The sequence below is a fragment of the Corynebacterium sp. ACRPZ genome (assembly GCF_022346205.1).
Lineage (GTDB): Bacteria > Actinomycetota > Actinomycetes > Mycobacteriales > Mycobacteriaceae > Corynebacterium > Corynebacterium lehmanniae.
Genome location: NZ_JAKRMR010000008.1, coordinates 1 through 113,626 on the forward strand (window position 1 = coordinate 1; position 113,626 = coordinate 113,626).

General features: G+C 65.3%; 110 protein-coding genes (1 of these 110 cut by a window edge). 36 read left to right on the forward strand and 74 right to left on the reverse strand.

Annotated features, from left to right (window positions below; genetic code table 11):
* Positions 1–93 precede the first annotated feature (93 nt).
* Positions 94–306: a hypothetical protein gene (locus tag MHX64_RS06680; protein WP_239357358.1), complete on the reverse strand. Its 213-nt coding sequence runs from the start codon at positions 304–306 to the stop codon at positions 94–96.
* A gap of 275 nt (positions 307–581) precedes the next feature.
* Here MHX64_RS06680 and MHX64_RS06685 point away from each other — a divergent pair, with 275 nt between their 5' ends.
* Positions 582–1,076: a hypothetical protein gene (locus MHX64_RS06685; RefSeq protein ID WP_063936823.1), complete on the forward strand. Its 495-nt coding sequence runs from the start codon at positions 582–584 to the stop codon at positions 1,074–1,076.
* A 935-nt stretch (positions 1,077–2,011) separates the two neighbouring features.
* Here MHX64_RS06685 and MHX64_RS06690 read toward each other — a convergent pair.
* A complete protein-coding gene (locus MHX64_RS06690; protein WP_239357359.1) occupies positions 2,012–2,533 on the reverse strand; it encodes a hypothetical protein in 522 nt (173 codons plus the stop codon).
* 171 nt (positions 2,534–2,704) lie between these two features.
* On the opposite strand from MHX64_RS06690, the gene MHX64_RS06695 reads away from it, so the two are divergent.
* Together MHX64_RS06695 and MHX64_RS06700 are read left to right on the forward strand one after the other, a co-directional pair.
* Positions 2,705–3,952 carry an NAD(P)/FAD-dependent oxidoreductase gene (locus MHX64_RS06695; RefSeq protein WP_370642130.1) on the forward strand — a complete coding sequence of 416 codons (1,248 nt, stop codon included), beginning with the start codon at positions 2,705–2,707 and terminating at the stop codon, positions 3,950–3,952.
* A gap of 146 nt (positions 3,953–4,098) precedes the next feature.
* Positions 4,099–7,530: a proline dehydrogenase family protein gene (locus tag MHX64_RS06700; protein ID WP_239357360.1), complete on the forward strand. Its 3,432-nt coding sequence runs from the start codon at positions 4,099–4,101 to the stop codon at positions 7,528–7,530.
* Positions 7,531–7,753: 223 nt separating this feature from the next.
* On the opposite strand, the gene MHX64_RS06705 is transcribed toward MHX64_RS06700, so the two are convergent.
* Both MHX64_RS06705 and MHX64_RS06710 read right to left on the reverse strand, forming a co-directional pair.
* The gene (locus tag MHX64_RS06705; protein WP_181888572.1) at positions 7,754–8,278 is read right to left on the reverse strand and encodes a carboxymuconolactone decarboxylase family protein; all 525 of its coding nucleotides are present in this window, start codon (positions 8,276–8,278) and stop codon (positions 7,754–7,756) included.
* A 40-nt stretch (positions 8,279–8,318) separates the two neighbouring features.
* Positions 8,319–8,915 carry a peroxiredoxin gene (locus tag MHX64_RS06710; protein WP_194559401.1) on the reverse strand — a complete coding sequence of 199 codons (597 nt, stop codon included), beginning with the start codon at positions 8,913–8,915 and terminating at the stop codon, positions 8,319–8,321.
* A 117-nt stretch (positions 8,916–9,032) separates the two neighbouring features.
* Here MHX64_RS06710 and MHX64_RS06715 point away from each other — a divergent pair, with 117 nt between their 5' ends.
* Together MHX64_RS06715 and hrpA are read left to right on the forward strand one after the other, a co-directional pair.
* Entirely contained in the window at positions 9,033–9,989 is a 957-nt protein-coding gene (locus MHX64_RS06715) for a hydrogen peroxide-inducible genes activator (protein WP_239357361.1), read from the forward strand.
* A 15-nt stretch (positions 9,990–10,004) separates the two neighbouring features.
* Positions 10,005–13,970 carry an ATP-dependent RNA helicase HrpA gene (gene hrpA, locus MHX64_RS06720; RefSeq protein WP_239357362.1) on the forward strand — a complete coding sequence of 1,322 codons (3,966 nt, stop codon included), beginning with the start codon at positions 10,005–10,007 and terminating at the stop codon, positions 13,968–13,970.
* Positions 13,971–13,985: 15 nt separating this feature from the next.
* Here the strand turns inward: hrpA and nrdR are convergent, their stop codons facing one another.
* Positions 13,986–14,444, reverse strand: coding sequence for a transcriptional regulator NrdR (nrdR, locus tag MHX64_RS06725; protein ID WP_034998765.1), 459 nt, complete (start codon positions 14,442–14,444; stop codon positions 13,986–13,988).
* Between the two features lie 56 nt (positions 14,445–14,500).
* Positions 14,501–14,881: a hypothetical protein gene (locus MHX64_RS06730; RefSeq protein WP_181888576.1), complete on the reverse strand. Its 381-nt coding sequence runs from the start codon at positions 14,879–14,881 to the stop codon at positions 14,501–14,503.
* 210 nt (positions 14,882–15,091) lie between these two features.
* Between MHX64_RS06730 and lexA the strand changes: the two genes are divergently transcribed.
* From lexA to MHX64_RS06745, 3 genes are all read left to right on the forward strand, one after another.
* Complete coding sequence (gene lexA, locus MHX64_RS06735) at positions 15,092–15,772, forward strand: transcriptional repressor LexA (RefSeq protein WP_181888577.1); 681 nt, start codon at positions 15,092–15,094, stop codon at positions 15,770–15,772.
* A 71-nt stretch (positions 15,773–15,843) separates the two neighbouring features.
* Complete coding sequence (locus MHX64_RS06740; protein WP_181888578.1) at positions 15,844–16,632, forward strand: DeoR/GlpR family DNA-binding transcription regulator; 789 nt, start codon at positions 15,844–15,846, stop codon at positions 16,630–16,632.
* 133 nt (positions 16,633–16,765) lie between these two features.
* Entirely contained in the window at positions 16,766–17,035 is a 270-nt protein-coding gene (locus MHX64_RS06745; protein ID WP_181888579.1) for an HPr family phosphocarrier protein, read from the forward strand.
* 75 nt (positions 17,036–17,110) lie between these two features.
* Here MHX64_RS06745 and MHX64_RS06750 read toward each other — a convergent pair whose 3' ends face one another.
* Positions 17,111–18,421 carry a solute carrier family 23 protein gene (locus tag MHX64_RS06750; RefSeq protein ID WP_239357364.1) on the reverse strand — a complete coding sequence of 437 codons (1,311 nt, stop codon included), beginning with the start codon at positions 18,419–18,421 and terminating at the stop codon, positions 17,111–17,113.
* Between the two features lie 99 nt (positions 18,422–18,520).
* Between MHX64_RS06750 and nagB the strand changes: the two genes are divergently transcribed.
* On the forward strand, positions 18,521–19,246 hold the full coding sequence (gene nagB / locus MHX64_RS06755; RefSeq protein WP_239357365.1) for a glucosamine-6-phosphate deaminase: 726 nt from the start codon (positions 18,521–18,523) through the stop codon (positions 19,244–19,246).
* Here nagB and hflX read toward each other — a convergent pair.
* The gene (gene hflX / locus MHX64_RS06760; RefSeq protein ID WP_194559410.1) at positions 19,243–20,778 is read right to left on the reverse strand and encodes a GTPase HflX; all 1,536 of its coding nucleotides are present in this window, start codon (positions 20,776–20,778) and stop codon (positions 19,243–19,245) included. The two genes, nagB and hflX, sit on opposite strands and share 4 nt — an antisense overlap.
* A 70-nt stretch (positions 20,779–20,848) precedes the next feature.
* Between hflX and MHX64_RS06765 the strand changes: the two genes are divergently transcribed.
* Both MHX64_RS06765 and MHX64_RS06770 read left to right on the forward strand, forming a co-directional pair.
* Positions 20,849–21,601, forward strand: coding sequence for a hypothetical protein (locus tag MHX64_RS06765; RefSeq protein WP_239357366.1), 753 nt, complete (start codon positions 20,849–20,851; stop codon positions 21,599–21,601).
* A gap of 19 nt (positions 21,602–21,620) precedes the next feature.
* Positions 21,621–22,136 carry a hypothetical protein gene (locus MHX64_RS06770; protein WP_194559412.1) on the forward strand — a complete coding sequence of 172 codons (516 nt, stop codon included), beginning with the start codon at positions 21,621–21,623 and terminating at the stop codon, positions 22,134–22,136.
* A 9-nt stretch (positions 22,137–22,145) separates the two neighbouring features.
* Here the strand turns inward: MHX64_RS06770 and dapF are convergent, their stop codons facing one another.
* Genes dapF through MHX64_RS06785 form a run of 3 tightly spaced genes read right to left on the reverse strand, consistent with a single transcriptional unit; the run spans position 22,146 to position 24,414 of the window.
* Entirely contained in the window at positions 22,146–22,955 is an 810-nt protein-coding gene (gene dapF / locus MHX64_RS06775) for a diaminopimelate epimerase (RefSeq protein ID WP_239357367.1), read from the reverse strand.
* On the reverse strand, positions 22,952–23,851 hold the full coding sequence (miaA, locus tag MHX64_RS06780; protein WP_239357368.1) for a tRNA (adenosine(37)-N6)-dimethylallyltransferase MiaA: 900 nt from the start codon (positions 23,849–23,851) through the stop codon (positions 22,952–22,954). The genes dapF and miaA overlap by 4 nt, the downstream gene beginning before the upstream one ends.
* On the reverse strand, positions 23,848–24,414 hold the full coding sequence (locus tag MHX64_RS06785) for a hypothetical protein (RefSeq protein ID WP_239357369.1): 567 nt from the start codon (positions 24,412–24,414) through the stop codon (positions 23,848–23,850). Before MHX64_RS06785 ends, miaA begins: the two co-directional genes overlap by 4 nt.
* Before the next feature lie 127 nt (positions 24,415–24,541).
* Between MHX64_RS06785 and MHX64_RS06790 the strand changes: the two genes are divergently transcribed.
* Positions 24,542–25,903: a DUF349 domain-containing protein gene (locus tag MHX64_RS06790; protein WP_239357370.1), complete on the forward strand. Its 1,362-nt coding sequence runs from the start codon at positions 24,542–24,544 to the stop codon at positions 25,901–25,903.
* Positions 25,904–25,916: 13 nt separating this feature from the next.
* Positions 25,917–26,996, forward strand: a complete 1,080-nt coding sequence (locus MHX64_RS12085; protein ID WP_239357371.1) for a GNAT family N-acetyltransferase — start codon at positions 25,917–25,919, stop codon at positions 26,994–26,996.
* Between the two features lie 140 nt (positions 26,997–27,136).
* Here the strand turns inward: MHX64_RS12085 and MHX64_RS06800 are convergent, their stop codons facing one another.
* From MHX64_RS06800 to MHX64_RS06830, 7 genes are all read right to left on the reverse strand, one after another.
* Positions 27,137–27,751, reverse strand: a complete 615-nt coding sequence (locus MHX64_RS06800) for a hypothetical protein (RefSeq protein WP_239357372.1) — start codon at positions 27,749–27,751, stop codon at positions 27,137–27,139.
* A 17-nt stretch (positions 27,752–27,768) separates the two neighbouring features.
* Positions 27,769–29,295 (reverse strand): tRNA (N6-isopentenyl adenosine(37)-C2)-methylthiotransferase MiaB, encoded by a 1,527-nt coding sequence (gene miaB, locus MHX64_RS06805; RefSeq protein WP_370642131.1) that lies wholly within the window; start codon positions 29,293–29,295, stop codon positions 27,769–27,771.
* A gap of 24 nt (positions 29,296–29,319) precedes the next feature.
* Positions 29,320–30,468, reverse strand: a complete 1,149-nt coding sequence (locus MHX64_RS06810; RefSeq protein WP_239357373.1) for an 8-amino-7-oxononanoate synthase — start codon at positions 30,466–30,468, stop codon at positions 29,320–29,322.
* On the reverse strand, positions 30,465–31,181 hold the full coding sequence (locus MHX64_RS06815) for a 6-carboxyhexanoate--CoA ligase (RefSeq protein WP_239357374.1): 717 nt from the start codon (positions 31,179–31,181) through the stop codon (positions 30,465–30,467). The genes MHX64_RS06810 and MHX64_RS06815 overlap by 4 nt, the downstream gene beginning before the upstream one ends.
* Positions 31,182–31,228: 47 nt before the next feature.
* Positions 31,229–31,810 (reverse strand): recombination regulator RecX, encoded by a 582-nt coding sequence (recX, locus tag MHX64_RS06820; protein WP_239357375.1) that lies wholly within the window; start codon positions 31,808–31,810, stop codon positions 31,229–31,231.
* On the reverse strand, positions 31,811–32,938 hold the full coding sequence (gene recA, locus MHX64_RS06825) for a recombinase RecA (protein WP_239357377.1): 1,128 nt from the start codon (positions 32,936–32,938) through the stop codon (positions 31,811–31,813).
* Positions 32,939–33,170: 232 nt separating this feature from the next.
* The gene (locus MHX64_RS06830; protein WP_239357380.1) at positions 33,171–33,386 is read right to left on the reverse strand and encodes a DUF3046 domain-containing protein; all 216 of its coding nucleotides are present in this window, start codon (positions 33,384–33,386) and stop codon (positions 33,171–33,173) included.
* A gap of 43 nt (positions 33,387–33,429) precedes the next feature.
* Here MHX64_RS06830 and MHX64_RS06835 point away from each other — a divergent pair, with 43 nt between their 5' ends.
* From MHX64_RS06835 to MHX64_RS06845, 3 genes are read left to right on the forward strand one after another with little or no spacing between them, the layout of a single operon-like run.
* Positions 33,430–33,996, forward strand: coding sequence for a biotin transporter BioY (locus MHX64_RS06835; protein WP_239357382.1), 567 nt, complete (start codon positions 33,430–33,432; stop codon positions 33,994–33,996).
* 5 nt (positions 33,997–34,001) lie between these two features.
* Complete coding sequence (locus tag MHX64_RS06840) at positions 34,002–34,691, forward strand: energy-coupling factor ABC transporter ATP-binding protein (RefSeq protein WP_239357383.1); 690 nt, start codon at positions 34,002–34,004, stop codon at positions 34,689–34,691.
* Positions 34,688–35,293, forward strand: a complete 606-nt coding sequence (locus tag MHX64_RS06845; RefSeq protein ID WP_181888598.1) for an energy-coupling factor transporter transmembrane protein EcfT — start codon at positions 34,688–34,690, stop codon at positions 35,291–35,293. Before MHX64_RS06840 ends, MHX64_RS06845 begins: the two co-directional genes overlap by 4 nt.
* Before the next feature lie 76 nt (positions 35,294–35,369).
* Here the strand turns inward: MHX64_RS06845 and MHX64_RS06850 are convergent, their stop codons facing one another.
* The 5 genes from MHX64_RS06850 to pgsA all read right to left on the reverse strand — a co-directional run bounded on the left by MHX64_RS06850 (position 35,370) and on the right by pgsA (position 42,054).
* Entirely contained in the window at positions 35,370–39,428 is a 4,059-nt protein-coding gene (locus MHX64_RS06850; protein WP_239406324.1) for a lamin tail domain-containing protein, read from the reverse strand.
* A 211-nt stretch (positions 39,429–39,639) separates the two neighbouring features.
* On the reverse strand, positions 39,640–40,521 hold the full coding sequence (locus MHX64_RS06855) for a PspA/IM30 family protein (RefSeq protein WP_239356861.1): 882 nt from the start codon (positions 40,519–40,521) through the stop codon (positions 39,640–39,642).
* A gap of 71 nt (positions 40,522–40,592) precedes the next feature.
* Entirely contained in the window at positions 40,593–40,958 is a 366-nt protein-coding gene (locus MHX64_RS06860) for a helix-turn-helix domain-containing protein (RefSeq protein WP_370642108.1), read from the reverse strand.
* A 20-nt stretch (positions 40,959–40,978) separates the two neighbouring features.
* A complete protein-coding gene (locus MHX64_RS06865) occupies positions 40,979–41,518 on the reverse strand; it encodes a CinA family protein (RefSeq protein ID WP_239356863.1) in 540 nt (179 codons plus the stop codon).
* Positions 41,515–42,054, reverse strand: a complete 540-nt coding sequence (gene pgsA / locus MHX64_RS06870) for a CDP-diacylglycerol--glycerol-3-phosphate 3-phosphatidyltransferase (protein ID WP_081634444.1) — start codon at positions 42,052–42,054, stop codon at positions 41,515–41,517. Before pgsA ends, MHX64_RS06865 begins: the two co-directional genes overlap by 4 nt.
* A 49-nt stretch (positions 42,055–42,103) precedes the next feature.
* Between pgsA and MHX64_RS06875 the strand changes: the two genes are divergently transcribed.
* Positions 42,104–42,388: a YciI family protein gene (locus tag MHX64_RS06875; protein WP_239356864.1), complete on the forward strand. Its 285-nt coding sequence runs from the start codon at positions 42,104–42,106 to the stop codon at positions 42,386–42,388.
* Here MHX64_RS06875 and MHX64_RS06880 read toward each other — a convergent pair.
* From MHX64_RS06880 to dapB, 9 genes are all read right to left on the reverse strand, one after another.
* Entirely contained in the window at positions 42,385–43,560 is a 1,176-nt protein-coding gene (locus MHX64_RS06880) for a TerC family protein (protein ID WP_239356865.1), read from the reverse strand. The genes MHX64_RS06875 and MHX64_RS06880 overlap by 4 nt on opposite strands.
* A gap of 316 nt (positions 43,561–43,876) precedes the next feature.
* Positions 43,877–46,984: a DNA translocase FtsK gene (locus MHX64_RS06885; protein WP_239406325.1), complete on the reverse strand. Its 3,108-nt coding sequence runs from the start codon at positions 46,982–46,984 to the stop codon at positions 43,877–43,879.
* A 67-nt stretch (positions 46,985–47,051) separates the two neighbouring features.
* The gene (locus MHX64_RS06890) at positions 47,052–47,678 is read right to left on the reverse strand and encodes a TIGR03085 family metal-binding protein (protein ID WP_239356867.1); all 627 of its coding nucleotides are present in this window, start codon (positions 47,676–47,678) and stop codon (positions 47,052–47,054) included.
* A 9-nt stretch (positions 47,679–47,687) separates the two neighbouring features.
* Positions 47,688–48,137: a hypothetical protein gene (locus MHX64_RS06895; protein ID WP_181888607.1), complete on the reverse strand. Its 450-nt coding sequence runs from the start codon at positions 48,135–48,137 to the stop codon at positions 47,688–47,690.
* Positions 48,138–48,214: 77 nt separating this feature from the next.
* Entirely contained in the window at positions 48,215–48,667 is a 453-nt protein-coding gene (locus MHX64_RS06900; RefSeq protein WP_181888608.1) for a hypothetical protein, read from the reverse strand.
* Between the two features lie 85 nt (positions 48,668–48,752).
* Complete coding sequence (locus MHX64_RS06905) at positions 48,753–50,879, reverse strand: ribonuclease J (protein ID WP_304504343.1); 2,127 nt, start codon at positions 50,877–50,879, stop codon at positions 48,753–48,755.
* Between the two features lie 2 nt (positions 50,880–50,881).
* Positions 50,882–51,790, reverse strand: coding sequence for a 4-hydroxy-tetrahydrodipicolinate synthase (gene dapA / locus MHX64_RS06910; protein WP_239356869.1), 909 nt, complete (start codon positions 51,788–51,790; stop codon positions 50,882–50,884).
* Between the two features lie 36 nt (positions 51,791–51,826).
* A complete protein-coding gene (locus MHX64_RS06915; RefSeq protein ID WP_239356871.1) occupies positions 51,827–52,459 on the reverse strand; it encodes an FAD-dependent thymidylate synthase in 633 nt (210 codons plus the stop codon).
* The gene (gene dapB / locus MHX64_RS06920) at positions 52,460–53,203 is read right to left on the reverse strand and encodes a 4-hydroxy-tetrahydrodipicolinate reductase (RefSeq protein ID WP_239356873.1); all 744 of its coding nucleotides are present in this window, start codon (positions 53,201–53,203) and stop codon (positions 52,460–52,462) included.
* A gap of 56 nt (positions 53,204–53,259) precedes the next feature.
* Between dapB and MHX64_RS06925 the strand changes: the two genes are divergently transcribed.
* The 4 genes from MHX64_RS06925 (at position 53,260) to MHX64_RS06940 (ending at position 56,046) form a co-directional block, all read left to right on the forward strand.
* Positions 53,260–53,964, forward strand: coding sequence for a hypothetical protein (locus tag MHX64_RS06925; RefSeq protein WP_239356876.1), 705 nt, complete (start codon positions 53,260–53,262; stop codon positions 53,962–53,964).
* A gap of 9 nt (positions 53,965–53,973) precedes the next feature.
* On the forward strand, positions 53,974–54,234 hold the full coding sequence (locus tag MHX64_RS06930; protein ID WP_181888613.1) for a hypothetical protein: 261 nt from the start codon (positions 53,974–53,976) through the stop codon (positions 54,232–54,234).
* 108 nt (positions 54,235–54,342) lie between these two features.
* Positions 54,343–55,119, forward strand: coding sequence for an NAD(P)-binding protein (locus tag MHX64_RS06935; protein WP_181888614.1), 777 nt, complete (start codon positions 54,343–54,345; stop codon positions 55,117–55,119).
* 33 nt (positions 55,120–55,152) lie between these two features.
* On the forward strand, positions 55,153–56,046 hold the full coding sequence (locus tag MHX64_RS06940; RefSeq protein WP_181888615.1) for an oxygenase MpaB family protein: 894 nt from the start codon (positions 55,153–55,155) through the stop codon (positions 56,044–56,046).
* Between the two features lie 62 nt (positions 56,047–56,108).
* On the opposite strand, the gene MHX64_RS06945 is transcribed toward MHX64_RS06940, so the two are convergent.
* Together MHX64_RS06945 and MHX64_RS06950 are read right to left on the reverse strand one after the other, a co-directional pair.
* Positions 56,109–57,500, reverse strand: coding sequence for a DUF6114 domain-containing protein (locus MHX64_RS06945; protein WP_239356878.1), 1,392 nt, complete (start codon positions 57,498–57,500; stop codon positions 56,109–56,111).
* Positions 57,484–58,065, reverse strand: coding sequence for a DUF6230 family protein (locus tag MHX64_RS06950; RefSeq protein ID WP_181888617.1), 582 nt, complete (start codon positions 58,063–58,065; stop codon positions 57,484–57,486). Before MHX64_RS06950 ends, MHX64_RS06945 begins: the two co-directional genes overlap by 17 nt.
* Positions 58,066–58,308: 243 nt before the next feature.
* Between MHX64_RS06950 and MHX64_RS06955 the strand changes: the two genes are divergently transcribed.
* Positions 58,309–59,370, forward strand: a complete 1,062-nt coding sequence (locus MHX64_RS06955; RefSeq protein ID WP_239356879.1) for an oxygenase MpaB family protein — start codon at positions 58,309–58,311, stop codon at positions 59,368–59,370.
* Positions 59,371–59,472: 102 nt separating this feature from the next.
* Entirely contained in the window at positions 59,473–61,056 is a 1,584-nt protein-coding gene (locus tag MHX64_RS06960) for a succinic semialdehyde dehydrogenase (RefSeq protein WP_239356880.1), read from the forward strand.
* Between the two features lie 75 nt (positions 61,057–61,131).
* Here MHX64_RS06960 and MHX64_RS06965 read toward each other — a convergent pair whose 3' ends face one another.
* The 4 genes from MHX64_RS06965 to MHX64_RS06980 form a co-directional block, all read right to left on the reverse strand.
* Complete coding sequence (locus tag MHX64_RS06965; protein ID WP_239356881.1) at positions 61,132–63,420, reverse strand: polyribonucleotide nucleotidyltransferase; 2,289 nt, start codon at positions 63,418–63,420, stop codon at positions 61,132–61,134.
* A 149-nt stretch (positions 63,421–63,569) separates the two neighbouring features.
* Entirely contained in the window at positions 63,570–63,839 is a 270-nt protein-coding gene (gene rpsO, locus MHX64_RS06970) for a 30S ribosomal protein S15 (protein ID WP_070474158.1), read from the reverse strand.
* A gap of 103 nt (positions 63,840–63,942) precedes the next feature.
* On the reverse strand, positions 63,943–64,893 hold the full coding sequence (locus MHX64_RS06975) for a nucleoside hydrolase (protein WP_239356882.1): 951 nt from the start codon (positions 64,891–64,893) through the stop codon (positions 63,943–63,945).
* Positions 64,894–65,865 carry a bifunctional riboflavin kinase/FAD synthetase gene (locus MHX64_RS06980; RefSeq protein ID WP_239356883.1) on the reverse strand — a complete coding sequence of 324 codons (972 nt, stop codon included), beginning with the start codon at positions 65,863–65,865 and terminating at the stop codon, positions 64,894–64,896. It lies immediately after the preceding gene.
* Between the two features lie 31 nt (positions 65,866–65,896).
* On the opposite strand from MHX64_RS06980, the gene truB reads away from it, so the two are divergent.
* Positions 65,897–66,790 (forward strand): tRNA pseudouridine(55) synthase TruB, encoded by an 894-nt coding sequence (gene truB / locus MHX64_RS06985; protein ID WP_239356884.1) that lies wholly within the window; start codon positions 65,897–65,899, stop codon positions 66,788–66,790.
* A 41-nt stretch (positions 66,791–66,831) separates the two neighbouring features.
* Here truB and MHX64_RS06990 read toward each other — a convergent pair whose 3' ends face one another.
* The 9 genes from MHX64_RS06990 to rimP form a co-directional block, all read right to left on the reverse strand.
* Entirely contained in the window at positions 66,832–67,494 is a 663-nt protein-coding gene (locus MHX64_RS06990) for a 4'-phosphopantetheinyl transferase (protein ID WP_239356942.1), read from the reverse strand.
* The gene (locus MHX64_RS06995; protein ID WP_239356885.1) at positions 67,494–68,294 is read right to left on the reverse strand and encodes a metallophosphoesterase; all 801 of its coding nucleotides are present in this window, start codon (positions 68,292–68,294) and stop codon (positions 67,494–67,496) included. Before MHX64_RS06995 ends, MHX64_RS06990 begins: the two co-directional genes overlap by 1 nt.
* The gene (locus MHX64_RS07000) at positions 68,291–69,628 is read right to left on the reverse strand and encodes an MATE family efflux transporter (protein WP_239356886.1); all 1,338 of its coding nucleotides are present in this window, start codon (positions 69,626–69,628) and stop codon (positions 68,291–68,293) included. The genes MHX64_RS06995 and MHX64_RS07000 overlap by 4 nt, the downstream gene beginning before the upstream one ends.
* Positions 69,621–70,613 (reverse strand): bifunctional oligoribonuclease/PAP phosphatase NrnA, encoded by a 993-nt coding sequence (locus tag MHX64_RS07005; protein ID WP_239356889.1) that lies wholly within the window; start codon positions 70,611–70,613, stop codon positions 69,621–69,623. Before MHX64_RS07005 ends, MHX64_RS07000 begins: the two co-directional genes overlap by 8 nt.
* A complete protein-coding gene (rbfA, locus tag MHX64_RS07010) occupies positions 70,606–71,046 on the reverse strand; it encodes a 30S ribosome-binding factor RbfA (protein WP_181888627.1) in 441 nt (146 codons plus the stop codon). Before rbfA ends, MHX64_RS07005 begins: the two co-directional genes overlap by 8 nt.
* Before the next feature lie 117 nt (positions 71,047–71,163).
* Positions 71,164–74,025 carry a translation initiation factor IF-2 gene (gene infB / locus MHX64_RS07015; RefSeq protein ID WP_239356892.1) on the reverse strand — a complete coding sequence of 954 codons (2,862 nt, stop codon included), beginning with the start codon at positions 74,023–74,025 and terminating at the stop codon, positions 71,164–71,166.
* A gap of 105 nt (positions 74,026–74,130) precedes the next feature.
* Positions 74,131–74,463, reverse strand: a complete 333-nt coding sequence (locus tag MHX64_RS07020; protein WP_239356895.1) for a YlxR family protein — start codon at positions 74,461–74,463, stop codon at positions 74,131–74,133.
* Between the two features lie 131 nt (positions 74,464–74,594).
* Positions 74,595–75,614, reverse strand: coding sequence for a transcription termination factor NusA (gene nusA / locus MHX64_RS07025; RefSeq protein WP_239356897.1), 1,020 nt, complete (start codon positions 75,612–75,614; stop codon positions 74,595–74,597).
* Complete coding sequence (gene rimP / locus MHX64_RS07030) at positions 75,611–76,162, reverse strand: ribosome maturation factor RimP (RefSeq protein ID WP_239356898.1); 552 nt, start codon at positions 76,160–76,162, stop codon at positions 75,611–75,613. The genes nusA and rimP overlap by 4 nt, the downstream gene beginning before the upstream one ends.
* Before the next feature lie 31 nt (positions 76,163–76,193).
* On the opposite strand from rimP, the gene MHX64_RS07035 reads away from it, so the two are divergent.
* On the forward strand, positions 76,194–77,000 hold the full coding sequence (locus MHX64_RS07035) for a DUF4439 domain-containing protein (protein WP_239356899.1): 807 nt from the start codon (positions 76,194–76,196) through the stop codon (positions 76,998–77,000).
* Here the strand turns inward: MHX64_RS07035 and MHX64_RS07040 are convergent.
* Positions 76,997–78,784 (reverse strand): proline--tRNA ligase, encoded by a 1,788-nt coding sequence (locus MHX64_RS07040; protein WP_239356900.1) that lies wholly within the window; start codon positions 78,782–78,784, stop codon positions 76,997–76,999. The genes MHX64_RS07035 and MHX64_RS07040 overlap by 4 nt on opposite strands.
* Positions 78,785–78,815: 31 nt before the next feature.
* Between MHX64_RS07040 and MHX64_RS07045 the strand changes: the two genes are divergently transcribed.
* Both MHX64_RS07045 and MHX64_RS07050 read left to right on the forward strand, forming a co-directional pair.
* Complete coding sequence (locus MHX64_RS07045; protein WP_239356901.1) at positions 78,816–79,502, forward strand: peroxide stress protein YaaA; 687 nt, start codon at positions 78,816–78,818, stop codon at positions 79,500–79,502.
* A gap of 10 nt (positions 79,503–79,512) precedes the next feature.
* The gene (locus tag MHX64_RS07050; RefSeq protein ID WP_181888634.1) at positions 79,513–80,238 is read left to right on the forward strand and encodes a DUF1648 domain-containing protein; all 726 of its coding nucleotides are present in this window, start codon (positions 79,513–79,515) and stop codon (positions 80,236–80,238) included.
* Between the two features lie 89 nt (positions 80,239–80,327).
* Here MHX64_RS07050 and MHX64_RS07055 read toward each other — a convergent pair whose 3' ends face one another.
* The gene (locus tag MHX64_RS07055) at positions 80,328–81,200 is read right to left on the reverse strand and encodes a hypothetical protein (protein WP_239356902.1); all 873 of its coding nucleotides are present in this window, start codon (positions 81,198–81,200) and stop codon (positions 80,328–80,330) included.
* A gap of 267 nt (positions 81,201–81,467) precedes the next feature.
* On the opposite strand from MHX64_RS07055, the gene MHX64_RS07060 reads away from it, so the two are divergent.
* Positions 81,468–82,205 carry an NAD-dependent deacylase gene (locus MHX64_RS07060; RefSeq protein ID WP_239356903.1) on the forward strand — a complete coding sequence of 246 codons (738 nt, stop codon included), beginning with the start codon at positions 81,468–81,470 and terminating at the stop codon, positions 82,203–82,205.
* Here MHX64_RS07060 and MHX64_RS07065 read toward each other — a convergent pair.
* The 4 genes from MHX64_RS07065 to cobA are packed head-to-tail and all read right to left on the reverse strand — an operon-like array spanning position 82,202 to position 84,431.
* Positions 82,202–82,456, reverse strand: a complete 255-nt coding sequence (locus tag MHX64_RS07065) for a Txe/YoeB family addiction module toxin (protein ID WP_239356904.1) — start codon at positions 82,454–82,456, stop codon at positions 82,202–82,204. The genes MHX64_RS07060 and MHX64_RS07065 overlap by 4 nt on opposite strands.
* On the reverse strand, positions 82,456–82,707 hold the full coding sequence (locus tag MHX64_RS07070) for a type II toxin-antitoxin system Phd/YefM family antitoxin (protein WP_239217144.1): 252 nt from the start codon (positions 82,705–82,707) through the stop codon (positions 82,456–82,458). The genes MHX64_RS07065 and MHX64_RS07070 overlap by 1 nt, the downstream gene beginning before the upstream one ends.
* 40 nt (positions 82,708–82,747) lie before the next feature.
* Entirely contained in the window at positions 82,748–83,707 is a 960-nt protein-coding gene (locus tag MHX64_RS07075) for a class I SAM-dependent methyltransferase (protein ID WP_239356905.1), read from the reverse strand.
* A complete protein-coding gene (cobA, locus tag MHX64_RS07080; protein ID WP_239356907.1) occupies positions 83,691–84,431 on the reverse strand; it encodes a uroporphyrinogen-III C-methyltransferase in 741 nt (246 codons plus the stop codon). Before cobA ends, MHX64_RS07075 begins: the two co-directional genes overlap by 17 nt.
* A gap of 24 nt (positions 84,432–84,455) precedes the next feature.
* On the opposite strand from cobA, the gene MHX64_RS07085 reads away from it, so the two are divergent.
* Positions 84,456–85,661 carry a protein adenylyltransferase SelO family protein gene (locus MHX64_RS07085; RefSeq protein ID WP_239356910.1) on the forward strand — a complete coding sequence of 402 codons (1,206 nt, stop codon included), beginning with the start codon at positions 84,456–84,458 and terminating at the stop codon, positions 85,659–85,661.
* A gap of 33 nt (positions 85,662–85,694) precedes the next feature.
* Here the strand turns inward: MHX64_RS07085 and mqo are convergent, their stop codons facing one another.
* A complete protein-coding gene (gene mqo / locus MHX64_RS07090; protein ID WP_239356913.1) occupies positions 85,695–87,206 on the reverse strand; it encodes a malate dehydrogenase (quinone) in 1,512 nt (503 codons plus the stop codon).
* A gap of 131 nt (positions 87,207–87,337) precedes the next feature.
* On the opposite strand from mqo, the gene MHX64_RS07095 reads away from it, so the two are divergent.
* From MHX64_RS07095 to MHX64_RS07110, 4 genes are all read left to right on the forward strand, one after another.
* Complete coding sequence (locus MHX64_RS07095) at positions 87,338–88,333, forward strand: alpha/beta hydrolase (RefSeq protein ID WP_239356915.1); 996 nt, start codon at positions 87,338–87,340, stop codon at positions 88,331–88,333.
* 41 nt (positions 88,334–88,374) lie between these two features.
* Complete coding sequence (mtr, locus tag MHX64_RS07100) at positions 88,375–89,802, forward strand: mycothione reductase (RefSeq protein ID WP_239356917.1); 1,428 nt, start codon at positions 88,375–88,377, stop codon at positions 89,800–89,802.
* Between the two features lie 321 nt (positions 89,803–90,123).
* Positions 90,124–90,555 (forward strand): hypothetical protein, encoded by a 432-nt coding sequence (locus tag MHX64_RS07105; RefSeq protein ID WP_239356919.1) that lies wholly within the window; start codon positions 90,124–90,126, stop codon positions 90,553–90,555.
* Positions 90,556–90,609: 54 nt separating this feature from the next.
* Positions 90,610–91,077 (forward strand): hypothetical protein, encoded by a 468-nt coding sequence (locus tag MHX64_RS07110; protein WP_239356920.1) that lies wholly within the window; start codon positions 90,610–90,612, stop codon positions 91,075–91,077.
* Positions 91,078–91,213: 136 nt separating this feature from the next.
* On the opposite strand, the gene map is transcribed toward MHX64_RS07110, so the two are convergent.
* The 5 genes from map to dxr are packed head-to-tail and all read right to left on the reverse strand — an operon-like array spanning position 91,214 to position 97,548.
* Positions 91,214–92,113: a type I methionyl aminopeptidase gene (gene map / locus MHX64_RS07115; protein WP_239356921.1), complete on the reverse strand. Its 900-nt coding sequence runs from the start codon at positions 92,111–92,113 to the stop codon at positions 91,214–91,216.
* A gap of 53 nt (positions 92,114–92,166) precedes the next feature.
* Positions 92,167–93,981 carry a penicillin-binding transpeptidase domain-containing protein gene (locus tag MHX64_RS07120; protein ID WP_239356922.1) on the reverse strand — a complete coding sequence of 605 codons (1,815 nt, stop codon included), beginning with the start codon at positions 93,979–93,981 and terminating at the stop codon, positions 92,167–92,169.
* Between the two features lies 1 nt (position 93,982).
* Positions 93,983–95,146 carry a flavodoxin-dependent (E)-4-hydroxy-3-methylbut-2-enyl-diphosphate synthase gene (gene ispG, locus MHX64_RS07125; RefSeq protein ID WP_070844337.1) on the reverse strand — a complete coding sequence of 388 codons (1,164 nt, stop codon included), beginning with the start codon at positions 95,144–95,146 and terminating at the stop codon, positions 93,983–93,985.
* 20 nt (positions 95,147–95,166) lie between these two features.
* Positions 95,167–96,369, reverse strand: a complete 1,203-nt coding sequence (locus MHX64_RS07130; RefSeq protein WP_239356923.1) for a M50 family metallopeptidase — start codon at positions 96,367–96,369, stop codon at positions 95,167–95,169.
* Between the two features lie 15 nt (positions 96,370–96,384).
* Positions 96,385–97,548: a 1-deoxy-D-xylulose-5-phosphate reductoisomerase gene (gene dxr, locus MHX64_RS07135; RefSeq protein WP_239356924.1), complete on the reverse strand. Its 1,164-nt coding sequence runs from the start codon at positions 97,546–97,548 to the stop codon at positions 96,385–96,387.
* A gap of 180 nt (positions 97,549–97,728) precedes the next feature.
* Here dxr and MHX64_RS07140 point away from each other — a divergent pair, with 180 nt between their 5' ends.
* Positions 97,729–98,268 (forward strand): DUF2631 domain-containing protein, encoded by a 540-nt coding sequence (locus MHX64_RS07140; RefSeq protein WP_239356945.1) that lies wholly within the window; start codon positions 97,729–97,731, stop codon positions 98,266–98,268.
* A 336-nt stretch (positions 98,269–98,604) separates the two neighbouring features.
* On the opposite strand, the gene rlmN is transcribed toward MHX64_RS07140, so the two are convergent.
* The 3 genes from rlmN to frr form a co-directional block, all read right to left on the reverse strand.
* Positions 98,605–99,708 carry a 23S rRNA (adenine(2503)-C(2))-methyltransferase RlmN gene (gene rlmN / locus MHX64_RS07145; protein ID WP_194559479.1) on the reverse strand — a complete coding sequence of 368 codons (1,104 nt, stop codon included), beginning with the start codon at positions 99,706–99,708 and terminating at the stop codon, positions 98,605–98,607.
* Positions 99,709–99,766: 58 nt separating this feature from the next.
* Positions 99,767–100,675 (reverse strand): phosphatidate cytidylyltransferase, encoded by a 909-nt coding sequence (locus tag MHX64_RS07150; RefSeq protein WP_239356948.1) that lies wholly within the window; start codon positions 100,673–100,675, stop codon positions 99,767–99,769.
* Between the two features lie 75 nt (positions 100,676–100,750).
* Entirely contained in the window at positions 100,751–101,308 is a 558-nt protein-coding gene (frr, locus tag MHX64_RS07155) for a ribosome recycling factor (RefSeq protein ID WP_070474101.1), read from the reverse strand.
* 76 nt (positions 101,309–101,384) lie between these two features.
* On the opposite strand from frr, the gene MHX64_RS07160 reads away from it, so the two are divergent.
* Positions 101,385–102,467, forward strand: coding sequence for an amidase family protein (locus MHX64_RS07160; protein WP_239356926.1), 1,083 nt, complete (start codon positions 101,385–101,387; stop codon positions 102,465–102,467).
* On the opposite strand, the gene pyrH is transcribed toward MHX64_RS07160, so the two are convergent.
* The 3 genes from pyrH to rpsB form a co-directional block, all read right to left on the reverse strand.
* Positions 102,464–103,147: a UMP kinase gene (pyrH, locus tag MHX64_RS07165; RefSeq protein ID WP_070474098.1), complete on the reverse strand. Its 684-nt coding sequence runs from the start codon at positions 103,145–103,147 to the stop codon at positions 102,464–102,466. The two genes, MHX64_RS07160 and pyrH, sit on opposite strands and share 4 nt — an antisense overlap.
* A 231-nt stretch (positions 103,148–103,378) precedes the next feature.
* On the reverse strand, positions 103,379–104,197 hold the full coding sequence (gene tsf, locus MHX64_RS07170; RefSeq protein WP_181888654.1) for a translation elongation factor Ts: 819 nt from the start codon (positions 104,195–104,197) through the stop codon (positions 103,379–103,381).
* Between the two features lie 195 nt (positions 104,198–104,392).
* Positions 104,393–105,340: a 30S ribosomal protein S2 gene (gene rpsB / locus MHX64_RS07175; RefSeq protein ID WP_239306802.1), complete on the reverse strand. Its 948-nt coding sequence runs from the start codon at positions 105,338–105,340 to the stop codon at positions 104,393–104,395.
* Between the two features lie 301 nt (positions 105,341–105,641).
* On the opposite strand from rpsB, the gene MHX64_RS07180 reads away from it, so the two are divergent.
* Positions 105,642–106,181, forward strand: coding sequence for a M23 family metallopeptidase (locus MHX64_RS07180; RefSeq protein ID WP_239356927.1), 540 nt, complete (start codon positions 105,642–105,644; stop codon positions 106,179–106,181).
* Here the strand turns inward: MHX64_RS07180 and MHX64_RS07185 are convergent.
* From MHX64_RS07185 to MHX64_RS07225, 9 genes are all read right to left on the reverse strand, one after another.
* Positions 106,144–107,037, reverse strand: a complete 894-nt coding sequence (locus MHX64_RS07185) for a tyrosine recombinase XerC (RefSeq protein ID WP_239356928.1) — start codon at positions 107,035–107,037, stop codon at positions 106,144–106,146. The two genes, MHX64_RS07180 and MHX64_RS07185, sit on opposite strands and share 38 nt — an antisense overlap.
* A gap of 24 nt (positions 107,038–107,061) precedes the next feature.
* Positions 107,062–108,237 (reverse strand): DNA-processing protein DprA, encoded by a 1,176-nt coding sequence (locus tag MHX64_RS07190; protein WP_239356930.1) that lies wholly within the window; start codon positions 108,235–108,237, stop codon positions 107,062–107,064.
* On the reverse strand, positions 108,238–109,764 hold the full coding sequence (locus tag MHX64_RS07195; RefSeq protein WP_239356932.1) for a YifB family Mg chelatase-like AAA ATPase: 1,527 nt from the start codon (positions 109,762–109,764) through the stop codon (positions 108,238–108,240).
* Complete coding sequence (locus MHX64_RS07200; RefSeq protein ID WP_239306807.1) at positions 109,751–110,131, reverse strand: YraN family protein; 381 nt, start codon at positions 110,129–110,131, stop codon at positions 109,751–109,753. Before MHX64_RS07200 ends, MHX64_RS07195 begins: the two co-directional genes overlap by 14 nt.
* 182 nt (positions 110,132–110,313) lie before the next feature.
* The gene (locus MHX64_RS07205; protein ID WP_181888661.1) at positions 110,314–110,619 is read right to left on the reverse strand and encodes a DUF2469 domain-containing protein; all 306 of its coding nucleotides are present in this window, start codon (positions 110,617–110,619) and stop codon (positions 110,314–110,316) included.
* Complete coding sequence (locus MHX64_RS07210) at positions 110,616–111,272, reverse strand: ribonuclease HII (protein ID WP_181888662.1); 657 nt, start codon at positions 111,270–111,272, stop codon at positions 110,616–110,618. The genes MHX64_RS07205 and MHX64_RS07210 overlap by 4 nt, the downstream gene beginning before the upstream one ends.
* A 4-nt stretch (positions 111,273–111,276) precedes the next feature.
* Complete coding sequence (gene lepB / locus MHX64_RS07215) at positions 111,277–112,011, reverse strand: signal peptidase I (protein WP_239356951.1); 735 nt, start codon at positions 112,009–112,011, stop codon at positions 111,277–111,279.
* A 186-nt stretch (positions 112,012–112,197) separates the two neighbouring features.
* A complete protein-coding gene (rplS, locus tag MHX64_RS07220; RefSeq protein WP_181888664.1) occupies positions 112,198–112,545 on the reverse strand; it encodes a 50S ribosomal protein L19 in 348 nt (115 codons plus the stop codon).
* 114 nt (positions 112,546–112,659) lie between these two features.
* Positions 112,660–113,626, reverse strand: the 3' end of a protein-coding gene (locus tag MHX64_RS07225) for a Tex family protein (RefSeq protein WP_239356934.1). 1,322 nt of this gene lie beyond the right edge of the window; 967 of the gene's 2,289 nt are visible here — the last part of the coding sequence; its start codon lies beyond the right edge, outside the window; the stop codon is at positions 112,660–112,662.

Sequence of the window (113,626 nt, forward strand, 5' to 3'; positions counted from 1 at the left end):
CTTCTCGCTGATCTCGTTGACCCTCGCCGGGTCATGGTTTTTCTTCGGTGACACCGTAGTCATTATCGGTGAAACTCCCTCTCAATCAGAGCCTCACACACAAACTTCCTGACACCCTCCCAAAACCTGATTGGCAATGATCGGGAACGCGCCAACAACTCGATACAGCGGGCAGCCGTTGGCGTCTGTCTTTTGTTCATCAGTGCGCTTGCCATCCTTGTATTCATAGGCAGGGGTTTGGCTCAGCGAGTCGCGCAAGCACACCAGGTCGTACTTACCAGGAAAACTCAATGAGTAGACGCTCATTGCGCTACCTCCTTTCGCTAGGGGTCGTCTTATCCCCTCGAATCGAGAGCTCGACTCAGAATCGAGGGATTCAGGCGACCCAATTTGTCTTGTAGCTCCCGCGTTCAGCGATCAAACATCATCATGGGAGGCTGCTCTTCAGCAACAAATTCGACGCTATCCGGCCAAAATAGATTTGAACAGGAACCACAATCCTCGGGCACACAGGTACGCGCATGCCTTAAGGCACCCCCTATACTTCCAATGTAGAGTGATTTACGACACAGGAGATTGTTATGCCTAAAAAACACCGTGATGGAATCCGCCTACTCACCCAACAAGGTCTCACCGAAGCCCAAGCCAAACGCGAGATCAAAGAGAGCAATGAGGACTGGGCCTGGATACAGACCTGGTTCCATAAAAAAATCGAAAACATGACACGACCAGGCGCTATAGATAACTACGTTAGTTCGCTCCGCAACAGCCGCAGCATCACTAAAACGACACTCAAAGTCGACATCAGCACAGAGCTTTACAATCTGATCAACCTTTTATCTTGCAACTGGCCCACAACACATAAATCAGCGGTACTGACGAAGCAAAAAATCGTTGAGCTACTCCTTACTCACTACCTCACCGACCACACAGACGAGGCCATTGACGTTCTCACACGACACCTAGAGCAGATCGACAACTGGCACAAGGCAACCCGAGCGCATCAATCCGGGTATAGAACACCCGAGGACGATCGAGAAAAACCACTCGGTTCAGAATACGACCGTCCAGAATAAAATGTCCGATAATGGATACTATGTTCGGCTCCCCTATTCCCCCAGAATACAGCCACACACCACGGACTACACCCCGAAACACCCCACTGCACCACCTAATGCACCACCTCACTACACCACATGCGGCAGCATGGTGCGACTAGTACACAGCACTACACCACTACCATTGCACACATGGACGACCGCCTCAACCAATTACTCACCATCGCTGAAGCAGCTAGGCTCACCGGCGTCGCCAAACCACCATCACCCCGCGCGAAAGGACGCGGAGAATTCCCCCGAGCCCAGCAAAAACAAGGAACCTGGTACATCCCCATCGGCGACCTCATTACCAGCGGACGACTCGACACCATCACCCACAACCCCCGAAACCCGCACCAGTGCAACCAGCGCACAAGACCACCAAAATCTAGTGCACGCACTAGAACTAGAAAAACAACGCGCACACTACGCCGAACAACAACTGCACCAGGCTCAGCAACTCATCCAAGCCAAACAAGACACCATCGAAGCACTCAAAACAACTATCCACGCACTAGAAATCACCCCACAAAAACAACTCACCGTCCAAGAAGTAACCCCCCGACCCCGAAACCGAGCCCAAGAACCCACCAACAACAGGCACAGCCCCCTACAACGCCTCAGCCAATGGCTCGAAAAATGAAGATTCTCAGCTCAATACCCTCTACGTAAAGCAGTGCCCCCCAACAACAGTCGGGGGCACTGCTTTACGTAGGAAATACGCGCAAGACTTTAGTTACGCTTGGTTTCCCTAGCCTCGTCAATTAACGTGCTCTTGTTTTCAACAGGTTTACTACGGAAGATAGCCCGAACTACATATGCAACCAGGATTATGGGAATCAAGGATGCTATTAAGCTCGCGATAACAACCATTATCTTTCACCTGATCCTTCCAATGATTTAGATTGATCAGTCTACTTCTTAATCGTGATACACGCCTTATTGGACCATTCTCCGTCAACCTTAGAGCGGCCGCATACTTGCGACTGATCTTTAAGATCGCGCTTTATATTGAACCAAGCCCAAGAAGCGCCGATGGAACATTCAGTCTTAGACGACTCAGTTTTGTGCTGGCCATTTGTTTCCACATAGTCGACCTCATGCTCGACTCCACAAATATTTTGCTTATAGTCGATTCCTCGTGCGTAGGAAACACCGATCCGATCCACAAAGGTGGATTTTCCGTGTACCTCTACGTTGGTGAATGCTGCACCGCCACCAGGAGCAAGAGCAAAATTAGTAGCAGAGTACGGCTGTGGCGCCAGTCTAGAACCCGCCTTCGAAGAAGAGCTAGGAAATGTAGCTTTAGCGGTTTTCGTCCATTCTTTTTCCCCGGCAGGAGATCCTGTTATATCTGCCTCACTCGCATTAGCAATGCCACTATGCACAACGGACAGGGCCAATAGCGTTGGGATGGCTAGCCGCCAAGCCTTCATCTACATTCCTCCACGTCTCTTATAAAACTGTCGGCAAATACATAGACTATCTGCCTACGCTTTGTCGACTAGGGTCATTCGCAGGTTGAAAAAGTTAAGACTGAGTCTACCACGGCGTCTACATGACGCAACAAGTGCTGACTCCGCGTGTATCTGTGAGGAGGAACACACGTGACCCGCACTATCGTCGTCGGGGCCGGCATGACGGGCCTCGCCACCGCGTGGCACCTACAGGAGTACGGACATGAGGTGGAGGTGCTGGAACGCATCGATGTCGCCGCCGGCTCTTCTTGGGGCAACGCTGGATGGCTCGCACCAGGAAAAACGATCCCCCTGGCCAACTCGAGCTTGTGGGCGTACGGGCCCACAGCGCTCTTTGACAAGCACGCCGCTCTTGATGTGCCTGTGCGCATCGACCCGAAGCTGTGGCGCTTCTGCGCCAACTTCATGGCGCACGCCACCGGCCGCGCCTGGGACAAGACGATGGCGGGCCTGACCAAGGCGGACCTTAGCGCACTCGCGGCTTTCGACGAGCTCGAGGCAGGCGGCGTGAAGGCCACGACCCACGAGGGCCCGTTCATCATCGGCTTCGAGAACGAGAAGAAGGCCGGCGGCTTCCTCAAGGAGGTCGAAGGCGCGCAGCGCCACGGCCAGGAGATCCCGTTCGAGCAGATCACGCTTGACGACGCCCGCACGGACGCTCCAATGCTCACCGACAAGGTGGGCGCGACCTACCGCATGGGCGGCCAACGCTTCATCGAGCCGGGCCCCTACTGCCAGGCCATCGCGGACTCCATCGTGGAACGCGGCGGCAAGGTAACCACTGGCGTGGAGGTCGTTGAGGTCAGCTCCACCCGCAAGCCGGCTGTGAAGCTGGCCACCGGCGAGTGGCTGCACGCCGACAATGTGGCGCTGGCTACTGGCGCGTGGCTGCCGAAGCTGGCGAAAGACCTCGGCGTGACCACGCTGATCCAGGCAGGCCGCGGCTACTCCTTCTCTGTGGAGACCGCCGAGCCGGCAACGTGCCCGGTGTATTTGCCGGACCCGAAGATCGCCTGCACCCCGTACCAAGGCCGTTTCCGTATCGCCGGCACCATGGAGTTCCGTGGCCCGGACGAGCCGTTCCAGCCGGGCCGCGTCGCGTCCATGATCCACGCCACCAAGCCGTTCTTCCGAGGCATCGACTGGGAGGACCGCCAGGACGAGTGGGTCGGCTCCCGTCCGGTGACCCCGGACGGCCTGCCCCTGGTGGGTGCGACCAAGGTGCCCAACGTCTACACCAACGGCGGTCACGGCATGTGGGGCATTATCCTCGGCCCGCTGTCCGGCAAGATGCTGGCAAAGCAGATTGAGACCGGCGAGGTGGATGAGACCATCGCACCGTTCGACCCGCTGCGCGGTCCCTTCGGCGGTCTCTAACCCCCTCCCCCTAGCCCCGGAAACCTGTGTTTTCCGGGGCTTTTTCGTGCGCGCGAGGATTCTTTTGCAAATCAGGGGCCTGTATTCAGGTTTTACATTAGCTTGTGAGATGTCACATCGTTCTGTTTTAGTGGTAAGGAACACACATGCCGAAATTGCACACCAACCAGCTCCCGCCAGAAAACAGCGCTGAACTCGACAATGCCGTGGAAGCAGCCGTCGCCCGGGCGTACCACTGGATGGAAGCTACCGCTGACGCGGATGCAGATGATGCCCAGACACAACAGCTCGCAGAAATGCTTCGCGACGACAACGGGGTCCGCTTCACCATGGACTTCGTCGACCGCGTCATGCGCCCTGAGGACAACCGGGTAGCGGCGAACGCACTGCGTGCCATCACCAGGGGCGTCGACGCATCGTTCCTCGGTCGCATCAATGCCCTGCTCGTCGGAACCGGCGCCTTCGTCGGCCCGTTCTTGCCCTTCGTGGTCGTCCCCGCGGCTCGCATGCGCCTGCGCCAGCTGGTGGGCCATCTCGTGCTCGACGCTGAGTCAGACGCGCTGAACAACCTGCTCGACAACGCGCAAAAGCGCGGCGAGCAGCTCAACCTCAATTTGCTGGGCGAGGCAGTACTCGGCGAGAAGGAAGCAACGGACCGTGCAGAGCGCACCCTGAACCTGATCAAGAATCCTCGCGTGACTTACGTCTCCGTCAAGGCTTCCTCGATGGTCTCCCAGCTCAACCACTGGGACTACGACGAGTGCGTGCGCCTGGTCAAGGACCGTATCCGCCCGCTGTACCGCGCCGCGCGGGACCGTAGCCCCCAGGTGTTCATCAACATGGACATGGAGGAGTACCACGATCTCCACCTCACGCTTGACGTGTTCACCCAGCTGCTCAGCGAGGACGAGTTCAAGGACTACCAGGGCGGCATCGTGCTGCAGGCGTACCTGCCCGACACGCTCGGCGCCCTGGAGTACCTGGCGGACTTCGCGCAGAAGCGCGTGGCCGACGGCGGCGCCAAGATCAAGATCCGCCTGGTCAAGGGCGCGAACCTGTCCATGGAGCGACATCACGCGGAGGTCGAGGGCTGGGCGCAGGCACCGTATCTGACCAAGGACGAGGTGGACGCGAACTACTACCGCCTGCTCGATTTCATCGTACGCCCCGAGTACGCCGACAGCCTCTCCATCGGCATCGCCTCGCACAACCTGTTCACCTCCGCGCTCGCCTACGAGCTGGCGCAGCAACGCGGTGTGGCCAGCATGCTCGACTCGGAGATGCTGCAGGGCATGTCGCCGGCGCAGCAGCAGATCGTGCGCGAGGCTTACGGCCGCCAGATCCTCTACACCCCGGTCGTGCGCAAAGACGACTTTGACGTGGCGGTGAGCTACCTCGTGCGCCGTCTCGAAGAAAACGCCGCACCGCAGAACTTCTTGCACGCCCTGTTCGCGCCCAAGACCGATAAGCGGGACCCGATTAAGGAGCAGGAGGAGGTCTTCCGCTGGGCGGTGGACAACCGCTGGGGCGTGCGCAACGGTCCAAATCGGGACCAGGACCGCACCAACGAGACCGGGCGCCAGGTCTCCGCGGAGTCGGCCACCACCGGCCGCTTCTTCAACGAGCCGGACACGGACCCGGCGCTTGAAGCCAACCGCGCGTGGGCAATCGAGCACCTGACAAACCCGCCGGCTGTAGACACCGGCGAGGAGATCACTGACCCAACCGTCATCGCCGACCACATCTCCCGCGCCCAGGAAACCCAGAAGGCCTGGGGCGCGCTTTCCGCGCACGAGCGCGCCGACATCCTCGACGCCATCGGCGACGAGATCGCGCGCCGCCGCGGCGACTTCGTCGCGGTCGCCGCACACGAGGCCGGCAAGACGGTGGACCAGTCCGACCCGGAGATCTCCGAGGCGATCGATTTCTGCACCTACTACGCCGACAGCGCCCGCCACCTGGACGAGATCGCCGCGGACTTCGAGCCGAACACACTCACCGTCGTTGTGCCGCCGTGGAATTTCCCGGTAGCCATCCCCACCGGTGGGGTGATGGCGGCGCTGGCCGCAGGCTCCGCCGTGATCCTCAAGCCGGCTCCGCAGGTGACGCAGTGCGCCAAGCTCATCGCGGATTGCATCCAGGCGGTGTTCGCGGACAAGGGCATCAACGCCGACACTGTGCAGTACGTGCGCGCGGACGAGGGTGAGGCCGGCAAGGCATTGCTTACCGACGATGCCGTGGACGCCATCATCCTCACCGGCGCCTCCGAAACCGCGCAACTGTTCAAGTCCTGGAACCCGAAGCTCAACGTCATGGCGGAAACCTCCGGCAAAAACGCCATCATCATCACCCCGTCCGCCGACCCGGACCTCGCGGTCAACGACCTGTACCTGTCGGCGTTCGGCCACTCTGGCCAGAAGTGTTCCGCGGCCTCGCTGGCCATCCTCGTCGGCTCCGCCGGCGAGTCCGACCGGTTGATCAACCAGCTGCTCGACGCAGCCTCCACCCTCGTGGTGGGCCCGGGCACCGACCTGTCCACCACCATGAACGGCCTGATCGAAGCCCCAGGCGAGAAGCTCGAGCGTGGCCTGACCACCCTGGAGCCGGGCGAGAAATGGCTGCTGAAGCCGCGCAAGCTCGACGACGAGGGCAAGTTCTGGTCCCCCGGCATCCGCGACGGCGTGCAGCCCGGCTCTTGGTACCACCAGAACGAGTGCTTCGGCCCGGTGCTGGGCATCATGCACGCCAAGGACTTGGACGAAGCGATCGAGTGGCAAAACTCCACCGGCTACGGCCTGACCGCAGGCATCCACACCCTCGATGGCGAGGAGATCACCACGTGGCTCGACCGCGTCGAGGCCGGCAACGTCTACGTCAACCGCGGCATCACCGGCGCGATCGTGCAGCGCCAGCCGTTCGGCGGTTGGAAGAAGTCCTCCGTGGGCCCCGGCGCGAAGGCGGGCGGGCCGAACTACGTCGCGCAGATGGGCACGTGGCGGGAGCGGGCGGAGCTGGCGCCGTCGTTAGGCGTGAGCATCTCGGCGAAGGTGCAGGAGCTTCTCGACGCTTTCCGTGCCAACGTCAGCGACGAGGACTTCGGGTGGCTTTCCCGCGCCGCCGAGTACGACCAGCGCGCGTGGGATAGCGAGTTCGGCCGCGGCCACGACCACTCCGGATTGCGCTCCGAGGCCAACATCTTCCGCTACCGCAGCACCCTGGAGCCGGTGGTGGTCTACGTCGGCGAGGGCTACCAGCTGCGCGAGGTGTACCGCCAGCTGCTCGCCGCCGCGATCACCGGAACCGAGGTGCGCGTGGTCGCCCCGGATGCGATTGCGCGTGAGCTCGAGGCAGCCGATGTGGCCGTCGACACACACGCCGTCACCGGCACGCCTGACCGCATCCGCGTGGTCGGAAGCGCGTCCGAGGAGCTCTACGGCGACGTCGCCACGGCGGTGTTCGACGGGCCCGTGCTCATCGACGGGCGCCGCGAGCTCCTTCCCTACCTGCTGGAGCAGGCCGTATCCGCGACGCTGCACCGCTTCGGCGTGATCCACGATCCGGCTGGCATCCGGAACTAATACCCCCGTCCACCTAGACACACAGGGAGCACCCTGGGCTCTCGCTTCACGCGATAAACCAGACCTCAGCGCAAAACCAGACCTCAAGCGCGGGCGCGACCTGGGGTTTTGCAGGTGCGTTCGGCTTGAGATCTGGTTTCACTCGCTTCACGACGAAACCTCCGGCAGCCCCCGCTTCGTGCGGGTTCTTGCCGGAGGTCGTGCCGTCGTCAAGCGTAAATGCTTAGCGGGCGTCCTCGATGGTGATTGCCTGGGCCACAGCCTGGACAACGCCGGCGACCTTGACGGCCTCCCAGACCTGCTCCTTGGTCACACCCTCCTCGCGGACGGTGTTGGCGTGCGCCACGGCGCAGTGCTCGCAGCCGTTGATGGTGGAAACAGCGAGCGACCACAGCTCGAAATCGGCCTTTTCCACGCCCGGCTTCGAGATGATGTTCATGCGCAGGCCGAACTTCACGTTGGCGTAATCGTCGCCGAGCCAGCCCTTGGCGCGGTAGGCGACGTTGTTCATCGCCATGACGGTGGCGGCGCCGTACGCGGCCTCCACAGCCTCCTCGGAGAGGTGCTCCTTGGCTTCCTCAGCGATCTCTGCGATGACCTTCGCGTTGCGGGTCGCTGCCGCGGAGGCGAGCAGGGTACCCCAGAGCTGCTGCTCGCTGAGCTCGGTGGAGCGGGTCAGCGAACCGAGGTTGAGCTTCTGGTCCTTCGCGTACTCGGGTAGTGCGCCGCGCAGGTTCTCAATCGACATCATGTTCTCCTTTGCCGGACGGGTTTAACTGAAAAAGGGTTTACTTCAGGGACTCCTGGACCACGGCCATCTTGTCGATGTTCTTGGTCGGGTCGTTCTTCTGCCAATCGCAGGCGCAGACCTCTTCGGACTGCAGCGCGTCGAGCACACGCAGGACCTCGTCGACGTTGCGGCCGACAGCGTCCGGGGTGACGGAGACGAACTGGATGATGCCGTCCGGGTCGATGATGAAGGTCGCGCGGTCGCAGACGCCGTCAGCGTTCTCGACGCCGAGCGCGCGGATCAGGTCGTGGCGAACGTCAGCGAACATCGGGAACGGGATGTCCAGCAGGTCCTCGTGGGTCGCACGCCAGTTGAAGTGGGAGTACTCGTTGTCGGTGGAGCCGCCGAGCACCTGGGTGTCGCGGTCCTCGAACTCCTCGTTGAGCTTGCCGAATGCGGCGATCTCGGTCGGGCAGACGAAGGTGAAGTCCTTCGGGTAGAAGAAGACGATCTTCCACTTGCCCTCGTACTTGTCCAGCGACACGTTCTCGAAGTAGTCGTCCGGGGAAGACGCGTTAGCTTCCTTCAGGTTGCCGCCCTTCAGCGCGACAAGGTCGAACTCCGGGAAACGCTCTCCAACGGTCATGATCGGCATAGAAATTCCTCCAAAGAAACTGGTCATAGGTGTTTTTCAACGGACAGCAACCAGTATGACACAGAACGCGCCCGCTTTCAACGTAAAAACCTATGAACTTCGTGTAGGTTCATAGGCATGGCTAATCGAGAGTATAAACCGACGCTCGCTCAGATCCGGACGTTTGTCACCGTCGCCGAGCAAAAGCACTTCGTCTCCGCAGCGAACAAGCTCGGCATCTCACAGCCGTCACTGTCGCAGGCGCTCGCCGCCTTGGAGGCCGGCCTGGGCATCCAACTCATCGAGCGCTCCACCCGGCGCGTCATCGTCACCCCCACCGGCGAGGAGCTCCTCCCCTATGCGAAGGCGACGCTGGAAGCTGCCGACGCGTTCGTGGCGCAATCCCGCGGCGCCCTCGGAGCGCTGGCCGGGCCGCTGAACATCGGCGTAATCCCCACCATCGCCCCGTACATCCTGCCGACGCTGCTGAAGCTCATCGAGGAGGAGTACCCGGACTTAGAGCCGCGCATTGTGGAAAACCAGACCGAAGAGCTGCTGCAGCGGCTTCGCGACGGCCAGATCGACGTCGCCGTACTCGCCACCCCAACCGGCGCCACCGGGGTGTCGGAGATCCCGCTGTACGACGAAACCTTCGCCGTCATCACCACACCCGACCACCCATTGGCCGGCAGAGGAGACCTCGATCTGAACGCGCTGCACGACCTCGATCTGCTGTTGCTGGACGACGGGCACTGCCTACGCGATCAAATCGTGGAGCTGTGCAAGATCGCGGAGGTCAACCGCTCCCCCGGCGCACAGTCAGCCACCCGCGCGGCGTCGCTGACCACGGTGGTGCAGCTGGTGGTGGCCGGGCTCGGCTCCACGTTGGTGCCCGTCTCCGCACTGTCCACCGAGTGCGCACGCCCAGGCATCGCCGTGGCCGCGTTCGGCCCCGGGGTGGATGCGAAGCGCACCGTCGGGCTTGCCATGCGGGCGTCATCGCGGCGCCGACCGGAGTTCGAGCAGCTCGGCGAGTTGGTCACCCGCGCCTTCGAGGAAGCGACGGAATCGAGCCGTAAGCTGCTGCCGCGCTAGACTCACGCTCTGGTTATGAATGAGCACGCATCCCCTACCTCACCTCCCACGAAGCCGCAGCTGTATAAGGCGCTCGACGGCGTCCCGATCGCTGACGTGCGCAGGTTCCGCCGGCGCCTGAAGAAGGCCAACTCGCCCGAAGCCCTGGCGGCGATTGGCGCGGACGTGGACAAGGCGGCAGCTGCCGTCGCTAAGCGTGATGCCCTCATCCCCGAGATCACCTACCCGGAGCACCTGCCGGTGTCCGCGCGGCGCGAGGACATCATGGAGCTGGTGCGCGACAACCAGGTCGTGGTGATCGCGGGCGAGACCGGCTCCGGCAAAACCACCCAGATCCCGAAGATGCTGCTGGAGCTGGGCCGCGGCCGCCGAGGCCTGATCGGGCACACACAGCCGCGCAGGCTCGCCGCACGCACCGTGGCGGAGCGCATCGCCGACGAGCTGGGCCAGGACATCGGCGAGTCCGTCGGCTACGCTATCCGCTTCGACGACCGGGTCTCCGAATCCACGGCGGTGAAGCTGATGACGGACGGCATCCTGCTCGCGGAGATGCAGCGCGACCGGTTCCTCAACGCCTACGACACGATCATCATCGACGAGGCGCACGAGCGCTCGCTGAACATCGACTTCCTGCTCGGATACTTGAAGCGGCTGCTGCCGAAGCGCCCAGATCTGAAGGTGATCGTCACCTCCGCAACCATCGACCCGGAAGCGTTTGCGAAGCACTTTGCCGACGCCGAGGGCAACCCAGCCCCCATCATCGAGGTCTCTGGGCGCACCTACCCGGTGGAGATCCGCTACCGCCCGCTGGTGGAGCAGGTGCAGGCAAAAGACGGCTCCGTAAAGGAGATCGACACCGACATGATCGACGGTGTGGTCGACGCCTGCAAGGAGCTCATGGGCGAAGGCAAGGGCGACATCTTGTGCTTCTTCGCTTCCGAGCGCGACATCCGCGACTGCATGGAGGCCATTGAAAAGCAGCACTGGCGCGGCGTGGAGGTCGTGCCTTTGTTCGGCCGCCTATCCAACGCGGAGCAGCACCGGGTGTTCTCCCCGCACTCCGGTCGGCGCATCGTGTTGTCCACCAACATCGCGGAGACCTCGCTGACGGTGCCGGGGATCCACTACGTGGTGGACACCGGCCTGGCGCGCATTTCGCGCTATTCCACGCGCACCAAGGTGCAGCGCCTGCCCATCGAGGAGATCTCCCAGGCCTCCGCCAACCAGCGCTCCGGACGCTCCGGCCGTATCGCCGACGGTGTGGCCATCCGCCTGTACTCCGAGGACAACTTCGAGGCGCGCCCCGAGTTCACCGACCCGGAGATCCTGCGCACCAACCTGGCCTCCGTGGTGCTGCAGATGATCTCCCTGCGCCTCGGCGACATCAACGACTTCCCCTTCATCCAGCCGCCGGATAAGAAGGCCGTGCGCGACGGCCTGCTGCTCCTGCACGAGCTCGGCGCGATCTCGGACAAGGAACGCGACGGCGCACCCGTGCTCACCGCGGTGGGGCGCGACATCGCGCGCATCCCGGTGGACCCGAAGATGGCGCGCATGCTGGTGGAGGCCAACCGACTCGGCGTGCTCGACGACGTCACCGTGATCGTGGCCAGCATGACCATCCAGGACGTGCGCGAGCGCCCTCTGGAATACCAGGCCCAGGCCGACCAGGCCCACGCCCGGTTCAAGGACGCGACATCGGACTTCCTGTCCTCGCTCAAGCTGTGGGACTACATCGGCGACTCGCGCGACGAGCTATCCGGCAACGCCTTCCGCAAGCGCATGAAGCGCGAGTTTTTGCACTACATGCGCATCCGCGAATGGTTCGACCTGGTGCGCCAGCTTCGCGACGTGGAGCGCCAGCTGGGCTGGTCCCGAGCCGAGAACGTCGCCGGCGAGCGCGACGCCGACGCGATCCACAAGTCGCTGCTCACGGGCCTGTTGTCCAACATCGGCGCCCGAGACGGCAACTCGAAGGAGTTCCAGGGTGCGCGCGGGACGCGGTTCTTGGTCTTCCCCGGGTCGTCGCTAAGCAAAAAGCCCCCGGAGTTCCTCATGGCCGCCGAGCTGGTGGAGACCTCGCGCCTGTGGGCGCGCGACGTGGCAAAGATCGAGCCCGCCTGGGTGGAGGCTGCCGCGGGCGAGCTGATGAAGCACAGCTACTCCGAGCCTGTGTGGTCGCGGAAGCGCTCGGCCGCGATGGTGCACCAAAAGTCCATGCTCTACGGCGTGACCATCGTGCGCGACCGGCTTGTGCCTTACCACCGCGTGGATGCCGAGGGCGCGCGCAACATGTTTATTCGCCACGCCCTGCTCGAGGGCGACTGGAACCGCCACCACCACTTCATCGACCACAACGAAGCCCTACTCGCCGAAGCCGCTGAGGTGGAGGAAAAGGTGCGCCGCCGCGGATTGGTGGTGGACGAGGACACCCTGTTCGAGTTCTACGACTCGCGCTTGCCGCAAAGTGTCACCACCGCCCGCCACTTCGACTCCTGGTGGAAGAAGAAGCGGGCCGAGAACAAGCACTACTTGGACTTTGACCCAGCCGCGCTTCTCGACGACGAAGGCGTGGACTCCTCCGCCGCCGCCTTCCCCGAGGTGTGGCGCCAGGGCTCCATCGACTACGCGTTGCGCTACAAGTTCGAGCCGGGCGATCCTTTCGACGGCGTGACCGTGGACGTGCCGGTGCCGCTTTTGGCCAATTTGCGGCCGGACGGCTTCGACTGGCTGGTGCCGGGGCTGCGCTCGGAGCTTGCCTCGGAGTACATCCGCACGCTGCCGAAGGCGCTTCGCAAGACCGTGGTGCCGGCGCCAGACTTCGCCGAGCGCGCCCTCGACGCGATCCGCGCACAGCAAGCCGCCGACGGCGTCAGCGAGCGCGAGCTGCGGGAAACACCGTTTGCCGAGGCACTCGCGGAGGCGCTTCGAAGCGTCGGCGGGCGCGGCATCAACGGTGCCGACTTCAACCCTTCTGCGCTGCCCGAGCATCTGAAAGTGACCTTCGCCGGGATTGACCGCCGCGGCAAAGTGGTCGACCACGACACGGACCTCGGTGCGTTGAAGCGCCGCCAGGCCGGCAAGATCAAGTCCTCCGTGTCCAAGGCCGGACGCACATCTGAATCGGATGCGGTGGCGAAGTGGACCACCGACTCCCTCGGCGCGGTGCCGGAGACGGTGACCACCACTATCGACGGCAACGAGGTCGACGCCTACCCGGCACTCGAAGCCACCAAGGATGGTGTGAAGGTCACCGTGCATCCGACGAAGGCCGCCGCGGACGCCTCGATGGTCACCGCGACGCTGACGATGCTCTTGCGGGAGATCACGGTCAACGCCGGGCAGATGACCAAGGGGCTGCCGCTGCGGCAGAAGGTGGCGGTGGACCGCTACCCGCACGGCGGCGCCGACGGGCTTGTGGAGGACGCCCGCGTCGCTGTGATCCGCGACCTGATGTTCTCCTCCGGCGGGCCGGTGCGCTCCCCCGAGGAGTTCGACGCGCTGGTGGGCGAAATCCGGCCCCAGGTCGCAGGAGGTGTGCGCCGTGTAGTGGTCACGTTGGCGCCGGCGCTCGCGGAGTACGCGAACATTGCAGCGGAGCTGCGGCAGTGGGAAGGCCCAGCTATCGACGACATGACGTCGCAGCTGCAGTTCTTCCTGCCGAAGCACGCGGTGACTGTCCACGGCATCGGCCACTTGCAGCATTTGCCCCGCTACATCGACGCGATGCGGATCCGGTTGGAGGACATGCGCCTAGATCCGGACCGCGACGCCGACCGGCAGTCCGTGATTGATTCGGTGAAGGCTTACTTGGCGCAGCGTATGAAGTCCTTGCCTGCGGGCCGGACAAAGACCAAGGCCTACAAGGACATCTTGTGGCTGATTGAGGAGCTGCGGGTGAGCCTGTTTGCGCAGCGGCTGGGCACGCCGAGACCGGTGAGCCAGCGTCGCATTGAGAAGAAGATTGACGCGCTGCGTTAGCGCCGTGGCCGCAGGCTAGAAGTCTTCGCGGTCGCGGCGGCGCATGAGCCGGATTTCGGATTCGAAGTCGTCCGCACTCTCGAACGACTTGTACACGGACGCGAAGCGCAGGTACGCCACCTCGTCGAGGGCACGCAGCGGTTCGAGGACGGCCAGACCGATCTCGTGGGCGGGCACCTGCGAGCTGCCCTGCGCGCGCACAGTCTCTTCCACTTCTTGGGCCAGACGCTTCAATGCGTCGTCGGTGACATCGCGGCCCTGGCATGCTCTGCGCACGCCGACGATGAGTTTGTCGCGGTCGAACGGTTCGCTCACGCCGTTGCGTTTCACAACAGTGAGGACGGCCTTTTCCACTGTGGTGAAACGCCCCCCGCACTCGGTGCACTCTCTGCGGCGGCGAATTGCTGAGCCGGCCTCGACCAGCCGCGAGTCAGTCACACGAGATTGCTCGTTGTGGCAAAAAGGACAAAACATGGTCTTCCACCCCCAGAGTTTTCAAGGCTTGGCGTAGCCGTGAGTCTACGCCCTGCCTAGCGCGCAGTTGCCGCCACAGCCGAATGAGCCGCCTGGCCGCTGGACATGGACGAAGGATCCTCTGTTTGCGCCGAGAAAACACCGCCGAATGCCGAACCGATAAGCAGCGCCGCAGTCATGCACACGCCGAGCAGGAGCGTATCGCGCGTCTCGTGCCGTGTTTCGAACGCGTTCACATTGGAGGAACCGTCAAGACTCCCCTTGGCAGATGAGCGAGCATCCGTTCGATGGGAGCCGGAAATCGCTCGAACACCGGCGCCGCCTGTTCGACGCTTCGGCGCGGAATCAACATCCCAGACTTCTGCCGGAGGGACCACAGATGCGGCTCCGGTGCGTCCAACTAATGTGTTGTGTACTGGATTGATTGCAACTGACATGGTGTGTCTCCCTTCTTTCTGCGGCACACTCTACGTTCGGCACCGACACGCTCGAACGTTCTAACGTTCATTTGTTCGAATACGCTTACGTGTTCGATTTATAGCATCACGTTCGATACGTGTCCACCCAATGCTTGCGCCCATCGAACATGAGTGCCCTATCTGGTAGGTTCGTAGGCGCACAACGCCACCGAGTCCAAGGAGAACGTCATGGCACGAAAGAAGTCCGATCCAGGCAACCCGGATTACAACGCGCTGTCAGACCGCCAGCGCCGGATCCTCCAGGTCATCCAAGACGCTGTGGTCCTGCGTGGCTACCCGCCGAGCATCCGCGAGATCGGTGACGCGGCCGGGCTGCAGTCCACCTCATCTGTCGCATACCAGCTCAAAGAGCTGGAGAAGAAGGGATTCCTCCGCCGCGACCCGAACAAGCCCCGCGCCGTGGACTTGCGCCAAATGCCGGAAGCCGGCCGAAAGAAGCGCAAGCCGCAAGAGGCGAAGCCGGAAGATTCTGGCAATGCCCGCTACGTGCCGGTAGTCGGACAGATTGCCGCGGGTGCCCCGATCCTCGCCGAGGAAAACGTGGACACCTACTACCCCCTGCCCGAGGAGCTGCTCGGTGACGGCGATGTGTTCATGCTCAAGGTCGTCGGCGAATCCATGCGCGACGCCGGCATCCTCGACGGCGACTGGGTGGTTGTCCGCTCCCAGCCGAACGCCGAGGAGGGCGAGTTCGTCGCGGCGTTGCTCGACGGTGAGGCGACGGTCAAGGAGTTCCATCGCGACTCCACCGGTGTGTGGCTGTTGCCCCACAACGATGCCTTCGAGCCGATTAAGGGCGACGAAGCGGAGATCATGGGGCGTGTCATCTCGGTGTTCCGTACGCTGTAGTCGGTGCGTTTGCATCGAGCAGCCGCAGCCCCACAGACCGGAAATCACATAGCGACAAGCGCAGGAGATCGATGTACGCCGAGGAGCGTAGACGCCAAATCGCGTCTTTGACCGCAGTTGAAGGCCGCGTCAACGTCACTGAGTTGGCGCAGCGCTTCGACGTCACCGCGGAGACCATCCGCCGTGACCTTTCGGCATTGCACGACGAAGGCGCTGTGCACCGCGTCCACGGCGGCGCGGTGGCGAGCCAGTCTTACCGCTCGACGGAAATTCCGCTGGATACGCGTCAGCGCGCCTCCCTTGCCGCTAAAGCCGCGATTGCGGAAACCGCGCTGCAGTTCGTGCCGGATGCGCAAAGTTGCACCATCTTTTTGGACTCGGGCACGACGATCAGCAGCCTGGGCAAGCGTCTGGCGGAGACCCGCGGGGACCGGGAGTACTCGGTGGTGACCAACTCCATCCCCACTGCATTGGAGCTGAGCGATTCCGGATTGCACGATGTGCAGCTTCTCGGCGGCTCAGTCCGGCCGATCAGTCAGGCAGTCGTCGGCAGTACCGCGCTTCGCACCCTCGCTCTGTTGCGCGCCGACGTGGCGTTCGTGGGCACCAACGCGTTGTCCATCGGCCACGGCCTGTCCACTGTGGACGCCAAGGAGGCGGCGGTGAAGGCCGCGATGGTCACCAACGCCCGCAGGGTTGTCGTGTTGTGCGACTCCACGAAGCTGGGCAACGACTATGTGGTCAGCTTCGCGCCGCTTACGGACGTCGACGTGGTGATCACCGACGCCGAAGCGCCCTCCGCGTTCGTGGACGAACTGCGCTCGCACGGTATCGAGGTCGTGCTCGCGCAACCCCAGTAACCCTCGGGGCGCCACCCGACGTCTTCCACAGGGGCGTTCTTTGACTTTCTGCGCGAAAATGGTGGCACCTTCGCATGCATGCGACCTACACTCGTTGCAGACCTGAATGAAAAACAACGGAAAGGACACCCGAATGGCTTCCAAGACTGTGAAGGTCGGTTCCACCGTCGGGCTGCACGCTCGCCCGGCCACGGTGATCGCAGATGCTGCCGGCGAGTACGACGACGAGATCCTGCTGACGCTTGTCGGCGGCGACGAGGACGACGAGACCGATGCCGCATCCTCGCTGATGATCATGGCGATGGGCGCGGAGCACGGCGACGAGGTCACTGTCACTTCCGACAACGCCGATGCCGTGGAGAAGATTGCGGCGCTGATCGAGCAGAACCTCGACGAGGAGTAAGCACTCGTAGCTTTACGACGAGCTCACGCCCGGGCACTGTGCCCGGGCGTTTTCACGTGCAGCATGGGCCAGCCGCTAGAACGTCGACGGCTTCGACACGTCGAACTCCTTGCGGTACTGCCCCTCCCCCAACGTGTTGTACGCCCAGCGCATCAACGGATAGATCACGATGATGCCCACTGAGCCCAGCGCGATGCCTTCCAACGTCACAGCGCCGATGTCGAGCGTGAGGTTGCCGATGCCCACAATCAGCGCAACCGCGGCCGCGGTGAGGTTCGCGGGATCGGTGAAGTCCACCTTGTTGTCCTGCCAGATACGCACGCCCAGCATGCCGATGAGCCCGTAGAGCACCAGGCACGCGCCGCCGAGCACGCCGGCGGGGATGGTGAAGATCACGGCGCCAAACTTCGGGATGAACGCCAGGACGATCGCAAACGCGGCGGCCACCCAATACGCTGCGGTGGAGTACACCTTCGTCGCCGCCATCACGCCAATGTTTTCTGCGTAGGTGGTCGTGCCGGAGCCGCCGAAACCGCCTGCGAGCGTGGTGGCGATACCGTCGCCGATCAGCGCGCGGCCCTGCATGTCGTCGAGGTTGCGCCCAGTCATCTCGGATACGGCCTTGACGTGGCCGACGTTCTCCGCGATCAACACGACCAACACCGGCAGGGTCACCAGCACGGCGGAGACGTGGAACTCCGGGCGGTGGAACTGCGGCAGGCCGATCCACGGGGCGTCGGCGATCGTTTGCAGTGCGTCCTCACCCAAGCCGCCCGTCAAGGCCGCGAACAGCCAGCCGACGAGCACGCCGATGAGGATGGATAGACGCGAGAGCAGGCCGCGGGTGGCCACGGTGACCACCACAACCGTCAGCAGCGTTACCGCCGCGACCCAGGGTTGGGTTTCCACGTTCGACACCGCGGTCGGCGCCAGGTTGAAGCCGATGAGCGCGACGATGGCGCCGGTGACCACGGGCGGCATCACCGCGTCGATGACGCGTTTGCCCGCCCATTCAACGACGATGCCGACAAGGATGAGCGCCACACCGGTCAGCAGCACCCCGCCCAGCTGCGCGCCGACGCCATACTGCTGCGAAGCCGTCAGCGGAGCGATAAAGGCGAAGGACGAACCCAGGTAGCTGGGCACTTTATTGCGGGTGATCAGCAAGAAGATGATGGTGCCCAGGCCGGAGAACAGCAGCGTGGTGTTCACCGGGAATCCGGTCAGGGTGGGCACCAGCAGTGTGGCTCCGAACATTGCAACCACGTGCTGCATGCCGATGCCGATGGTGCGCGGCCAGCTCAGCCGCTCGTCCGGGGCGACAACAGCCCCGGGGCGCACTGTGCGCCCGTCTCCGTGAATGGTCCAGCCGAAAGTGTTAGTCACGAAATGCCATTATCACCCCTCCACTGATTTTTCCTGTGCCGGGGGTGCCTGGCGGGCAAAGTAGATAGCTCTCAGTGTGGCCTTGCTATTTTGAGCACCATGGAAATCATTGTGCGCCCCACCGCCGAAGAAGTAGGCGTGTCCGCAGCCGACATCATCGAACCGTTCGTGCGAAGCGGCGCGACCCTCGGCCTGGCCACGGGTTCGACCCCGACCCCCACGTACATGGAGTTGATCCGCCGCCACCGCGAGGAAGGCTTGAGCTTCGCGCAGTGCGACGCGTTCCTCCTGGACGAGTACGTCGGCCTGGAACGCTCCGACGAGCAGTCTTACTACGCCACCATCCGCCGAGAATTCACCAGCCATGTCGACATCGACGATGCAAAGGTGCAGTCTCTCGACGGCCTGACGTCAGACCCCGCGGCAGAAGCCCGCAGCTACGAGGAACGCATCGCCGCCGCCGGCGGCGTGGACGTGCAGATCCTCGGCGTCGGCGCCAACGGCCACATCGCGTTCAACGAGCCGCCCAGCGCCCTAGATTCGCGCACGCGCGAGATCAACCTTCACCCCACCACCGTGGCGGATAACGCCCGCTTCTTCGACAACGAGGACCAGGTGCCACGCAAGGCCCTGACCCAGGGCGTGGGCACCATCATGGAGGCGCACACCATTGTGCTCATCGCCACCGGCCCGAATAAAGCCGACGCAGTCAAGGCCCTCGTTGAGGGCCCGGTGACACCGGGCTGCCCGGCATCGGTGCTGCAAAACCACCCGCGAACCACGGTGATCCTCGACGAGGACGCGGCGGCGAAGCTCGAGCGCTAGCTCACCACGAACTCCGCGTACTGCTCTGCAAGTACGCGGGGCAGGCGGACGTCGATACGCGTGCCCGCCTCGTCGTATTCCTCCGAGCGCACCGTGCCCTCGTCGTGGACGCGGCTGACCACGTCGCCACGGGTGTAAGGCACCACCATGGTCACGTGCGCCTCGATGGAGTTGAGGTGCTGCTCGATGCGCGCCTCCAGCTCCTCGATGCCCTCGCCGGTAAGCGCGGAGACGAACACGGCCGTGCGCCCGGTCTTCTCAAACGCGTGGCGCAGCTCCGCCAGCACCAGCGGGTCGGCCTCGTCGATCTTGTTCACCACCACGATCTCCGGGGGTATCTCCTCGCCGGAATCGCGGGTGACCTCCGCGAGCACCTCGTTGACGGCCTCGATCTGTTTCAGCGGGAACGCGTCGGAGCCGTCCACGACGTGCAGCACCAGATCGGCTCCCGCGACCTCCTCGAGCGTCGACTTGAAGGCCTCGACTAGCTGGGTGGGCAGGTGACGCACGAACCCGACGGTGTCGGTGAGCACCACGTTGCGCCCGTCCGCGAGCTTCGCTTTGCGGGTGGAGGGGTCCAGGGTGGCAAACAACGCGTCTTCCACCAGCACGCCGGCACCCGTCATCGCGTTGATCAGAGAGGATTTGCCGGCGTTGGTGTAGCCGGCAATGGCAATCTTCGGGATGGTGGAACGCTGGCGCTTCGCGCGCTTGACCTCGCGCGCCGTGGTCATGTCGCGCAGCTGGTGGCGCAGCTTGGCCATCTCGGTGCGCAGGCGGCGACGGTCCGCCTCAATGCGCGTCTCACCGGGACCGCGCAGGCCCACGCCGCCGTTGGAGCCGGCGCGGCCGCCGGCCTGGCGCGACAGGTTGCCGCCCCAACCGCGGGTGCGGCTGTACAGGTACTCCATCTGCGCCAGGCTGACCTGAGCTTTACCCTCTTTGCTCTTCGCGTGCTGGGCGAAGATGTCCAGAATGAGCATGGTGCGGTCGATCACTTTGATCTTCAGCGCTTCCTCGAGCGCGATCATCTGCGACGGCGAGAGCTCACCGTCGAAAATCACCGTGTCGGCGCCGGTGGCCTGCACGATCTCGCGCAGCTCCGCCACCTTGCCCGAGCCGATGTAGGTGCCCGGGTCCGGCTTGTCGCGCTTCTGGTACAGCATGTCCAAAACCTCAGCACCGGCGGTTTTCGCTAGCGCCGCCAGCTCCCACATGCTCGCCTCGATCTCGGCCACGGTGCCTTCGGTCCACGCGCCGACAAGGAGGACTTGCTCGATGCGGAGCTTTCGGTACTCCACCTCGTAGATGTCGACGTGGTCTTCGGAGCGCAGCTCCGTCGCGCCGGCGACTGAGCGGAAGGAGTTGCGGTCCGCCAAGTCGAGGGCGCCGACTGTGGGTTCGGCGCCGGGCTGGGGCTCGTTGTGGCGAAACGCCTGTCGCAGCAGCTCCTCGTGGGTGCGCTGCTCTGGCGTCAGTTCGTCTTCAAGCAAAAAGCGATCTTTCCTGTGTGGTGAATCTGTCACTGTCATATCTACCCGATAGAACGCAGTATGGCCCAGGATTCTTCCCGGTTGGGGCGATTGACTAGAATCTACGGCCATGAGCACAGCAGTGAGCACCGATCTTTCCGCACTCGGCTTGAGCTTTAACAAGTGGCAGGATGCAGTCGAAGCCGCGATTGCCACCGACCGCCTCGCGGTCGTCGGCGAGGTCCGCGGTGGCCAGCTGATCCAGTACACCGACCCGTCCGGCGCGCAGCTGAACATCCTGGCTGTGGAGCCGTTTGCCACCTTTGCTGGCTTCGAATCGGTCACCCGCACCTACGCGCACATCACGCCGCTTAACGACGTCGTCGCGCTGGCCGATATTGTCGATCCCCGCGGCAATGCCATGGCGTCGCTAACGGTGAATCTCGCGCAGGAGCCTTTGCTTGTGGACGATCCCGCGCTCGAATGGCAGGAGCTCTCGGTCTCAGCACTCGGCCTGGCGGTTGAGCGCTACGAGTCCACCGACGCCTACCTGGCACTGCACCCGGGCGCTGTGGTTGGCACCGTGACCTCCCCCGGCGCCGAGGCCGTGGCAAGCGGCAGCGCCACCACCCCGGATGCGAGCGCGGAGTTTTCGGCCCGCGTGCTGGAGGCGGAGTACCGCACCTCCGCGCTGACCGGCCAGCGCTTCATCCATGTCTCCGTGGACGCGGCGTTCCCGTTCGACGTGTGCCTGCCGGACGGCGACCTGCCCGCCCGCGATTCCGTGATCGCCGGCACCGCTGTGATGGCTGGTTCCATCCCGACGCCTTCCGGTGGCGGCTGCGGGGGCTGCGGCGGATCCTGCGGATGCGGCGGCCACTAGCCGTTACAAAGGCTTCCCGATGAGCTCACCGAACAGAGATCTCTCCCGAGCGTTAATCGGCGCACTCGTGCTCGCTGCCGTTGTGCTGCTGGTGTTCACGCTCAAACTGCCGGGTCTTCTGCTGTCGGCACTGCTGATCATCGGGGCGATCTTGCTCGTGCGGCGCGTGCAGATTGACCCGGAGGTCATGGCCATCCGGTCGTCGCTGCAGTACGCGCGCGACGATATCGCCGAGGTGCTCGGCGCCTACGAGCAGCTGCAGCACGGCGCGGCTGCATCCGACATCGCGGACCGCACCCTGCACTACCCCGCCCTGGCAAACCCGGACAACTCGGTGCCACAGGTCAACGAGTTTCTCCTGCGCGCGTCTTCCGCCCGGCGCTTCTTGGAGCGCATCGACGGTTACCTGGAGTCCGCCTCCACCGACAAGGCGCAGCTGGAGCGCATCCTCACCGTCGCCGACGAGCGCGCCTTTGAGCTGCAGGAGGCCTGGGACGACGCACGCCGGGCCGCGAAAGAAATCGGCCCGGCGTAGGTCTCCGGCCTACAGCTCGTCCGCCAGCTCCCCGCGGAACACGATCGTGGATGGGCCGGTCATCGTGGCCTCGCCGTCTTCGAGCACGACCTCGATGGCCCCGCCCGGCACGTTCACGATCACGGAACCGTTCTCGATGCCCGCGTCCGCAAGCGCCGCCTGCGCGGCAGCGACGGTGCCGGTGCCGCAGGAGCGGGTCTCGCCCACGCCGCGCTCCCACACGCGCATGTGCACGTTGCCCTGGTCGAGCTCGGTGAGTACTTCCACGTTGACGCCCTTGGGGAAAAACTCTGGGTCGAACTCAGGGGCCACAAACTCCATATCCGCAAGGTCCGAGGAGGTCATCCCCGGGATCACGCACGCCAGGTGCGGGTTGCCCACGTCCACGCCGATACCCGCGAACTGCTGATCGCCCATCGCCGCGGTGGACACACCGGTGACCTCAACGCTTCCCATGCCCACGGAGACAATCGCGTCGGCGCAGTCGGCGGAGATCACCCGGATGTGCTTGACACCGGCGCGGGTGTCAACGTCGAACTCGGAGGCGTCTTCAAGCCCCTCGGCCACCAGCACATGCGCGAACGCCCGGATGCCGTTGCCGCACATTTCCGCGATGGTGCCGTCGGCGTTGCGGTAATCCATAAACCACATGCCTTCGGCTCCCCCGCGGCGCACCACGCGCAACAACCCGTCGCCGCCGACACCAGCGCGACGGTCGCAGAGGAACGCGACCTGCTCCGGGGTCACGTCGAGCTGGTCGTCGACATCGATGAGGACAACGAAATCGTTTTCGGTGGCGTGCGCTTTAAGAAATTTCACGCCAGTGAGTCTAACGCGGCACCCACAACGTCATCGCCGGCAGCGTCCAGCCACACCGTGCGCGGGTCGCGGTTGAACCAGGAACGCTGGCGGCGCACGTACCGGCGCGTGCCGGTGATCGTCTGCTCCACCGCCTCGTCCTCGGTGAGCTCGCCATCCAACATCGCCAGCACCTGCGCGTAGCCGATCGCGTGGCCGGCGGTGGATTCTCGCACGAGGCCGGCGTCCACCAGGCCACGCGTTTCGTCGATAAGCCCCTGCTCAAACATCATGCGCGTGCGCAGCTCGATGCGCGGGTTCAACCACTCGGCGTTCGTGCGCAGCCCCAGGATGCGCGTGCCCCAGCGGGGTGCTGCGTTCTTCGGCGGCTGCGACGCCTGGAACGGTTTGCCGGTCAGCTCGATAACCTCGAGGGCGCGCACGGTGCGGCGCGGGTCCTTGTCCTCGATGGTGCGGGCGGCAGCCGGGTCCACCTCGGCCAGCTCCGCGTGCAGCGCGTCCACGCCGATCTCGGCCAAGCGTTCCTCGTACTTCGCGCGCACGGTGGGGTCGGTGGGCGGGAACGACCAGGCGTCGATAAGCGATTGCACGTACAGCATCGAACCGCCCACCAGCACCGGCATCTTGCCGCGCGACATGATTTCTTCCACCGTCGCCACCGCGAGCGACTGGTACTCAGCCACCGAGGCGGTGCGCGTGACCTCCCAGATGTCCAGCAGGTGGTGCGGGATGCCCTCGCGCTCCTCCACGGGAAGCTTCGCGGTGCCGATGTCCATGCCTTTGTACAGCTGCATGGAGTCCACGTTGACCACTTCGCCGTCGAACTCGTGCGCCAGCGCGATGCCTAGCGCGGACTTGCCGCTGGCGGTCGGGCCCACTACTGCGATCGGTTTCATACGCTCCACTCCGCTACGTAGCGCCCCACGCCCAGGGTGTCGTCGTGGTCCAGCAATGTCGCCTTATGTGGCCGCAGCGCCGCCAGTTCGTGCCACAACGCGGGTTCGAGCAATTGCTTATCGACGACCTCCGGTTGCCCACCGTCCAGCCACCCGCACAGACGCCGGTGGTACTCCGGCGCGCCGTCGACCAGCGCGAGCGGGGCTCGCGGTGTCAGCCCGGCCGGACCGTCGAGCACCACCACGGTCACCGCGTCCGGGTCGGGGGCGCCGATCTCCCCGCGGACCTCGCGCACTTCCGGGTCGCCTAACGTGAACCGCGCGACCAGCTCGCCTAAGTGGTTGCCCGCGCGCACGGTGATCTCCGGCCCGCCCCAGGCTTTGAGAGAGCCGGTGTGGGCGGTGTACCAGCGCTCATCGAGCGAGCAGACGATGTCGATGGCCCTGCCACCGGCGGTGCCAGCGAGCGTGCGGACGGCCTTGACAAGGCGTTGCGAGGCTTCGTCGCTAGGCGAAAGCGCGAGTGCCGGCGATCCCGGCACGATCCAGAGGTTGGGTCTCACGCGCACAACCCTACCCAGCGCCCCGTTTGCTCCCCGCAGGGCGTGAAGTGCCGGTAATATCGCACGCATTGCGCAAGGCAGCCGCGACGCGCGGCACAGTGCGGCCACACAACAGGCCGCGGAAAGGATGTCCACCATGACCGATTCGAACTCCACACCGACCCCGGGCACCAAGGCACCGTCGCCGGCCGCGATGGCGAAGAAGCCGGGCCCGCGACCGGGAGCAGCTGCAAAGACCGTGACCCCGGCTCCCCTGCCCGCGCGCGAGCCGTCGGACCCGTCCAAGTTCGGTCGCGTGGACGAAGACGGCAACGTCTTTCTCACCCGCGGCGGCGAGGAGCGCCAGATCGGCTCCTGGCAGGCGGGCACGCCCGAGGAGGGCCTGGCGCACTACGGCCAGCGCTACGACGACTTGGTCACCGAGGTGGAGCTGATTGAGACCCGACTGCGCGCCCACCCGGAGGACGCGGACGCGCTGCGCAAGTCCGCGGAGGCGCTCAAGGCATCGCTTGACGACGCGGCCGTGATCGGCGACATCGACGCTGTGGAGGCCCGCCTGGACAAGGCGATCGACGCGTCCGACACTGCGCGCGAGAAGGCGAAAGAGCAGAAGGCGCAGCGCCGCGAGCAGGCGATCGCCCGCAAGGAAGCGCTCGCCGCAGAGGCCGAGGACCTGGCGGAGAACTCCACCGAGTGGAAGGCCGCGGGCGACCGCATCCGCGAGATTTTGGAGGAGTGGCGCGGCATCCGCGGCATCGACCGCGCAACCGACGACGAGCTGTGGAAGCGCTACTCGCGCGCCCGCGACAGCTTCAACCGCCGCCGCGGCTCCCACTTCGCCGAGCTGGACCGCAACCGCGCCCAGGCCAGGAAGACCAAGGAGGAGCTGGTGGAGCGCGCCGAGGCGCTGAAGGACTCCACCGACTGGGGCCACACCGCCCGCGCGTACCGCGACCTGATGACGGAGTGGAAGGCCGCCGGCCGCGCCCCGCGCGAGGTGGACGACAAGCTGTGGGAGCGCTTCCGCGCCGCCCAGGACCACTTCTTCGAGGCACGCAACGCCGTCAACGCCGAGCGCGACCGCGAGTTCGAGGCCAACGCCGAGGCGAAGGACGCACTGATTTCCGAGTACGACTCGCTCATCGACCCCGCGAAGGGCCTCGGCGCAGCGAAGGCGAAGCTGCGCGAGCTGCAGGACAAGTGGGACGAGATCGGCTTTGTCCCCCGCGGGCGTGTGCGCGAGTTCGAGGACAAGATCGGCCGCATCGAGCAGCGCGTGTCCGAGGCCGAGGATTCCCGCTGGCGCAAGACCGACCCGGCGCAGCAGGACAAGGTCAACCAGTTCCAGGTCAAGGCCGACGACTTTACCAAGCAGGCCGAGGCCGCCGAGGCCAAGGGAGACGCCACCAAGGCCGCCTCCCTGCGCGAGCAGGCCAAGCAGTGGCAGGAGTTCGCCGACGTCGCCGCCAAGGCCATCAACGAAGGCTAGTAAGTTAGCGCGAGTGCTCCACCCCCACCTTTTCGTCCCCCGACCAGACCACGGCAACGATGCCGAGGCCGTGGTCGGGGGCTACGCCTTTTCCGCCACGCTGGCCATCCAGGACATCACGGGTCTTGCCACCTCCGGCGTCTCCGCCGCGCACATTGTCAAGCGTTTAGAGCCCTCCGCCGAGTCCGAGGCCATGCTGTTCGGCTTAGTTTCAACGCAGCACCTGCGACCGGTCACCGACCTGGGCTACCCGGAGCTGTTCCCCGAAGACCTCGACTCCCTCGACGCCTGGCTGTTCGTCTCCCTGCCTCTGCTGGAGGACCGCGGGGTGATCGAAGCGAACTTCACCTTCGACTCCGAGCTCGCTCCCCTTCCGGGCGAGCCCATCCCCGACGAGCCGTGGGAGAGCGCACTCAAGCTTCTCGACGACCTGTCGGCCCGCCTCAACCGCCCCACCCGCCAACTGTGGGTCACCCACGCTGTTGAAGCCGATGAGCCGCCGCACGTGCGCAGCTACGGCTACACGCCGGCGTTCCGCGAAGACCAGGGCACGTTCTCCATCTCCGCGATTGAGGGGTTGCCTGATGCTGCGGACGCCCAGTTCGCGGTGGTCCAGGGCCCCGGCTTCTCAGCACGGCGAAACGCCGCGCCCGGCGAGCTGGAGCAGTTCTCCCGTTTGCTCACCTCGGCCTCGCGCGACTACCCCCGCGGGGAGCTGGTCATGGACACCATCGAGTGGGACCTCGAGCGCATCCGCGACGCCGGAGCGAGGTTGCAAGACCGCGGCGGCGCGCAGCTGACGGGCCTCGCTTACGTCGACGGCGTGATCGTCGGATTGTGCGAGGTGGTGCGCTTCCTCGCCGACGACGCGAAAGTCTGCGAGCTGGGCCTGGTCTACGTGCTGCCGGAGCACCGCGGCCGCGGCATCGGCTCGGCGCTGCTGCGCGCGTCGCTCACGCGCGCGAAGGAGATCTGGGAGGACCTGGAGACGGTCTACTGCTCCTACCCCGCCGACTCTCCCGCGGCGGACGCGATCATGAGGGGCCTTGACGCGGAGGTGGTTTCCTCCACCACCGCGTGGCAGAAACCGTAGGCAGTGCGCTCCTTGTAAATGCCGATATCGGCGTTTACAAGGTGAGCTGCCACAAAAGACCAGGTCGCGGATCGGCGGTCACGCTAAACGCCGATATCGGCCTTTGCGGGGCTGGGTGACCCGCCCCGGCTTTATATCCGTTAGTCCGACGTCTTGCGGTGACGTTCTGCTGCGCGGGCACGGCGGTCGTCGATAAGCAAAGGGTTTTCCTGCTCCCTGGTTGCGGCGCGCTGCGCGAGCGCCACCTCGTCCTTGCCCTGCGCCTCGGCGCGCTTCCTCGCGACGGCCGCCTGCTCCTCGTTGCGCGACAGGATCAGCGGGAACACTGTGCACACCACGATCACCACCGCGAGCAGGACCAGGTAGTAGCCGGGGCCACGGCTGATACCGGAGGCGTTGGAGTTGCGCAGCCAGATGCCCAGCACCGAGTAGACAAGGGAGACGGTGGTGACCATCCACGCAGGAACCGCGAGTGCGAAGCGCTGCGTGGCAACGGCAAGTGTGGTCAGCACACCGACGCCGATGAAGGAGATCCACGCAAAGACGTACTCCGTGATTGCGGTCTGGGCGTCCTTCGCCGCGTCAGTGGCAGCGAGCACCTGCCATAGCGACGCCCCGCCGACGAACGGTAGGAACAGCGCCACCACGTAGATGGCCACCGCGGCGGCGAGCACCCAGCGTTTTGCGCCCATGTCCACGGTGGATGCGGCTTTCTTCTCCGCGCGGGCAAGGGATTCGGTGTTGGGCTGCGTCATGTCGCCCAACTGTAGCCCTAGCTACCGCAGCAGGCGGAATCTGCTGGAGCGGCGGCGGGCTGGCCAATCGTCGGCAGGCCAAGGCCCACACCGATGGGCGCGGTGGTGGGCACCTCTCCCCTCGCGGAGTTGTCGCCGGCCTTAGTGCGGCGGTGCTCGTGGATCCCGGAATCTGCGATCAGGTAGTGCGGCTTCGCCTCGGTGATGGTGACGGTGACGATATCGCCCGGGCGGACCTCGCCGTCGATGTTGCCCTCGAGCGCGAAGTGCACCAGGCGCCCGTCGCGGGCACGGCCGGACATGCGCTGGGTGCGGTCGTTCTTGCGGCCGTCCTCCTGCACCAACAGCTCCTGGCGCGTATCCACGAGCTTCGCGTTCTCCTCCGCGCTGATACGCTCCTGCAGCGCGTGGAGGCGTTCGAAACGCTCCTGGACCACAGCCTTGGGGATCTGCTGCTCCATCTCCGCCGCCGGGGTGCCTGGGCGCGGCGAGTACTGGAAGGTAAACGCGGAGGTGAAGCGGGCCTTTTCCACGACGTCAAGGGTGGCCTGGAAGTCCTCTTCGGTCTCGCCCGGGAAGCCGACGATGATGTCGGTGGTGATCGCCGCGTGCGGCAGCTTCTCGCGCACCTCGTCCAGGATGGCCAGGAATTTCTTGGAGCGGTAGGACCGGCGCATGTCTTTCAGCACCTTGTCGGAGCCGGACTGCAGCGGCATGTGCAGCTGCGGGCACACGTTCGGCGTCTCCGCCATCGCGTCGATGACGTCGGACGTGAACTCCGCCGGGTGCGGGGAGGTGAAGCGCACGCGCTCCAAGCCCTCGATGTCGCCGCAGGCGCGCAGCAGTTTGGAAAACGCCGAGCGGTCGCGCTCCATGTCCTCGTCGACGAAGTTCACGCCGTAGGAGTTGACGTTCTGACCCAACAGCGTCACCTCGGACACACCCTGGTCCACCAGCGCCTTGACCTCGGCCAGGATCTCGCCCGGACGGCGGTCCACCTCCTTGCCGCGCAGGCTGGGCACGATGCAGAACGTGCAGGTGTTGTTGCAGCCCACAGAGATGGACACCCAGCCGGCGTAGGCGGACTCGCGCTTCGCGGGCAGCACGGACGGGAAGACCTCGAGGGCCTCCACAATCTCCACCTGCGCTTCGTCCTCCACACGTGCCCGGTCGAGCAGCGCCGGCAGCGCGGAGATGTTGTGGGTGCCAAAGACTGCATCCACCCACGGCGCCTTCTCGATGACTGTGTCGCGGTCCTTCTGCGCCAGGCACCCGCCGACGGCGATCTGCATGCCCGGGTGGTCGGCCTTGACGTTCTTCAGCTGTCCGAGCGAGCCGTAGAGGCGCTTGTCAGCGTTCTCGCGCACCGCGCAGGTGTTGAAGACCACCAGGTCGGGCTCCTCGCCGGCATCGGCCGCGACGTAGCCCGCGTCTTCGAGCATGCCGGAAAGACGCTCGGAGTCGTGCACGTTCATCTGGCAGCCGAACGTGCGCACCTCGTAGGTGCGGGGATTGCTGTTTTGGGTGGTGCTCGCCGTAGTCACGGCGAGACAGTCTAACCAGGTGAGCTACAACCGCGAAATGACGTCTGCCAGCCCGTCGATCTGCGCGTCGGTGTGGGTGGCCATCACCGTCACCCGCAGCATCGCAGCACCGCGCGGGACGGTCGGCCAGCGGATGGCGGGCACGAAGTACCCGGCCTCCCGGAGCCTGGCGGACGCGTTCACCGCGCGCGTTTCGTCGCCGATGGGCACCGGGATGATCGGGCTGGCCCACGCATCCATCCCGAGCTGGCTTGCCAAGCGACGGATGTTCCGGTGCAGCGCAAGCACCGGACTGTCCTCGCCCTCGAGCACGCCGATAGCCGCGGAGACCGCCGCGCACGTCGCTGGCGTGGACGAAGTGGAATAGACGAAGGTGCGGGCTTTCTGCCGCAGCAACGCCGCCACTGGTGCGGAGGTGGCCACTGCCCCGCCTTCGACTCCGAGCGCCTTGGATGAGGTGGCAACGAGGATGTCCGGATGGTCGTCGATAAGCGAAAAGTGCTCCGTGATGCCGCGGCCTCGAGCTCCTAGTGTGCCGGTGCCGTGCGCGTCGTCGACCATGAGGGCGGCACCGCGGGCGCGGCAGACAGTGAGGAGTTCGGGGACGGGCGCGAGGGTGCCGCCCATGGAAAACAGCCCGTCGGTGACCACGATCGCTGCTCCGGAGTGCCCTCGCAGCAGCTCGTCGACGTGCGCCGGGTCGCGATGGCGGTACACACGCACCGTGGCACCCTGCGCCTTGGCCAAGCGGCAGCCGTCGATGATGCTGGCGTGATTGCGCTCGTCCGAGACGATGAGCGTGCCCGGGCCGGCGAGCGCCTGCAGCACCCCAGCATTGGCCATGAACCCGGCGGAGAAGAACACGGCGTCCTCATAGCCAAGGAAGCGGGCAAAATCGCGCTCAACCTGGCTGTGCAGGTCCGTGGTACCGGTGGTCAGGCGCGATCCGCCGGAGCCCGCGCCGAAACGGTTGAGCGCGTCGGCAGCCGCTGTGGTCACGGCGGGGTGTTCGGCCAGCCCCAGGTAGTTCGAGGAGCTGAACAGGACATACTCGCGCCCGTCGATGGTCGCTACCGGGGTCTGGCCAGTGCTGAAGATTGCTTGGGTGCGCTCGAGACCTTGGCTGCGCCAGTTGTTGCACTCTTGCTCGGCGGCGTTGTCGAGCCAGCTCATTTGGCCTCCCCGACCAACACAGGGGTGTGTTCGAGGTAATCGATCAGGTCCGCAGGGTCATCGGTGTCTACCACGAACAGGCGCCCGCCTATCGGGGAGCCCGCCGGCTTCATGTTGGGCACGCGCAGGTAACCGAGCCCTGTGGAGGCCACGTAGCCGGTGGTGTAGTCCGGATCGTCCGAGATGCACACCTCGGCGAGCACCGCCGGGTGGTGCGCCACCTTTGAAGCGAGCACGAGTGCATCGGTGACGCGGGTCTTGCCGGAGTGCGCCTCGGGACGCTCCCCTGTGGCGGTGGCGGCGTCCATGGAGGTCACCCGCACGCCGCGGGCGTGATCCGGTTCGAGGCGTGCACCGGTTGCCGCGTGGAGCAGGATGGCCCCGCGCATATCGCGCACGCCGGTGAGCAGCTCCCAGGCCTCGGCGGCGTGCAGGGTCAGCGGGGCGAGCGCGTCGATCACGGTCTCGCGGGCCTCTACCGGGTCTGCGCAATGCGCCTCCGTGATTGGCAAGGCCGGGATATGTGCGACGTCGCCGTCGATGGCGGTCACGGTGACGGTGATCGAATCCGGCCTTCCCTTGCCGTGGGCTAACGCGCGTGCGCCCATCGCGGCGCACACGTCCGACACCTCGCGCTCCTCCACGATGCGCTCGGCGCCCGAGATGTGGGTGCCGAGCGCGCTGGAGCGCATCTTCACGCTGAACAATGCCATGCGGACAAGTCTAGGAGACCGTCTTGAACACCGTTCAGTGTTTCGGCCTACTCCTCGCACTCGGCGATGCGCGTGTCCAGCTCCTCGCGAGCGATGCGCAGCGCCATACCCTGGTTGAAGCCGCGCCGGGCCAACGCACCAACGACGCGGCGCAGGTGCTTGTCGTACTCTGCGCGGTCTGCGGGAGCTGCTTTAACCTTCCGCGCGGACTTTTCCGCAACCGCGCGTGCGGTGTGCTCCTCGTCTTCGTCCGAGATCTGCTCCAGGGCCGCGGCGCGGTCCGCTCCCCCGACGCCCTTATCGCGCAGCTCCATGTCCAGCGCACGGGCGGACTTGCCTCGGCGGGCGGCGCGCTGGCGCACCCACTCGTGGGCGAACTGCGCGTCGTTGATCAGGCCGGAGCCGGCCAGGTCGTCGATGACTTCGTCCACAAGCTGCGGCTCGAACTCGGCCTTGATCAGCCGCTCGCGCAGCTCCGCGCGGGAGCGCGCACGCTGATCAAGCAGGCCAAGCGCCCGTTTGCGAACGGGCGCCAGGGCCTCCTCGTGTGTCCGGTCGAAAAGACCGGTGCCCGGCTCGTAGGCGTCAAGCGCCGCCTGGAGCCGGGCAACCTTGTCCGCGTCCGTCAACTACTTCTCCGCGGTTGCCGGTGCAGCCACGTCGTCCTCGTCGTCGAAGTCGATGTTCGGCACCATATCCACCGGCTCGTCCGTCAGCTCGTCGGACGCGTTGGCGTACTTGCCCACGCCGAGCGCGCGGAAGATCTTGTCCTCGATCTCGTTGGCCAGGTCCGGGTTCTCCTTCAGGAAGATGCGGGCCTTCTCCTTGCCCTGGCCGAGCTGGTCGCCTTCGTAGGTGAACCAGGAACCGGACTTTTTCACGATGCCGTTTTCCACACCCATGTCGATGATCGAGCTCTCACGCGAGATGCCCTCGCCGTACATGATGTCGAACTCGGCGATCTTGAACGGCGGGGAGACCTTGTTCTTCACCACCTTCATCTTGGTGCGGTTGCCAATGGAGTCCTGGCCGTCCTTCAGCGTCTGAATACGGCGGACATCGCAGCGCACCGACGCGTAGAACTTCAGCGCCTTACCGCCGGTGGTGGTCTCCGGGGAGCCGAACATCACGCCGATCTTCTCGCGCAGCTGGTTAATGAAGATGGCGGTGGTGCCGGAGTTGTACAGCGCACCGGTCATCTTGCGCAGCGCCTGGGACATCAGGCGGGCCTGCAGGCCGACGTGGCTGTCGCCCATCTCGCCCTCAATCTCGGCCTTCGGTGTCAGTGCGGCCACCGAGTCAATCACAATCATGTCGATCGCGCCCGAGCGCACAAGCATGTCCGCAATCTCCAGCGCCTGCTCGCCGGTGTCCGGCTGGGAAACCAGCAGGTTGTCGGTGTCCACGCCGAGCTTGCGCGCGTAATCCGGGTCGAGGGCGTGCTCCGCGTCGATAAACGCCGCGATGCCGCCGCCGCGCTGCGCCTCCGCGATCGCGTGCAGCGCCACGGTGGTCTTACCGGAAGACTCCGGCCCGTAAATCTCCACGATTCGTCCGCGCGGCCAACCACCGATGCCGAGCGCGACGTCGATGGCAGTGTTGCCGGAAGAGATGGACTGGATCGGCGGGCGGTTCTCGTCGCCCAAGCGCATGACAGCGCCCTTGCCGTAGTCCTTCTCAATCATTGCCAGCGCTGCATCGAGCGCATTCTTGCGGTCGTTGCCGGCCGAAGCCGCGGACTTCTTTTTCGTTGCCATGTGGTGTTTCTACCTCCAAGTATTCGGCGGCGCTGGGCGCGTCGCGTGCACAGTTTCTTAGTTAGACGTATCGCCATACCGCTTCGGTTCCCTCGAACGCGAAGAAATCTTTCCCAAGCGGAAAACACGGCACACTGTAGAACGCGACGGCGACACGCCAGAGAATACACGCAAACGTGTTCGAAACTCAACAACACGCCGGGGCAGCGGAGCCGTCGATAAGCAACGGCTCCTAGGTGCCCGGGCGATCGACCCCGAGGCGGCGCTCCGCCGGGACATCGAACGCGTCGCAGAGCCCGCGCCACGCATCGCGCGGGTCCACGCCGGCATCAATGAGCTGTGCAGACGTCTGCTCAAACCCGGGCAACACCTGGGTCTGAATGATCCACTGCGCACGCTCCGAGCCGAACTCGTCCTGCACAAGCTGGTGAAACTCCGTCAAACGCATGCGCCCGACAGTACACGCCACCCGTCGCGGTACACTCCCGCGCATGAAGAAAAACTCTACAGCGCAGGATATCGCGCTAATCGCGGTCTTCGCCGCCATCGTCATCGTGCTGGGCTTCGTGTCCATCCCCGTCGGCGCGGCCGGCGTGCCCATTGTGCTGCAGAACGCCGCCGTCATCCTCGCTGGCCTCGTGCTGGGGTGGCGCCGCGGGTTCTCCGCCGCCGCAATCTTCCTACTGGTGGGTCTGGCGCTGCCGGTGCTCGCGGGCGGCCGCACCGTCATCTCCGCACTCGGCGGGCCGACCGTCGGGTACCTCGCCGGCTACCTCGTCTCATCCGCCGTCGCCGGTGCCGTCGCCTACACCGCGCCGTTTCGCTCGAACAAAGCGGCGAGCATCGGCATCCTCATTCTCGCCGGCTACCTCGGCCTGTTTTTCCAGTACCTCTGCGGCGTGTTCGGCCTGATGTGGCGGGCTGACATGAGCTTCGGCGCAGCCTGGGCGGCGCAGGTGCCGTTCCTGCTGCCGGACGCCGGCAAGGTCGCGCTCATGATCGCCATCGCGTTCGCCGTGCACCAGGCGTTCCCAGATCTGCGCGGGGCCCGCAAGTAAACGCCATGCCCCTCATCGAGTTCCGCGGCGCCGCCGTCGCCTATGACGGCGAGCAAATCCTCGCGCCGCTCACCGTGAGCCTGTCGGAGCAGCGCATCGGCATCATCGGCTCCAACGGCTCCGGAAAATCCACCACCGTGCGCCTGATCAACGGCCTCATCGAGCCGACATCAGGGCAAGTGCTTTACGACGGGCTCACGCCCGACAAACGCGGCAAAGACATCCGCAAGCGCGTCGGATTTGTCTTCTCCGACGCCGAATCCCAAATTGTCATGCCGCGCGTTTCCGACGACGTGGCGTTTTCCCTGCGGCGCTTCAAGCTGCCGCGCGAGGAGGTCAAACGCCGCGTGGCAGAGGCACTCGAGCGCTTCGATCTTGCCGACCGCGCGGAGCACTCCCCGCACACCCTCTCCGGCGGCGAGAAGCAGATGCTCGCGCTCGCCTCCGTGCTCGTGATCGAGCCGGACACGATCATCGCCGACGAACCCACCACCCTGCTGGACCTGCGCAACCGCCGCCGCATCGTGCGCGAGCTGATGTCGCTGGACCAGCAGCTGATCGTTGTCACGCACGACCTGGAGATGCTGCGCGGCTTCGACCGTGTCCTCGTCATCGACGACGGTGCCTTGGCCTACGACGGCGCCCCCGACGCGGCAATCGCCTTCTACACCGACCTGATGGACGCGAAACCATGATCCGCGAACTGCCCCTCGGCGTATACGTGCCGGGGACGACTCTGCTGCACCGCACGGGTGCAGCGCTGAAATTCGTGTTGCTCGTGGCATTCATCATCGGCGTCACCGCGTTGCCGACGCAGCCATGGCACGCTGTGGCCGCCCTCGCGTTCGTGTTGGCGCTCTACGTATGGGCACGGATCCCCGCCCGCGTAGCGTGGCGCCAGCTCGTGCCGTTGGTGCCCGTGCTGGCTTTCTTCGGCGCGTTCATGGTGTGGCAAAACGGCGTTGCCTCTGCGCTCACACTGCTGGTCGGGCTGCTTGCCACCATTGCTGCGGCAAACCTGTTGACGCTGACCACCCCGGTCGAGGAACTCCTCACCGCGCTGGACCGCGCCCTGTCCCCCTTCGGTCGCGCGGGCGAACTGATCTCTTTGACCATCGCGCTCACGATCCGGCTTATCCCCCTCACCCTCGCCACGGCGAACGAGGTGCTCGACGCGCGCAAGGCCCGCGGTGTCGGGTTCTCCTTCACCGCATTCGGCATCCCGTTGGTGATTCGGTCTGTGCGCCGCGCGAAGATGATGGGCGAAGCGCTCATGGCCCGCGGAGCCGTTGATTAGCACCTGCTTAACGACGACGTTCCGCCCGGCCCCTGCTGTGAGGGACCGGGCGGAACGCGCTGAGACGGGCTAGCTATTAGTTGCTGCTACCTGCGGAGCTACCTTCACCGCCACCACATGCATTGACAATGCTGACGATTGCAAGGACACCAAGTGCCGCCGCTGCCAAGCCGCCCGCGATCATGCCGATCTGCGGATCAACCTGCGGGAGCATCTGCTGCGCCTGATCCCTCAGTGCATGGAGTGAATCCTGAACGCCTGCCGGCAGCGGAAGGTCGACCTGCGATGCAATCCCCAGCGGGATCAGCGCCACAAGCGGAAGCGACCATCCGGTCAGCGCAGCGACGCACTTGCCGTCCAACGACGACCCCTGAGACTCCGCCGGTGCCGTTGCTGTCTGGGTCACCGTGGTGAGCGGATGCTCGGTCGATGTTTCAGGAGCGGCCTCCACCTCGAAACGGACTTTTTCAACGATCGTAGAGTTTCCGGTCGTCGTCACCACTTCCGCGGTGTAGCTGCCGGGCTTTGCAACCCTGCCCGCAATGACGTTGTCCTCGGGGCGGAACTCGAGGCCCTCCGGCAGGTCGTTAACCTCGACGATTGCCCCATTAGCCGCAGCCACCCGGTAGTACACATTTGTTTCACCCGCAACAATCTTCGTCAGATTCGGAGCGGTACGCGTCGTCGTGACAGGTGCATCAACGTCGACTGCGTCCTGGTCCGATTGAACCGTGGATGTCGGCGTCACAGTCTCGGTCTCCGAGCGACCGGCGACAGTGGTTGTGACTGGGGCTGCGGTAACCGTGGTGGTTTGTGCCGTATTCGTTACTGTCTCCGTCACCGCATCAGCTGTTGCCACCGGCGTGACATCAACTTGCTCCGTCACCGTCGGCGTGACCGTCTCAGCCTTAGCCGATGACGTCTGCGTCGCAGTCACCGCCGCAGCAGTGGTCACCGGCGTTTCGGTGACCTTCTTCGTCTCCGTGGGCACCACAGTCTTTGTCGCAGCCGTCTCCGTCTGCGTTTCAGTCACCGCCGCAGCCGTCGTCGTCGGAGTCTCGGTGACCTTCTTCGTCTCCGTGGGCACCACGGTCTTCATCGCAGCCGTCTCCGTCTGCGTCGCAGTCACCGCCGCAGCCGTCGTCGTCGGAGTCTCGGTGACCTTCTTCGTCTCCGTGGGCACCACGGTCTTCATCGCAGCCGTCTCCGTCTGCGTCGCAGTCACCGCCGCAACCGTGGTCACCGGCGTCTCGGTCACCTTCGTCGTCTCCGTGGGCACCACGGTCTTCGTCGCTGCCGTCTCCGTCTGCGTTGCAGTCACCGCCGCAGCCGTCGTCGTCGGAGTCGTGGTCATCTTCTTCGTCTCAGTCGGCGTCACGGTAACCTCCGGCGCGCTCACTGTCGTATACACGACGGTTGCCGCAGCCGTCGTCGTCGGAGTCTCGGTCACCTTCGTCGTCTCCGTCGGTGTCACAGTCTTCGTCGCAGCCGTCTCCGTCTGCGTCGCAGTCACCGCCGCAACCGTGGTCACCGGCGTTTCGGTGACCTTCGTCGTCTCCGTGGGCACCACGGTCTTCGTCGCAGCCGTCTCCGTCTGCGTCGCAGTCACCGCCGCAACCGTGGTCACCGGCGTCTCGGTCACCTTCGTCGTCTCCGTGGGCACCACGGTCTTCGTCGCTGCCGTCTCCGTCTGCGTTGCAGTCACCGCCGCAGCCGTCGTCGTCGGAGCCGTGGTCACCGTGGATGTGATCGTCGGCGTCTCAGTGACGGTCGTAGGTTCGGTACTCACCGTGGTTGTCACCGCGGTGTCAGTAGTAGTCACGGTCGGAGTCACAGTCTCGGTGACCGCCGGGACCGTGACGGTTGTCGGAGCAGCGCTCGTAGTGGTGTTGCCCGAAGTCACCGTTGGGGTCGGCTGTTCTGCGGGCGTACAAGACTCCGTCCGCTCTGCTTCTGCAGCGCGCAACGCCAGGCCGTTGTTCGGATCATTTGGAGCATCATCAGACCACAAGAAACGGGTAACCACGGTACGCTGCCCATCGACAGTGCACTCCCCAATCTTCTCGTACGTGCCATAGCCCTCATTTGCAAAGTTTTCCATGAGGACGGGTCGTGCTTGAACCCCAGATACCTCATGCGCGGTTGTACCGTCGAAGGAAACGACTACAGAAAGGCCGTCGCAGGCTTCGTCGCAAAGCACGCGAAGCTCCTTGCTATTCGCGTTGTAATCCAACGCCATGACGCTGCGCAGCTCAGGGTTTTCGTACTTGCCAACCTCTTCGAACTCCCCGTTAGGCTGCAGGCGAACAAAGTGGACGAAGCCCGTGTACTCCACACCCACCGCGTACACATCAAGGTCCGGCAAGTAGGCGATGGCTTCCAAACCAAAGTTCGGTGGTACTTCACCAGTGATTGAATTGAGGTTCCACTCGCCAGTCACCTTGCCCCGGGAAGGGTCAAACTCGAGGATGGACGGGCGGGAGGGGCCAGAACCGTCACGCTCGGTGGCAATGTAGATCTTGCCGTCCTTACCTACGGTCACGCCTTCCGCGTCCGGATTCCCTGCACCATTTTCATAGGTGAGAGTCCATTCGTTCTTCTTGCTGTAGGTCTTCTTGTCCTCGTCGTACTCCAGCTCAAACAGGCGCCCCGGGTTGTTGTTCACAATCCAGGCGTTACCGTTGCCGTCGAAATCTACGCCCGAGAAGTTCTCGCCCGCGAAACCGCCGACCGTATTGATTGAGTTGACCTCATCCGGCCACGGTTCACCCTCCGGCCATACGAGTTCCTCAGCGTTCTTTCCGTCCTTTGTCACTTTCGCAAGAGCGACGAGATCACCCTCGCCATCTGGGGTGCGCCCCCAGGAGAAGCGAGTGTGCGACGTCCAGCTCACTTCGTCGAATGGCTTGTTGTCGTCTGGCCTGTACAGGCGCGCACTGTCAGCCTCACCAAGCCCGAACCCCTTCGAACCGTCGGGAGTATCGACTTCGGTGTAGAACGAGTAGTACCCGCCCGGTTGGATCACCGTATTCTTCGGGAACACAATCGGTGTGCGCCCCTGTTTGTCGTCTGCAAACTTCCAGCCCGAGATGTCTACCGGCGTATCGCCCGCGTTGTACAACTCCACCCAATCAGCAACAAAGTCGCCCTTGGTCTGGATCTCATTGATCCTGATCTTGCCAGTGTTCGAAGGCTTTTGGCTTGTCGACGACGGCACCTCCGACGGGTTCGGCTCCTCGTCCTCCACCCCGCAGGGAGCGGCATTGGCGTCACCCTTGGACTTCGCCGAGGACATCTTGAAGTCGTTGTTGGCTTCCGAGTAGCGGGACCACGACGTCGCCGCCCCCTCGCACACCGGGCTTTCCGTCCAGCCGAACTCATCAACTAGCTCTCCTGCAGCCGTCTTGAGAGTCAGGCTGTCCTTAGCGCTGAGCCCGAACCCATCAGTGCCATCTGGGACTACGCCGCCCTCTTTCCCGTCCGGAGTCAAAACGTAATAACCGCCTGCGGGAATGATCGTATTCGGTGCAAAGGTGATGTAAGTGTTGCCCTTGCCATCGCCACTATCGACGACCACCCAACCGCCGATATTTACCGCCTTGTCGCCGTTATTCACCAACTCGATGAAATCGACGCCGTCCGTCGTGATCTCATTGATAAAGACCTTGTCAAAATCGGACTTGGCGTTAGCGCTTTCACGAGTCGGCCCGTCCGTGATCTGCCATTTTCCAGTCATGTCCGGCACCAAGCCTCGTGAGGTGTGAACACCATCCCTCATGCCGTGAGACGACCACTTCTTTTCGTCGATCTGGTTGCCCTTCTCATCCTTGATGGTGATCTGATCGTCGCCACCAAGGCCGAACCCTTTAGATCCATCTGGAGTGACGCCCGTGCCATCGGTGTAGAAGGCGTAGTATCCGCGCGCCGGAATGACGGTGTTCTTTGGGAATGTGATCGGCTTGCTGCTCTTCCCACTGTCAATGGCGGTCCAGCCCGAAATGTCAATGTCGTTGTCGGTTGGATTGGCCAGCTCCACCCAGTCGCCGATCGGGTCAGAGTTGGTGACCACCTCATTGATGACGATGTCAGTCGACGCTGCTGCCGCTGCCACGGGCACCGACGCAAAACCAGACACGAGCATCACGGTAAATGGCACAGCAAATTGACGCGCACGGGAACTACTCTTCACGGGAACTTCCTCCTTGGGAAAGTCTCATAACAAACTTGGAAAACGTTTGGAAAAGTAGTATGTTTGCGTGAATTTGCGCGAACGTCCAAGTGAATAAAACTTGAACAATTAAATAAACCCCGGGAAACATCCCGGGGTCACAAAAACTAGCTGGTATCTAAGCGTCGCCGCGCAGCTCGCGCATGCGCTGCGCGACAGCGTCGTCGGAGACATCGTTCCCGACCGGGTTCGAAGCGCCAGAAGCGCCAGCAGCACCACCCTGGGCGGCACCGCCCTGTGCGGAGTTGCCCTGCTCGATGGCCTGCTTCTTACCGGAGGTCAGCTCCCCTGCCATCTCGGCGCGCAGCTGCTCCAGGCGGCCGTGACCCGCCATTTGGATGCCGGCCTGCTCGACCTCAGCCATGCGGCCTTCGATGGAGTTCTGCGCCAGCTCGGCGGCACCGAGTGCGTTGGCGTAACGGCGCTCGATCTTGTCGCGCACCTGGTCCAGGTTCGGGCCGGAGGCGGTGATCGAGTTCATGGACTGCATGGTCTCCGAGACCTTCTCCTGCATCTTCGCCTGCTCCAGCTGGGACAGCAGCTTGGAGCGCTCAGCCACCTGCTGCTGCAGGTGCGCGGCGTTGCGCTCGACGGCCTGCTTTGCCTGCGCGGCCTGCTGCAGCGCCTGGTCGTGCAGCTGCTTGGTGTCCTCGACGCCGGACTCGGCGGTAACCAGCTGTGCAGCGAATGCCTCGGCGGCGTTTTCGTACTCCTGCGCCTTCTGGGCGTTGCCCTCGCCGCGTGCCTTGTCGGCGAGCTGGAGTGCCTGGCGAGCGTTCGCCTGCAGTTTCTCGACGTCCTCCAGGCGGCGGTTGAGCTGCATCTCCAGCTGGCGCTGGTTGCCAATCACGGCAGCCGCCTGCTGGGACAGTGCCTGGTGCTGACGCTGTGCGTCGTTAATGGCCTGCTCGATCTGGACCTTCGGGTCTGCGTTTTCTTCGATCTTGTTGTCGAAGAGCGCCATTAGGTAGTTCCAGAACTTGGTAAAGGGATTCGCCATGGCTAAAGCACCGTGACCTTTCTGTCAGAAGATTGCGTTAAACGCCAACCACTGTAGTCGCGGATTGCCGGCTACGCTTCCGCTGCGGCCGGCGTGGTGCGCTCCAGCTCCTCAGTGAACGAGTGCAGAGACATGTTCGCCACAGCCTCCAGCAAAACCTCGGAGACCGTGGTCCCCAACGCCTCGCACAGGGAGGCCAACAGCTCGGAGGAAACTTCCTTCCGGCCACGCTCCAGCTCAGAGATGTAGCCGGAGGACACTCGCGCTTCCTTTGCCAGCGCACGCAGCGTCACGCCCTTGTCCGCGCGGAACGCGCGCAGCGACATGCCGAGCGCCTCACGGAACAACGGCTCGCGGGATGCGGCGGGGGCAACCTCGGCCGGGGCGAGCGGCACGTTTACCGGGGTGTCGTAGAGCAAAGTAGTAGTGGTCATCATTTTCTCCAACGACTCGCCGTTTAGTTTTGTTCCCGCACGCCCGTCAGCGCACCGACCAGCGCGGCCTCCACCGCCAGGCGGCGGACCTCGTTGCGCTGCCCCGACAGCACACGCACCGGCACCGCAGCGCCCGGCATAAGCGCGTACTGGCCTACTGCTGGATCGAGCAGCTCCGCCGCCTGCGATGAGGCGGTCCACTTCGGCCCTGCCAGCCCGATCCACACGGTGCCGGCGGGTACGCCGTCCTGGTCGTCGGGGCCCGCGACACCGGTCAGCGCCACCGCCCAGTCGGTACCGCACACGCGCCGCGCCCCACGCGCCATCTCGCGCGCGACGGCGGCAGAGACTACGCCCTCGCGCTCGATCAGGTCCGCCGGCACGTCCGCAAGCGACGTCTTCAGCTCCGGCGAGTAGGTCACCAGCCCGCCGACCAATACATCCGAGGCACCGGGCACATCAGCCAACGTCGCCGAAGCGAGACCGGCAGTGAGCGACTCGCAGAAGGCGATGGTTTGGCGGCGGGTGCGGAGCTCGTCGATAAGCAATTGCGCAGTAGTCACTTGTTCACCTTCCCTGCATCAACCAAATACTGCACGCCCGTAACCACGGTGACCGCGACTGCCAACAGCATCACCACGAACGTCGGGGTGTCCATCCACGCAGGCAGCGGGCACAGGTACAGCCCCACGGCGAGGGTTTGCAGCGCGGTCTTGAGCTTGCCGCCCTTCGACGCCGGCACCACCTTGCCACGGCGCAGCATCACCATGCGCCACACCGTAATGCCCAGCTCACGCGCCACAATGACCACCGTCACCCACACCGGCAGCGTGCTCGCGATATTCAGCGTGACCAGTGCGGTGATCATCAGCGCCTTGTCCGCGATCGGGTCGGCGATTTTGCCGAAGTCCGTGACCAGCCCACGGGCGCGCGCGATGTCGCCGTCGAGCTTGTCCGTGATCATGAGCGCAACGAACAACCCGAACGCCCACCACCAGCGCTCAGACAGCACCAGCCAGGCAAAAACGGGAATGAACAGGATCCTCAGCGAGGTCAAAATGTTCGGGAGGTTCCAATTCGACTGCTTGTCGGGTTGCATCACAACCTCCACCATACCCATGCTGCGCCACGCTCCTAGACTGCCCTACATGAAGTATTTCGCAGCCACGTACACCTACGGCGAGCAAAAGCTTGTCGACGAAACACGCCCCGCCCACCGCGAATTCATCTCCTCCCAGCTGTCGCTGGGCCGGATCGTCGGCTCCGGGCCGCTCGCGGGCGCCGAGCAGGCCCTGATCATCCTGCAGCTGCCGGACACCGCCAGCGAGGCGGACGCGGCGGCCATCCTGGACGGCGACCCCTACACCGTCGCAGGGGCCCTAGCCGCCCGCGAGATCCGGGAATGGAACCCGGTGATGAATATCTTCGCCTAAGCCTTCCGGCCACCGCGCGCGACGTCGAGGTGGGCGGTATCGCGCGAACCAGTGGCGGTGTGGTCGCCCTTGCCGGAAGTGGCCGGGTCGTCGATCCATTCGACGTGGTGGCCTTCGCGGTCCACCTTGCGACGGTTTCCGTGGTCGTCGTAATCGATGTGGTACTTGCCCTCCTCCGGATCCCGGCGACCGGCCTTCACGTCCGCGCGGTCCTTCATCAGCGAGGCAACCGCGGTGACCACAAGCACGCCAACGATGACCAGCAGCGAGGCCACGGTGCCGACCTCCGGCACGTTGAGGCCCTCGCCGCCGTTGATGAACGACAGGTTGTTCTCGTGCAGCGCGTGCAGCAGCAGTTTCACACCGATAAAGCCGAGCACCACCGCGAGGCCGTACGGCAGGTACACGAGCTTATCCAAGAGGCCGTTGAGCAGGAAGTAGAGCTGACGCAAACCAAGCAGCGCGAACGCGTTGGCGGTGAAGACAAGGAAGGATTCCTGGGTGATGCCGTAGATCGCCGGAATGGAGTCGAAGGCGAACATGACGTCGATGAACCCGATGGACAGCAGGGCCACGAACAGCGGGGTGACCGCCTTCTTGCCGGTTTCCGTGACGGACACCAGACGGTCCGCGTGGTACGACTTGGTCACCGGAATGACTTTGCGCAGCGTTTTCACCACGAACATGTCGTTCGGGTCCGGATCGTCCTGGTCGGTCACCTCGTCGTACACCAGCTTGATGGCGGTGTAGATGAGGAACGCGGCGAAGATGTAGAACACATCCGACCACGCCTCGATGATCACGGCACCAAGCAGAATGAACAGCAGGCGACAGATCAGCGCGATCACAATGCCGATGAGCAGCACCTTCTGCTGGTAGGCGCGCGGAATCTTGAACGATCCCATAATCAGGGCGAAAACGAACAGGTTATCCACCGACAGCGACAACTCGGTGATGTAGCCGGTGAAGAACTGCACGGCGTGCTCCGCATCCCACAGCCACCAGACGAGCCCGCCGAACACGCACGCCATAGACATGTAGAACAGGGCCCAGCCGCCCGACTCCTTCATCGTCGGCTCGTGCGGGGTGCGCACGTGCGAGACGAAGTCGAAGATGAAAAATCCCAGGATCACAGCCGAGGTGATCAACCAAATGTACAAGGGCACATGCATAAGTAAGCCTCCGGTCCGCGTTGCAAAAAAGACCGGAGGTCTCCCCCACCACTGTGGGCGGTCCGGACCGGGGCCATCGCCTTACGACGGCACCGTGCTGACGATCCTGGACACTTCCGGGGTACTCCCCTCCAAGCGCGTTTCACACTACACCACGCGGCGTGGCATGCCGTTTTCGCCGCCCGGAGCATCCCCGTTCTCCCACCCAAGCAAAGGATCCAGCTACTAGGACCCAGCTATTCGCCTCTCAGGGGCTATTAGCTGGGTCTTAGTAGCTGGATTTGGAGCTGAATCCCCCACCGCGCAGCGCTGCCGGCTAAAACGCGCCGCCGGTCGGGTTGTACGTCGCGGTGACGGTGCGGGTGTCGGAGTCGCCACCGGCATCGGAGCCATCCGCGCCAGAACCGGAACCGTCGGCGTCGTCGGCGCCGTCGTCAAGCTGCACGCCCTTGGGCGCTTCGGCCGGGTCCGCGCCCTTGATCATCCAGATGATGGTCTCCAACTCCTCGGGCTTGACCAGCACGTCTCGGGCCTTAGAGCCTTCGGACGGGCCGACCACGCCGCGGGATTCCATCAGATCCATCAGGCGGCCCGCCTTGGCGAAGCCGATGCGCAGCTTGCGCTGCAGCATCGACGTGGAACCGAGCTGGGAGGTGACCACGAGCTCCACGGCCTCGAGCAGGTCGTCCATGTCCTTGCCGATGTCGTCGTCGATGACCTTGGCTTCGGCCTGCTTATCTTCGGTGACGCCCTCGACGTAATCGGGCTCGTCCTGCTGCGCCTTCGCAGCGTCGACGACCGCCTGGATCTCCTCGTCGGAGACGAACGCGCCCTGGAGGCGCTGCGGCTTGCCGGCGCCCTGCGGGATGAACAGGCCGTCGCCCATGCCGATGAGCTTCTCGGCGCCGCCCTGGTCCAGGATGACGCGGGAGTCGGTCAGCGAGGACGTCGCAAAGGCAAGCCGCGACGGCACGTTCGTCTTGATCAGGCCGGTGACCACGTCCACGGACGGCCGCTGGGTCGCCAGCACCAGGTGGATGCCCGCCGCACGCGCCTTTTGGGTGATGCGCACGATGGATTCCTCGATCTCCTTCGGCGCGGTCATCATCAGGTCGGCCAGCTCGTCGACCACGCACACGATGAAGGGGTACGGGCGCATCTCGCGCTCGGAGCCCGGAGGTGCGGTCAGTTCGCCGGAGCGGACCTTGCGGTTGAAGTCCTTGATGTGGCGCACGCGCGCGGACTTCATGTCCATGTAGCGCTGCTCCATCTCCTCTACCAGCCATTGCAGGGCGGCGGAGGCCTTCTTCGGCTGGGTGATGATTGGCGTGATCAGGTGCGGGATGCCCTCGTACGGGGTCAGCTCCACCATCTTCGGGTCCACCAGGATCAGGCGGACTTCCTCCGGCGTCGCGCGCGTGAGCAGCGAGATCAGCATCGAGTTCACAAACGCGGACTTACCGGAGCCGGTAGAACCGGCGACCAAAAGGTGCGGCATCTTCTGAATCGAGGAAGCGATGAAGTCGCCCTCGATGTCTTTGCCCAGGCCGATGAGCATCGGGTCGTCCTGCGCGGAGACCTTCGGCGAGTCCAGCACGTCGCGCAGCCGCACCATTTCGCGGTCGGCGTTGGGCACCTCGATGCCCACGGCGGATTTGCCGGGGATCGGGGTGAGCAGGCGCACGTTGTCCGTGGCTACGGCGTAGGCGAGGTTGGACTGCAGGTTGGTGATCTTGGAGACCTTCACACCGGGTCCAAGCTCCACCTCGTAGCGGGTCACTGTCGGGCCGCGGGAGAAGCCGGTGACTTGGGCGTTGACCTTGAACTCTTCGAAGACGTCGGTGATCGCCTCGATCATGCGGTCGTTGGCCTCGGTGCGCGTCTTCGGCGCGTTGCCCGCGAGCAGCAGGTCCGTCGACGGCAGGTGGTAGTCGCCCTGCGGGATCTTGCGCACCTGCTTCGGCGCGGGCTGCTCGGTCTCCGACTTTGGGGTGGTCGCGGGGATCTTGGAGGCGTCGATGCCGCTGCGTGCCGCGATCGCCTTCGCCATCTGCTCGCGCGAGCTAGCTACGGCGTCGGGGGCAGTTGCTTCTCGACGTTCCGTCTCCGGCTCTTCCCGCTGCAGCACCTTCGTCTCGTTGTCGCGCTGGGCTGGCTTCGGCGCTGCAGGTTTCGGCGCCGCTGGCTTGGGCGCCGCTGGCTTGGGCGCCGGGCGCTGGACCACGGCGGTCTCGGCGGAATCGGCAGGCTCTGCTGCGGGCTGTTCAAAGCTATCTTCAACCTCGTCGGCGAAATCGAACAGGTCCAGCTCGCCGTCGCCGTCGGCCGGGTAGCTCTCCATCGGAGTCGGGCGTCGCAGCGACGGGCGACGCGTCGGGCGGGCCGGGCGCTCGGCGTCGGCGGCGCGGCCGCGTGAACGTCGAGAAGCAGCGCGGTCGTGCGCAGTGCGTCGTTCGCGGCCCTCCGCGATGTCGTCCAGGTCGTCGGCGACGTGGCTGTACGGGTCCTGGTCTTCTTCGTCGGGCGTGTCCGTGTTGGACAGCATGCGGGTGACCAGGTCCTTGATGTAGTCGTAGGCCTCGCGCACGGTGATGCCGGTGGCCTTGAGTGCTCCGTAGAGAATCACCAGACCAAGCAGCGGGATCGCCACAAACGAGGAAAAGCCAGCTGCGAGGACACCGCCGGTGAAGGCGCCGAACGCGCCGCCGGCGAGTTTGCGCTCCTCCCACGTCGCCGGGTTGCCCGCGAAGACGTGGATCAAACCGAGCATGCCAATAGAGATGATGGAAAAGCCCAGCGTCACTCGTGCGCGCACTGCGTCGGAGGTGCGCACATTGAGCATCAGAGCGATGGCAATGCCAACGAGGATGACCGGCAAGATCAGCGCGCCGGCACCGATGAGCCAGTGGGTGCCGGTGGAGATGACCTCACCCACCGGTCCGGCCACATCGAACCAGACCGACCCGCCGATGACGGCCGCCAGGCCAATGAGAACTAAACCCCACGCGTCGGCGTGGGTTTCAAACGTGCTGTGGCCACCGGCGTGGCCATCGTGCCGCGGTTCGCGGCGCCGGCGTTCGCCTGTAACGGAGCTTTCAGTGCGCTCCTCTGGCATCTCGAGATCGTCCTCCCATTCATCCTCCCAATCGTCACGGCTGCGACGGGGCCTAGGGCCGGCGGCATCGTCGTAGTCGGACTGGTCCTTGTCGCGACGGAAAAACGACCCGACGCCGCGGGCGGCGGCGCCGAGCGAATGGCCGACAACTTTATACGCGGAACCCACGCGTTCGTCGGCGGTTTCAGCAGCCACGTTCGACGATGTCGGCGGGTGCGTCATGGACACCGGACCGCCGTGGCGGGTGCCGCCGGCAGGACGGCGCGTAGAAGACCGCGACGAGCGCGGCGCGGTGTTTTTGACAGACATGGCTGTAACTCTAACGCCTTAAGTCACATTTACACCTTACGCCACACCCGAGACGGCCAGTCAAGGGTCACATCTTGATCTCGAAACCCTCGAATGCGTCAACGGAGCCAGTCAGCTCTACCTTCGCCGCGTCGCGGCCAGAAACCCACAGCAGCAGCTCGCCAGGATCGCCCGAGACGCGCAGCACGTTGTCGCCACGTTCGGCCACCCCAGCCTTGTCGCCGATGGTTGCGGGTGGCGTGGTCGGCGGGGTCAGAATCACAGGCACGGGAGCGCCACGCAGCGTCAACTTGCCAAAGCGCTTAGCCAGCGCGAACAGCTCCTCGTTGATTACCTGGGAAAATTCGCGCGGCTCCACCACTCCCCCGCCCCGGCGCACGTCCTCGTGGTGGATGAAGTGCTCGGAGGTGTTCATCGCAGCATTGAAAGGCTTGAGCCACACCGGCGGGCCGGCAGCCCACTCTCGCACGACGTCCTCGTACGGGCGGGCCTTGTGCTTCGCCGTCTCCTTCTCCGTGACGCCCGAGAGCGCCTCGACGAAGATGCCGGGGGCGGCGGCCGGCTTGGACTCGCGGATGAGCAGGTGCACTGCGAGGTCCCGAGTGGTCCAGCCCTCGTTCAGCGTCGGCGCATCGGGGCCGACCCGAAGGAACAACTGGGCGAGGCGTTCACGTTCTTTCTGCGCAAAAGACATGCGCCCAGCCTAGCTGGAAAGGTTCACCCCGGAGCCGCTGGAAAGCTGCAGTTCCAAGTTGTTGAAGCCCTTGATCAGCGGGGCGAACTGCTCAACCTTCGGGTCGAAGGTAATCACTTCGCCGCCGACGCCCCATCCGAGCTTGGTCGCCTGCTTGCCGTCTTTGAAGCACTCATTGCGCCCGCCCTTGGCGTTCATGTGGCACATGACAGAGTCGCCCTCGAAGGCGCCCAGCACGCGCACGCCCTGCACCTTGATGTTGCGGAAGTTCGGGTCACCGAAGCGGATCACGTCGTAGAGCTTCCAGGCGGATGCGTAGCCGGGGTCGTACGGCACCTCCGTGCCGGGTGGCAGCGGGTGGCCACCCGTCCAGTCGACGTCATCCTGTGCGTGAGCGGTTGGTGCGAGGGTTACCGCGGCGGCAAGCAAAGCCGCGGCGGTTTTCGTTGCGGTCTTCATGGGCCACATTGTGCACACCCGTAACAGAGATGCCTAGGCCTTGTTGCGTGGTTGTTATGAAACCGTACGGTTTCCGCCTAGATCTGGGAGGACCCTGCGAAAAGGTTCGACAGGCCCAGCCGCGCCTGGATCCCCAAGAAAAAGCGGATTGCCGGCGCGAAGAAGTTGACCAACGGATCGACAGTCACGACCTTGCCGAACGGCATGTAGCTCAGCTCGGTCGCCTCCTTGCCGTCGACGTAGCAGCCCCACATGCCGCCCTTTGCATTTTCCAGGCACAGGATCGAATCCTGGTTGAACTGCCCGATCACGCGAACGCCTCGCACATCCTGGTTGCGGAAGTTGGGGTCGCCCAACTTCACCACGTCGTAGCTGCGCCACTGGGTGGCGTAGCCGGGATCGAACGGGACCTGCGTTCCCGGCGGAAGCGGGTGCCCGCCGGTCCAGCTGGTCTCGTCGGCGGAAGCTACTGGCGCAAGAAGCGAGACGGCAATAACGACGGCTGCTGCGGTGCGGTGGAAGTGTCTCATACCCCTTCTATCGCAACGCCCCACAAACGCGTTAGCCCCCTCGGCTGCCGCGGGGCGGGCCGAAGGGGCGTCGATAAGCAAATGCTTAGCGGGACTCGCGGGTGGAGGCGATCTCGTCCTCGGTGGCGACGTGGTTGTCCGAAGACATCGGCACCACGGTCGGCAGAATCACCGGCTGACGCTTGTAGTTCTGCTCGATCGCGCGGGAGACCTTGCGGCGGATCTGCTGCACCATGCGGAACGCATCGTTCTCGCCTTCGGCGGCCAGATCGCCCATGACGGCCTCGACGCCTTCAACGACCTTCTTGTTGAAGTCGCGGTCGTCGTCGCTGTAGCCCGTGGTGGACACCTGCGGCGCCTCCAGCAGGCGGCCGGTGCGGTCGTCGATCACACAGGTGATGGACACAACGCCGCCGGACGCCAGCGAGGTGCGGTCCGCCAACACGTCCGGGTCCACGTCGCCCATGGTGGTGCCGTCGACGTAGAGCTGGCCCACCTGGTACTGGCCGGCGACCTTGATATTGCCCTTGTGCATGTCGACAACCACGCCGTTTTGCGCAAGCGCGGTGTTGCTCGGCTTCACGCCGGTGGAAATAGCAAGCTCCTTGTTGGCGCGCATGTGGCGCCACTCGCCGTGCACCGGCATCGCGTTGCGCGGGCGCGCCGCGTTGTAGAGCGCGAGCAGCTCGCCGGCGTAGCCGTGGCCGGATGCGTGGACGTGCGCCTCGGAGTTGGTGATCACGTTCGCGCCGATCTGCGCGAGGTTGTTGATCACCGCGAACACCGCCTCCTCGTTGCCCGGGATGAGCGAGGAGGACAGGATGATCGTGTCGCCGTCGTGGATGGTGATCTGGCGGTGCTCACGGCGCGACATGCGCGACAGTGCAGCCATCGGCTCGCCCTGGGTGCCGGTGGTGATCAGCACCGTCTTGTGCGGCGCCATCTTCGCGGCCTCCTCGATCGGGATGATCGTGCCCTTCGGCGCCTTGAGCAGGTTCATCTTCTCCGCGATCTCCATGTTGCGCAGCATGGAGCGGCCGTTGAACGCCACCTTGCGGTTGTTGGCCACAGCGGCGTTGATGGCCATCTGGACGCGGGAGACGTTCGACGCGAACGACGCGATGACCACGCGCTGGCGCGCGTTGGACACTAGGCGGGTCAGCGTCTCCTCAATGCCGGCCTCCGAGGCGGAGATGCCCGGGATGGTGGCGTTGGTGGAATCGCACATGAATAGGTCGATGCCCTCGTCGCCGAGGCGGGCGAGCGCCGGGATGTCCGTCGGCTTGCCGTCGTACGGCGTCTGGTCCACCTTCACGTCGCCGGTCATCACAACGTGGCCGGCGCCGGTCTTGATGGAGACACCCAGGCACTCCGGGATGGAGTGGTTGACGTGCCAGAAGCGCAGGCGGAACGGGCCGACGGTGACCTCGGAATCCTTGTTCACGTCGTTGAGCTTCGGACGCTGGCGGTGCTCCTGCGTCTTCGCCTTGATCAGTGCGTTGGTGAACTTGGACGAGTAGATCGGGATATCGCTGCGCAGCTTGAGCAGCCACGGGATCGCGCCAATGTGGTCCTCGTGGCCGTGCGTGACCACGAGCGCGTCGATCTTGTCCAGCTTGTTTTCAATCGGGCCGAAGTCCGGCAGCACCAGGTCCACGCCCGGCTCGTCGGAGTTCGGGAACAGCACGCCGCAGTCCACGATGAGCAGGCGGCCGTTGTACTCGAAGACCGTCATGTTGCGGCCGATTTCAGAAATGCCGCCGAGCGCGTAAATGCGCAGCGTGTCCTTGGCCGGCTTCGGCGGTGCGGGCAGGCGCTTGGTCAGATCAGCGCCCTGCATGGACTTCATGGGGTTGCGGCGGCCGCCTCCCTGGCCCCCACCGTTGCCACCGTTGCCGCCGTTGCCGCCGCGGCCACGGCGACGGCGGTTACGGCTGCTGCCGCCACGGTTATTGCCACCGTTTCCGCCGTTGCCGTTGTTGCCGCCGTCGCGGCCGCCGCGGCTGTTGCCGCCGTTGCGGCCACCGTTGTCGTCGCGGTTGTTGTTGCCGCCGTTGCCGTTGTTGCCACCGTCGCGCTCAGCGGGCGCGTCGTTGCCGCCGCTGTTCGCAGGAGTGTCGCTCGGCGCCTGGAAAACCGGCTGCTGTTCGGTTGCTTCCGGCGGCCCGGCCTTGCGCGTCACCTTGCGTGCGCGGTTGCGGGGTTCATTCATATTTATAGGACTCCAGCCTGTGTCATTTCTTCGCGGAGCCGCTCGACCTGCTCGTCCGTCGCCGCAGCGACCGGCAGGCGCGGGTCTCCTACTTCGATGCCCTGCAGTCGCAGAGCTGCCTTTGCAAATGTCACGCCGCCCAGCGCGCCCTGTTGGCGCGCGAGCACGTTGAGTGTGTTGGCGTTGATTTCCCGTGCGCGGGCGAGATCGCCGTTCTCGTATGCAGTCACTAGTTCACGCAGTGCCTTCGGTGCGGCATGCCCAACCACGGAGATCATTCCGGTCGCACCGACGGCGAGCCACGGCAGGTTCAGCGGGTCGTCGCCCGAGTACCAGGCCAGCCCGGTCTCCTGGATCAAGGTGGACGCTTCGAGCATGTCGCCCTTCGCGTCTTTCATTGCCTTGATCGTGTCCACTTCCGCAAGCCTGCGGATGGTGTCGGAATCGATCGGGATGCCGGAGCGGCCGGGGATGTCGTACAGGCAGACCGGCAGGTCGGTCGCTGCCGCAACTGCGCGGAAGTGCGCTTCTACGCCTGCCTGGGACGGTTTGGAGTAGTATGGCGTGACCACCAGAAGGCCGTCAGCGCCGGCCTTAGCGGCCGCTTTCGCCATTGCCACCGCATGGCGGGTGTCGTTGGACCCCGCGCCTGCGATGATGCGGGCTTTGCCCCCTACCTCTTCGCGCACTGCTTTTAAGAACGCGACCTTTTCTTCGTCAGTGGTTGTCGGGGATTCGCCCGTCGTGCCTGCGAGCACTAGTGCGTCGATTCCTTGTTCTACCAAGTGGGCAGCGAGATCGCGGCCTGCCGCAAGGTCGAGTTCGCCATCGGAATCAAACGGCGTGACCATTGCTACGCAGACGGAGCCGAAGATGTCGGCTCCCAGATCAGCTTTGAGAGATGTGCCCATGGCCCAGTAGGATACCTGCCCCTTACGAGCAATTGCTTATCGACGTTCCCCTTCGGCCAAATCGCCGAAAAGCAGCGGCGCCTCGCGCTGCATGACATCGAGGACCGCACCGGCAAGCTGACGGATTTCTTCATGCTCGAACCTGCCGTTGTGCGCTGCGATGAATTCGCGCCACGCCCGGTAGGTGCCGGTGGCGACCAGTTCAGTTTCGGCCGCGGCGGGCACGAGTGCGTCGGCAGCTTCGCGCGCCCGCTTGCGGCGCACAAGCGCATTCGGCTCGTCAGCCATCGCATCCTCCAGGGCGCGCAACAGCTCACCCCGGACGAACTCCGCCTCTTCCACGGCAGCGTCAAACAGGCGCGTGAGTTCCTCGTCGGCGGCGATGGCCGCCGGCACTACTGCCCCGTCGGCCCCGCGCTCGCTCACGGCTAGCCCGTGGCCCCGGATCGCGGCGGCCGCGTCGCGCGAGACACCCCGCACATGCAGGGTGGCACTGGCGTGTTCCAGCAAGCCCGCGCGCGAATCGGCGAGATCGTCGGCGTTGCGGCGCAGGAGGGAGGCCGACGGGACGTCGCTAAGCATGGCGAATGCCACCGCCCCCTCGCCTTGGGTGACGCCTTCTGCAACCGGGATCCGCATCGCGGTTGCCGCGACAAGTTCTACCTGCATTTACAGACCGAGGTAAGCGTCGAGTCCGATGGTCAGGCCCGGGCGGTTCGCCACCTCGCGCACGCCGGTAAGCACACCGGGGACGAAGGACTCGCGGCCGTAGGAATCCTGGCGGATGGTCAGCGACTGCTCGGTGGTGCCGAAGATGACCTCCTCGTGCGCGACCATGCCCTGCATGCGCACCGCGTGGACCGGCACGCCGTCGACGTTCGCGCCGCGCGAGCCGTCGAGCGCCTGCTCGGTGGCATCCGGCATGTCGGAAAGGCCGGCTTCCTTGCGCGCATCCGCGATCCCCTGCGCGGTCTTGACCGCCGTGCCGGAAGGCGCATCCAGTTTGTTCGGGTGGTGGAACTCCACCACTTCCGCGGACTCAAAGAACGGCGCGGCCTGGCGGGCGAACGCCATGGTGAGCACGGCGGAGATGGCGAAGTTCGGGGCGATGAGCACGCCCACCCCCTCGTTCGCCGCGCACCAGTCGCGCACCTTCTGGTAGCGCTCGTCGTCGAAGCCGGTGGTGCCCACTACGCAGTGGATGCCGTTATTGATGCAGAACTCCAGGTTGTCCATCACCGCGTTCGGGGTGGTGAAGTCGACGATGACGTCCACGCCTTCGTCCACCAGCACCTGCAGCGAGTCGCCGCTGTTTACCTCTGCGGCGAGCTGCAGGTCATCCGCCTTTTCCACACCGGCAACAACGGCGGAGCCGACCCTGCCGGCCGCTCCGAGCACTCCAACTTTGATCATGGGTGTCCTTTCTATTTGTCTCCGCCGGCCATGGTAGCCCCGCTAGGGTGGGGCTTATGACTCTCCACAGCCGCAGCTTCCGCCCCCGCCGCAGCCGAGCCGTCTTCGCAGCGCTCGCAGTGACCGCTTTGACCGTTGCGGGCTGCGGCTCTGAAGCGGGTGACACCGGTTCGTCGTCTGAGCCAACCTCAGAGTCGGCTATGGCGACGAGCGCCGCCGAAAGTGCTGCAACGCCGGCATCTACTTCCACGTCCGCGGAACAACCGGAGGAGGCCGACACGAGGGACGTCTCCGCGGCGGCGGCCCCGGCGGGCGGCCCGTCCGCCTCCCCGTTCACCCTGGAGGACACCCACCTGCAGCACCCGGGCAACCGGGAGCTGCAGATCGAAGACGTCCGGGCGGGCTCTCACGAGGGCGTCGACCGCGTCGTGGTGGAGCTGTCCGGCTCCGGCACGCCGAACGTGTTGGCCGGCTACACCGCAGACCCGCGCCAGCAGGCCTCCGGGCAGCCGCTCGTGCCGGCTGGCAACGCGTACTTCGAGCTGATCATCCAGGGCGTGCCGTGGTCGATGGGCTTGAGCGAGGCCGACTTGGCCAAGGCTGACCCCGCCGGCGTGGCGGCCGGGGGCATCCAGGAGATCGCCGACGGCGGAATCTTCGAGGCGGATGCCCAGTACATCGTCGGCCTTGATGCCCAGCGCCCGTACAACCTGTACCTGTTGGAGAACCCGACCCGCGTGGTCGTGGACTTTCAGAAGTAGGAGGCAACAATGAGTCTGATTTCCTGGCTCGGACTCGGGTTCGTGGCACTGCTCGCCATCGGCGGCATCGTTGCCTTGGGCAATACCTCAAAGGAGATCTACGAAAGCGACATGGAGGAAGACTCCAAGCGCCGGTGGGGTTTCCTCATGGGGTTTTCACCCCTAGCCGGGCTGTACGCCTACAAGAGGCGGAATGAACTGTTCGGTCACGGCGAGCGGCCAGTGGATGAGCCTGGCAGGGGCGGCGATCAGGAGACATTCCGTAGTTAAACATTCCCAGCCTTTTATGCGATCCCGCGCCTAAACATCGTCTAAAGTGAACGGGAGCACACTGGCGCCCAAAAGTGGCGCCGGAGAATCTGTGTGAAAGGTTTTGTGATGTTTGACCCCTATCGCCGCCCCACGGTGGCGGTTGTCGGCGCCGGAATCTCTGGTTGCACCGCCGCGGCGGAGTGCGCGTTTTCCGGCTTCGACACCACGCTGTTCGACCGCCAGGAGTACATCGGCGGCCACCTGACCGCCCCGGACGCACCCACCGTGTCCAGGCGGCAACACTTCCGCACCCCGTACTTGAAGCTCACAACGACGGACGGCACCCCGCGCTCGCTCATCGCGCACCTCGAGGCCGCCGTCGATGCGAGCGGCGCGACCTTCAGAGGTGGTGCCGAGGTCACGGGCGCCGAATGGAACGCCGAGGAAGGACAGTGGGAAGTCAGTTACACCCGCAGCGGCGAGACGCGCACTGAGCTTTTCGACGTGCTGATCCGCGCGACCGGCGAGCCCTCCCCGTGGATCGGTATCCCGGGCCGGGCAAACATCAGCGCGGACGAGCTGTACCTCCACAACGGCGTGGACGTCGTCGGCCTGCCCAACGCGCTGTTCGTGGACTACCACACCCCGGACCCGAAATTCGACCAGAAGTCCTGGGCCGTCTTTGAGGCGCGCGGCGACTACGCGCGCAGGTACGTGCGCCAGCTGGAGATCCGCGGCCCCGGCGCCCTGACCGTCAAGCCGGACAAGTGGCGCGTGCAACCCGGCACCGTCCGCGGGCTGAAGGCAGCCCTTGTCGAATTCGATCCGGACGTCCACGCATTTACCCGCGCCGAGAACTACCAGGCCGCATCCCGCCGCGCCCGAAGCGAAGCTGCAAGCTAGGCAGCGGCGAACGATAGCTTTTTAGGAGACACGATGACCACCTTGAAACCCTCCGCCAGCACGACCCCAGCCGAGTTCGACTCCCACGGTGCCGCAGTAGACGCCAGCGGCCTGCCCGAGCTCGGCCCGGATTCTATTTTGTGGCAGCGCTTCGGCGACTGGCGCTCCCTGTTCGTGGCCCTGAGCGCCGGCGTGCTGCAGATCGCGCAGCGCGACATCAGCCGCTCGCTTGTGCAGCAGTCCAACGTGTTCGACAACGAGGTCGCCCGCCTGGTCCGCTCCGCGTTCCCGATTATCCGCACGGTGTACGAGGGCCCGGAGGTCGGCGCGATGATCCGCGACTTCCATAAGGACATCAAGGGCACCCACCCGGACGGCTCGCGCTACCACTCGCTGAACCCGGAGGTCTACTACTGGGCGCACGCGACCTTTACCGCCATGCCCTATCTCCTGGCCGGCAACTTCATGTCCGACATGACGCATGCCGAGCGCGAGCAGCTCTTCCAGGAGTCTCGCACCTGGTACAGCTACTACGGCGTGGCCGAGCCGGAGGGCGCCCCGAAGTCCTACGACGAATACGTCGACTACATGGATGCCATGTACGACAAGCTGGGCCCGAGCGAGACCATCGACCGCTCCCGCATCATGAACGGCCTGACGCTGGACCCGCCGGACCCGTCGGTGCCCCGCTGGGCGTGGAAGCCGATCGCGCCGTACGCGTCAAAGCTTCTGCTGTGGGTGTCCATCGGCTTGCTTCCGGAGAAGGTCCGCAACTCCCTCGGCCTTGAGTGGACCAAGTCCGACCAGCGCAAGCTCAACGTCTTCTCCCGTGCCACGCGCGCCGTGTTCTCGGTGCTGCCGCGCAAGGCGCGCATGGTAGCGATCGCCTCCCGCGCCTTCGAGCGCGCCGAGGCGGAGACCAGATAACGGGCGCGAAGCACGGGGCCGTCGGCACGCACCGACGGCCCCGTGCTTTTTCTTTTCTCTGCCTACTTCGGAACCTTCAGCTGCACCGCGGGCGCATGCAGGTGCAGCCCGTCGAGGCTGACCATCTGCATGGACACATTGCCGAGGGCGATTCGGTCCATCACAAAACTCGGCACGGGAACGTTTGGTACCGGGCGGGCATCCGGCACACCCAACTGAGCGAGTACGTCGCCGAGGGAGCCGCGGAGGTCTACTGTCACCGGGACCGTGGGCACTCCTGCTACGACAGGGGTTGCGGTCAGCCCGGTGGCAACGACGGTCACGGGTCCGTCGGAAACCTGTGTCTCAACTTGGCCGGTGGTCAGCATGCCGCGGGCTGAGAAGCCCGGCACTTCCAGCGAGAGGTTGCGCGCGGTGAGCTTGTCCCCTGTCAGGATCAGCGTCCGCGTCGGCACGTCGCCGATTGTGACCATGCCCATCGTGGCTCGCACGTTGCCGGTGATCGCCACATTGTCTGCGGTCACGGTGCTGAGGTTCTGCGGCGCGATCGTGCGCGTCGGCTCGAGTTCCGGGTACGTCAGTAGATCCCGCGACTCCTCGGGTTGGGGTGCCTGCGCCGAGGGCAGCTGCGGTGCCGGCGGCACCTGAATATCCAACGGATTGGGCACGCTTGGCAGCTGAGGCAATTCAGGCGCGGGCGGCAACTGTGGCAGCGCCGGGATCTGCGGCTGCTGCGGCGCCGGCTCTTGGGCGTTGACCGCAGGCTCTTCTCCAAGATTCACCACAAGCAGGCCCGCGCCCGCAAGCACGATGGCGACGGATTTGGCGTTGCGCAGTAAAGACAGATCGATCTTGGTGGATCCTCCGCGGCGGGAGGACTCTCCTTCGTCTGCAGCCGGTGGCGCCTGCTCCCGCTTTTTGCTTCGAGTGTGCTTGCCACCCGGTTTCGGATCCCGGTCCTCCCAGGCGAGACCGAGGGCTCCGCCCACAATGCCAAGCAGAGAGCCGACGAGGAACCCGCCTATATTCGACGTTGGCAGCGCGACAATGGCCACCAAAATGCTCATCACACCCAGATAGGGCGCAGCAAACGGCTGCAGCCACATCCCAATGCCGAACATGATCAGCGCGGCACCGATGAGCAACGTGGATACGCCCGAGATGGTTGCAATCATCACCAGCAAGTCGGACACGCGGATAGTGAAGTAGGCCGGTGCGAGCATCACTACGCCGGAGAGAATTACCAGCAGGCCCGGAAGAAACGGCCGCTGTTTCCGCCATGCTTTGAACCGTTCTCGTGCGGGAGTTTGCTCGGCACGGTGTCCACCGTCGCGGCGCTTCGCTCCCCGCCCCTTCTTCTCCTCGTCGGCAGCGCTTTGCTGCGCGTCTTCGGAGTCGCCGTCGTCGAAGAAGAAGTCGTCGTCCTCCGGTTCGGTGTTAGCTCGTGCAGCCATCGGCCATTCCCCGCGCTACGTCGACCACCACGCCGGAGGCGATGAGCTTCTTCGCACCGACGGAGGTGGCGCGAATGTCGTCCGCACTCAGCGTGACCTTATTTGCATGCAGACCCCATGTGCCCTGCGGCGCCATGGAGTTGAACTGATTCGCATCGGCGCCTACCGAGGCATCCGTGAGGTCGAGTGCGCCCTTGATGTCGGTCGCGCCGACGACGAGGTCGCGGACCTCGACGCTGTTGTCGCCGAGCGCCTTCAGCGTGAACGTGCTCTCGCCCACCACCGGAACGTCGGGAAGAGCCGCGGAAAGACAGAGGTTAGAGGCGTACGCGTGCTCAAACTTCAGGCGCGCGACGGGGAGCGACTCGTTGGCCATCTGTTCCCCGTCGGTAAAAATGCTCAGCCCTTCCCCATCAAGGTGGGTCATACTGATTTTGAAAAAAGTTCCCGACAATGCGAGGTTCGCAGTCAGTCCGCCCTGCGCAACAGCAACGCCGGTGGCGCCAAAGCCGATGAGCCCAGCGAGAAGAGCTGCACCAGCTTTCGCCTTGTTGATCCTTCCCATGGCGTTTCCTTCCGTCCGTGGCCGGACGCCAAACCGCCGGTCTGCCGACGGCTGCCATCACGGTAAGCATTTATGATCTGGAACACCGTAACACATCGCCTGTAAGGGGTTTAACACATCCGCGCCACCCATTTTTTGACCGTTACCCGTGACCCACTTCGCAGTGACTATTTGTGTGTATTACACTTCACAAACACACGCGAACTTGTCCCTAGCAGCCCACAGAGAAAAGGAAGATCGCTGATGTCTCACGCACTTGCACCTGATGGAGCAGACGCCCGCACGAACGAATCCGCAGAGGACACCCGCTTCGCGCAGCCGGACAATCTGGAAAAGCCGGAGCGCGCAAAGCGGGAACTGAAGCGAGCGCCGCTCGGCCCGGATTCCTTGCTTTGGAAGTGGGGCTCGGACCAGCGTCTGCAGCTCCTGCGCGGCTACACCGGCGTGTTGCAGAACATGCACCCGGCAATCGGCCAGTCGCTGCTGGATCACTCCAAGTTCTTCGAAGAGCCCTTTGCGCGCCTTGAGCGCTCCACCCCGCAGATCATTTACTCCATCTACGATGACGGAACCCGCGCCAAGATGATCCGCGATTACCACCACACCATCAAGGGCAAGCTCCGCAACGGCGAGCGTTACCACTCGCTGAACCCGGACGTGTACTGGTGGGCGCACGCCACCTTCGTCTGGCGCGTCATTTGGGCGCAGGAGCTCTTCGGCACCCCCTTCACCCGCGCGGAGAAGGAGCAGATCATCCAGGAGGGCGTGACGTGGTGGGACATGTACGGCATGTCCGAGCGCCCGGTGATCGACACTCTCGACGGCTACATCAAGTACTTCGAGGAGATGGAGGAAAAGGTCCTCGAGCGCAACGAAACGGTCGACTTCGCCTTGCGCACCGCCCGCGTGGAGCCGGTCAAGGCTCCGGACGGCGTGCCTGAGGCTGTGTGGAAGGTCATTTGGAAGCCACTCATGAACAGCGTCATCTGGCTGACCTACGGCACGCTGAGCGATAGACAGCGCGAGATCCTGGACCTGCCATGGACCAAGAAGGACCAGCGCCGGTTCGACCGCATCGCCAAGGCGGTGAAGAAGCTGTTCACCATTCTGCCGGAAGACAAGCGCTACATGGAGCCGGGTCGCTCCATGATGATCAAGGCGGGGATGATCGAAGGCAAGTACAAGGAACCGAAGCTTGCCGACGCGTACCACGGCAACGGCGGCAACGACGCGGACACCGCGCCCAAGGACGCACCGAAGGACGGCGACGCAGACGGTCGCCGCGCCGCCGGTTGCCCCTTCTAACCGTTCTCATCCGCCCCAGGACCGCAGGCCCTGTCCCTCCACTTCGCAGGCGCCTCCGGTGCTGGGGTGTTCTTCTCGTTCAACCATTGTTACGGAGACCTCATGGCTATCACCCGCTTGAAAGAACAACCGCTCCCCGCGGACTTCCTCGACCGGCTGCAGAAATTCACCACCAACGCGACGACCGGCTCCCTGTACACAGGCGAGCGTAAATCGGTCACCTCCCCGTTCTTCGACGGTGAGCTTGGCTGGGTCGGTGTCGGCACCGCCGCCGACGTGGACGAGGCGTTCAAGCTCGCCCGCCGCGCGCAGCCGTTGTGGGCCGCGAAGCCAGTGAAATACCGCGCCGCTTTGCTGGAACGCTTCCACGACCTGGTCAAGGAAAACCGTGAGCTGCTCGCGGACATCGTCCAGCTTGAAACCGGCAAGGACCGCACCGCGGCTTACGACGAAGTGCTGGACGTGATGAACAACGCCCGCTACTACGCCAACATCGCCGCCGACGAACTAGAGATGAAGGCGCGACCGGGCGCATTTCCCCTCATCACAAAAACCGTCGAGCAGCGGGTGCCGAAGGGTATCGTCGGGCAGATCAGCCCGTGGAATTACCCGCTCGCGCTCGGCATCTCAGATGCGCTCGCGGCGCTCGTCGCGGGCAATGCCGTGATTGCCAAGCCGGACCTGAACACCCCGTTTTCCAACATCATCTCGCTGAACCTCCTACTCAACGCCGGCCTTCCGCACGACGTGTTCCAGATCGTCACAGGCACCGGCCGCGAGGTGGGCCAGGCAATCGCCCAGCAGTGCGACTACCTCATGTTCACCGGCTCCACCGCCACCGGCAAGCTTTTGGGCAAGGTTGTCGGCGAACGCCTCGTGGGCTACTCCGCGGAGCTCGGCGGCAAGAACCCGATGATCATCGCGCCAGATGCGGACATCGAAGCCCACATCGACACCATCGCCACCGCCTGCTTCTCCAACTCCGGCCAGTTGTGCGTCTCCATCGAGCGCATCTACGTGCCCGACGAGGTCTTCGACCGCTTCATCGGCGCGTTCCGCGAGGCCACCAAACGCATCAAACTGGGTTCGGGCTTGAACTGGAACTACCAGATGGGCTCGCTGATCAACCAGAACCAGTTGGAGACCGTGCAACGGTTCGTCGATGACGCCGTGGCCAAGGGCGCGACCGTCGTCACCGGCGGCACACCCCGACCGGACCTTGGGCCGTTCTTCTTCGAACCGACGGTGCTCACAGACGTGCCGGACAGCGCCGACCTGCTCACCCAGGAGGTCTTCGGCCCGGTCGTCTACGTCCAGCGGGTGGCGGACACCGACGAGGCGATCCGCCTAGCCAACAACACCAGCTACGGCCTCAACGCCTCCGTTTTCGGCGCTCCCGACACAGCCTGGGAGATCGCTGAGCAGGTGCAGGCCGGCGGCGTGACCATCAACGACGGCTACGCGGCCACCTGGGCATCCGTGTCCACCCCGCTCGGCGGCGTGAAGGAGTCGGGGGTCGCCCGCCGCCACGGCCCTGAGGGCCTGACCAAGTACACCGAGGTCAAAAACATCTCACAGCAGCGGATTATGTCCATGCGTGGCCCGAAGCAGCTGCCGCGCAAGTACTACGGCGAGCTCATGACCACTGCGCTGGATCTGGGCAAGAAGTTGCGGTTCTTGCCGTGACGTGAATCGTCGAGAAGCAAGAAAGCGGGCGCCCTCACCACGAGAGCGCCCGCTTTTCGACGATTACCTGCCGGTTTACTCGCCGTCCTCGACCGGAACCAACGAGATCTTGCCGCGGTTGTCGATGTCGCGGATCTCCACCTCGACCTTGTCGCCGACGTTGATGACGTCCTCGACGTTTTCCACGCGGGTGTTACCGCCCAGGTTGGAGATGTGAATCAGGCCGTCGGTGCCCGGCATGATGGACACGAACGCGCCGAACGCCACGGTCTTGACCACGGTGCCCAGGTAGCGCTCGCCCACCTTCGGCATCTGCGGATTGGCAATCGCGTTGATCTTCTCAATCGCGGCGTCCGCTGCCTCGCCGGAAGCGGCGGAGACGAACACCGTGCCGTCGTCCTCGATGGAGATCTCCGCGCCGGTGTCCTCGGTGATCTGGTTGATGGTCTTGCCCTTCGGGCCGATGACCTCGCCGATCTTGGCCACTGGAACCTTCACGGTGGTGATCTTCGGGGCGAGCCCGCTCATCTCGTCCGGGCCCTCGATGACCTCGGCCATGGTGTCCAGGATGGCGTCGCGGGCGTCGTGCGCCTGGTTCAGCGCGTCAGCCAGCACCTTCGACGGGATGCCGTCGAGCTTGGTGTCCAGCTGCAGCGCAGTGATGAACTCGCGGGTGCCGGCGACCTTGAAGTCCATGTCGCCGAACGCGTCCTCCGCGCCCAGGATGTCGGTCAGCGCGACGTACTCGGTCTCGCCGTTGACCTCGCCGGAGACCAGGCCCATGGCGATGCCAGCCACCGGGGCGGCCAGCGGCACGCCCGCGTTGTACAGCGACAGCGTGGAGGCGCACACCGAACCCATGGAAGTCGAGCCGTTGGAACCCAGCGCCTCGGAAACCTGGCGGATGGTGTACGGGAAGTCCTCGCGCGACGGGATCACCGGCAAAAGCGCGCGCTCGGCGAGGGCACCGTGGCCAATCTCGCGGCGCTTCGGGGAACCGACGCGGCCGGTCTCGCCGGTGGAGTACGGCGGGAAGTTGTAGTGGTGGATGTAGCGCTTGGAATCCTCCGGGTGCAAAGAATCCAGGTGCTGCTCCATCTTCAGCATGTCCAGGGTGGTCACGCCGAGAATCTGAGTCTCGCCGCGCTCGAACAGTGCGGAGCCGTGGGCGCGCGGGATGAGCTGGACCTCGACCTCAAGGTCGCGGATGTCGGTCACGCCGCGGCCGTCGATGCGGAAGCCCTCGGTGAGGATCTTCTCGCGCACGATCTGCTTCATCAGCGCGTTGTAGGCCGCGCGGATCTCCTTCGACGCCGCCGCGTACTCCTCGCGGTCATCGTCGTCGATGTCGAAGTCGTCGAGAAGGCTTGCCTCGATGTCTTCCATGTACTCGTTGGTGGCCTCGTCGCGCTCAGCCTTGCCCTTGATGGTGAGCAGCTTGCCCAGCTTCTTGGACGCCTTCTTCTCCACGGCGTTGAAGGCCTTGTCGGAGTACGCCGGGAAGAGCTGGAACTCCTTGGTCTCCTTGGCCATCTCGTCGGCAAGGCCGCGCTGGGCGCGGCACAGCGTCTCAATGAATGGCTTGGCGGCCTCGATGCCCTCGGCGACGGTGGCTTCGGTAGGCGCCGGGTAGCCGGCCTCGATCTGCTTAACCACGTTCACGCCGGCGCCAGCCTCCACCATCATGATGGCGACGTCTTCCTCGGTTTTGCGGCCGCGCTTGCGCTCGACCATGCGGCCAGCCACAACCATCTCGAACAGGCAACGCTCGTGCTGCTCGTGGTTCGGGAAGGCCACCCACTGGCCCTCCGGGTGCTTGTCGTCCGCCAGCAGCGCCATGCGCACGCCGCCGACCGGGCCGGAGACCGGCAGGCCCGACAGCTGGGTCGCAGCGGACGCGCCGTTGATTGCCACGACGTCGTAGTACTCCTCCGGGTGCTGCGAAAGCACGGTGATGACCACCTGCACCTCATTGCGCAGGCCCTTGACAAAGGTCGGGCGCAGCGGGCGGTCGATCAGGCGGCACGCCAGGATCGCCTGCGTGGAGGGGCGGCCCTCGCGGCGGAAAAAGGAGCCCGGGATCTTGCCGGCCGCATACATGCGCTCTTCCACGTCCACGGTCAGCGGGAAGAAGTCGAAGCCCTCGCGCGGCTGGTTGGATGCGGTCGTGGTGGCCAGCATCATCGTCTCTTCGTCGAGGTAGGTAGTGACGGAGCCGTCCGCCTGGCGCGCCAGCTGGCCGGTTTCAAAGCGGATGGTGCGCGAGCCGAAGTCGCCGTTGTCCAGGGTCGCTACTGCCTCGGTGATGCCAAATTCCTCGTCCACGTGGACATCGAAAGCATTCTTTGGCTTGAAGTTGCTCAAAAGGATCCCTCTCCTTGAAGGTTCGTGGCGATCATCGGTGCCGCCTTGTCGTGTTTCTCATGCAACGGCCAATGATGATAACAAAAAACGCCCCACTATGCTGGTGAGGCGTTCTTTTGAGCTGAAGCTTTGCGACGGCTTAGCGACGCTTAGCGGCGCAGACCCAGACGACCGATCAAGTCGCGGTAGCGCTCGACGTTGTTCTCGCGCAGGTACTTCAGCAGACCGCGACGACGGCCGACGAGCAGCAGCAGGCCACGACGGGAGTGGTGGTCGTGCTGGTGGTCCTTGAGGTGCTCGGTCAGGTTGTTGATGCGCTCGGTCAGCAGCGCAACCTGAGCCTCCGGGGAACCGGTGTCGGTCTCGTGCAGGCCGTAAGCCTTGAGGATCTCAGCCTTCTTCTCAGTGGACAGCGCCATGAGGTACTCCTTGGTTGTTTCAGTTCGCGTTCTACGGAAAAAGTCTTCACTGCGCCGCAACTGCCGCGAACCACAGTCGATTGGCGCAAGACCTTGGGAGAGGTTACACGACCGGGGTCTCGCGGGCCAAACCGGTCAACCTGCGCATGAACTCCTCCAAGAAGCGATCCACGTCCACCCCCACGGCCACGCGGGCAGACTTCACCGGGTCGTTCAGGCACGTCTCGTCGCCGATGGTGCGCCCGCGCGTCTCGCCATCCGTGTCCACCTTCAAATTGATCGCCAGCGTGTCCACCAGGGAAGGATCCGCGGCCACCGCGACAGCCAGCGGGTCGTGGAGACCGCATCCGCCGAGGTGCGGTGCCGTGGTCTCGTAGGCCTTGATGTAGTAGTTAGTAGCCGTGGCGAGGAAGTCTCCCCCGGCAGTGCCCAGATCTCCCCACTGCTTGGTCTCCACCGTGGTCAGCAACGTTTGCAGGGTGACATCCAGGCCGATCATGGTGATGTCCTCGCCCTGGCGGAACACAAAGTCGGCCGCCTCCGGGTCCTGGTTGATGTTCGCCTCCGCGCACGGGGTGACGTTGCCCGGCACTGTCAGCGCGCCGCCCATGCACACAATGTGCGCGCGCGAGGCGAAGGTTTCGTCGGCCTCAGCCGCGGCAGCCACCGTCGTGAGCGGCCCGACGGGGACGATAACCAGGTCGTCGCCGTACCGGTGCACAGACTGCACCATGAAATCGACGGCGGATTGCTGCTCGGCGGCACGTGAGGCGTCGTAAAGCTTCGCCTCCCCGATGCCGTTGACTCCGTGGATGAACTGGGAGATCTCCATGACCTCGAAGCCGTCGCGCTGCGGCCCGGCGAACACCGGAACGTCCGTCCTACCGAACAGTTCCAGGATGGCCAGCGAGTTTCGCACCGCCTGATCAACTTCGACATTGCCGTACGTGCACGTCACCCCGATGAGGTCCAACTCCGGCGAGGCAAGCGCGTACGCGATAGCCAACGCGTCGTCGATGCCGGTGTCCACGTCCAGAATGAGCTTTCGGGCCATTTACGCCACTCCTAAGATCTCGCGGGTCGTTTCCACGTCACGGGCCATGTTATCCAGCAACTCGTCCACCGAGTTGAACTTCACCATGTCGCGCACTTTGCCCACGAACTCCACACGCGCCATCCGGCCGTACAGGTCCGCGTCGCGGTCCAGCACGAAGGACTCCACGCTGCGCCGCGCGTCGCCGAACGTGGGGTTGGTGCCCACGGAAATGGCCGCCGGGTAGCGCACGCCGGGTTGCATGTCGCCTTCGATCTCGCCGTCGTCGATGATGGTCAGCCACCCCGCATACACGCCGTCCGCGGGCACCGCCGAGGTGTCGGAGGCGTACTGGTTCGCCGTCGGGTAGCCCAGCTCCTTGCCGCCGCGGCCCGCACCGCGCTCAATCGGCGCGATGACGGAAAACGGCCGGCCCATAAAGTCGGTGGCCAGTGCGACGTCGCCGCCGGAGAGGTGGTCGCGGATGGCGGTGGAGCAAATCCGCACCTCGCCCTTGCCCAGCAGCTTGACGATGGTCACGTCCACGCCCGCCTTCTCCCCCAGCTGCGCCATGTCGGTCGCGGTGCCGGCGGCGTCGCGGCCGAAGGTGAAGTTCTCCCCCACCAGCACGTGCTTCGCACCCAGGGCGGAAACCAGCACGTCGTCCATGTACTCCGCTGGCGTCAGGCCAGCGAGTTCTTCGCGGAAGTCGATGACCAACAGCGCATCCACGCCAAGCTCGGCGATATGGCGTGCGCGCTCGTCGAGAGGCATCAGCGCCCTCGGGGTGCGTTCCGGGGCGAAAATGGTCACGGGGTGCGGGTCGAAGGTCATCACCACGCACGGCACGCCGAGCTCGCGCGCGGTGTCCACCGCTTTGGAAATGAGCAGCTGATGGCCGCGGTGCACCCCATCGAACACACCGATAGTGACCACCGTGCCGGTTTCCGCGAAGGAATCCGGCACGCTCGAAAGCCCGCGCAGAATATCCACGGGGACTTAGCGTACGGCATACTTCGGAAGCATGAACGATCCCCTCGCAACCTCCGGAATCGTCGTCGTGGACAAGCCCGCTGGCATGACCAGCCACGACGTTGTCGCCCGCCTGCGCCGTATCTTCGGCACCCGCAAAGTCGGCCACGCAGGCACGCTCGACCCCATGGCAACCGGCGTGCTCGTCGCTGGCATCGAGCGCGGGACGAAGCTTCTGGCCCACCTGGTGGCGGAGGACAAGGTGTACGAAACCACCATTCGCCTGGGCGCCTCGACGACGACGGATGATGCCGAGGGCGAGATCGTCGACAAGCATGATGCCTCTGGGGTGACCGATGCGGCGATCCGCGCCGAGGTGGCGAAGCTGACCGGCACGATCATGCAGGTGCCGTCGAAGGTGTCCGCGATCAAGATCGGCGGGCGGCGCGCGCACGAGCTGGTACGCGCCGGCGAGGAGGTGGACATCCCCGCCCGCGAGGTGACCATCCACGCGTTTGAGTTGGGCGAGATCCGCCGCGCCGGCGAGTTCGTGGACGTCGACGCGCGCGTGCACTGTTCCTCCGGCACCTACATCCGCTCGCTCGGGCGCGACCTCGGCGCCGCCTTAGGTGTCGGGGGGCATTTGATTGCCTTACGACGCTCACGCGTCGGCTCCTTCTCCCTCACCGACGCACGCACCCTCGAACAGCTCGAGGACTCCGCCGAGCTGTCCCTGAGCCTGGACGAGGCCTTGACGCGGGCGTGGCCGGTGCTCGACGTGACTGCCGAGGAATACGACGCCCTGGCCATGGGCAAATGGCTGGAGCCGCGCGGGCTGGAAGGCGTCCACGCGGCGGTGGGCCCGGACGGGCGCGCGGTAGCGCTGGTGAAGGAGAAAGGCAAGCGGCTGGCCACGGTGTTCGTGGCGCGCCCGTCGACGCTGTAGACGGTGTTGGTTGGGCTGCGGTCGCCGTCGCCGCGCCCGCGCTACCGCACGTAGGTGGCCGTGACCACGTAGCCGCAGCGCTCGACCCAGCGGCCCTCAAACAGCGGCACGGGTGCGGGGCGGGCCAACAGCTGGGAGGTGAAGGACCCGTCGGTGCGCAGCTCGATTTCGGCTTCGTCAAAGTCCAGCCAGCGCCGGGTCATCGGGTACCAGCACTTGTAGGTGGCTTCCTTCGCGCAAAACAGGAGGCGGTCCGCCCACGGGTAGCCGTCGGCCTGCAGCCGCTGCACCATCGCGATTTCGGTGGAACTGGCGATGGAACGCAGCACACCGTCCGGGAGCGGCTCGGCGGGTTCCGCGTCCAAGCCCATTGAGTGCACGTGCCGGGTGGAGGCGGCCACGGCGGCGCGCAGCCCGTCGGTATGCGTGAGCGAGCCGGTGAAACCCTCCGGCCACAGCGGCATGCCCCGCTCCCCCCGCAGGATCGCCCCGGCCGATTCGACGCCGAGCTCGCGCAGGGCCTGGTGGGCGCACCAGCGGGCGTCGCCGAACTCGCCTTTGCGCAGGTCCACGGCGGCGCTGACCTCGTTGCGCTCGTCGGGGTGCAGGTGCTCGTAGCGGGTCAGGTCCACGGCGTCGGATGCGTCGTCGGTCAGGTAGAACACGCAGCGTGCCTCGGCAGGGAACAGCGCAACGTCTTGCATCACTGCTCAACCTCCATGACCGGGTACGGGAACGGCTGCGCGGACGGGTGACGCTCCCATTCGCGCGGATAGCCGAGAGACGCTTCGATGTGCTCGATTCCGTCGACAGTTGTCACCCCCGGCATGTGCAGGTGACCGTACACGACCGCTTGCGCGTTGTAGCGCTGGGCCCAGGTTCGCGTGTGCCGGGTGCCGCACCACAGGGCGATGTCGGACCACTGCATGCGCTGCACCGGTTCCTGCACCAAGGGCCAGTGGTTGATCAGGATCGTCGGGCCATTGATGCGGGACAGCCGTTTGGTGGTGTAGGCCAGGCGGTCCCAGCACCAGGCGCGGATGTCCACAAAGGGGGCGATGGCGACCTCGTCGGTCATCACCACGTTGTTCTCGTGGGCCGCGGCGAGCGCCTCCTCCACGGTCAGGTCGCGGGCGCGGAACGAGTAGTCGTAGAGGGTGAACAGCGGGCAGATGGTCACTCCGCCGAAGACCGGGTAGCGGTCCTCCGGGGTGATCACGCCGATCGAACGCATGGCCTGCACCAGCATCGTGTACTTCTCGCGCCCGCGGTGCCTGTCCGCGGAACGGCAGAACAGCTCGTGGTTGCCCGGCACCCACACCACCGTGTCGAAGCGGTTGGCAAGATCTTCCATCACCTGGACGATCAGCTCCGGGCGCTCGGCTACGTCACCCGCGACAATGAGCCAGTCCGACGGGTCGGCCGGCTGGATGGCATCGATTTTCGGGCCGTTGCGCTTCACCGCCGCATGCAGGTCGCTTACGGCCCAGAGCGTGGTGGTCATTCCTCATTCTTACCATCCACGCCAGACACGGCCCACCGCATTGAGCGGAATCTCCACGCCACGCCAATCAACCGCGCCACAACCTGGCCCAGCTGCCCGACCCAGATGCCGGTAAGCCCCCAGCCGAACGCCCCGGAGGCCAGGATGAACGGCAGCGCCACCCCCAACAGCGAAAACAGTGTGAGGTTGCGCAGAAACGCTGCGTCGGCGGCGCCGAGCAGCACGCCGTCGAGGGCGAAGACCGCCCCGCCGACCAAGATCATCCCGATGAGCAGGAACCAGGGAACCCGCAGCGTGTCGACGACCTCCGGGTCCGACGTAAACAGAGTCTGAATCGGCACAGCGAACACCGCGAACACGGCGGACAGCGCCACCGCGAAGATCATGGAGTACTTCAGCGACTGCACCCCCACGGCGCGGGCCTCCTTCGCTCCCCCGCGGCCCAGCGCGGAACCGGTCAGTGTCTGCGCCGCAATCGCCAACGAATCCAACACGAGCGTGAGGAAATTCCACAGCTGCAGCATGAGCTGGTGCGCCGCCAGCGCCACCACCCCGATCCGGCCTGCCACCGACGCGGCCGCGAGGAGCGAGACCTGGAACGACAGCGAGCGCAAAATCAGGTCCCGGCCCAGCACGAGCTGGCGTTTGATCACGCCCCAACGCGGCGCCCAGCTACCGCCGTACCTGCCGTTCTCGCGCACCAGCACGGCCACGAACAGCGTTGCGGTGATCCCCATGCCGATCACGTTGGAGACCGCCGAGCCGATCAGCCCGTAGCGCCCCACCAGGATCGGCAGCAAAATCGCGCCGGGGACCAGCCCGCACAGGGTGAGGTAAAACGGCAGCTTGGTGTTTTGCACGCCGCGCATCCAGCCGTTTCCGGCCATGATCATCAGTGTCATCGGCACCGCAAAAACAGCCACGCGCATCCACTGGGCCGCCCGCAGACTCGTGTCGTAATCGCTGGCGAGCGCTTGGGCGAGAGGCTGCGCGAACAGCCCCACAATGAGCGCCAGCAGCGTGCCGACGCCCAAGGCCACCCACGTGGCCTGCACCCCCTCTGCGACAGCCTTGTCTCGCCGGCCGGCGCCGAAGAAGCGCGAGCTGCGCGCAGTGGTGCCGTAGGACAAAAACGTCAGCTGGGTGGTCACCGTGGACTGGATCGCAGCCCCCGCCGCGAGCGCGGCGAGCTCGGCGGTGCCGAGCCGGCCCACCACCGCGGTATCCAGAAGCAGGTACAGCGGGTTGGCTGCCAAGACGCCGAGCGCAGGCAGGGCGAGCATGAGGATCTCGCGGCCCATTGAACGTTGTGTTGCTGGTTGCGAGTTAGTCATCGGGCTCCGGGAACGCGTCGAGAAGCTGGCGTATGACCTCGTTGCGGGTGCCGGTGGCGGAGTAGCCGGCCGCGGCCCAGTGGCCGCCGCCGCCCAGCTGTTGCGCGACGGCGGAGACATCCACCACCACCGAGCGCAGCGACATCGCCCAGTACTTCGGCGCCTGCTCCTTGAGCACAACGCCGACATCGGTGCCTTCCAGCGAGCGGGAGTAGTCGATGATCGACTCCACCGCCGTCTGGCTCATGCGCGAGTGGATGCCGACTGGAATCGTCAGCACCGCCACCGACAGTCGCTTCGTGGGCACGATCTGGGTCTTGGCCAGCACCTCGCCCATCAGCTGCAGGTCCACAGGGCCCATCGTGTCCATCAGGTCGAGGGCAATCTGGCGGGTGTTCAGCCCGTACTCCATCAGCTCCGCGGCGAAGACGTGCATGCGGGGCGTGCCCCAGCGGAAGCTGCCCGTGTCCGTGACCAGGCCGGCGTACAGGCAGTAGGCGATGTCCGGGTCAAGCTCCACGCCGAGGCAGCTCAGCAGCTCGCGGACCATCACGGTGGTGGATTCGCTCTCCACAATCAGGTTCATCCCGCCGAAGCCGGGGTTGGTGTTGTGGTGGTCGATCACGATGACCCGCGAGGGGTCCTCCAAAATCGCCGGCATGAGTGAGCCGGTGCGGTCGGCAGAGGCGCAGTCCACGGTGACCACGAGCCCGTCGTCAGGCAGCGGTGCCCCATAGTGGATGCGGCCCACGCCCGGGATGGTGCGCATGTTCGCCGAGTGCGGCAGAGGCTGGCCGATGTAGACCTGCACGTCCTTGCCCAGCTTCTCCAGCCCGAACGCCAGCGCGCACGCGGAGCCGATCGCGTCCGCGTCCGGTTTGATATGCGCGACCACCGAGATTGTTTCGGCTGCGCGCACACGGGAGGCGGCGGCCTCAAACTGCGCCGCCGCCTCCGGAATGTATACCGGTGCCTGCTTAGACATCGTCACCTGTGCGCTTGTAGGGGTCGCTCTCACCCGCCGGCTTCGCGTTCGCGCGCAGCTTCGCCAGCTCCTCGTCGCGGGCGCGGGCGCGGTTGAGCAGCTCCTCCATGTGGGCGGACGACTCAGGCACGGTGTCACGCTCAAAGGCGATCGTCGGGGTGAAACGCACGCTGAGCTGGTCGCCCACGATCTTGCGGATCTGACCGCGGGCGCGGTGCAGCGCCTCTGCCGCCTGGTCGTAATCGGGCTCGTCGTTGATGTCGCGTCCGCGCACGGTGTAGTACACGGTTGCGTCATGCAGGTCGCCGGTGACGCGGGTGTCGGTGACGGTGACCAGCTCCAAGCGGGGATCTTTCACCTCTCGCTCGATGGCGGAAGCGACGATCGTCTGAATCTGCTTTGCCAGGCGCTGCGCGCGTGGGTTGTCAGCCATGCTCAACTCCTTTGTCCGAAACTCTCAATAGTGTAACCCCCGCCCTGCGCGGGTTCGCGCGGAGCGGGGGTTGGCGTCGTAAAGCAATTGCTTTGCGACGGTTGTCACGCGGCAGTGCTAGTCGCGCGGCACCTCGACCATCTCGTAGGTCTGGATGATGTCGCCCACCTGGATGTCCGGGTAGGACAGCACCATGCCGCACTCGTAGCCCTTCGCCACCTCGTTGGCGTCGTCCTTCTCGCGGCGCAGCGACTCGATGGTCGCGTCCGGAGTGATGACGTTGCCGTCGCGGACCAGGCGCAGCTTCGCGCCGCGCTTGACCTTGCCCTCGGTGACCATGCAGCCGGCGATGAGGCCGACGGAGGAGGCCTTGAAGATCTGGCGGATCTCCGCCTCGCCCAGATCGCGCTCCTCGTAGATGGGCTTGAGCATGCCCTTGAGCGCGTTCTCCACGTCCTCGATGGCCTGGTAGATCACCGAGTAGTAGCGGATCTCCACGCCCTCGGCGTTGGCTTCCTCGGTGGCCTTGCCGTCGGCGCGGACGTTGAAGCCGATGATGACAGCGTCCGACGCCGCCGCGAGGGAGACGTTGGTCTGGGTCACGGCGCCGACGCCGCGGTCGATGATGTTGACCTCGACCTCGTCGTCGATCTCGATCTTGAGTAGCGCCTCTTCCAGGGCCTCCACCGAACCGGCGTTGTCGCCCTTGAGGATGAGGTTGAGCTGGCTCGTCTCCTTGAGCGCCTGATCCAGGTTCTCCAGGGAGACGCGCTTCTTGCTGCGCGCCTGGATCGCCGCACGGTGGCGGGCGTCGCGCTGCGCCGCAATCTGGCGCGCCACGCGGTCGTCGTCCACCACGAGCAAGTTGTCGCCCGGGCCCGGGACACCGTTGAGGCCCTGGACCTGCACCGGGCGGGACGGGCCCGCCTCTTCGACGTCGTTGCCCCACTCGTCGACCATGCGGCGCACGCGGCCGAAGTTGCCGCCGACGACGATGGAGTCGCCGACGCGCAGCGTGCCGCGCTGCACGATGACGGTGGACACCGGGCCGCGGCCGCGGTCCAGGTGGGACTCGATGGCCACACCCTGGGCGTCCATGTCCGGGTTCGCCGTCAGCTCGAGCGCCGCGTCGGCGGTGAGCAGGACGGCCTCCAGCAGGTCGTCGATGCCGGTGCCCTGCTTCGCGGAGATGTCGATGAACATGGTGTCGCCGCCGTACTCCTCCGGCACGAGGCCGTACTCGGTGAGCTGGCCACGGATCTTGTCCGGCTGCGCCTCCGGCTTATCCACCTTGTTCACGGCGACCACGATCGGCAGCTCGGCCGCCTTGGCGTGGTTGATCGCCTCGACGGTCTGCGGCATCACGCCGTCATCCGCCGCCACGACCAAAATGGCCAGGTCGGTGGACTTCGCACCGCGGGCACGCATGGCGGTGAACGCCTCGTGGCCCGGGGTGTCCAGGAACGTAATCTTGCGCGGCTGGTCCTCGAGGGTGACCTCGGTCTGGTACGCGCCGATGCCCTGGGTAATACCGCCGGCCTCGCCGCGGCCCACATTGGCGTTGCGGATCGAGTCCAAAAGACGGGTCTTACCGTGGTCGACGTGGCCCATGACAGAGACCACTGGCGGGCGCTGCTCGAGCGCTTCCTCGCCGCCTTCGTCCTCGCCGAACTGCAGGTCGAAGGACTCGAGCAGCTCGCGGTCCTCGTCCTCCGGCGAGACGATCTGCACCTCGTAGTTGATCTCGGCGCCGAGCAGCTGCAGCGTGTCCTCGGACACGGACTGCGTCGCCGTCACCATCTCACCGAGGTTAAACAGCGCCTGCACGAGCGAGGACGCGTCGGTGTTGATCTTCTCCGCCAAGTCCGACAGGGTCGCGCCCTGACGCAGGCGGACGGTCTTGCCGCCGCCGTCAGGCAGACGAACGCCACCGATGACGTTCGGCTTGTGCATCTCCTCGTACTCGGCCCTCTTCTGGCCCTTGGACTTGCGGCGCTTGCCCGGTGCACCACCGGGACGGCCGAACGCACCAGCGGTGCCGCCGCGGCGTCCGCCGCGACCGCGGAAACCGCCGCCGCCCGGTCCGCCGAAGCGGGGACCGCCCGGTCCGCCACCACGGCCACGGCCACCGCCGCCACCACGGCCGCGACCGCCTGGAGCGGCCGCCTTGGACGGCATCTGTGTCGGGGACGGACCTGCCGGCATGTCAGCCGGGGACGGACGGGAGCCGCCGCCCTGACGAGCGCCGCCAGGACGCGGACCACCCTGGCCGGGACGGCCGCCACCCGAACGCCCGCCACCCGGACGCGGCGGACGCTGGCCGCCGCCGGTGTTGGAAGAGAACGGGTTGTTTGCCACACGCGGACGGCCCGGCTTCGGCACCGGACGCGGCATCGCGCCCGGCGTCGGAGCGCCGCCCTTCGCTGCCGGCTTCGGCGCGCCCGGCTTCGCGGCACCGGGCTTGGCGGCACCAGGCTTCGCGGCACCGGGCTTTGCCGCACCAGGCTTGGCGGCGCCCGGCTTCGGTGCACCGGGTTTTGCTGCGCCCGGCTTCGGCGCACCGGGCTTTGCTGCGCCCGGCTTCGGTGCCGGCTCGCCGCCCGCTGGCTTCGCTGCGCCCGGCTTCGGGGCGCCCGGAACCGGCTTCGCCGCAGCCGGCTTGCTCTCCGCCGGCTTGGCCGGCTTCTCGCCCGCCGGCTTCGGGGAGGCAGGCTTCGGCGCCGCAGCCTTCGCGCGGTTCTGGCCCGGCTTCTTCAGCGGCGGCTTCTTCGGCGCAGCTTCGGCCTTCTTGTCGTCGGCAGCATCGTCGCCGCCAGCCTGCTTGGCGTAGTGCGCCTTCATCTTCTTCACGACGGGCGGCTCGATTGTCGACGACGCCGTCTTCACAAACTCGCCCTGCTCCTTGAGCGTGGCGAGCAGTTCCTTACTTGTTACGCCGAGCTGTTTGGCCAACTCGTGAACGCGTAGCTTTCCGGACACGTATCTCCTCTTCGTTGTTGCTAGGAGCAGTGCCCTTCCGGCTACCTGCCCCTAGACGTGGTCAGTGACATTCATCGCTGATGCTGCTTCATGGTTGCGTACTCATCAGTGTTCAGTCTTTCCTTTTTCGTCTGGGTCGTTCACCCCGTCGCTGTTGCTTTGCGACGACGCAAGGTACGTACGTACATGACCTAGGTCCACCGCAGTGGACAGACGGAGCGCCCGCCCGAAGGCACGGCGTTGTTCCGCCAGCTCGACCGCATCCATGGAGGGCGTGATCCACGCTCCCCGGCCAGGAAGTTTCCTGCCCGGGTCTGCGAGCACCCGCCCTGGCACGTCCGGATCGGCGACAACCCGCAGCAGCTGGGTATCCGGCTGCGCGGTGCGGGTGGCGATGCAGGTTCGGGTGCGGATCGGCTGCTTTCGAGCAACACCCATCCGCGTCCCTTCCTTTCTCGCGATCATCGTCGCCGCACCTGAACGTGCGGACACAAAAGCCGTATAACACTGTACGCCAAAACCCGCTGGATCTATATTTCCAGCGGGCTTCCTGGTTACAGCGGTGTTATTTACTCGGCTGCGTCCGCGTCGGAGCGGATGTCGATCTTCCAGCCCGTCAGACGAGCCGCAAGACGCGCGTTTTGGCCTTCCTTGCCGATGGCCAGCGACAGCTGGTAGTCCGGCACCGTCAGGCGGGCAGCCTGCGCCTCAAGGTCCAGCACCTCGACGGAAACCACCTTCGACGGGGCCAGGGAGTTGCCCACGTACTTCGCAGGATCCTCGTCCCAGTCGATGATGTCGATCTTCTCGCCGCCGAGCTCGGACATGATGTTGGTGACGCGCGCTCCGCGCGGGCCGATGCAGGCACCCTTGGCGTTGACGCCCTTGACGGTGGCTCGCACCGCCACCTTGGAGCGGTGGCCCGCCTCTCGCGCGATGCCGACGATCTCCACAGAGCCGTCCGCGACCTCCGGCACCTCAAGCGCGAACAGGCCGCGCACCAGCTCCGGGTGCGTGCGCGACAGGTTCACCTGCACACGCTTATCGCCCTTGTTCACGCCCACGACGTAAGCCTTGATGCGGTCGCCGTGCTTGAGCTTTTCGCCCGGGATCTTCTCCGCCGGCAGCAGGATGCCGTCCTGCGGGTCTGCCTCGGTGCCCAGCTGGACGATGTTCAGCCCGCGGGCCTCCGCCTGCGCGTCACGCTGCACGATGCCGGAGACCACCTGGCCCTCGAACCCGGAGTACTCGTCGTAGACGCGGCCGGCTTCCGCCTGGCGCAGGCGGCCCTTGATGGCGTCGCGCACAGCGACGGAGCCGATGCGGGAAAAGTTCACCGGAGTGTCGTCGTACTCGGAGACGACCTCCCCTTCGGCGTCCAGCTCGCTGACGATGACGGCGACGTCGCCGGTTTCTGTGTCGATGTCGACGCGCGCCTTGGACTTGTCATCCCCCTTCGCCCCGGCATCCCCCTCCTTGAACTCGCGGTAGGAAAACAGCAGTGCATTCGCGATGGTCGCCAGCAAATCCTCCATGGCGATCCCCTGCTGTTCCTCGATCGCCTTCAGCGCGTTCAAGTCGATATTCACTTGTGTTCCTTTCCTTCCGCCGCAGCGGCCTCAAGCTCTTCAAACGCCCGATCCGCCAGCTCCGTTTCGGCCGCCGGCGGGGCATTGAATTCAATTTCTACCACTGCGCCCGACAATTCAGAAACTGGCGAAACGCGAACCTCCTCCCCCTTTTTCGGCGCACGCACCAGCGCCACCTGAGTCTCCTCCGCGTCGAGCGGGCCCACGCGCCACTGCTCCCCGCCCACCTTGACCCTGCGGCCGCGGTTGCGGCGGAAGTGCCGCGCCTCAGTCAACGGCAGGTCCACGCCCGGGGTGGTCAGCTCCAGGGTGTAGCCCGCGCCGAAGCTGACCTCACCACGTTCCTCGGCGTCGTCGAAAAGCGTAGAGAGCTCCTTGGACACCTCCTCGAGGTCATCGAGTGTCGGATGCTCGTCCGAATCCAGAGCGATGATCACCTGCGACTTCTTGCCCGCCTTGACCGTGCGGATCTTCTCAATGTCCATGCCGTAGGTGCGCGCAACCGGTGCAACCATGCGCTCGATTACCTCGTTCGTGGGAAAAGCCATGCCGACCAACCTAGCGTGTAACGTGCAGCGCGTGAAGAAACTCCTCCTGCTGCCCGCCGCCGCGCTTTTGCTCACCAGCTGCACCGTGATGGACGTCGTGGGTCCACGCGCGAACGGCGAGATCATGGCGCTGGCGAAGCAGGCCTCCGCCGACTGGTCCGGCGGGGACCCCGCGCGGGAGCAGTGGCGCGAGATGCGCAAGAAGCAGAGCGAGGAGCTGAAGGGGGAAGCGCGCAGGCTGTGCGGCCTGGACGCGCAGGGGCAAACGCCCACCTCATGCGACGTCAGCTACGGCGACACCGACCTGCCCGCCACGGGTAACGCGGACGCGCTGCTCGAACACACCGTCGCTGCCGCAGACAAGGTGCCGGCGGAGTCTGTCGACCTCATCGTCGCCCAGGCTATCGACGCACTCACGCTTTCCCCCGTCGACCTCGAGCCTGTCACCGAGACAGTGTCGGATACCGCCGACACGGAAGCGGCCCGCGACATGCTCGCCCGAGAAAACGCCGTCTACTACGGGCTCGGTCTCGCGCTCGCCTACGCCGATTCCGATCTGCGCGAGCGCGTCGGCGAGCTGCGCGAAGCCTCCCACGAGCGCACCGCGGCACTGACCCGCGTGCTGGATGTCGCCGACGGCGAGGCCTTGGTTCCGGCCGCCGGGTACGAGTTCGCCGAGGGTTATGCCGAGCCCGCGAACGCAGAAGATGCCGCCCAGCTGGTCAAAACCATGCAGAGCGACCTTGTCAAGCAGTGGCGCTACGCCGCCGCGCACGCGGAATCGGCGACCTGGCGCGGAGACGCCATCAGGCTGGCCGCCCACGCCCAGCGGGTCTAGCCGAGGCGCTCGGCGACGAGCTCCTGCACCTTCGCCACGATCTCGTCGGCCGGGACCTCCAGTGTCTCGCCGCCGCGGATCCGCAGCTCCACCACTCCGTCGGCGAACGCGCGGCCGAGAATGACAATGAACGGCATGCCCAGCAGCTCGGCGTCCTTGAACTTTACGCCCGGGGAGACCTTCGGTCGGTCGTCGAAAAGCACCTCGAGCCCGGCGTCGGACAGCTCGGCGGCGATGCGGTCGCCCGCCTCGAGGGCGGCGGCGTCCTTGTTCGCCACCGCGACGTGCACCTGGAACGGTGCGATCTCCACCGGCCAGACCAGGCCCTTGTCGTCGTGGCGCTGCTCAGCGATCACCGCGAGCATGCGGGAGATGCCGATGCCGTAGGAACCCATGGTGGGCACGGCGCGCTTGCCGTTTTCGTCCAGGATCTGCACGTCCATGGCCTCGGTGTACTTGCGGCCGAGCTGGAAGATGTGGCCCAGCTCGATGCCGCGGGCGAGCTCGACGGTGCCGTTGCCGGACGGCGACGGGTCGCCGGCCTTGATCTCGGCAGCCTCGATGTAGCCGTCGACGGTGAAGTCGCGCCCGGCGACCAGGCCCACCACGTGCTTCTGGGGCGCGTCCGCGCCGGTGATCCAGGAGGTGCCGTCGACCACGCGCGGGTCCGCCAGCACGCGCACGCCGTTCGCCGCGAGCGCGCGGGGGCCGACGTAGCCCTTCACCAAAAAGTCGTTCTTGGCAAAGTCCTCGTCGCTGGCCAGCTCGAACGTGGCGGGCTCAAGCGACGCCTCGAGGCGCTTCTCGTCCAGCTCGCGGTCGCCTGGGATGAGCACGCCGACCAGCTGCGGGCCGACCGGCTCGCCGTCCTCATCTACCTGACGCGGGTCGTTGACCTTCACCATCATGCATTTGAGGGTGTCGGCGGCTTCGGCGGAGCGGCCGTCGACAAGCACGCCAGCATCCTGCGCCCACTCCACGAGCGCCGCGATGGTCTCGGACGCAGGCGTGTCGTGCTCGACCGCCTCCGGCAGCCCCTCAATCGGGCGCGGCTCGGGCGCGACCGTGGTCACGGCCTCCACGTTCGCCGCGTAATCGCCCGCGGTGGAGACGACGAAGGTGTCCTCGCCGTTGTCCGAATACGCCAAAAACTCCTCGGACGCGGAGCCGCCCATGGCGCCGGAGGTGGCCTTACAAATCTCGTACTTCAATCCAACGCGGTCGAAGATGCGCTGGTAGGCGGCGCGGTGGTTGGCGTAGGACTGGTCCAGCCCCTCGTCCGACATGTCGAAGGAGTAGCTGTCCTTCATCACAAACTCGCGCCCGCGCAGGATGCCGGCGCGCGGACGCGCCTCGTCGCGGTACTTGGTCTGGATCTGGTACAGCGTGACCGGGAAGTCCTTGTAGGAGGAGTACAGGTCCTTCACCGCGGTGGTGAACATCTCCTCGTGCGTGGGCCCGAGCAGCATGTCCGCGCCCTTGCGGTCCTTCAGACGGAACAGGTCGTCGCCGTACTCCGCCCAGCGGTTAGTGGCCTCGTACGGCTCGCGCGGCAGCAGCGCCGGGAAGAGCAGCTCCTGGCCGCCCATGGCGTCCATCTCCTCGCGCACAACGCCTTCGATCTTACGCAGCGCGCGCAGGCCCAGCGGCAGCCAGGAGTACACGCCCGGCGCGGCGCGGCGCACATAGCCTGCGCGCACCAGCAGCTTGTGGCTTGGCACTTCGGCGTCGGCGGGATCTTCGCGCAGCGTGCGCAGGAACAGCGTGGACAGGCGTGTAATCATGGTTTGGAAGTTTACCGCTAGGGTTTTGCGCATGCTGATCGTGCTCCCGCCTTCTGAAACCAAAGCCCCCGGCGGCACCGACGCCACCATGTCGCTGTCGTTTCCTTCCCTCGACGCCGTACGCACATCGCTTATCGACGTCCTTACGGCCACCGACGTGGACACCCAAATGCGTGAGCTGAAAATCCCTGCCGGAAAGCGCGCGGAGGCCGAGGAGAACCTCGCGTTGCGCACGGCGCCGGTGATGCCGGCAATCGAGCGCTACACCGGGGTGCTCTACGACGCCCTCGACGCTCCGTCCCTGCCCGATGAGGCCCTGGCACGCCTGGCCGTGGGCTCCGCGCTGTTCGGGGTGGCGCGCGCAGGCGATCTGATCCCCCGCTACCGCGTTTCCGGCGGCTCCAAGGTCGGCGGGAAGACGATGAAGGCGTGGTGGGGCACGTCAGTTAGCGATGTGCTCGGTGATCAGGGGTTCGTGGTGGACATGCGCTCCGGCGCCTACCAGCAGCTCGGGCCGGTGCCCGGAGCGCTGACGGTGCGCGTGGAGCAAGCCGACACCGGCAAGGTGGTTAGCCACTTCAACAAGCAGTACAAGGGCGAGCTGGCCCGCGCGCTGGCGCCTCACGACGCCACGTCCGCCGAAGATGTCGCCGACATCGCTTCCGCCGCCGGGTTCGACGTTTCGGTCGACGGCACACTGCTCACAATGCGTGTGTAGGTTGAGCTCCATGCCATCCCAGTACCGTCGCTACGCCCTGGCCGCGCTGATCTACGCCGCCGGGTTCGCCTACATCCTGCTGCGTTGGGACGCGATCCCCGACCCTGTGACGGTGCACATCGGCCCCACCGGCGAGGCGGACGGCTTCGCGCCGAAGACGCTGCTCAGCACGACCCTGCCGATGATCATCGGCATCGCGGTAACGCTGATCCTGCCGCTGTTTCTGCCGCCGAGATCGCTTGCCCGGCACACCGTCGACGTCCCGGCCGACGGCGCGTTGCCGTTTTCGGAGACGGTGGCCCGGCGCGTCGAGAAGCTTTGCGACGCCTCCGCAGACATCGTCTCCAAAATAATCCTCGCGATGGCCGCACTGTTCGCGGTGATGAACATCTCCATGGTGGTGCCGGACGTGAAACTGCCGTTCTGGCTGGAGATTGTGCTCTGGATCGGCTTCATCATCTATGTGGTGGTGATCGGCATGCGCGTGACCTCAAAAAAGGACGGGATCGAACCGGACGCGGACGAACAGGCCCGCAACGAGCAGTTGCGCTACCAGGGCGGCATGGGCACCTATTCGGCGCCGAACGACCCTATGGTCGCCGCGGTGCTGCCGTCGAACCCGGGCAAGATCGCGGTGAACACCGCCCACGCGCCGGGCAAGCGCTACTTGCGGCGGGTGGTGGTCGGCATAGCTTTGATCCCCATAGTGTGCGTGGCGCTGTCTTTTGCGGTCTAGCTCGGTCCTGCCCTCGCGCCGGCGAGATTTATCGGTTTATCGGCCGAGTGGAATTTATCGGTTTATCGGTTGCACCCCTTCTACCTGCGCTAACTCGCCGCCTTCTCAACCATCTCCGCTAACGCGAGAAGCCGGCGCACATCAGCCACAAACTCATCTTCTCTGAACAACAAATCGACCGGCGATGGGCGCAGTAGCTTGACGCCGGCCTTCAGCAGGTTCTTTTCGCGGCGGCGTTCTTTCCGCAGCGTCTCGTCGGTGGGTTTGAACGTCACTCCGTCGTATTTGTAGTCGCCGTCTATCTCCGTCACGAACATCCCGCGGCGAAGATCCACCTCATAGCCGGCAAACATGCCGTTGACGATCCAGTGCTCCGCCACCCGCTCAATCAGAATCGCTCTTCCGTACGACTCGAACGGCGAGCGCGAGTTGTCCACCGCGAACCTCACTACTTTCCGCAGCGTGTCAATGCCTCGCACCCTGCCCAGCTTCTCCATCTCGGCCTCGACCGTGTCTCTGTCCGCGTAGAACTTCAGTATCCAGTCCATGGCGACGAGCCCCTCCCGGAAACCATGTCGCAGCGCGATTTCGAACGCCGTGGTCAGTTCATCCGTGGCACGCAGTGTGTCGAAGCGCCGGATTGTCGCTGGCCGCTTCCTTGCCCGGTGATAGACCGTGTTCGCCGGCTGCTGCTTCTTCGGCGGCGCTTTGCCGTTTGGCAGAAGTAGCTCCACTGGCTCGTTGACCTCGGTCGTCACCACCCACATATCCAACACCCTTGCAGCTGATCGCCCGGCCAGTGCTGCTTTCCTGGCGGCTTTCCCCGCAGCGATGGCCTGGATCCACCGCCTCTCATAGAACGCGAGCCCCGAGAAGTCGGCCCGCGACATGCAGTGCTTCGATGACAGGATCACTGCACCTGCGTTGTCGTTGACGTTATCCCGATGGCGTAGTTTGCGCACAATCTCTGCTTGTCTCCCCCGATCCATGCCGCGATACTGACAGAGGTTCACGCAAAATGGAAGGGCTCTTGCTCATCTGTGGATAACTCGCCGCCATCGTTATCCACAGTTCAGGTACTTGGGAACCTCTCTGTACAAAAGACGATATCGGCATTTACCGTCCCGACCCGACCGCGACCAGGGCTTTTACCGCCGCGTCAGCCCTAAATGCCGATATCGTCGTTAACACCGCCCCCTGGCCCCCGCCCCACAGGTACCGTCGCACCCATGACCGCCTCCTCCACCATCGACACCGCCCGCGCCCTTATCGCCGACGCCTCGCACATCGAGGTCTTCACCGGCGCCGGCATGAGCGCCGACAGCGGCATCGCCACCTACCGCGACGCGCAGACCGGTCTGTGGGAGAACGTGGACCCGCAGGACATGGCGTCCATCGACGCGTGGCACGACGATCCCGACACCATGTTCGCCTGGTACCTCTGGCGCGCCCACCTCGCGCAGCAGGCGGAGCCGAACGCGGGCCACGTCGCCGTCGCCAAGTCGCCGAAGACGACGGTGACCACGCAAAACATCGACAACCTCCACGAGCGCGCGGGAAGCAAGGAGGTCGTCCATCTGCACGGCTCGCTGTTCGACTTTCGCTGTACGCTTTGCGACGAAAGCTTCGCCCAGCCCATCGATCTCCCCAAAGAACCCGTGACAGCAATTACTCCCCCGGCTTGCCCGGAATGCGGAGGCCCAGTGCGCCCCGGCGTGGTCTGGTTCGGCGAGGCGTTGCCGGAAGCCGAGTGGAGGGAAGCGGAGCGCCGCATGCGCACCGCTGACGCGCTGGTGATCGTGGGCACCTCCGGGGTGGTCTACCCCGCCGCCGGCCTGCCGCTGATGGCGCACGCCCGCGAGATCCCCATCATCGAGGTCACCCCCATGCGCACCGACCTGTCGCACCTGGCCGACGTGGTCATCGAGGACACCGCCGCCAACGCGCTGCCTGCTCTTCTGGGCTAGTAGTGATAGCGGACCTGCAGGATTACCAGATCGCCATCTGCGAGCATGTAAACCAACCGGTGTTCTTGGGTAATACGCCTTGACCAGGCACCATCCGCTCCATATTTCAACGGTTCAGGCTTACCAATCCCTTCGAAAGGATCTCGCAGCGTATCACGGAGAAGCTGATTCACGCGCTTCAGCATCTTCCTATCGTTGGTTTGCCAATAGAGGTAGTCGCTCCACGCATCAGCAGTCCAAACGAGGCGCATTACTCATCCAGATCGAGATCATGCTCAACGAACTTGCCGTTGAGGGCATCCTCATAGGACCGAGTCAACCTGCGCCTGTTCTCCCGCGATTTAAACAGGTAAGCAGTCTCTACCCATGCCTCATAGTCTTCTGCGGCCATAAGCACGGCATTGCCATTGCGCGACACAATTTCAACCGCGTCGCGGTCGTTGTTCACACGCTCGATGAGCGGATATAAAGTCCGGCGAGCTTCCGATGCACTGATGGACATTTACCCCTCCTTTATGTGGTACCGCAAAACGGTACCACATTTACGAGCTGGCGCGGAGCACCGTGAAGGTCCTACCGCGCGCGACCTGCTCCACGGACGCGAAGTGGCGCTCCACCTCGCCGCGGTAGCGCAGGTGCGAATTGTGCACCAGATACAGCGCCCCGCCGGGGGCGAGCAGACGCACGGAGGCGTCGAGGAGGTGCTGCACTAACGTGGCGTCGACGGTGGTGCCGTCGTGGAACGGCGGGTTCAGCGCGATTGTGTCGAAGGACGCGTCCGGCAATCGGGAGCCGGCGTCATCCCACGTCGCCTCCAGCCCGATGGCGCGGGCGGAGAGCACCGCATCGGCGTCCGCGTCCGTGGCGACGCCGCCCAAGCCCCGGGTGACGGAGCCGTTGCCGCAGCCCAGGTCGAGAAGCCGGCCGGGCTCGGCGGGCAGGCAGGAGCGAAGCAGCTCCCCGCCCCGGTCCGGTTTTGCGCCGGAGAAAACTCCGCCGACGGCGACGAGGCCGTCGTAAAGCAATGGCTCATACGACACCTCGCGGGGGCCGGAGGCGACCAGGCAGCGAAACTTGCCGCGGCCGAGCGAGGCGGCAACTTCTTCGAACGACTCCCCCAACGTCGCGTTCATGCTGCGTGCGAGGTGTTTATTGTTCGCGCCGAGCACGAGGCGCACTTCGTCGAAGCCTGCGCCCGCGATAGAACGCGCCAGGTAATCCAGCCGCGCCAGGGACTTCGGCATCTCTCCGACCGCAACGGCAGCCCCGGTCGCGCCGGCGAGGTACTCGTCCAGGCGCACGTCCCCGGCCACCTCGGCGCCGAGCGACCGGGCCTGCTGGCTGCGCGTGTAGTCCGAGTCGCAGAACAGCACGGGCGCGCCCGTCGCGACCGCCGCGCGGGTCAGGTCCAGGGTCGGGTCGTGGCAGATGAGCACTGTCCTTTGACCACCGTCAGCCGCGCCGAAGGCGACATCCCAGATCAAGCTATCCAGCGTGCGCAAGGCCCGCGACCTCCCCCACCACGTACACGGCGGGCGCGGCGACGCCTTCGGCCTCCATCACGTCGGCCAAGCTCGCTGCGGTGGCGAAGTACACCCGCTGCGCGTCCGTCTCGCCCTCCTGGATCACGGCGGCGGGAGTGTCCCCGGACAGCCCGGCCTCCACCAGCGCCGCCGTGATCGCGCGCACGTTGCGCACGCCCATCACCACCACGATCGTGCCACCGACGCGAGCGAGCGCACCCCAGTCCACCAGCGACTTCTCGTGCCCGGGCGGCAGGTGCCCGGAGACCACCGTAAACGCGTGCGTCACCCCGCGCTGGGTCACCGGCACCGAAGCGGCGGCCGGCACGGACACCGCAGAGGTCACGCCCGGCACCACCGAGCACTCCAGCCCGGCGGCGGCGCACGCCTGTAGCTCCTCGAAACCGCGGCCGAACACGTACGGGTCGCCGCCTTTGAGCCGGACCACCTGCTTGCCTTCGTGCGCGTAAGCGACCAGCATCTCGTTGATCCGCTCCTGCGCGACCTGCCTCGCGTACGGCAGCTTCGCCACGTCCACGACTTCCTTGCCGGACAGGTCCAAGAAACTCTCCAGCTCGGCGGAGGGGCCGAGGTGGTCGGCGAGGATGACGTCGGCAGCCTCGAGCGCGCGCAATCCGCGGATGGTCAGCAGGTCCCACGCGCCTGGGCCGCCGCCTACGAGTGTGATGTGGCCGGTAGTCATAGGCAATCAGTTTAGGGTGGAGCCATGAATCGACCCCAGCTCGCCCACACGCTCGCAGAGACCCTGCCGGAGCTCGCGCACGCAGAGCCCGGCACGAAGTTTGAGAACCCGCAGCTTGTTGCGCTCAACGAGCCGTTTGCGGAGGAGCTCGGTCTCGATGCCGCATGGCTCACGTCTGACGACGGCCTGCAGTTCCTCTCCGGCGCCTCCGGCGGCCACGCCATGGCGTACGCGGCGCACCAGTTCGGCCAGTTCGTGCCATTGCTTGGCGACGGCCGCGCCCTCCTCCTCGGCGACACCTGCGGATATGAGATCCAGCTCAAGGGCTCGGGTCTGACGTCGTTTTCACGTCCGGGCTCGGACGGGGTGGGCGCGATCGGGCCGATGTTGCGCGAGCACTTGGTTTCCACGTTCATGCACGCGGTCGGTGTGCCCACCACCCGCTCGCTTGCGGTGCTGTCCACCGGCGGCACCGTGATCCGCCAAAACGGCGCGGTCCCCGGCGGCATTGTGGTGCGCGTGGCGAAGAGCCACCTGCGCGTGGGCACGGTGCAGTACGCGGCGACGCAGTCGGAGGAGCTGACACAGAAGGTGGTTACGGCCGCGGGCTTCGCAGATGCCGAGGAGATGCTGCGCACCGTCACCCGCCGCCAATTCGACCTGGTGGCGCACTGGATGCGCCTGGGATTCGTCCACGGGGTGATGAACACCGATAACGTGGCGCTGTCGGGCGAGACCATCGACTACGGGCCGTGCGCGTTCACCGAGCGTTTCGACGGTACCGCGAGCTTCTCCTCCATCGACAGGCAGGGACGCTACGCGTTTGGCAACCAGCCCAACATCATCGCCTGGAACATGGCGCGGCTGGCGGAGGCGCTCTATCCGCTGCTCGGCGCGGAGAAGGTCGACGCCTACGTCAAAACTGTCCAGCCAGCCTGGGACGAGGCCTGGGCGACGTGGATCGGGGACGACCACGACGGGCTCAACGCGGCTGCCGACATCACCACCTACAACCGCGAGCACGGCATCAACGGTGAGCCCGGCCCTATCTTCATCCCCCGAAACCAGATGCTGCAGGAGGCTATCGACGCCGCCGAGCTCCGCGTCGACTACACCGCGTACAACGAGCTGCTCGCCGCGGTGAGCGACCCCTACAACGAAAAGGCCGGGCCCGAATGGATGGCCCGGCCTGAGGGGCAGCTGCCCTACGTCACCTTCTGCGGGACGTAGGAAGCGCTCCCCCTGTAGTGCGACGAAGTCGCGCTACAGCGTGTTTTCGCCCGTGTCCAGCCCCAGCGTCTTCTGCGTCCACGCCCACTGCTCGTCGTAGGCGTCCTTGTCGCGCTTGAGGGACTTGCCGTAGGTGGGGAACATCTCGTGCAGCTTGTCGGCCCAGTCGATCATGTGCTCGCCGAAGCAGCGCTCCAAAAGCTCGATCATGGCGGCCGGGGTAATCGATGCGCCCGGGGATGCGCCGAGCACGCCGGCGATGGTGCCGTTCTGGTCGTTGACCAGGGCGGTACCGAACTCGAGGGTGCCGAAGCGCGGAGCGGCGGCCGGCTTGATCACCTGCACGCGCTGGCCGGCGACCACGACCTCCCAGTCCTTGCCGTCTGCTGCCGGGTAGTACTCGTGCAGCATGTCCACCTTGCCGTCGAAGTCGCGGAAGACTTCCTGCACCAGGTACTTCACCAGTGCGAGGTTGGTCGCGCCGACGCCCAGGTAGGACGGGATGTTGTCCGGGCGGATGGACTTGAACAGGTCCAGGTAGGAGCCTTCCTTGAGGAACTTCGGGCTCCAGCCGCCGTAGGGGCCGAATAGGAGGGATTCCTTGCCGTCCACGACGCGCAGGTCCAGGTGTGGCACGGACATCGGCGGAGCGCCGACCTTGGCCTTGCCGTAGACCTTGGCCTTGTGCTGCTGCACCAGTTCCTGGTTGTCGGTTTTGAGCCACATGCCGGAGATCGGGAAGCCGGCGTAGCCGTGGACCTCGGGCACGCCTGCCTTGCGCAGCAGGTCGAGGGCGTAGCCGCCGGCGCCGACGAAGACGAAGCGGGCGCGCACGACCTGCTTGTCGCCGGTGTGGGCGTTTTTGACGGTGACCTTCCAGAAGTTGCCTTCGCGCTTGATGTTGGTCACTTCGCGGCCGTAGCGGATCTCGGTACCGTTGTTCTTGGCGGCGTCGAGGAACTGCTTGGTCAGCGAGCCGTAGTTGATGTCGGTGCCGACGTTGGTCCAGGAGATGGCCACCGGCTCGGCGTCGAAATCGCGGCCCTGGGACATCAGCGGCAGCTTCTCAGCGAAGGTGTCGCGGTCGTCCGCGAACTGCATGTTGGGGAACATGTGGTTCGCGGAGAGCTTGTCGTAGCGCTTGCGCAGGTAGTTGATCTGGTCTTCGCCCTGGGCGAAGGACACGTGCGGCACGGGGTTGATGAAGGCGCGCGGGTCGGTCAGCACACCGTTTTCCACCTGGTAGGACCAGAACTGGCGCGACAGCTGGAACTTCTCGTTGATGTTCATCGCCTTGGAGACATCAATGCGGCCCTTCTTCTCGGGCGTGTAGTTCAGCTCGCACAGGGCGGAGTGGCCGGTGCCAGCGTTGTTGAAGGGGTAGGAGGACTCCTCGGCAGGCCCATCAAGCCGCTCGAAGATCATCTGGGACCACTCGGGTTCCAGCTCGTGCAGCATCGAGCTCAACGTCGCGCTCATGATGCCGGCGCCGACGTGCAGGATGTCCACCTCGTCCGCGTACTTCTTACCACCGTTGTCAGACATACGTAGTCATCCTTTGATGTTTATCGACTTTTGGGAGTGGTGACTATATTACGTCCCCTTCATCGCCAAGGTGCAAAGGCTTGTCGACGACCACAGGTGCCGACCGTCCGCAGAAAAGTATCATCGGCCGCATGAATGAGCTTGATTGGCAACCCGACCCGCTGGGCGACGGATTCGAGCAGGCAGCGCTCCCGCAGGGGAAGGACCCGGACAGCAGAACTCGCGTGGATGCGGTGCTGGTGCGGGACGTGCGGGCGTCGCAAAGCACAAGCCCCTACAAGCCCGCGGTGCTGTGGGTGCACGGCATGTCCGACTACTTTTTCCAGTCCCACGTCGCCGACGAGTTTGCGCGGCACGGGTATCCGTTTTACGCGCTGGACCTGCGGCGCTGCGGGCGCGCGCTGAGGAAGGGGCAGCGGGCGCACTTCACTCTTTCGATGAGCCGGTACTTCCCCGAGCTCACCCAGGCGCTGGATATTCTCGCCGCGGAACACGGTTCGGTGGTGGTGCTGGCGCATTCCACCGGCGGGCTGATCGTGCCGCTGTGGGCGGACCACCTGCGCCGCGAGAAGCCCGCGGAGCATGCAAAGCTCGCCGGGGTGGTCCTCAACAGCCCGTGGCTGGACATGCAGTTTCCGAAGTGGCAGGTGGCAGCGCTCAAGCCGCTGCTGAACTTCTTCGGCACGATCTTCCCGTCGCTGCCGCTGTTGCAGCGCGGGGAGGGCACCTACGGCAAGTCAATCCACCGGGACTTCCACGGCGAGTGGGAGTTCAACACTGAGTGGAAGCCTATCGACGGGCACCGCAAGTACCTGGGCTGGATCCGAGCGGTGATGCAGGGGCAGGAACAGATCCACACCGGAAACGTTGACACTGGTGTGCCGACGTTGACGCTGTGCTCGTCGCATTCGTACCTGGGCGAGGAGTACTCCCCCGCCGCGGACACTGCCGACACGGTGCTGGACGTCGACCAGATCCAGCGCTGGGCGCCGACGCTGTCGGACGAGACAGAAGTGCAGGTCATCGACGGTGCACGCCACGACGTGTTCCTGTCCGAGCGCCACGCCCGCGAGGCCGCGTTTAAGGCTGTGTTCGGGTGGCTCGACGGCCAGCATTTCACCCAGTAACGTCGATACGCAAAATACACATATATATAGAGGAGAAGACCATGCCCGCTCACGTAAGCGATTTACAGGACGCCACACACTACGACCTGATCATTGTGGGAACGGGTTCAGGAAACTCCATTCTCACTCCCGACTTCGACGACAAAAACGTCGCCATTGTGGAAAAAGGCGCGTTCGGGGGCACGTGCCTCAACGTCGGCTGCATCCCCACCAAGATGTACGTGCTCGCCGCGGAGCAGGCGTACGCGGCGCGCGAGGCTGGAAAGCTCGGCATTGATCTCGAGTACAAGGGCGCGGACTGGCCCGGGATCGTCGAGCGCGTCTTTGACAACCGCATCGATCTGATCGCCAAGGGCGGCGAGGACTACCGCCGCAACGGTTGCCCCAACGTCACCGTCTACGACGTGGAGGCGTCCTTCCTCGGCCCGAAGACGCTGAAGACCGGCCGCGGCGGGGCCGAAGAGTTCATCACCGCCGACACGATCATCCTCGCCGCCGGCGCCCGCCCGTTCATTCCGGAGTGGGCCAACGACGTCACGTTCCACACCAACGAGGACATCATGCGCCTTGAGCGCCAGCCGAAGTCGTTGACCATCGTCGGCGGCGGCTTCATTGCCATGGAGTTCGCGCACGTCTTTGACGCCTTGGGCACCGAGGTGACCATCATCAGCCGCTCTCAGCTGCTTCGCCAGCTGGACCCGGACCTCGCGGAGCCGTTCAACAAACTCGCCGCCGAGCGCTACACCGTCCACATCGGCCGCACGGTCACTTCCGCCACCGAGAACAGCGAGGGTGTCACGCTCACGCTTGACGACGGCACCACGGTCAGCTCCGAATCCCTCCTCATCGCCACTGGCCGCATCCCCAACAGCGACACCCTCGATGTCGCCACTGCAGGGATCGAAACGCACGAAGGCGGCCGCGTCGCCGTCGACGAGTTCGGCCGCACCTCAGTGGACGGCGTGTGGTCGCTCGGCGACCTATCTTCCCCGTACCAACTCAAGCACGTGGCGAATGCGGAGCAGCGCGCCGTGACGCACAACGTGCTGAAGGCTTGGGCGGGTAACGACGACTCCGCGATGGTGCCGATGCCGCACGATCACATCCCATCGGCGATCTTCACCCACCCGCAGATCGCGACCGTGGGAATGACCGAACAGGAAGCTGTGGACGCTGGCTTCGACGTCACCGTGAAGGTGCAGAACTACGGCGACGTGGCATACGGCTGGGGTCTGGAGGACTCCACCGGTGTGGTGAAGCTGGTGGCGGACCGCGAATCCGGCCAGCTGTTGGGCGCGCACTACATGGGTCCGCAGGCGTCCACGCTTATCCAGCAAATGATTACCGTGCTCGCATACGGGCTGGACCTGCGGGACTTTCCTCGCTCGCAGTATTGGATCCACCCGTCGCTGGCGGAGGTGACCGAAAACGCGATCCTCGGCCTCGACCTGACGTTCAAAGAAGTCTAAACCCCTACTTTACCCCCTCTTTCGGGGGACCGGGTTAAAAGGCATGACCTTTTCCGCACAGGTGCCGAAAAGAGCACGTGAGAGATATTTGGTTTAGCCCAATTTTTTCAGTGAACGCCAAGCTTTCCAACCTTTGGTTGAACTTTTGAAAAATTTTAAGCGTCAACTTGCATACGGCTGGAAGTGTTCGGCTATTGTCAGTGCAGACACCGGGACCGAGCCCACCGGGCTTGCTATCGGTCCTAGGAGCTCAATGCCCCTGGGATTCTTTGAATTCCACCCGGACGTCGTGCAAGAACTATCAGAGAAGGATTTCGTTTCATGCGTAATTTCCGTAAGGCAGCCCTCGCCGGCGCAACCGCCGTCGCTGTGGCATTCGGCTCCACCGCAGTCGCAACCGCCGAGACCGAGAAGGCACAGCCGGAGAACTCGGCCACCGCGGCACCGACCCGCACCGCTGAGGCTAAGGACAACAACGGCCAGGAGCCGGGTTCCGCAACCCGCATCGGTCACGCCCTCGGCGTTTGGGAGAAGGACAAGGACGGAAACGTCCAGCTGAACGGCACCGATGGCCGTGCTCTGTTCGGCTCCTCCACCGATTCCGAGACCCAGAACGGTGGCAACTGGGGTGACCAGCCGACCTACGCAAAGGCTGGTTACATCCTCTCCATCTTCACCGCTGTCTCCGCCGTTGTCGGCCTGGTCGTTGGCCCGCTGTACAACTACTTCGTCCACGGCGACTTCAACTTCTAAGTTCGCGGATCCCCGCAACCCCATTCCAATTCATATTTCGAAAGAAGGAAAACGATGCGTAACTTCCGCACCGCTGCAGTTGCTACCGCAACCGCTCTGACCGTCGTTGCTGGCGGCACCGCAATCGCCTCTGCTGCCGACCAGGCTGAGGAGCAGAACTCCGGCAAGGACCGTCAGGTCGTCTTCGTTGGTAAGCAGGAGGGCAATAAGGTCAACCCGGAAACCGGCGAAAAGACCAAGCAGGCTGACAAGTCCTTCGGCGAGGTTGTCAGCGACGGCACCAAGGGTCTCTTCGACGGCGCTGGCTCTTCCCACTACTTCACCAAGGAAGACGCTGCAACCCCGTTCTACCCGACCGACGCCTTTGGCAAGACCACCAATGCAGAGGACGTCCCGCAGTGGGCTCGCTACTGGATCGACGGCTCCATCGTCGCTGCTATCGGCGCCCTGGTTGGCCTGGTCATCGCTGGCTTCAACTACGCCTTCTACAACGGCTGGCTGCAGCACCCGCTCAGCAAGTAATTCTTGCAGCTGAGACACGTAACCCCCACTGCACGTAGCAATGGGGGTTTCGTTCTGTCTGCGGTCCGTCCGTAGACGTAAAGCGGGCCCGTACGGAATAGATCCGTACGGGCCCGCTTTGCCTTCTTACGCGGTTCTACTCCCCCAGCATGTGCTGCCCGGCGGCGGCATCCGCGTCCGGGATGGTGAGGATCTCGTTGCCGTCATCGGTGATCACGATGGTGTGCTCAAACTGGGCGGTGTACTCGCCGTCGACATTCTGCACTGTCCAGCCGTCGTCCCACACGCGGTACGGCAGCTCGCCGAGGTTGATCATCGGTTCGATGGTCAGCGTCATGCCTGGCTCGAGGACGTCCGTGTAGGCGTCGGAGTCGTAGTGCAGCACCACAAGCCCGTTGTGGAAGGTGGTGCCCACGCCGTGACCGGTGAAGTCAGTGACCACGTTGTAGCCGAAGCGCTTAGCGTAGGACTCGATCACGCGCCCGATCACGTTGATCTGGCGGCCAGGCTTCGCTGCCTTAATGCCGCGCATCATCGCCTGGTAGGTGCGGTCCACCAGATCCTTGTGCTCCTGCGCCACCTCACCGGCGAAGAAGGTGGCGTTGGTGTCGCCGTGCACGCCGTTCTTGTAGGCGGTGACGTCGATGTTGACGATGTCGCCCTCCTGGATCACCGTGGTGTCCGGGATGCCATGGCAGACAATTTCGTTCAGGGAGATGCAGGAGGACTTCGGGTACCCGCGGTAGCCCAGCGTCGACGGGTAGGCGCCGTGCTCTACCAGGTAGTCGTGGACGATGCCGTCGATCTCGTCGGTGGTCTTGCCCGGGGCCACGGCGGCACCGGCAAGCGCCAGCGCGTTCGCCGCGATCTTGGAGGCTTCGCGCATCGCCTCGATGGTCTCGCGGGTCTGGACGATCGGCTCGCCGACGTTCTCCTGGACCTCGTCCTTCCACGCGTACTCGGGGCGCTCAATGGACTTTGGCACCTTGCGCTCTGGGGTGGGTTTTCCTGGGGTAAGTAGGCCTCGGTTATTCATGTCCCCAATGGTAGACCTGCGGTCAAACGGGCCCGCGCAGCCCTCTGGGCGGCCTACTGGGCGGGCGCGTCCAGGTTCAGCAGCATCCGGTCCGAAAGCGCCACAGCGGCCTCAGAACCGCCGCCGAGGACTACCAGGGTGGCAAAGGCGATGTCGTCGTCCGCGCGGTAGCCGGTGAACCACGAGTGGGAGCCGCCGTTGATCTCAGCTTCGCCGGTCTTGCCGCGGATATCCCCGCCCGCGGTAAACGCGCTCGCGGTGCCGCCCGGGCCGGTCACGGCGGCCATCATCTGGCGTAGTTCGTCCACCGCCTGCGGGTCCATCGGCGGTGCATCTCCGCTGAGCTTCGTCTCCTCGCCCTCCACCAGGTATGGCACGGGCAACGATCCACGAGCGGCCGCTGCGGAGACAAGCGCCATGCCGAACGGGCTGGCCAGATCCAGGCCCTGGCCGTAGCCGGCCTCGGTGCGGTCCAGCGGCTCCACGCCGTCGGGGATGGAGCCGGTGATGGTCTCCACTCCGGGGATCTCCATGTCTATGCCCAAGCCGAACTGTTTGCCGATGGTCTTCAACTCCCCTGGCGCCAGCTTCGTGGAAATATCCGCGAAGGTGGTGTTGCAGGAACGGGCGAACGCGGTCTCCAGCGGCACGGTGCCCAGGCCGAAGCCTGCGTAGTTGGTCACGGTGCGCCCAAAGAGGTTCATCGTTCCGGGGCACGGCACAGGCGAGCCCGGGATGAGCCCTTGCTTGGTCAGCCCGGCGAACGCGGTGAGGATCTTAAACGTCGAGCCCGGCGGGTACTGGCCCATCGTTGCCAGGTTGCCGCCGGCGTCCGCGGCCGGCGTCTGCGCAATAGCCAGGATGCCGCCCGTGGACGGCCGGATGGCCACGATCATGGCCTGCTGGCCCGCAACCGGCTCCAGCGCCATCTCCGCGGCGCGCTGGATGCGGTGGTCCAGGCTGATGTGCACCGCCGGTGCCGGGGCGGCGTCCTGGCGCTTGATCTCCTCGTAGGAGGCGCCGTTTTCGTTGACCACGTCGACGCTCCACCCGGTATCGCCCTGCAGGTCGTCGCGCACCAGCTCGCCCACGCGCGCCATGATGTCGGGGGCGAAGTCCGGCTGCGCGTTGACCATCGCGGCCTCTTCGTTCAGCCGCACGCCGGGTTCCCCGGCCAGCGCCGCTTCGAACGCGTCGCGCGCCGGCGCGGGCACCACGGCGACGGAGTACGCGCCGGAGGCGTCCTGCAGCTCTTTGGCAAGGTCCTCTGCGTCGCGCAGCGGCACGCCGCGATCCACCTCGTGCGCCTTCGCCAGCGCCGCGCTGATACCCGCGGCCGTCGAGCTTGCGCTGCGCATCTCGTCGGTGTCCACCAGCACCCGGTACGCGGTGCCAGGCTTGAGCAGCTCCACCCCGTCGGAGGAGACCACACTCGCCTGCGAGGGCGCCACCGAGCGCAGCTCCAGGTGCTGGTTCGCGCCCAGCCGCGGGTGCAGCACGGACGGCTGCCAGCGCACGTTCCACGTATTGCCGCTCTGCGTCAGCGTCATCTGCGCCTGGTACGTCAGATCCCGCTCGCGCGGCAGGTCCCAGCGCAGCTCATAGGTGGCGGTGGCCAGGTTGTCGTCCTGGTTGACGTCGATAAGCGATGCGCTAAGGCCCTCCGCCTGCAGCCCACCCCATGTCTCGTTCAAAGAGGTTTCGGCGGCGGACGCGTCGTCGATAAGCGCAGAGTTCACCTCGCGCTTCTCCAGCGCACTCAGAAAGTCCGATGCGGCGGGTTCGGCGTCGTTGGGGCGCGGGGTGCAACTGCTTATCGACGCCGCCAGCGCCACCACCGCAATCCCCGCGACACGGCGACGCAGCATATTAGCGGGTGACCTTGACCTCGGCCTTGGCGCCCTCGACCTCCTCGAGGCCCTCCTCCTCGGCGATGCGCTGCGCGTAATCGATCAGCGTCTCCACGATCTTGGACTCCGGCACGGTCTCCACGACCTCGCCCTTGACAAAGATCTGGCCCTTACCGTTGCCGGACGCCACGCCAAGGTCGGCGTCGCGCGCCTCGCCCGGGCCGTTGACAACGCAGCCCATCACGGCCACGCGCAGCGGGAACTCCATGCCGTCCAGGCCGGCGGTGACCTCCTCGGCGAGCTTGTACACGTCCACCTGGGCACGGCCGCAGGACGGGCAGGAGACAATCTCCAGCTTGCGCGGGCGAAGGTTCATCGACTGCAGGATCTGGTCGCCGACCTTGATCTCCTCCACCGGGTCCGCGGACAGGGACACGCGGATGGTGTCGCCGATGCCCTGCGACAGCAGCGCGCCGAAGGCCACGGAGGACTTGATGGTGCCCATGAACTTCGGGCCGGCCTCGGTCACGCCGAGGTGCAGCGGGTAGTCGGTCTTTTCCGCGAGCTGGCGGTAGGCCTCCACCATCAGCACCGGGTCGGAGTGCTTCACGGAGATGGCGATGTCGCCGTAGCCGTACTCCTCAAACAGGCCGGCCTCGTAGATCGCGGACTCCACCAGAGCCTCCGGGGTGGCCTTGCCGTACTTCTCCAGCAGGCGCTTGTCCAGGGAGCCGCCGTTGACGCCGATGCGGATCGGGATGCCCGCGTCGCCCGCCGCCTTGGCGACCTCCTTGACGCGGCCGTCGAACTCCTTGATGTTGCCGGGGTTCACGCGCACGGCCGCGCAGCCGGCGTCGATGGCCGCGAAGATGTACTTCGGCTGGAAGTGGATGTCCGCGATCACCGGGATCGGCGACTTCGCTGCAATCGCCGGCAGGGCCTCCGCGTCCACCGTCTTCGGGCAGGCCACGCGCACAATGTCGCAGCCTGCGGTGGTCAGCTGCGCGATCTGCTGCAGCGTGGCGTTGATGTCGTGCGTCTTCGTGGTGGTCATGGACTGCACAGAAATCGGGTGATCCGAGCCGACGCCGACATCTCCCACCATCAGCTGACGGGTCTTGCGGCGCGGAGCCAAAGTCGGTGCCGGGCCTTCGGGCATGCCTAATCCGATGGGGGTGTTCATGGTGGCTAACTTTAGCACCGTCAGCCAAAAATTCGGACGGGGTTGACCACGTCCGCGGCCATTACCAACACACCGACGCCGAGCAGCAGCGCAGCCATGGCGTATGTCAAGGGCATGAGCTTTTCGTAGTTCGCGGGAGCGCCCGGGCCGAGGCCACGGAGGCGTCGTAAAGCATCGCGAATCTTTTCGTACAGCACCACCGCAATGTGCCCGCCGTCCAACGGCGGCAGCGGCACGAGGTTGAACAGGGCGAGGAAGAAGTTCAGGCTAGCCAGCATCATCCAGAACGCGGACCACATGTCCTGTTCAACCAGCTCGCCGCCGGTGCGCGAGGCGCCGATGACGCTGACCGGGCCTTCGATGTCGCGCTCCGCGCCGAAAATGGAGGCCACAACGCCAGGGATCTTCGCCGGGAACGACGCGATGCCGTCCACCGTCGCGCGCAGCATTTGGCCGGTGAACCGGACGGTCGCAGGCACCGCTTCCGCCGGGCCGTACTGCTTCACCGTCACCGGTGCGGAGACAATACCCACCGCGCCCTGGGTGACGCGCTCGCCAGTGGCCGGATCGATGCGCTCGACGGCGGCGACAGGCACGTCGAGGGTGACGGTCTCACCGCCGCGCAGTACCTCGAGGCTCACCGTTTCGCCTGGCTGCTTCGCGACGGCATCGCGCAACTGCTCGAACTGCTCAATCTCCTGCCCGTTAAGCGCCACCAGCGTGTCGCCTGCTTGGACACCGGCCTCGCCGGCCGGGCCCGCGCCGGAGCACTCCCCCAGCGTCTCAGCGTCCACCTGGTCGGCCACGCACACCGTCTTGCCCACGCGCGGGGTGAAATCCGCGTCCGGGTTCGGGATGCCGGAAAAGATGGCGACAAAGTAGATGATCACCACGCCGATGAGCAGGTTCATCGCAATGCCGCCGGCGAGGACCGCGATGCGCTGCCACGCCGGCTTGTTCACCATCGCGTGCGGCTCCTCCTCGGGCGTGAGGGGATCCATCGCGGTCATACCCGCGATGTCGCAGAACCCGCCGAACGGCAGCGCGGCAAGGCCGTACTCGGTGTGGCCCTTCGTGGTCGACCACACCGTCGGCCCGAAACCAATGAAGTAGCGCCGCACGCGCATGCCGAAGGCGCGGGCAGTGAACATGTGCCCGGCCTCGTGCAGCGCAATGGACGCGGCGATCGCAAGCGCGAACGCCAGAATGCCTAGCGCACCCACAAAACCCCTAGTGCGCTACGCGCTGGCGATGCGCTCGACAACAGCCTCCGCGCGCTCGCGGGCGCGGGACTCGGTGCGCAGGACCGCGTTGACGTCGGCAGGCGCCTCCGCGAAATCGCCCGCGCCGTTGAGGACCTCGGTGATGATGTCCACGATGTGCGGGAACTTAATGCGGCCCTCGACGAACGCGTCGACGGCAACCTCGTTGGCCGCGTTGTAGATCGCCGGGTACGGCTCACCCTTCGCCGCGGCCTCGCGGGCCAGCTTCACCGCCGGGAAAGCGTCTTCATCCAGCGGCTCGAAGGTCCACTCGAAAGCCTGCGAGAAGTCCAGCGCAGGCTGCGCGTCCGGAATGCGGTTCGGCCAATTCAACGCGTGGGAGATCGGCAGCATCATCGACGGCGGAGATGCCTGGGCGATGGTCGCGCCGTCGGTGAACGTCACCATGGAGTGGACAATGGACTGCGCGTGGACGGTCACATCGATGTCGTCCGGGTCCACGTCGAAAAGCAGCGATGCCTCAATGAGCTCGAGGCCCTTGTTCACCATCGTCGCGGAGTTCAGCGAGTTCATCGAGCCCATGGACCACGTCGGGTGGTCCACGGCCTGCTCGTAGGTGACGTCCATGAGCTCCTCGCGGGACTTGCCGCGGAACGGGCCGCCGGAGGCGGTGAGCACGAAGCGGGCCACCTCGCCACGGTCGCCGGAGCGCAGCGCCTGGGCCATCGCGGAATGCTCCGAGTCCACCGGAATAATCTGTCCGGGTTTCGCAGCCTCCAGCACGAAGCGGCCGCCGGCGACGAGCGACTCCTTGTTCGCCAGCGCCAGCGTCGCGCCGGACTTCAGCGCCGCGAGCGTTGCCGGCAGGCCTGCGGAGCCGACGAGCGCGTTGAGCACCAGGTCCGCCTTCTGCGACTCCACGAGCGCCGCCGCGCAGTTATCGCCGGTGATGACGAAGCCGCCGATCTCCTTGGACACCTTCTTGGCCCCCTCCAGATCGCGCACAGCAATCTGGTCGGCGCTGAGGCCGAATTCGCGGGCTTGCTCAATAGCCCGGTCAGGGTTGGTTCCGCCGGTGGCGATGCCGACCACGTTGAACTGGTCTCTATGTTCGCGGATGACATCAATCGCCTGAGAACCGATAGAACCTGTCGAGCCCAAGATGATTACATTCTTCACGCACCTATTGTGACATGAAACAGCACATTCTGGCACTGTGCGGGCGTAATCCCGTGGACTGTGGTGCGAAAGTTTGAACACATTGGGGGTGAGAAGTCCCCTTTGCCCCACCCGGTGTGCGATGATAGGCGCTGAAAGTTTTACCGATCTTGGCAACCGCTAAGCAGGCTTTGAAGGAGCATTCCAGTGGCCCACGCGAAGGACAACGCACCCCAGGTGTACAACGGCGTTTCTGAGGCGGATGTTCCGTCCGCCCGTTTCGGCTGGAGCGCCTTCACCGACCGCACTATTCAGATCGCCGGTTGGATCTCCGTCCTGTTCCTTATCGCCTACAACTTTGGCAACCACCAGGGCCACGTCGAGACCATCTGGCTCATCGCCCTCGCGGTGCTGATCGCGCTCGGCCTGATCCTGCACGCCACCAAGCCGAAGCTGAACCAGGTGCGCACCGTCACCGCCCACAACAAGCCGGTGGGCCACCAGGAGCCGGACTGGATGTACGACCAGGCCACCCTCTCCGGCGACGTGTACGAGAATCTCTCCGACTCCCAGCTGCGCGCCCTGAACATCGAGCCGGGCCGCGTCGCCCACCTGCGCCCGGCACACGGCCAGGAGCGCGTGGTCGAGCGCACCGCTGCCCGCCCGGTCGACGCGGCGCAGCAGCGCGAGGACGTCGAGGTCATCACCGTCGAGTCCCGCGGCAAGCACGAGCGCATCTAAGCTTCTCGACGCCACCGTCCACCGCCAGCCCCGCCGCTGGCGGTTTTTTCATGCCGTGTGTGCCCTTGCTGCACGCGACGGCTCCCTCCAAACGCCAAACCCTGGGATCCAAAGCCTGGGAATGCGCGATTTTTGCGCGATCCCAGGCTTTGGATCCCAGGGTTTGTGCCACTGCCAGCCCGTCCCGGCTTGAATCCGCAGACCCCGAGCAAGAGACCCCTAGTATGGCCGGATTTTGGGCATACTCAGGGTCTGTCGCTCAGGGTTTGTGCGCGGCAGGTGTGCGCGAGAAGGTTTGTGCGCGGCAAAGACCGCGGCTCGGCAGAAGCTAAGCGGCTAGCTGGCGTCCTCGTCGGCGGCGAGCTGGCCGCAGGCGGCGGCGATTTCCTGGCCCTTGGTGTCGCGCACGGTGCACGGCACGCCCTGAGCGGCCACGCGGCGGACAAACTCGTCCTGGCGAGCCTTCGGCGAGGCGTCCCACTTCGAGCCCGGGGTCGGGTTGAGCGGGATGACGTTGACGTGCACGCGCGAGCCGAGCGCCGAGTGCAGCTTTTTGCCCAGCAGGTCCGCGCGCCAGTCATGGTCGTTCATGTCGCGGATGAGCGCGTACTCGATGGACACGCGGCGGCCGGTCTCGTCCGCGTAGTAGCGGGCGGCGTCCAGCACTTCGGACACTGCGAAGCGGTTGTTGACGGGGACGAGTTCGTCGCGGAGCTCGTCGTCAGGCGTATGCAGGCTCACCGCCAGGGTGCAGGACAGCCCCTCGTCTGCGAGCATGCGGATCTGCGGGGCAAGGCCCACCGTGGAGACGGTGACGTTGCGCTGGGAGATGCCGAAGCCGTCCGGGGACGGCTGCGTGATCTGGCGCACCGCCTCCACAACGCGCTTGTAGTTGGCCAGCGGCTCCCCCATGCCCATGAACACGATGTTGGACAGGCGCGAACCCTCCGCCGCCATCATCGCCGCGGCTGCGCGCACCTGGTCCACGATCTCCGCCACGGACAGGTTGCGGTCCAGCCCGCCCTGGCCGGTGGCGCAGAAGGGGCAGGCCATGCCGCAGCCGGCCTGGGATGAGATGCACAGGGTGGCGCGGCCTGGGTAGCGCATGAGGACGGATTCCAGCAGGGTGCCGTCGTGAAGCCGCCACAGCGTCTTCGTGGTGTCGCCTTCATCGGTCTCCACCGTGCGCACCGGGGAGAGCAGCGTGGGAAACAGCGCGTCCTTGACGGTCTGGCGCTGTGCCTCCGGCAGGTCCGTCATGGTTAGCGGGTCGGCCTCGAACTTGCCGTAGTAGTGGCGCGCGATCTGGTCGGCGCGGAACTTGGGCAGGCCGAGTTCCTTGAGCGCGTCGATGCGCTCGTCTTTGCTCAAGTCCGCGAAGTGCTTCGGCGGCATGCCGCGCTTCGGCGCGAGCAGCTGGATCTGGGGGAAATCGCTCATAGTGCGCCCCATCTTGGCACGTCGCGCGGCGAATTTCGAATCTGGCGCGGGCGTAAACCTACGGGTTCATCAACGTGATGGTGGTGAGCAGGATGTAGGTCGCCGCCGCGGCGGGCAGCATGCCGTCGAGGCGGTCCATGATGCCGCCGTGGCCCGGCAGCAGGTTGGACATGTCCTTGATGCCCAGCTCGCGCTTGAACTGGCTTTCCACCAAATCGCCCATGGTCCCGCAGATGACCAGGGCGATGCCGAGCACGATGCCCATCCACCACGGCCCGTGGATGAGGAAGTGCACCACCAGCACACCGGTGATGATGCCGGCGGTCGTGGATCCGGCGAAGCCCTCCCAGGATTTGTTCGGGCTGACCGCCGGGGCCATCGGGTGGGAGCCGAACATCACGCCTGCGGCGTAGCCACCGACGTCGTTGGCCACCACGCACAGCATGAACGCCACGATGTAGGCGGATCCGTCCACCCCGGCCTCGGTGATCCGGGAGATCATGGCGGCGAATGTGCCAAACAGCGGGATCCACGCCAGCACGAAGATCGCCACTGCGGTGTCGCGCAGGTAGTTCTCGGGCTGGTGATGCCTGCCCTGGTGGAACATGCCCCAGAACATCACCACCAGCACGGTGAAGGCGAATCCGGAGACAAGGCCTGTGGTGCCGTAAGGCGCGGACAGCCAGAGCATGGCCTGGCCGAGGATTATCATCAGCGTGCGCGGCTGGACGTAGCCGGCCTCGCGCAGACGCGTCATCACCTCCCACATGGCCAGTGCCACGGCGACGGCGACCAGCGGGTACCAGGCCACAGGCCCAATCCACACCGCCCCGATCACCAGCGCGCCGAGCACCACACCTGTGGCGATGGCCGCCGGCAGGTTGCGTCCCGCCTTGTTCTTCGGCTTCGGGGCTCGGCTGGGCCAGCGGCTCGGGGTGGCCTCGGGCGCCTCCGGAGCATCGCTCATGGCCGCACCCATCTCCTCGCCTTCAGCGGGACCAGTGGGCTCGGTGGCTTCCGTCTGCGCCTTCGACACGTCGGCTTAGACCTCCAGCAGCTCGTTTTCCTTGCGCTGCACGACCTCGTCGATCTGCCCGACGTAGCCCTGGGTGGTCTTGTCCAGAGCCTTCTCGGCGGTCAACACCTCGTCCTCGCCGGCGTCGCCGTCCTTCTGGATCTTCTTCAGCGCTTCCATGCCCTGGCGGCGCACGTTGCGGATGGCGATCTTGCCGTCCTCGCCCTTCTGCTTGGCCTGCTTGACCAGCTCCTTGCGACGCTCCTCGGTCAGCTGCGGGACAGAGACACGGATGACCTGGCCGTCGTCGGTCGGGTTCACGCCGAGGTCGGAGTTGCGGATGGCGTTTTCGATCTCGCCCATGGTGGACATGTCGTACGGCTTGATCAGAAGCATTCGCGGCTCCGGCACCGAGATGGTGGCCATCTGGTTGATCGGGGTGGGCGCGCCGTAGAAGTCCGCCATCACGCCGTTGAACATGGCCGGGTTCGCACGGCCGGTGCGGATGGTGGCCAGCTCGTTTCGGGTGTGCTCAACGGAGGCGGTCATGCGCTCTTCGGCGTCCAGCAAAACGTCATCAATCATGGTTTTACCCCTATCGTTTCTCGGGTTTGCGTCACCCTTAACTTACCAGCGCCCGCCGCGTGCCTAGACTGTCGCCATGCCGCACCCAGCCTTCACGTTCGTCGCGCCGCCCGGCGCCGCGCTCGCAGGCCCGCTCGGCGGGCGGCTTTCCGGCTGGAGCATCCCGATCAAAGACGGCACCGATGTCGCAGGCTGGCCCACCACGCACGGCAACCCCGCGCGCGCCTACACCGCGCAGGCAACGGACCCGTTTGCGGAGATGCTTATCGACGCCGGAGCGCGCGTCGCCGCCAAAACCCTGACCTCCGAGCTGGGCGCCACCTGCTACGCGGAGCGGCCCGGCGTGGCCGTGCTGGAATCCCCCGCCTTCCCCGGCCGCACGCCCGGCGGGTCTTCCGCGGGCGCCGCAGTCGTTGTGGCGGACGGCACGGTGCGCGCCGCCCACGGCACCGACGCCGGCGGCTCAATCCGTGTGCCGGCCGCGGCCTGCGGGGTGGTGGGGTTGAAACTTGCCAGCCGCGATCTGTCCGCCCACGGGTTTTTCACCCGCAACGTCGGCGACCTGTTCACACTCACCGGTTGGACGCCGCCCGCGCGCAGGAGGCTGCGCATCGGTGTGCTCACCCGGGGCGTGTTCGCGGACCCTGTGGTGTCGGAGGGGCGCGGAGCTGACGTCGAGAAGCTTGCTGCTGCTTTGGGACGCACCCACGATGTGGTGGAGATTTCCCCCTACGACGAGTCGCGCGAGACGTACACGCACTTCAGTACCACAATCAAGCGCTCGTTCAAGGACGTGGACCCGCTGGACAGCGGCTACATCGCGTGGCTGAAAGAGGAAGCGCACCGCCTGCGGCCAGAGCAGGTCGCCGCGGCGAAAGCGCACACGCGCGCACTCCCCGCGTTGCTTGCGGCGCAGTGGGGCGTGGACGCGGTGCTCTCCCCCACCATCGCGTTCGATCCGCCCCCGCTCGGCTACTTCCCCGCGCTGCGCCCCGAAGAGAGCTTCCACGCGCAGACGGAATGGTCGCCGTGGTGCTCTGTATTTAACATGCTGCGCACCCCCGCAATCGCACTCGCGGGGGTGCACCTGGGCAGCCTGACACTCAGCGGCCCCGAGTTACTCGGCCTGGCTGCACAGGCCGAGCTGCTGCGCGCTTAGGCCACCAGCGTGCCCACCTGCTCGCCGGAGACGGCGCGCGCGATGTTGCCCTCCTGCAGCAGGTTGAACACCAGGATCGGCATGTTGTTGTCCATGCACAGGCTGAACGCGGTGGCGTCGGCGACCTTCAGCCCGTTTTCGATGACCTCGCGCGGGGAGATCTCGGAGTACAGCTTCGCGTCCGGGTTCTCGCGCGGGTCGGAGTCGTACACGCCGTCGACAGCCTTGGCCATCAGCAGCACCTCGCAGCCGATCTCCAGCGCGCGCTGGGCGGCGGTGGTGTCCGTGGAGAAGTACGGCATGCCCATGCCGGCGCCGAAGATGACCACGCGGCCCTTCTCCAGGTGGCGGGCGGCGCGCAGCGGCAGGTACGGCTCGGCGATCTGGGCCATGTTGATGGAGGTCTGCACGCGGCAGTCCACGCCCATCTGCTGCAGGAAGTCCTGCAGCGCCAGGCAGTTCATCACCGTGCCCAGCATGCCCATGTAGTCGGAGCGCGCGCGATCCATGCCGCGCTGCTGCAGCTCGGCGCCGCGGAAGAAGTTGCCGCCGCCGATGACCACGGCCACCTCGGTGCCTGCGCGTGCCACGTCCGCGATCTGGCGTGCAACGGACTCGACCACGTCCGGGTCGATGCCGACCTTGCCTCCGCCGAACATTTCACCGCCCAACTTCAGCATCACTCGCTTGAAACCTGTGCGGCTGGGATTGAGGTCAGTCACCGAAATTCGCTCCTTTTGCGCGGCGGGATGTGCAGATGTTCGCAGACGATTCTAGACGTGCTTTAATGCGCACACCGAACCGTGCAATTGGGGGCATCATGCTTCACGACGAAGCCCCGCACACGCCACCGGCCCAACTGGGCGGAAGCGGTGCGGGGCTTGGCTGTTAGCGCAGCTTACGCCTGTGACTTAAGCCTGGCCGACCTCGAAGCGGACGAAGTCCAGAACCTCGATGCCGTTCTCCTCGGCGTACTGCTTGACGGTCTTCTTGGAGTCAGACAGCGCCGGCTGATCCAGCAAAACAACGTCCTTGAAGAAGCCGCCCATGCGGCCCTCGACGATCTTGGCGATGGCAGCTTCCGGCTTGCCCTCGTTGCGGGTGATCTCTTCCTGGACCGCGCGCTCCTTCTCAACGACGTCAGCCGGGACGGACTCCTGGTTGAGGTAGCGGGCCTTCATCGCGGCGATCTGCAGAGCGACCTGGTGCGCTGCCTCGGCGTTGTCGCCGGTGTAGGACACCAGCACGCCGACTGCCGGCGGGAGGTCCGCAGCCTTCTGGTGCAGGTACGCCTCAACACGCTCGCCCTCGATGGTGGCGGCGCGGCGCAGCTCGAGCTTCTCGCCGATCTTGGCGGAGAGACGCTCCAGGACGTCGTGCGCGGTCTCGCCGTTCACGTCTGCGTTCGCCAGCTCCTCCTGGGAGTTCGCCTTCGCTGCGGCGGCTGCGTCAGCGATCTGGGCTGCGATGTCCTTGAACTCCTGGTTCTTGGCCACGAAGTCGGTCTCGGAGTTGATCTCGATGATGGTGTTGCCGGAAACGGCGACCAGGCCCTCGAGGGCGTTGCGCTCAGCGCGCTTGCCCACGTCCTTCGCGCCCTTGATGCGGAGGTTCTCGACGGCCTTATCGAAGTCGCCGCCGGTCTCCTCGAGTGCCTTCTTGCAGTCGAGCATGCCGGAACCGGTGGTCTCGCGGAGCTTCTTGACGTCAGCAGCAGTGTAGTTCGCCATAGTGGGCGATCCTCCTCGTGAATGTGTTGCTAAAAGTGTTCAAACCGTTTCAAGCGTAGCCGACAGTACTCGCTGTGGCACGGCTTGGAACGGGGCGCACACAAAACACCCCGCGCCCGCACTGTCCCGGGCGTGAAAGCCGGCGGGCGTGAGCGGAACGCGGGGTGCGCGTGCAGGTGGCGTGAGCCGGAAAGCTTACGCCTGGGTTGCAGACTCGTCGCCGGACTCGTTCGCCTTGGCCTCAGCCTGCTCAGCTGCGCGGACAGCGTGCGGCTGCTCAACCTCGGCAACTTCCTGCGGAGCTGCGGACTCAGCTGCGACGGCAGCCTTCGCTGCGTCAGCTGCGGACACTTCCTCGGAAGCTGCAGCCTGGGCAGCAGCCTCCGCGGCCTCTGCCTGACGCTTCGCGTCGTTGTCGCCTGCAGCGTCGCGTGCGGAAGCGAGCTGGCGCTCCTCGCGCTGCTGCTTACCGGCGATGACAGCCTCGCCCACGATGTGGGTGAGCAGCTTCACGGCGCCAATGGCGTCGTCGTTGCCCGGGATCGGGAAGTCGACAACGTCCGGGTCGCAGTTGGTGTCCAGGATGGCAACCACCGGGATGCGCAGCTTCTGCGCCTCGTTGACGGCGATGTGCTCCTTGTTGGTGTCCACGATCCACAGCGCGGACGGCGCCTTGGTCATGTCGGCGATGCCGCCCAGCACACGCTCGAGCTTGATGCGCTCGCGGGTGAGCATGAGGACTTCCTTCTTGCCGCGGCCTGCGTAGCCGTCCTCGGCTGCGTCCATGGCCTGCAGTTCCTTCATGCGGCCGATGCGCTTGGACACGGTCTGGAAGTTGGTGAGCATGCCGCCCAGCCAGCGGTGCGTCACGTACGGCATGCCGACGCGCTGCGCCTCTTCCTGGATCGGCTCCTGTGCCTGCTTCTTGGTGCCGACGAACAGGACGGTGCCGCCGTGTGCGACGGTCTCCTTGACAAACTCGTAGGCCTCATCGATGTAGGTCAGCGTCTGCTGCAGGTCGATGATGTAGATGCCGTTACGGTCGGTGAAGATGAAGCGGCGCATCTTCGGGTTCCAGCGACGCGTCTGGTGGCCGAAGTGCACACCGGCGTCGAGGAGTTCACGCATGGTTACAACTGCCATGGTTTCGTCTCCTTCGGAGAAAGTAGTTCGGTTACATTGCGTATCTCACGTGCGGGTTTTTATCCCGCACCCTGGCACCGTGCTCGCCCTGCACCCTGTGAGAGGGACCGTCGCTGAGCAGGCATTATCCGGCGCGCGTAGTCAGCCCATAAAAGCTGCCCGTGCAACACTACCCGCTTACGTCCGCAAAACCTAATCTCATCTGCACATTCTGTGGATAACACCGCAGCAGGCACCGGGTTATCCACAGATTTCCGCAACCAGGCTAGTTTTCTTGCGTCCTGCGTGCTCCTATTCACGCATGCGCCTATCGACGATCCTCCGGTCCACCACCGCCCTCATCCTTGCCGCCGCCACCTGCGCCGCCCCGGCAGCCGCCTGGGTCGATCCCGCCGCCGGCACCCCGCACCCGGCGGCGGTGGCGCGGCCCGCTGACATCCCGGAGCAGAACTGGAAGCCCGGCCACCGCGGCGTGGATCTGCCTCTTCGCATCGGCGCCGACGTACTGGCCGCCGGCGATGGCGTGGTGGCGTTCGTTGGCGCGGTGGCCGGCACCCCGGTGGTCTCCGTCGACCACGCCGGCGGGATCCGCACCACGTACCAGCCGGTGCGCTCCCCGCTGACTGTCGGCGACAAGGTGAAAGAGGGCGAGCCGATTGGCACCCTGGCGCACGCCCCCGCGGGGTTTTCCGGCTCCCACGACGGCCTGCACTGGGGCGCGCTTACGGGCAAGGACGCCTACATCGACCCGCTCACACTGTTGGAGGCGCCGCGGATCAGGCTCAAACCCCTGGACGGCTCCACTACGCGCGCGGGTGCGCCTGGTCGTAGACGCGTTTGAGCCGCTGCGCGGAGACGTGGGTGTAAATCTGCGTGGTTTGCAGGCTGGTGTGGCCGAGCATCTCTTGCACCACGCGCAGGTCCGCCCCGCCTTCCAGCATGTGGGTGGCGGTGGTGTGGCGCAGCGTGTGGGGGCTGACGTGTTCCACCCCGGCACGTTGCCCGGCGCGCTCGACGATGCGGCGCACCTGGCGCTGGTCGATGCGCCCGCCGCGGGAGCCGACGAACATCGCCGGCGTGTCGCCCGCAAGTTCTGCACGGCCGAACTCCAGCCACTCGGACACAGCCGCCGCGGCTTCGTCGCCGAACGGCACGACGCGTTGCTTGTTGCCCTTGCCGGTGACGTGCGCCAGGCCGCGGGCTAAGTCCACGTCGCCGAGGTTTAGGCCCGTCAGCTCGCCGACGCGGATGCCGGTGGCGTAGAGCAGCTCGAGCATGGCGCGGTCGCGCAAATACTCGGCCGGGTGGGCGTCGTCGGCGGTGCCCGCCTCAACGAGCTCCCCGGCGCGCTCGCCCTTGACCACCGTGGGCAGCGGGCGGTTGACCTTCGGCGCTTTCAGCCGCGCCGCGGCGTCGGTGCTGATGTATCCCTGGCGGTAGGCCCAGGTGGAAAAGGCGCGGGCGGCGGCGGTGCGGCGAGCCAGCGTGGCCCGGCTCTTGCCAGCGCCCATCGCGTCCGCCAGCCAGCGCCGCAGCGCGTCGAGGGTGAACGCGTCGAAGGTATCTGCGTAGCCCGCGAGCCGTTTGAGATCTGCGACGTAGCCCTTGACCGTGTTCGGGGAGCGGCCGAGGACAAGTTCGGCGTATTCGGCGAAGTCTTCCACCGCCGCCTGCACTTGCCCCAGCTGTTTACTCATGTCACGGCAGTGTACTCGCTCCCCTTACCCGGGCTGCTCCACCCGCGACCAGAGCCGCTTGTCGCGCTCCACCAACCCGCGCTTGGACAGGTCCATCAGGATGTGCACCGTCAGCGCGATGGAAAGCCCAGAATCCGCCGCCACAGCCTCGGCTTCCCGGCCGGCGCGGCCGGCGGGCGGAAGGGCGTCGTAAATGCGCAGCTCGTTGCGGGAGAGCTGCTGGGTCACGCTCGGCGGGTACTCCATCTCCATCTGCTCTTCGGCGCTGTACTCTCCGACGGCGGAGAGCTGCTCGTGGATCTGGCCGGCGTTGAGCACCATCTCGGCCTCGTTGTTCTGGATGGCCAGGTTGGCGCCGAGGGATTGGGCGTCCGTGACCGGCCCCGGCACCGCCATGGCGGTGCGGTTGAACACGTTGACCCACTTCAGGGTGTTCAGCGCCCCGGAGCGAAACGGCGCTTCCACCAGCACGGTGCCCAGCGTTAGCGCCGCCACGAGGCGGTTTCTGGTGAGGAAGCGGTGCCTGTCCGGGGTGACCGAGGGCGGATACTCCGTCATCAACGCGCCGCCCGTGGCCACCACGCGCTCGAAGAGCGCCTTGTTGGAGCGCGGGTAGTGCTCGCCAGGCCCGCAGGCCGCCACCACCACGGTCGGGGTGTGCACGTCCATGGCCGTCGTGTGGGCGACCGTGTCGATGCCCAGCGCGCCGCCGGAGACCACCGTGTAGTTGTGCCCGCCCAGGCCGGCGACCAGATCCTTTGTTGCCATGTGGCCGTACTTGGTGGCGTGGCGGGTGCCCACCACGCCCACGGACTGGGCGAACAGGCCCGCCAAGTTCGTGTTTCCCGCAACCCACAGCGCGTGCGGCGCAATGCCGTCGGGCTGGTGGCTGGCTTTGCTCGCCGCCCCCGTCTGCTTACGGCCAAACGAGCACTGGATCGCCTCCGTCGGCCACTGCGGCGACTCCGGGGTGATAAGCGTGTAGCCGAGCTCCGCCGCGAACTCGAGGTCCTCGGCCGGGCGGTCCCAGGTGTATCGGTTCTCGGTCTGCGACAGCAGGCCGCCGATCCAGGTGGCGCGGGTGCGCACACCGTCGGCGATCTCGTCCGCGGACTTGCCCACGCGCAAAAGCGCTTGGATGTGGTGCGACGGCCCCTCCACCACCCGTGAGAGGTAGGCCCAGGATTCCAACGACGACATCTACGCCACCTCCTGCTGCTGCAGCTGGTGCTCGCGCATCTCCACCGCGCGGCAGACATGGTGGATGTCCGGCTGGTCCATCTCTTCCAAGTCCGCGAGCGTCCAGGCCAGCTTGAGGCATTTATCCACCCCGCGCTGCGTGATCTTGCCGTGGACCAGCTCCGCCTGCAGCATCGCCATCGCCGATTCCTTGGCGGGGAAATGCCTGCGGATCAGCGTCGCGGGCACACGTCCGTTGACGTCCTCGTCGCAGCCCGCTTTCGCCCACCGGGCTGCGGCGCGCTCGCGGGCGGCCGCCACACGCTGGGCGATGCTTCTCGACGGCTCCGCGTCCCTCGGGCTGAGCACCGCCGCGTCGCCAGAAGTGGTCACGAACACGTCCAGCCTGTCCTTCAACGGTCCGGAGACGTTGCTTAAGTGCCGCGCCCGCTGCGGGGACTTGCACGTGCACTGCCCCTTGATGCGCTGGCAGGCGCACGGGTTCGCCGCCAGCACCAGCTGAAAGTCCGCCGGGTAGACCACTTCCCTTTTCGCGCGTGTCAGCCGCACCTCGCGTTTTTCCAGCGGGATGCGAAGCGCGTCGAGCACCGGCGCCGGAATCTCCGAGGCTTCGTCCAAAAACAGCACCCCGCGGTGCGCCTGGCTCACCACACCGGGCCTCGGGGTGCCGCCTCCCCCGCCGATCAGCGCCGCGCGCGTCAGCGAGGGGTGCGGGGCGATAAACGGGCGCGTTGCCACTACCCCGCCGCCGGACACCCCGGCAGCAGAGTGGATGGCGGTGACCTCCACCATCTCCTGCACATCCATCGGCGGCAGGATCGACGGGATGCGCTCCGCCAGCATGGACTTGCCTGAGCCCGGCGGGCCGATCATCATCACGTGGTGCCCGCCGGCCGCGGCCACCTCGAGGGCCTCGCGCTCCTCGGACATCCCCGCCAGGTCCTGGAAATCCGGCGCCGCACGCTGCGGCGTGGCCGCTTCCGGCGCTGTGGCGGGCTCCAACTCCGCTTCGCCGGTGATCCACTGCCACACCTGCGCAAGCGAATCCGCCACCAGCACCTCCCGGCGGCCCAGCAACGCGGCCTCGGCGGCGTTAGCCCTGGGCACGACGACGGTGCGGATTGGCTCTGCCGCGTCGAAAGCTGCGATGAGCATCGGCAGCACGCCTTCGGCCCGTCGCAAAGTCCCGTCCAGCGCAAGCTCCCCGCAGAACATCGTGGACGCGAGCGTGCGCTCCACGCGTGGATCCAGGCTGCCCAGCACCGCCAGCGCGATCGGCAGGTCGAAGTGCGAGCCGGCCTTCGGCAGGTGCGCGGGCGAGAGCGACACCATGATCTTCGTGCGCGGCCACGGCAGGGAAGAATTCGAAATCGCGGTGCGGATGCGATCGCGCGACTCTTTCACAGCCGCGTCGCCCAACCCCACCATGTGCATGCCGGGCAACCCGGCGCCAACGTTTGCCTCCACCGTGACCAGGCGGGCGGTGACCCCCTCCACGGTCGCGCTCATCGTGCTAGCAAGCGCCATCTTCGACCCCCGGGAACCGGCGCAGGATGTAATCCTCCCCATCGAAGACCACCTCCACCACGTCGAAGCGGATCGGGCGGTACTGGCCCTGCGAATGCTTGTCCAGCCACTGCGCCGCGCACCGGCGCATGGTGTTGAGCTTCTTCGTGGTCACCGCCTCCGCGGCGCCGAACGCGGTGCCGCGGCGGGACTTCACCTCCACGAAGACGACGGTGCCGTCCTCGTCCTCGACGACGGCGTCGATTTCGCCCGCCCGCATGCGCTGCCGGTGGCCCAAGAGGGTGTAGCCCTCGTCCTCGTACCACCTGATGGCGGCGTGCTCGCCTGCCCTGCCCAGCTCCCACTGGTCCTGATAGTTCACCTGCACGGTGCCTCCCCGTTTCATAGAGTTGCCAAAAATGTTGGTCCTCTATCAGACGCGGAAGGCCCCGCCGCGGTTCCATGGCGCGGGCAGTTTTGTAAAACTCGGCGACCGCACCGGAATTTGGCCAGGTGAATCCCTGACGCAAAGCGCGACACGCCGAGTTTTACAAACGGTTCGCGACAGCCCTATTCCGGGAAGGTCAGATCGGGCTTGTCCAGCTCCTCGATGTTGACGTCCTTGTAGGTGATCACGCGCACGTAGCGCACAAAACGCACCGCGCGGTACATGTCCCACACCCACGCGTCCGACATCAGCACCTCGTAGTAGACGTCGCCGCCATCGGTGTGCGGGATGAGTTTCACGGCGTTGGCCAGGTAGAACCGGCGCTCCGTTTCCACCACGTAGGAGAACTGGCTGGCCACGTCCCGGTACTCGCGGTAGAGGGAAAGCTCGACGTCAGCCTCGTAGTTGTCAAGATCCTCGGCGCTCATGCGTGCCCCTTCTTGCTGGACTGCCAATAGAAGTCGTCAGCGTCCCTGACGTTCGCATAACTATAACGGTGCTCGGGGCTCGCACCGTGGCGGCGCACCGCGTCCATGTGCACCTTCGTGGAATAACCCTTGTGGCCCTCCAGCCCGTACTGGGGAAACTTCTGGGCCATTTCGCACACCAGCCGGTCCCGGCTCACCTTGGCCAGCACGCTTGCCGCGGCAATGCAGCGGGCGGTGTAGTCGCCTCCCACCACCGGCAGTTGGGGTGAGGGAAGGCCGGGGATACGGAACGCGTCGATAAGCACGTAGCCCGGCTGCACCGAAAGCCCGGCGACGGCGCGGCGCGCGCCGTCAATGTTGGCGTGCTGGATGCCACGGCGGTCAATCTCTGCCGCAGGGATGTGCACCACGGAGTACGCCACCGCGATGTCTTTCACAGCGTCGAACAGCACGTCGCGCTTGCGAGCGGTGAGCTTTTTGGAGTCCGTGAGCTCCGCCAGTGCCGACTGCGGCTTTGGCGGCAGCACGCACGCGGCGATGGTGATGGGGCCGAAACACGCGCCCCGGCCGGCTTCGTCCACCCCCGCCACCGGACCGAAACCCGCCTTGTCCAAGGCGACCTCGTAGGTGCGCAGCTGTTTTAAGCGCCGCACGGGCCTACTGCTGGATGTCCGGGTCGCTCACGCCCTGCATGCGGTTGACCGGGAAGACCACAGCCTTGACCTTGCCGCGGATGTTCTCCTCCGGGATGGTGCCCTGGAACTGGTCGCCCATGTGCGCGCGCGAGTCCAGTGAATTGGTGCGGTTGTCGCCCATCATGAAGTAGTTGCCCTCCGGCACCGTCACCGGGCCGAAGTACGGCCCGCCGCAGGCGTCGGAGCCTGTGGATTTATCCACCGGGTAGAAGTTCGGCTGCAGAATGTAGGACTGGTCGATGGGCTTGCCGTCCACCATGATCGCCGGGTCCCCCGCCTGGCAGGACACCGTCTGCCCGCCGGTAGCGATGATGCGCTTGACCAGAGTGTTCTCGTCCTTCGGCACCAGGCCCACCCAGGAGCCAACCTCCTGCATGCCCCGGATGACCGGGTTGGAGGAACGGTTGGAGTCGAAGCCCGTGTTCCAGGAATCGGTGCCGGCGAAGACAATCACGTCGCCCGGCTCCGGGTCGGAGAAGTAGTAGCTGACCTTCTCCACGAAGATGCGGTCGCCGGAGCCGGACTCGCCGTGCAGCGTGGGCTCCATGGAGGCGGACGGGATGACGTAGAGGCGGCCGATGAACGTCTGGATCACAAACATGATCAGAAGCGTCAGCACCACCACGACCGGGATCTCCACGTACCAGGGAAGCTCCTTCTTCTCCTCCGGCTCGTCCGCGGCCGGCTGCTGCGCCACCGGGGCGGCCTCATAGCGCGGCTCGGCGGCGTACGGGTTGTGGGGCTGTGCAGGCTTCGAGGCAGAGGGCTCGCCTGCGGGTCCGTTCACGTTGGTCACCCGGGATACGTTAGCACCGCGGGAGCCGTCGACAAGCAAAGTGCCCCGCCCGAGCGAACTCGGACGGGGCACTTGTGCGCGCTGAAACTAGCGGCGCTCCTTGATACGGGCAGCCTTACCGCGCAGGTCGCGCATGTAGTACAGCTTCGCGCGACGGACGTCACCCTTGCGGACGACCTCGATCTTCTCGATGTTTGGGGAGTGCACCGGGAAGGTACGCTCAACGCCGATGCCGAAGGAGACCTTGCGCACGGTGAAGGTCTCGCGGATGCCCGCGCCCTGGCGGCGGACCACAAAGCCGGTGAAGACCTGGGTACGGGTCACAGAACCCTCGATAACCTTGACGTGGACGTCGAGGGTGTCGCCCGGGCGGAAGTCCGGGATGTCGTCGCGCAGCTGGCCTGCGTCGACAAGATCAATGATGCCGTTGCTCATGAAAGCAATCCTTTACGTGTTCGGACAGAGGACCCTGGCGGCACTTCCCCGCCTGGGGCGCTCGGCCGGTTCATGTCGATTACAAGAACCTGCAGCATTTTACATATGCGCCGGTCACTTCCCAAATCCGGCGCGTTTCAACGCGTCGGCCATCGAGCCGGATGCTTCTCGACGTCCCTCCGGCCTACCCCGCTTCCGACCCTTGCCCGAAGTCTTGCCCTGCTGCTTGCGCTGCTTCTTCTGCGCCGGCTGACCCGGCTCGTCATCGAGCCGCAAGCTCAGCCCGATGCGGTTGCGGGCGACGTCGACATCCATGACCTTGACTTTCACCACCTCGCCGGAGCGCACCACCTCGTGCGGGTCCGAGACGAACTTGTGGCTCATGGCGGAGACGTGGACCAGCCCGTCCTGGTGCACGCCCACGTCCACGAACGCGCCGAAGGCGGCGACGTTGGTCACCGTGCCTTCCAGGATCATGCCGGGTTTGAGGTCCTTGACCTCGTTGACGCCTTCCTTGAACTCGGCGGTCTTGAATTCCGGGCGCGGGTCGCGGCCCGGCTTGTCCAGCTCGGCGAGGATGTCGGTGACGGTGGGCACGCCGAACTGTTCGTCGGCGAAGTCTGCCGGGGCGAGCTTGGTCAGCACCGCGGTGTTGCCGATGAGCTGCTCGGTGCTCAAACCTGTGGCCTGGGCGACGCGCTCGACCACCGGGTAGGCCTCCGGGTGCACCGCGGAGCCGTCGAGCGGGTTGGCCCCGCCCTGGATGCGCAGGAAGCCGGCGGCCTGCTCGAACGCCTTCGGGCCGAGGCGCGGCACCTTGCCCAACTCCTTGCGGGTGGTGAACCGGCCGTTTTCGTCGCGGTAGGCCACGATGTTCTTCGCCACCGTGCCTGACAGGCCGGCCACGCGCTCGAGCAGCGGCGCCGAGGCGGTGTTGACGTCCACGCCGACGGAGTTCACCGCGTCCTCCACCACTGCGTCCAGCGTCTGGGCGAGCGCGGTCTGGTTCACGTCGTGCTGGTACTGGCCCACGCCGATGGATTTCGGGTCCACCTTGACCAGCTCCGCCAACGGATCCTGC

Coding starts and splice junctions, on each gene's coding strand:
- MHX64_RS06680 (WP_239357358.1), bottom strand. CDS start 306: ATGAGCGTCTACTCATTGAGTTTTCCTGGTAAGTACGACCTGGTGTGC.
- MHX64_RS06685 (WP_063936823.1), top strand. CDS start 582: ATGCCTAAAAAACACCGTGATGGAATCCGCCTACTCACCCAACAAGGT.
- MHX64_RS06690 (WP_239357359.1), bottom strand. CDS start 2,533: ATGAAGGCTTGGCGGCTAGCCATCCCAACGCTATTGGCCCTGTCCGTT.
- MHX64_RS06700 (WP_239357360.1), top strand. CDS start 4,099: ATGCCGAAATTGCACACCAACCAGCTCCCGCCAGAAAACAGCGCTGAA.
- MHX64_RS06705 (WP_181888572.1), bottom strand. CDS start 8,278: ATGTCGATTGAGAACCTGCGCGGCGCACTACCCGAGTACGCGAAGGAC.
- MHX64_RS06710 (WP_194559401.1), bottom strand. CDS start 8,915: ATGCCGATCATGACCGTTGGAGAGCGTTTCCCGGAGTTCGACCTTGTC.
- MHX64_RS06715 (WP_239357361.1), top strand. CDS start 9,033: ATGGCTAATCGAGAGTATAAACCGACGCTCGCTCAGATCCGGACGTTT.
- hrpA (WP_239357362.1), top strand. CDS start 10,005: ATGAATGAGCACGCATCCCCTACCTCACCTCCCACGAAGCCGCAGCTG.
- nrdR (WP_034998765.1), bottom strand. CDS start 14,444: ATGTTTTGTCCTTTTTGCCACAACGAGCAATCTCGTGTGACTGACTCG.
- MHX64_RS06730 (WP_181888576.1), bottom strand. CDS start 14,881: ATGTCAGTTGCAATCAATCCAGTACACAACACATTAGTTGGACGCACC.
- lexA (WP_181888577.1), top strand. CDS start 15,092: ATGGCACGAAAGAAGTCCGATCCAGGCAACCCGGATTACAACGCGCTG.
- MHX64_RS06740 (WP_181888578.1), top strand. CDS start 15,844: ATGTACGCCGAGGAGCGTAGACGCCAAATCGCGTCTTTGACCGCAGTT.
- MHX64_RS06745 (WP_181888579.1), top strand. CDS start 16,766: ATGGCTTCCAAGACTGTGAAGGTCGGTTCCACCGTCGGGCTGCACGCT.
- nagB (WP_239357365.1), top strand. CDS start 18,521: ATGGAAATCATTGTGCGCCCCACCGCCGAAGAAGTAGGCGTGTCCGCA.
- hflX (WP_194559410.1), bottom strand. CDS start 20,778: ATGACAGTGACAGATTCACCACACAGGAAAGATCGCTTTTTGCTTGAA.
- MHX64_RS06765 (WP_239357366.1), top strand. CDS start 20,849: ATGAGCACAGCAGTGAGCACCGATCTTTCCGCACTCGGCTTGAGCTTT.
- MHX64_RS06770 (WP_194559412.1), top strand. CDS start 21,621: ATGAGCTCACCGAACAGAGATCTCTCCCGAGCGTTAATCGGCGCACTC.
- miaA (WP_239357368.1), bottom strand. CDS start 23,851: ATGAAACCGATCGCAGTAGTGGGCCCGACCGCCAGCGGCAAGTCCGCG.
- MHX64_RS06790 (WP_239357370.1), top strand. CDS start 24,542: ATGTCCACCATGACCGATTCGAACTCCACACCGACCCCGGGCACCAAG.
- MHX64_RS06800 (WP_239357372.1), bottom strand. CDS start 27,751: ATGACGCAGCCCAACACCGAATCCCTTGCCCGCGCGGAGAAGAAAGCC.
- MHX64_RS06810 (WP_239357373.1), bottom strand. CDS start 30,468: ATGAGCTGGCTCGACAACGCCGCCGAGCAAGAGTGCAACAACTGGCGC.
- MHX64_RS06815 (WP_239357374.1), bottom strand. CDS start 31,181: ATGGCATTGTTCAGCGTGAAGATGCGCTCCAGCGCGCTCGGCACCCAC.
- recA (WP_239357377.1), bottom strand. CDS start 32,938: ATGGCAACGAAAAAGAAGTCCGCGGCTTCGGCCGGCAACGACCGCAAG.
- MHX64_RS06830 (WP_239357380.1), bottom strand. CDS start 33,386: ATGCGTTTGACGGAGTTTCACCAGCTTGTGCAGGACGAGTTCGGCTCG.
- MHX64_RS06835 (WP_239357382.1), top strand. CDS start 33,430: ATGAAGAAAAACTCTACAGCGCAGGATATCGCGCTAATCGCGGTCTTC.
- MHX64_RS06840 (WP_239357383.1), top strand. CDS start 34,002: ATGCCCCTCATCGAGTTCCGCGGCGCCGCCGTCGCCTATGACGGCGAG.
- MHX64_RS06845 (WP_181888598.1), top strand. CDS start 34,688: ATGATCCGCGAACTGCCCCTCGGCGTATACGTGCCGGGGACGACTCTG.
- MHX64_RS06855 (WP_239356861.1), bottom strand. CDS start 40,521: ATGGCGAATCCCTTTACCAAGTTCTGGAACTACCTAATGGCGCTCTTC.
- MHX64_RS06860 (WP_370642108.1), bottom strand. CDS start 40,958: ATGATGACCACTACTACTTTGCTCTACGACACCCCGGTAAACGTGCCG.
- pgsA (WP_081634444.1), bottom strand. CDS start 42,054: ATGCAACCCGACAAGCAGTCGAATTGGAACCTCCCGAACATTTTGACC.
- MHX64_RS06875 (WP_239356864.1), top strand. CDS start 42,104: ATGAAGTATTTCGCAGCCACGTACACCTACGGCGAGCAAAAGCTTGTC.
- MHX64_RS06880 (WP_239356865.1), bottom strand. CDS start 43,560: ATGCATGTGCCCTTGTACATTTGGTTGATCACCTCGGCTGTGATCCTG.
- MHX64_RS06885 (WP_239406325.1), bottom strand. CDS start 46,984: ATGTCTGTCAAAAACACCGCGCCGCGCTCGTCGCGGTCTTCTACGCGC.
- MHX64_RS06890 (WP_239356867.1), bottom strand. CDS start 47,678: ATGTCTTTTGCGCAGAAAGAACGTGAACGCCTCGCCCAGTTGTTCCTT.
- MHX64_RS06895 (WP_181888607.1), bottom strand. CDS start 48,137: ATGAAGACCGCAACGAAAACCGCCGCGGCTTTGCTTGCCGCCGCGGTA.
- MHX64_RS06900 (WP_181888608.1), bottom strand. CDS start 48,667: ATGAGACACTTCCACCGCACCGCAGCAGCCGTCGTTATTGCCGTCTCG.
- MHX64_RS06905 (WP_304504343.1), bottom strand. CDS start 50,879: ATGAATGAACCCCGCAACCGCGCACGCAAGGTGACGCGCAAGGCCGGG.
- dapA (WP_239356869.1), bottom strand. CDS start 51,790: ATGGGCACATCTCTCAAAGCTGATCTGGGAGCCGACATCTTCGGCTCC.
- MHX64_RS06915 (WP_239356871.1), bottom strand. CDS start 52,459: ATGCAGGTAGAACTTGTCGCGGCAACCGCGATGCGGATCCCGGTTGCA.
- dapB (WP_239356873.1), bottom strand. CDS start 53,203: ATGATCAAAGTTGGAGTGCTCGGAGCGGCCGGCAGGGTCGGCTCCGCC.
- MHX64_RS06925 (WP_239356876.1), top strand. CDS start 53,260: ATGACTCTCCACAGCCGCAGCTTCCGCCCCCGCCGCAGCCGAGCCGTC.
- MHX64_RS06930 (WP_181888613.1), top strand. CDS start 53,974: ATGAGTCTGATTTCCTGGCTCGGACTCGGGTTCGTGGCACTGCTCGCC.
- MHX64_RS06935 (WP_181888614.1), top strand. CDS start 54,343: ATGTTTGACCCCTATCGCCGCCCCACGGTGGCGGTTGTCGGCGCCGGA.
- MHX64_RS06940 (WP_181888615.1), top strand. CDS start 55,153: ATGACCACCTTGAAACCCTCCGCCAGCACGACCCCAGCCGAGTTCGAC.
- MHX64_RS06945 (WP_239356878.1), bottom strand. CDS start 57,500: ATGGCTGCACGAGCTAACACCGAACCGGAGGACGACGACTTCTTCTTC.
- MHX64_RS06950 (WP_181888617.1), bottom strand. CDS start 58,065: ATGGGAAGGATCAACAAGGCGAAAGCTGGTGCAGCTCTTCTCGCTGGG.
- MHX64_RS06955 (WP_239356879.1), top strand. CDS start 58,309: ATGTCTCACGCACTTGCACCTGATGGAGCAGACGCCCGCACGAACGAA.
- MHX64_RS06960 (WP_239356880.1), top strand. CDS start 59,473: ATGGCTATCACCCGCTTGAAAGAACAACCGCTCCCCGCGGACTTCCTC.
- rpsO (WP_070474158.1), bottom strand. CDS start 63,839: ATGGCGCTGTCCACTGAGAAGAAGGCTGAGATCCTCAAGGCTTACGGC.
- MHX64_RS06975 (WP_239356882.1), bottom strand. CDS start 64,893: ATGGCCCGAAAGCTCATTCTGGACGTGGACACCGGCATCGACGACGCG.
- truB (WP_239356884.1), top strand. CDS start 65,897: ATGAACGATCCCCTCGCAACCTCCGGAATCGTCGTCGTGGACAAGCCC.
- MHX64_RS06990 (WP_239356942.1), bottom strand. CDS start 67,494: ATGCAAGACGTTGCGCTGTTCCCTGCCGAGGCACGCTGCGTGTTCTAC.
- MHX64_RS06995 (WP_239356885.1), bottom strand. CDS start 68,294: ATGACCACCACGCTCTGGGCCGTAAGCGACCTGCATGCGGCGGTGAAG.
- MHX64_RS07000 (WP_239356886.1), bottom strand. CDS start 69,628: ATGACTAACTCGCAACCAGCAACACAACGTTCAATGGGCCGCGAGATC.
- MHX64_RS07005 (WP_239356889.1), bottom strand. CDS start 70,613: ATGTCTAAGCAGGCACCGGTATACATTCCGGAGGCGGCGGCGCAGTTT.
- rbfA (WP_181888627.1), bottom strand. CDS start 71,046: ATGGCTGACAACCCACGCGCGCAGCGCCTGGCAAAGCAGATTCAGACG.
- MHX64_RS07020 (WP_239356895.1), bottom strand. CDS start 74,463: ATGGGTGTTGCTCGAAAGCAGCCGATCCGCACCCGAACCTGCATCGCC.
- rimP (WP_239356898.1), bottom strand. CDS start 76,162: ATGGCTTTTCCCACGAACGAGGTAATCGAGCGCATGGTTGCACCGGTT.
- MHX64_RS07040 (WP_239356900.1), bottom strand. CDS start 78,784: ATGATTACACGCCTGTCCACGCTGTTCCTGCGCACGCTGCGCGAAGAT.
- MHX64_RS07045 (WP_239356901.1), top strand. CDS start 78,816: ATGCTGATCGTGCTCCCGCCTTCTGAAACCAAAGCCCCCGGCGGCACC.
- MHX64_RS07050 (WP_181888634.1), top strand. CDS start 79,513: ATGCCATCCCAGTACCGTCGCTACGCCCTGGCCGCGCTGATCTACGCC.
- MHX64_RS07060 (WP_239356903.1), top strand. CDS start 81,468: ATGACCGCCTCCTCCACCATCGACACCGCCCGCGCCCTTATCGCCGAC.
- MHX64_RS07065 (WP_239356904.1), bottom strand. CDS start 82,456: ATGCGCCTCGTTTGGACTGCTGATGCGTGGAGCGACTACCTCTATTGG.
- MHX64_RS07070 (WP_239217144.1), bottom strand. CDS start 82,707: ATGTCCATCAGTGCATCGGAAGCTCGCCGGACTTTATATCCGCTCATC.
- cobA (WP_239356907.1), bottom strand. CDS start 84,431: ATGACTACCGGCCACATCACACTCGTAGGCGGCGGCCCAGGCGCGTGG.
- MHX64_RS07085 (WP_239356910.1), top strand. CDS start 84,456: ATGAATCGACCCCAGCTCGCCCACACGCTCGCAGAGACCCTGCCGGAG.
- mqo (WP_239356913.1), bottom strand. CDS start 87,206: ATGTCTGACAACGGTGGTAAGAAGTACGCGGACGAGGTGGACATCCTG.
- MHX64_RS07095 (WP_239356915.1), top strand. CDS start 87,338: ATGAATGAGCTTGATTGGCAACCCGACCCGCTGGGCGACGGATTCGAG.
- mtr (WP_239356917.1), top strand. CDS start 88,375: ATGCCCGCTCACGTAAGCGATTTACAGGACGCCACACACTACGACCTG.
- MHX64_RS07105 (WP_239356919.1), top strand. CDS start 90,124: ATGCGTAATTTCCGTAAGGCAGCCCTCGCCGGCGCAACCGCCGTCGCT.
- MHX64_RS07110 (WP_239356920.1), top strand. CDS start 90,610: ATGCGTAACTTCCGCACCGCTGCAGTTGCTACCGCAACCGCTCTGACC.
- map (WP_239356921.1), bottom strand. CDS start 92,113: ATGAATAACCGAGGCCTACTTACCCCAGGAAAACCCACCCCAGAGCGC.
- MHX64_RS07120 (WP_239356922.1), bottom strand. CDS start 93,981: ATGCTGCGTCGCCGTGTCGCGGGGATTGCGGTGGTGGCGCTGGCGGCG.
- ispG (WP_070844337.1), bottom strand. CDS start 95,146: ATGAACACCCCCATCGGATTAGGCATGCCCGAAGGCCCGGCACCGACT.
- rlmN (WP_194559479.1), bottom strand. CDS start 99,708: ATGAGCGATTTCCCCCAGATCCAGCTGCTCGCGCCGAAGCGCGGCATG.
- MHX64_RS07150 (WP_239356948.1), bottom strand. CDS start 100,675: ATGAGCGATGCTCCGGAGGCGCCCGAGGCCACCCCGAGCCGCTGGCCC.
- frr (WP_070474101.1), bottom strand. CDS start 101,308: ATGATTGATGACGTTTTGCTGGACGCCGAAGAGCGCATGACCGCCTCC.
- MHX64_RS07160 (WP_239356926.1), top strand. CDS start 101,385: ATGCCGCACCCAGCCTTCACGTTCGTCGCGCCGCCCGGCGCCGCGCTC.
- pyrH (WP_070474098.1), bottom strand. CDS start 103,147: ATGCTGAAGTTGGGCGGTGAAATGTTCGGCGGAGGCAAGGTCGGCATC.
- tsf (WP_181888654.1), bottom strand. CDS start 104,197: ATGGCGAACTACACTGCTGCTGACGTCAAGAAGCTCCGCGAGACCACC.
- rpsB (WP_239306802.1), bottom strand. CDS start 105,340: ATGGCAGTTGTAACCATGCGTGAACTCCTCGACGCCGGTGTGCACTTC.
- MHX64_RS07180 (WP_239356927.1), top strand. CDS start 105,642: ATGCGCCTATCGACGATCCTCCGGTCCACCACCGCCCTCATCCTTGCC.
- MHX64_RS07185 (WP_239356928.1), bottom strand. CDS start 107,037: ATGAGTAAACAGCTGGGGCAAGTGCAGGCGGCGGTGGAAGACTTCGCC.
- MHX64_RS07190 (WP_239356930.1), bottom strand. CDS start 108,237: ATGTCGTCGTTGGAATCCTGGGCCTACCTCTCACGGGTGGTGGAGGGG.
- MHX64_RS07195 (WP_239356932.1), bottom strand. CDS start 109,764: ATGGCGCTTGCTAGCACGATGAGCGCGACCGTGGAGGGGGTCACCGCC.
- MHX64_RS07205 (WP_181888661.1), bottom strand. CDS start 110,619: ATGAGCGCCGAGGATCTTGACAACTACGAGGCTGACGTCGAGCTTTCC.
- rplS (WP_181888664.1), bottom strand. CDS start 112,545: ATGAGCAACGGCATCATTGATCTTGTCGACGCAGGCCAGCTGCGCGAC.